This is a genomic window from Vibrio sp. CAU 1672 (assembly GCF_029223195.1).
GTDB lineage: Bacteria > Pseudomonadota > Gammaproteobacteria > Enterobacterales > Vibrionaceae > Vibrio.
In genome coordinates, this window is the sequence record NZ_JARHUF010000015.1 from 1 (window position 1) to 108,519 (window position 108,519).

The following is a 108,519-nucleotide window of genomic DNA, read 5'->3' on the forward strand; positions in this document are numbered from 1 at the left end:
CGCCAATAGAGACATTAGAGGATGGGAAATCAATCTGGTCTGAAAAGAATCTAGCCCAGATATAATCTGACAGCCACCGAGTCGAAAAGTGGGTAACTGTCAGATCAGGTCTGAATTAGTACAGATTAAGCAGTGTTGTCAGTGATACCCTATCCTTGGTGTTTTCTGGCTCATTAACCGCCGGACCTCGCTGTGATTAAACATAATCACCATTTACCATAAAATAGCTAATATCGATCTTCACAATCTTGCGATTGGTCGTTCAATATTAGCGTAACTTTTACCGTCGCTGAAGACGTTATGGGTAAAAAAAGAGCGTGTGAACGCTCTTTTCTATCGTGCAATTTGGTAAGGATAACTCATGGCTTAATCACCTTATAGTTAAAAGGTGTTCAGATTATCCTTATCAACCACCAGCTAACTTTACAGTCATGCCTTTTTTCTCTAGGTGAGTTTTAATTTTATCTCGCGCATCACCTTGAATTTCAATGTTGCCATCTTTTACAGAGCCGCCACAACCACAGACTTTTTTCAGCTCTGCCGCTAAGAGTTTCAATGGTGCATCATCAAGGTCTAATCCTGTAATGATGCAAACGCCTTTACCTTTTCGACCTTTGGTTTGGCGCTGAATACGAACAATGCCATCACCTTTGGGACGTTCGGCTTTTTCCGCCTCTGGTTTAATGCGGCCGGTTTCAGTTGAATATACGAGACTCATTTTGTTACTTCTTCATTTGTTGTGCTTGCATCGCTTTTTGTTTTGCCAGCAAGTACGCTTCAATATGACGCTGAATGGCGTTCTTTGCGCCTTTAATAAGTTTGCCGTTAAACATGCAATACCAAGCGTTAGGTTCACCGGTGTCGTTCTTTAATAAGAAGCCGTTAAATACTTCAGATTGCGGTGCGGATGTTGTCGTGGCTTTCTTGCCTAAAGAAGCAAATTCTCTAGGATCAATAATAGATGCCGTATCACACCACCAGTCTATGCTTTTTTTTACTGCAGTGAGATTACCGCTTAGAACATGGTGTTTAATTTTAACTTTCCAAACGTTGCCGTCTGGGCCACTAGATTGAAGGTTAAAACCTCTGTAAGTTGTTATAGCCATACCACCGAGTCATCTTTTTATTGCGTTGAATTAAATAATAATTACCACAGACCAAAGATCAAATTATCGCCTGTACTTACTAGTTTTAACACAAACCCACAGCCAGTAACGTTAGTTAGCTTGCACTATAAATACAATCAGCTAAAAATTCATGGAATTTGTGGCCGTTGTGTTGCAGCATTTTTGGAAACATCGAGATTGGCGTCATGCCTGGGAACGTATTTACTTCATTCAAATAGACTTTTCCATCTTCCGTCAGGAAAAAATCAATGCGAGATAAATGTCTTAGATTCATTTGCTTGAATACGGTTTCGGCTGCATCGCGAATAGCTTCACGCTGCTCTTCGGTCAGATCCTTCGCTTCAATCTCGGTAAGTGAATGGCTTGATGTGCTGTATTTTTCATCATAAGAATAAAATGCGCCATCTGGAGCAATGACCTCACCGGGTTTGGTAATGTGTAACTTCCCTTCCATTTCATAAGCTGCAACCTCAAGCTCTCGAGGTTTCACAGCTTGTTCAATCAATACCTGTTCAGAAAAGCCAAAGGCTGAGTCAATTGCCTCACTGAGGTGAGATTTTTGAGTGACGTTGTAACACCCCACAGAAGATCCCTGCCTTGCTGCTTTAACAAATACTTTGCCCCACTGTTCAAAGGCTTGAGAAGCCTTTTGATGTGATTCCTGCGTGTTACGAGTTAAAAACAAATAAGGAGTGTTAGGAATACCCAGTGCGTCATACCACAGCTTGGATGTAATTTTGTTGAAACTGTTGCTGCTAGCCTCTGGTCCACAACCCAGATACGGGATGCCGGCAATTTCAAACATGGATTGAATGTCACCGGTTTCACCTGGAAAACCGTGAATACATGGCACAATAAAGTCGATCGGATGGTTGTTTTCATCTGAACATAACTGTTTATTGTGTAAGTCGAGGTATACCAACTGCCCTTTTGTCGTGAACCAACCGTCAGTTCTTATTTCGACGCGGATGACCTTAATGGCATCAATAAGGTTGAGTTGTTGTTCAACATAGTCGGCCGACATGAGTGAAATCTCATGCTCTGATGAGCCACCACCGCACAGTAAAAGGATATTTTTTGTCATTAATTAATCTTTCCGTGATCTAAAAAGATAGTTGTAAACAATGATAAACCTTTAAGTAGCAAGGTACAGTAATTTTCCTGTGAGGAATGCTATTTGACTAGGAAATAGTCAAAAAGAAGGGAGCTTCTAGCTCCCTTTGTCGGTGTTAGTTGAGTTTGTTAAGTGTTGGATAATTAGACTTTTTGATCGAATCAATACTCTTAACAAAAGGCTTCAATTTTTTAAACTGTGCTGGTAACGAGTCAATGGCCAACTTCGCTTCTTCAGTTGTGGCGTAGTCACCGTAGAGAACGGTATACCATTTTGTGCCATTTACAACTTTGTAGTTTTCCCAAATCGGTTGACCATTCACTGGTAACTGTCTGGCAAACTGATCGACTTTGGCTTGACTGCCAACTGCAACGACCTGAATGGTATAACCAAAGCGCTGAATTGATTGCTGTTTCTTGCTTGGAGGGGCGATTTTTACCGTGTTTGTTTGAGTTTTAGGTGTGAGTTTAATCACCTTTTTCTCTTGCTGTACCGCCACTGCCGGAGCTGGTTTTGGCGCTACAGTTTTTTCAACAACCGCACTTTCAGAGGCCATCAGTGGTTTAGGAATTGACTGGGTTTGGAAGTCTTCCCGGTAGCTCTCGCTCTTTACCTCGGTGATGTAAGTTTCAGAGGCACAAGCTGACAATAAAACGGATAAGCCAATGATTGCGATTTTTTTCATGGAGTAATAAACGCCCTAAACAAATATTAAAACAAATCATGCCGATAGCAGGCCGTTTTATCAAGCACCAAAGCTAATATTCTTCAAAATAGGTGTGATGAATAACACAAACTCTGTATACGCGATAGAGATTTGGGTCGTTGCGATATCGAATCGTCTGTTCAGCACTTTTTATTCGTTTATGATTGTATGAAACGTGTCCGGTTATGCTGGTAGCAAAAGGAGCATCAATGAACAAATTACAAACACTTTTTAAACCCAACTCAGTGGCGGTAATAGGTGCTTCTCAAAAGGAACTTAGTGCCGGGCATATCGTCATGCGCAATTTGCTGCAAAGCGGTTTTGGTGGTGCCATTATGCCCGTGACGCCTCGCTACCAATCCGTTTTGGGCGTTATTGCTTACCCTAACGTTGCTACCCTGCCCTTTACACCAGACATTGCCATCTTATGTACCCACTCTTCTCGCAATTTGGCGTTGCTTAAAGAGCTGGATGAGCGTGGAACGGAATTTGCGATTATTATTTCGGATGATATGAACGCCCTGGATCTTACCGGATCAAAGATTCGCGTTGTTGGGCCGAACAGTCTCGGACTTATTCTCCCTTGGCAAAAGTTTAATTGCTCTTTTTCCCCTGTTGCTGCCAAACCGGGGAAAATTGCCTTTATTTCCCAGTCGGCGGCAATTTGTACGACGGTACTCGATTGGGCCAATGACAAAAACATTGGGTTTTCAGCGTTTGTTTCTGTCGGCCATGGTCAGGATATCGGTTTTGCGGAACTGCTCGACTATTTAAGCGTTGATGGCAAAACAGAAGCTATCTTGTTGTACGTAGATTCAATTAGCGATGCGCGCCGTTTTATGTCTGCCGCCCGGGCAGCTTCCCGCAACCGCAGGATCCTGGTGTTGAAAGCAGGAAGGAACAGCCAGCAATTTGGTGACTCGCTCGATATCATTTATGACTCGGCTATTCGTCGTACCGGTATGTTGCGTGTAACCAATACCCATGAACTCTTTGCGGCTGTGGAAACCCTGACCCACTCTGTCCCACTGCGTGGTGAACGCCTGGCCATTATCAGCAATGGTGGTGGTCCTGCGACTATGGCGGTAGACGTTCTGCTTGATCACGGAGGTAAGCTGGCTGATTTAAGTCAGGATGTTGTGCAGACATTGGCCAAACACCTCGCGCCGAACTGGTCGGGTAAAAATCCGATTGATATCGCTGGTGATGCAAGCAAGCAACGTTACATCAATATCATCAACGGGATACTGGATACTGACTGTGCGGATGCCATTCTGATCATGCACAGTCCCTCTGCTGTATCTGATTCATTTGATACTGCACGCGCCGTCATAGAAGCTATCCAGGCACATCCACGGCACAAATATTTTAATATCCTGACTAATTGGTCAGGAGAGCAAACGTCACGTGCTGCCCGGCTTGAGTTTACGCAAGCCGGTATTCCTACTTACCGCACCCCGGAAAGTGCCGTGGTTGCTTACATGCACTTGGTTGAGTACAGGCGCAACCAGAAACAGCTGATGGAAACACCTACTACGGCAGAGCCACTTCATTCTGGTGAAGTTAACTCGGCACGAGATTGGGTCAAACAACAGTTACTGGATATAGATACAGTGTCGTTAGATACCCACCAAACCAGTTGGTTGTTTAAACAGTTTGAGTTTGATGTTCTTCCTACCTGGGTCGCCTCTGAAGTAAGTGAAGCCGTACATATGGCTGAAAACATTGGCTATCCGGTAGCAGTAAAATTGCGTTCACCGGATATTCGTCATAAATCGGATGTACACGGTGTGATGCTAAATTTGCGCAATAGCCAGGAGGTATCCAGTGCTGCGCAGTCTATTTTGGATCGCGTGCAGCTGAGTTATCCGGCGGCGAATATTCAAGGGTTGGTTGTACAAGGTATGGCAAAGCTAGGCAGTGCCGAAGAACTGCGCGTGAGTATCAAGCTGGATAATGTATTTGGCCCGGTAATATTACTCGGCCAAGGCGGATCGGAATGGAACGTAGCCCAGGATGCGGTAGCTGCGTTACCGCCATTAAACATGACACTGGCAAGATATCTGATTGTTACTGCCCTTAAGTCCGGCAAAATTCGCTTACAGAAGCACAAAAATGCGATAGATATTAATCAGCTAGCCAAGTTTTTAGTCAGGATATCGCAAATGGCGGTGGACATACCGGAGATTCAGAGTCTGGATATCCATCCAGTATTGGTGTCAGGTAGTGAGTTGACCATCATTGATGCCGATCTTGTTTTGGCTAAGTATGAAGGTGATGCCCAGGAACGACTTGCCATTCGCCCTTTCCCGGCCGAGTTTGTCGAAACCGTTACCCTGCGCGATGGTCAGCCTATTTTGCTGCGACCGATCCTACCGGAAGATGAGCCTTTGCACGCACAGTTCATCAGTCAAGTTTCAAAGGATGACTTGTATAACCGTTTCTTTTCTGAAGTGGGTGAATTTAACCATGAAGCATTGGCAAATCTGACCCAGATCGATTACGACCGTGAAATGGCGTTTGTCGCGGTGGCGTTTGATGATAACGGGCCATCGATCATTGGTGTCTCTCGTGCCCTGATCACTCCGGATAATAGTGATGCTGAGTTTGCGATTTTGGTCCGTTCTGACCTGAAAGGGAAAGGATTGGGTAAAACGCTTATGCAAAAAATTATCAGTTATTGTAGAGCTAAAGGCACAAAGCAGATGTCAGGAGTCACGATGCCAACAAACCGTGGCATGTTGTCTCTTGCCCAGCGTCTGGGGTTTGAGTTAGATGTTCAGTTCGCTGATGGCACTGCGGATATGGTGCTTCCTCTCAATTAATTCTGTGTGAGTAAAACAGGCATGCCGATGCCTGTTTTACTGGCTTCGGAGATCGTTTGTCACTTGAGTGGGAAATGCTTTTTCAGGTATTGGATACACCAGGATTTTGCTTCCCCCATGGTGTTACGTCGCCAGGCCATTATTATTTCAATCGGTTGCTCATCGGTACCTTCAATCTGGGTCAGAATACCGGCATCGATAAGTGGTAGCGCGACTTGTGCGGGCAACGTGCCAATGCCAAGGCCAGATTTTAGTGCTTCAACTTTTGCTGTGAAGTTAGTTACTGTCAAGCGGGGTTGTTTGTGTAAAATATTGACGCTTAAAGCCGGTTGTTCTCTTGCGGTGTCTGCGATTGCAATGACCCGGTACTTTTCTCTGGCGGCATCATCAAACTTGCCCTTGCGCTTGTGCACATAGTGATCGGCTGCTGCGACCCAAATCATGTGCATTTTTCCGATGCTTTCTGCTTTTACGTCCTGCGGTAAGGTCTCTGGGGCTGGACAGATTAGTAAGTCTGCCCTGCCGTCCTGCAGTGCTTCCCAGCAGCCGGCCAATATCTCTTCCTGTAGCTTAACTCTTGTACTACTGACATTGGATAATTCGTCAACCATGGGAAAAAAGTTAGATACTGGAATGATTCCGTCAAAAGCAAGTGAGATATCCAGCTCCCAGCCATTGGCGAGTATTGTTGCATCATTGACCAGTTTCTCTGTTGCATGAAGTATTGAACGGCCTCGTTCAAGGATGAGTTTGCCCGCCTCAGTAAAACTGGCTTTGTGGCCGGAGCGATCAAAGATCATCAAGTCCAGTTCCTGTTCCAGTTTCTGAATTTGATAACTCAGTGAGGATGGTGCGCGATCCAACTCGTTGGCTGCCGCAGCAAAACTTCCTCGCCTGTCTATCGCATCCAATATGTGAAGCGCCTCTAATGTAATTGGACTTTGCACTTAACGGATTCCTTTGTGATTTTTGTCACATATCGTGATTTTGTAAATGTAGATGGTAAGGCACACAAATATCAGTATAACATGCTGAAATATAAGTGTTAAAACCATTGGCACCAAATCTTGTAAGTCTTACGGATTAAAATATCCAAATAAAAATGATAGCAATTCTCATTATCAACAAATAAGATTCCGCACACTTGCATTACCGACTATGGACTTAAGGTATTAGAAGCCAATGTATAAGAAATCAATATTATCTGCATCAATTTTACTGGCACTTGCTCAAGGAGCATATGCACAAAATACGACTAATTTTGACGAGGTCGTGGTATCCGCTACCCGAACGGAGCAAAATGCGAGTGACGTTTCCGCTTCTGTAGCGTCCGTCACTGGGGAAGAGATCGATCGTACGCTGGCTAAAAACCTTTATGATGCTCTTCAGTATACAGCGGGTGTAGAGGCAACCACATCCGGTCGATTTGGTATTTCTGGCTTTAACATCCGCGGGATGGAAGGTGATCGCGTCAAGATCCTTATTGACGGAGTACAACAAGTAACGCCGTTTAATCCGGGCGGCGGTGGGGTACAAGCGATTTATCCAAGTGCTGTAGAGTTGGATACGTTAACCAGTATCGAGATCAATAAAGGCCCCTCCTCTACTCTGTTTGGTTCTAATGCGATGGGGGGTGCGGTGAACTTAAGAACCAAAGACCCTGAAGACGTGCTTATATCTTCAGGTGATGAAGTTCGTTTTGGTATTAAGTCGAGCTACTATTCTGTTGATGAGCAGTTTAAAAATACCTTAACGTGGGCAGCACGGCGTGGAAATTTTGAGTCAATATTGATCGGCACATATGCGCAGGGAAAAGAGCTGAAAACCTTTGGTGATGGCGCCGATGTCGATGGCCGGGATCGCGGTCTGGAAAACCCAGCGGATAAAGATCTGAACAATGTTCTGGCAAAAGCATATTACCGTTTTGACGAGAATAATAAACTCGGGGTTGTTTTTGAACGCTATGACTATACCTACGAAGAGCAAACGCGCAGCGGTAATTATACGCTCAATTTCGGCCCCGTTCCGGGTGTTACTTATGCCAATACTAACAGCCATGACGAGACGACACGAACACGTTTTGGCCTGAATTATTTGTATACAAACGCGACTGCTGCTTTTGATAAAATGGATCTTGCACTTAGCCTGCAAACGACGGAAACGTCTAATGCAAACTTTGCCACAATTACTGATCACATGGGATACATTGGCTACAATGGTGATCGCACCCGTTTGCGTCAGGCCGAAGATAAGTCAGTCCAGTTTGACGGGCAGTTTGATAAGCTAATCAGTACTAGTCATGCTGTTCACGAACTGACTTATGGCTTTAACTATGTCGATACTGATTTTACGTTAGATAACGTTGATATTTATCACAACACCAGTGTGTCGAAGCCTGGCGCAACCACCATTCCCGACGCCAAGATGAATCAATGGGGCATTTTTGCTCAAAACAACGCATTTCTGTTAGCGGATCGGCTGATTGTGAATGTCGGAGTACGTTACGATTCATTTGAAGCCACGCCTTCATCTGATGATGGTTTTTCTACTCAGTACGATAAAAACAGCAACGACGCAATTACCGGTAAATTGGGAGCGGTATATCACCTTAATGATAAGTTGAGTACTTTTGCTCAGATCAGCCAAGGCTTCAAAGCACCGAAGGTTGAACAGCTTTATTACGAATATAATACCGGAGCTGAATTTATACCCAACCCGGACTTAGAGGCAGAAAAAAGCACTTCTTATGAAATTGGTATGCGAGGTAACAACCATTATGCTCGGTTTGAGTTGACAGGTTTTATCAACAAGTATAAAGATTTCATTGATTATGAAGACTTACCCAGCAGTGATCCAAACAAAGAACGATTTACCATTGTGAACCGCGATAGCGTGGACATCTCAGGCATAGAGTTTAGTACTACTCTTTTGTTGGATGAGAGTTTCTCTGCGCCGAAAGGTTTGTACGGTAAACTGTCGGTAACCTATTTGGACGGCAAAGATAATTCAACCGGCAGGGATTTGGATTCAGTCGCCCCCCTCTCTTCTGTGATTGGTTTTGGGTACGATAGCCCGCAGGGGGATTTTGGAGCATTAACATCTCTGAGACTTGCAGCGAAAAAAGACAAATGGTCAGACGAGGCACAAATTGATTCTGCCGGATATGGCGTGGTGGATCTTACGGCGTACTATATGCCTATGAAACACTTAACGCTGACGGCTGGCCTGTTCAATGCCTTAGATAAAAAATACTGGACCTATCAAGATGTTCGTGGCCTGGAAGGTACTGATAACAAGGATTTCTATAGTCAACCGGGAAGAAACTGGGGTGTATCTTTAGATTATCAGTTCTGATAACCAGACAATAGACAGCAAAAAGCCAGCAAACGCTGGCTTTTTATTTTTAAGCTTTCATTTCAAAAATGTTAAGAAAAGAATGGAAAATGAAAGTTTATTGTTTTGCCATCTCTTTCTTCACCATTAGCGCAGATGCTACGATGAAAGCGATGATTAGACCAAGCTCCATGAACGACCCCAAAGGTTAAAAGTAAATTTACGGCTTAAATTAAGAAGCTCGTTTAGTTTAACACGTCTATGTATTGTTGCTACTTTTTAACTATTAATTTACGATTTTTCCGATTTAGATCAAAAAAGGTGCAAAGCTGCACCTTTTTATTGTTTTTATGTCAGCCTGAAAAATTAGGCCTCAGGATATCCTTGAGGGTTTTGTGACTGCCAACGCCAAGTGTCATTTGTCATCTCTTCCAGCGTACGCTCAGCCTTCCAGCCCAGTTCATTCATTGCTTTTGTTGGATCTGCCCAGCATTCTGCAATATCGCCGGGACGACGTTCAACAATGCTATACGGTACTGGTTTTTTGCTTGCGTCTTCGAAAGCCTTTACCATTTCCAATACGCTGTAACCGTTGCCAGTGCCCAGGTTATAAATATGTAAGCCAGCCTTGTGACCAACATTTTTTAGCGCGGCGATATGACCGTCGGATAAATCCATAACATGAATATAATCACGAACACCGGTTCCGTCTTTGGTCGGGTAATCGTTACCAAAGACAGATAAAAACTCTCTGCGGCCAACAGCAACCTGAGCGATAAATGGCATAAGGTTGTTCGGAATGCCCTGTGGGTCTTCGCCTAACTCACCGCTCGGATGAGAGCCGACCGGGTTAAAATAGCGCAGCAGTGTAATACTCCAGTCCGGGTTGGCTTTCTGGAAATCTGTCAGGCACTCTTCAACCATTAGTTTGCTGCGTCCGTAAGGGTTGGTCGCGCTGGTCGGGAAGTCTTCCGTAATTGGCACACTGGCGGGATCTCCATACACAGTGGCAGAAGAACTGAAAACTAACGATTTCACACCGGCTTCTCGCATGGCATCAACCAATACCAAGGTACCGTTGACGTTGTTGTCATAGTACTCCAGAGGTTTGGCCACCGACTCACCTACCGCCTTTAATCCTGCAAAGTGAATAACGGCTTCAATATCATGGCTTGTTAGTACATCGACTAAGCTGGCTTTATCACGGATGTCTCCCTGAATAAAAACGGGTTTCACCCCCGATACTTTTTCAATGCGCTCTAATACGGTTGATTTGCTGTTGTAAAGGTTATCGAAAATGACCGGGGTCATACCAGCTTCGATCATTTGAATACACGTGTGGCTTCCAATGTAACCCATGCCACCGGTAACAAGTACTTTCATCATTATTATCCTTCTGACCTTAATCGCGCTAGTGTATCGAATCTCAGACAAGAGTTAAACGCCCTCATAGCTCTTGCTCTCAACAAAAACAGCCTGGCCTTTACCCGCCTGCTTTGCTTGATACATCGCGGTATCGGCATGCGCTAATATATGCTTAGGATCGTTCTCTTCCGGCCCTACCAGTTTTACACCAATACTGATACCGACTGTTAGTGGTATGCCTTTGTGGAAAATCGGTTTGGATACCGATGCAATCACCTCCTTTGCTATCTGCCTGACGATATCTGCTGTCGCCGGGTTGACTAACATGACAAACTCATCACCGGAAAAACGTGCAACCATATCATTGTGCCCACTCAGTAAAGCTAGTCTCTCGGCGATAACTTGCAACACCGTATCTCCGGCATCATGCCCGTAACTATCATTTACCTGCTTAAAGCCATCTAAATCGAGGAACAGAACCGCGAACTCATTGCGTAGATAACGTGAGCTGCTGAGCAACTGCTGTAACTGAGAAGTGAACTTAGTACGGTTTGCCAAACCGGTTAATGCATCATGGTGGACCTGGTATTTGAGATATTCCATTTCTTTAACGCCAGAGAGATCAGTCAACATGATCACTATCTCATAGAAATCGTTGTGGCTGTGTTTGTCAATTCGATTAACTTTGGCAAATAAAGGGATTAGCTGACCACAACATTTTTTTTCCATAATTTCACCTTGCCAATGACCGTAGTTTTTGATCGACTCAATGATGGTGGGCATCAAGGCCTGGAGTTTTCGCCAACGGATGGAATGAAACAGCGACTCCCCTACCGCCTGTTCGGCGCTGACTCCCAGCAGTTTGGTTACCGCCGGATTAATCATGGTAATGATGCCTTCTTGGTTCAGAACAATCAGTCCATCCTGACTCGTCTCGAAGACCCGTACTGCCGCTCTTTGTTTACTGAGTACCTGTTCTTCTTCGGTAATGTCCTTAACCGACAAGAAGGTATTTTCCTGATGCCTGAACTTTCTGCATAAGATATGCAAACTATGCTCATGGAGCGAAAGAGTAAGTTCAGTGCTGGTGGTATTCGTGTCGATGAGCGCTTTTAGCTCTTCTTGCTGGTTGGTTGGAAATAGCTCGTATATCGAGGTATTTCCTCGTACTGGCTGGTAGCGTTTAAATGTTCTTTTGGCCGCTTCGTTAACATACAAAACTCCCCCTTCAGCATTAATCACAATCAGTGAGTCCGACATCAGATTACACATCTGCTGAATAAGGGTTTTCTCTTTGTCGCATTGTTCAAAATTGTACTCCAGCTGTTTCTTACGCTGTTGCAGCCGGTGTATTAGCACGTTAAATGAGGTGATTGTGGTTCCGACTTCGTCTGTGGATTGGTGGGCAATTTGATGAACCAGCCTTGGCTCTATGCTGAGCTTGTGAATCGAATTGTTCAGTTTATCTAATGGCGTAATAATCAGGTTTTTAAAGCGGTACCACATAAAGATTACAATAATTACAGCTGAGCCTATGCTGATGCTCAGGAAAACAATCTCAACACCGCCCAGATTCGGCCAAAAAAGCGCTGTAACTGTAAACCGGATGGAGCCTTGCTGCTCGCCCTGATGCATCAATGGCAGTTTAATTAAGATGGGGGTAGCTGAGCTGCTCTGATTGGCGGTATTTGCAACCGCAATGGCATGTAATGAACCTGTTCGATCGTAGAGAGCAACAGTATTAATAGCGCTATTTGTCCCAAGCATGGATTCAAGCAAACTATCCGCTGCGTGGTTTTCATCCTGCTGCAGTACTTCTAACATTAAAGGTGAAGTGGCTTTCAGGGTCGCTTTTACTTGCTTAATCAGTTGCTTTCGTTCAACTTGATACGCCGAATAACTAATAACCAACTGAATTAATAGATTAATTATTATCAAAATGAAGACAGGCCACAGTAATTTGGTGCGTAGTGACATAGGCTATCCTCTAAAAAGCAAATCAGACACCGGAATGTTATAAGCAAGCATGCTCATAACAAAATTAACCCAAGAGCATAGCATGGCAAGCAGACCAATAAATGTGATGATGACTAATTTTGTGAAAACAAAAAAGTGATTTTGCCAACGTTTCAAGTATCTTAAGTTAGTCAGTGATGCTACTGCGCTTATCGGCTAAGAGACATTTTAGGAACAATGAGCTTGGTCACTGACTCGAAATGGCTTTTACTGCAAGTTAGGTGCATCAGGGACAGAAGGCACGATGACATTGAATAAACAGCAATTAACACTCAACTGTGACATGGGAGAAAGCTTTGGCGCCTGGACGATGGGCACGGACGAACTGGTCATGCCCCATGTCGATATGGCGAACATCGCTTGTGGCTTTCATGCATCAGATCCAAACGTTATGCACGATACCATTGCGCTTGCAAATCAGTATGACGTCGAAATCGGCGCTCATCCCGGCTATCCCGACTTGTTAGGGTTCGGCCGGCGCAGCCTGAGTATGACCGGCGATGATATTACCAACATGCTGATTTATCAGGTCGGTGCTTTGCAAGCCATGTGTAAGGCTCAGCATACTGATCTTAGCTATGTTAAACCACATGGGGCGCTGTACAACGATATGCTCAGGGATGACATGATCTTCCGTGCGATAGTCAAAGGCGTGGCAATGTTCAAAGTGCCCTTGATGATATTAGCGTCACAGGAAAATGATAAATACCTGGATATGGCGGATGATGATGATGTTCCACTGCTGTTTGAAGCGTTTGCGGATCGTCTGTATCAAGACAATGGCATGCTCACTCCACGCTCACAGGGTAACGCGGTATTAACCAGCGAGCATGCCATTTTGGAACAAGTCCGCATGCTTTCAGATTCCGGACGGGTCAAAACGGCGTCAGGCGGCTATATTTTACTGGAAGCGGATACTATATGCGTCCACGGAGATAATGCGGAAGCCATATCGCTGATCCAGAAAATCCGCCACAGTATCTATACCGGAGGTCGTTGATGAAACAGGGACTATTTAAGGTTAGCCCCATCTCAGAATGCACGCTTTTAGTCAGTTTTGAGCCTGAAGTTTCGGTGGAAGATATTGGCCAACTGGCGCAACTCATTGGTAAACAGTTTAACCATGTGGTGTTAAATGTTATTCCTTCTTATCAAACTATTCTTGTCGATTACCTCCCCTATAGGCTCAATGAGCTGACAATGATAACCGATTTGAACGATATGCTCGGTCGGTTTGAAGTTTGTTCAGCGTGCTACAAGGTGCCCGTCAATCACCTCACTATCCCGGTTTTTTATTCTGAAGAAACTGCGCTTGATTTGGGGCGCTTTGCAGCAAAAGGTTTATCGCTGGAGGACTTGATTGTGCTACATACCCAGCCTGTTTATACCGTTTCGGCGATTGGCTTTGCTCCCGGCTTCGCTTTTTTGTCTGATGTCGAGCCTTCTCTTCACATGCCCAGGCTAGACACCCCAAGAACGCAGGTGCCTGCTGGCAGTGTGGCGATCGCAGACAGTAAAACGGCTGTATATCCCTGTGATTCGCCAGGTGGCTGGAACATTATTGGCCGAAGCCCAGTATCCTTTTTCAGTGATCAACCGCCCTACACTTCCTTTCAGGTCGGTGACAAGGTCACGTTTGCCGCCATTGATAAACAAGAGTTTCTCTCTTTAGGAGGCGTGATATGAGCCACTGCAGTTTATTGGTGAAAAAATCCGGGCCACTGTCTTTGGTACAAGACTTCGGACGTTTTGGGCTAGGTCAAGTTGGTGTAACAACGGGTGGTGCACTGGATGATTATGCATACAGTTGGGCCAACCATCTGCTGGACAATCCAGTCAACAGCCCGGTCATTGAAATAACCCTTGGCCCCGCGAGCTTTGTCGCGCTGGAAGATTGTCACCTGGCATTATGCGGCGGAGACTTGAACGCCACAATTGCTAACCTACCGGTGACGAACTGGTCAGATTTTATATTGCGAAAAGGTCAAATGCTCCAGTTGAACGTTGCGAGAAATGGGCTGCGGGCTTATCTGGCCGTTAAAGGAGGATTTGATGTCGAGCCGCACCTTGGCAGCTGTTCTACGGTTACTAGAGAGGGGCTGGGTGGGTTGCAGAAAAATGGCCAAAAGCTGGAATCGGGAGATATAGTCTCTTTTCATCCGCACTCCATGCCACAATCAAAACCGAGGTCTATGACCTTTCGGTTTAAGCCGGATTATAACTTACCACTGCAACTCAGAGTAATTGAGAGTTACCAGGCTCAAGATTTTTCCCTTGAGGCAAAAAGACAGTTTTATTCCAGCACATTTACGATTTCTGTCGACTCCGATCGTATGGGCTACCGGTTGCAAGGCCAGCCTATCTCCCCACCCTATGATGGTATTTTGTCTGAAGGTATTGCGTTGGGGGCAGTTCAGATCCCCCAGGATGGTAACCCAATCATCATGTTGAATGATCGCCAAACCATCGGCGGGTACCCTAAACTTGGATGCGTTGCACGCATCGACCTACCACGGCTGGCACAGGCTAAACCCGGCCAGCAGGTGCAGTTTGTCCCAGGCGACAGAGAGGGGCTGCAGGATGTCTGGTGCCAATGGGCCCGATTTTTTGGCTATTGAACCCACCAGTGATTGCATCCGTCAGTTACTGCCATAACGGGCGGCCAAAGCGCTTGGATAACCTCGCTCCTGCGTTAATTGCTTAGCGTATGCTTCGATTTGCTCTCGGGTCCATTTAAGTGCTGTGGGGTGCTGGTGTTCAACCTTATGGCTGGGTTGAATATCAAACCAATGCTGGAGTATTTTTTGTGCACCAAGCAAAGTTGACGACGCTTTGACAATTTCGATTCTGGCGTAATTATTAGTTTCAAAGGTAACATCTGCGGCACGTAATACCGGATCATTACCCGGAATTTGTTGTGCGCCGAACAAGGCCTTGCCCCCTTGTTCTGCACTTTGGTAATCAGGAATAAATTGCGCCATGTGCCGGATAGCGTTAGATGTTCGGGTTGCCAGCACTTCCTGGCTCCATCCTTGCTGAATTTTGTGCAGTAGTGTGCTCGGCAGACCGGGCTGTGATGATACGGCACTGCTTTGTACCAGCCCATCGTCAAACAGGGTAATCCCTTTGGTCATGCCGTGCAGCTGGAAAAAGCCATCGGCATAAGGGGTCAGCTGAGCCATTCCTTTCGGTGTGCCGCGCGGGCCATGGAATATGACCTCTGGCCATTGCTGTTGGCACTCAGGCCAACGAGTCACGTAAGCCGCTTTGAACTCGACCAAACGTTCACGTTGCGCTCCGACGATATCGTCCAGTTTGCCCGTTTCAAAGCCGCATGCATTAACCAGATAGTCACAGTGCAGATCGTGCTCCTGTCCTTGATTGGTGTAGCGTAGATGCCACTGTTGATCGTGCCATTCGGCACTCTTAAGTATCGATTCTGTTAAAACCGATGCATTATCCAGCGAATTTAATGTCAGATTAGCGATCGCAGCTAAGCGGAATACACTCCAGCCATACTCCTGCACCACAACGACCGGATATTTTAACGACTCCAAATCGGCATGTTGTGCAAAGGGAATACACCACTCATCAAGGTTTGCGGGATTTGCTGGCTGAACTTGCTGGGCAAGCGCGAGTAACTCCGCTTTGCTATATAGTTTGTAGTAGTGTTCAGGATCGCCGAGCACACAGTTAGCCGGATCTTGGGCTACCAGTTGCAAGTATGCCTGCTGGATAACACTGAGGCGAGGCAACAAATCTTCAGGCTTGCCTTCATCGCTGTGTGGGATTGCAATCACGGTAGGACGAACGTTTAGAGAGTGTGGATACAGACGGACCGTATCAATAGATTGCGTCAACAAATCCAGGCATTGTTGGAGAGACAGTTCCCGGTAAAGATTTCCACCAGCATGCAGGTGGCAAATAGGTGGGCCATTAACCAGACTGGGACCTTTTTCGAGCACCGATACTTTAAAGCCCAGTTCCGCAAAGTGAATGGCAGCGGTAGCGCCGGCAACTCCGCCTCCTACAATGGCAATATGCCGCGTGTGAGTGGTTAAATCAGTATCAGTAGAATGCATCGCTTCCGTTACAACTTTTATAAGGAGATCTTTTTGCTATTCCTTGATTCTACTCGGGTTTGATGATGATTAAAATCACAAAAACTTCATGGGTTTAGCGCCATCAATATCCATGATGAAATCGAGTGATTGTTAGCAGAAAATTTCATAAAAAAATGCTTGACTGAGTTAAAGTGAATTGACGAATTTTGCCCTGTGTGAATAACAATTTTCCTCTATCACCCAAGATATAAAGCCTGAGCAATGCCCCCTCAATTTTGCATTTTTACTTATCCCAAAAGTTATCCACTGATTTTGTGGATAAGTAAAATAAAACGGTCACCGAGGCATTGCTGTGGCTATCAAGTCAGGATTATCACGAGTTTACAGGGGTTAACAATTGTTTCAGCAAGCTCATAACCACCAGCGCCAAAGTGATGAAAGTGGCAATCGGTAAAGCTATCCACAATTCGGGGTGAAATTGCACGTTCAGCTCAAAACCATATTTCATCACAGCGGCAACACAGCTTTCAGCGGCCAGGATGGCTACCGTACTGGCGATAAGTGCCATTACGCCGTATTCTGCCCACAAGGTAAGGTTGATGCGTTTTCGGCTGGAGCCAAGGGTTCGGTATAAGCGAATTTCATGTTGTCGCTGGGCAAGGCTCAGCCTTAATAAGGTGAAGATCAGTAATAAGCCCGCAACAACCCCGAGTACTGCCAATATTGTAATAGCGGTAATAATTTGCTGGATTAGAGCCTGTATTTTTTCACCCATAGTACGAATATCCAGAACCGAAACCGTCGGGTGGTTACGTGACATTGCCTGAAGTAACGATTTGTTGCCCTCTTCAATGCGGTAACTGAGCAGGTATGAACCAGGCAGGCTCGCCATTACATCAGGCGAAAAAATGAAATAGAAGTTTGGTTTCATGTCGCGCCATTCAACAGCACGAATCGAGTCAACGGTTGCATCAAAAACCTGGCTGTTAATCACAAATCGCAACGAATCACCGATATCAAGCGCCAGCGCTTTTGCAACTTCTTCTTCGACGGAGACACTGTTGCTGTTGGTCCAGCCTCCGGCAATGACATCGTTGTAATCGGGTAGCGTTTCGCCCCATGTCAGGTTTAACTCACGCTGTGTAGCATCCGTTCCCTCACCTTCAAACTCAATAGTGTTTACGTCTTGCCCGTTGATTTGGCTTAACCGCCCGCGAATGATAGGGAAAGCCTGTGACCGCGTAACTCCATTTGCATCTAACGTGCTAAGGTAGTCTTTTAACTCGTATTCAGCAATATTTAACGCAAAAACGTTGGGGGCATTAGCCGGTAATGTTTTTTCCCAGTCGGTTAGAATATCACCGCGTACCAACCAGATCACCGAAAGCAACATAAGCGACAGCGCTAATGCACCAAACTGCAGCCCACTTGTTAAAGGGGTCCGGTTTATCCGGCTTAGCGCGAGCTTCATGGCCGGGTTGACCGCAAGTTTGGCCAGTATCCGCGTCAGGCCAATGCTGATAAACGCGAGGCTAACAAACAAGATGCCAATCCCACCAAGTACAATCCAGACCAAACGATTATTGGCATACAAGACTAACAGAGGAAGTACCGGAACCAGCACTAACCATAAGCGGTGCCATGAACGTCTGCCGGTGCCTTGCTGCAGAACTTCAACCGCTGGCGTGTCGATCAACCCCAGCATTGGTATGCCCAGCGCCGGCACTGTGATCAAAACCGCCGATGATATTGCGATAACAGCGGGCATGACGCCGTAACGTGGCAAGGGATCTGGCAACAGGTCTTTAAGCGGGATCCGTAACAGGAACTCTAAGCCCCCACCCAGCAATAGCCCGACCACTGCGGCACTGATAATCAGGATACCAACCTGAATCAAAAGCCATTTCTCAATCCAGCGCCGACTTGCCCCGAGACTTTTTAGCATAGCTATTGTTTGGGTGCGGCTGTTCACGTAGCTTTGGCAAGTCAGTACCAGTGTAGTTGCAGCCATAATGATAACAATCGCTACTGTCAGTGAAAGATACTGGGTGGTGCGTTCAAAAATTTCGTTGCTGCGGCTTGCTGTATCCTGGGTGCGCCATCGGTCGCTAGGTGTTAGTGCCGTCGCCTCTTGTAATTGTCTGAGCTTTTGCTCACCAGCGAGCAGGTAGAGGCGATATTGAACCCGGCTTCCAACCTGGATAGCGCCGGTTCTGGCAACATCGCTAAGGTGAATATACGCCGAAGGCATTTGCTGAAACGGGTTAAAACTTAAGCCAGGTTCCATCAGAACAGCGCCGGAAACAACAAAATCCGCATCACCAATAGTGACACTGTCACCGGACTTTACCGATAGCTGGGTCATGATCCGCTCATCAAGCCAAAGCTGGTTTGGTGCAACCTGATTGTTTCCGTCAGAGTCTAACTCCAGGTCGCCCATCAACGGATAGCTCTCATCTACAGCTCGAACCGATATCAGCTGCATACCATGATCGCTGAATGCCATTGTGGCGAAACGTACCATCTGTGAGCGTGGCAAGTCAGACGTTAACTCAAGCAAAGCGTCATTAAGTGGGTTGGCGGAAATAAACACCGCATCTGCGGTCAACGCCTCCTTTCCCTGCTTGACAATGACCTGTTCCATACGCTCAGCCAATGCTGACAAAGCAAAAATACTGGCGATGACTAGTACCAGCGCCACACTTATCGGCCATAGATTGCCCTGACGAATTTCATTGAAGCTCCAGCGAAACAAGCTTTTACTCGGTGCAACTAATGGTTTTGCTTTGGTCGCACGGCCTGATCCGGAAGAAACGATATCTGATGACATTATTCGTCCTCCATTAGCTCACCCGCCTCCATGCGGTAGATACGATCACACCGTTCCGCCAGCTCTCTGTCGTGGGTTACCAGCACCAGTGTTGTGCCGTGTTGTTCATTAAGTTCAAATAACAGCTCAATCACCATATGTGCAGTGTGGTGGTCAAGGTTACCGGTCGGTTCATCAGCGAACAGCAGTTCTGGTTGCGTCATAAAGGCTCTGGCTAATGCGACCCGTTGTTGTTCCCCTCCCGAAAGCTGACTTGGCAGGTGATGGATACGTTTTTGCAGGCCAACACTGTCTAACAGCGCTTTGGCACGTTCAAAGTCTTCAGCTTCACCCCTTAATAAGCACGGTAAGGTAACATTGTGCAACGCAGTCAAACTGGGGATAAGTAGGAAACTTTGAAACACAAAGCCCAGAGATTGGGCGCGTATCTGAGCGCGAGCTTCATCATCCAACCGGGCCAGTTCATGGCCCAGTAACCTGATGCTACCTGATGTTGGTGTGTCTAACCCCGATAGTAAGGTCATCAATGTTGACTTTCCCGCACCGGATGTGCCAACTATCGCAATCTTCTCGCCTTTTTTGATCTCAACATTTATATTTTTTAGTATTGTGAGATGCTCTTGGTCGGTCGCGACTTTCTTTGAAACTAAACTGGCTTGAATTATCGGTGGTTGAGATACAGGTATTTGCATGATTCGTCTACTTTCCATAGTGTTGTGTTTTGTTATTTCCACTGCCGTGTCAGCCAGTGGAAAATTGCTTGTGCTGGGCGACAGTCTCAGCGCAGGTTATCAAATGCCGATTGAACAAAGTTGGCCCAGCTTACTCCCTGATGAACTCTCAGCACACGGCCAAATTGTAACCGTCATTAACGGTAGTATCTCTGGCGACACCACCGGCAACGGCCTTGCCAGATTGCCGGCGCTGCTCAATCAGCACACGCCTGATTTTGTGTTAATAGAACTGGGTGCCAACGATGGCCTGAGAGGTTTCCCTCCACAAGTTATTACGTCCAACCTGTCCAAAATGATTACCATGATTAAAGATTCTGGTGCCGATGTGATCATGATGCAGATCCGCGTACCTCCTAATTATGGCAAACGCTACAGTGATGCGTTCTTTAACATTTATTCAAAACTCGCTGACCATCAGCAGGTTGCGCTAATCCCCTTCTTCTTAGACCACGTTATCACAAAACCTGAGTGGATGATGGCGGATGGCCTGCATCCCAAACAGGAAGCTCAGCCCTGGATAGCGGAATTTGTGGCGCAAGAACTGATTAAACATCTGTAATTTTACTGGTCTAGCTCAATATGTTTAACCGGACTTTACGTTACCCTAGACAAGAAATTATCCATCCACCGAGGTTAGACATTAACAATGCTTATCGAACCGATCATTAACGGTGTAATTGCCCGTTCCGCCCATCCGTACGGGTGTCAAGCTGCCATCAAAGAACAAATTGATTACGTTAGAAATGCACCTCAAATCCAACATGGTCCAAAGCGAGTGCTGGTCATCGGTGCATCGTCCGGGTTTGGTCTGGCTGCGCGAATTGCTCTTACTTTTGGTGGTGCTGACGCGGATACTATAGGGGTCTCTTTTGAACGGGGACCGTCTGACAAGGGAGTCGGTAGCGCTGGCTGGTATAACAATGTCTTTTTTAAGCAGGAAGCAGAGAAACAAGGCCGTACCGCAATCAATATTGTTGGTGATGCATTTTCTGAGTCTGTCCGCAGTCAGGTTATTGAAGCCATCGAAACCTACTTTGAAGGTGAAGTTGATTTGGTTATTTATAGCCTTGCAGCCGGGGTACGACCAAAGCAAGGCAAAGATGATTTTTGGCGCAGTGTCATTAAACCGATTGGTGAGTCTGTATCAGGTGCTTCGATCATATTAGAGAATGATCAATGGGTGGAAACCACATTGGAGCCAGCCAGTGAAGAAGAAGCACAAGCCACACTCAAAGTTATGGGCGGCGAAGATTGGGAAAGCTGGATAGATGCATTAATAAATGCTGATTCTATTGCACAAGGCTGTCAGACTATCGCATTTTCCTATGTTGGACCTGAAATTACCCACCCTATTTACTTAGATGGCACACTGGGCCGGGCTAAAGTTGACCTGCATCAGGCCAGCCATTCATTAAACCTGAAGCTGGCCAACTATGATGGCGGTGCTTATGCGACAGTATGTAAAGCATTAGTCACCAAAGCGAGTGTCTTTATTCCAGCTTTCACTCCCTATCTGCTCGCCCTATATAAAGTTATGAAAGAGTCCGGCACGCACGAAGGTTGTATTGAGCAAATGCAGCGCCTGTTTACCACCAAGCTTTATGGTCAACCACTGGTACCAGTTGACGGCGAGCGGCTGATTCGAATCGATGATTTGGAGCTGGAGCCAGATACACAAGCCAAAGTCCGTGAGTTGCTCGCCACGATGAACCAGGACAACTTTACCGAAATTGGCGATTATGCCGGCTACAAAGAAGAATTCATGAAACTTAATGGGTTTGGATTTTCATCGGTAGACTACAGCAGGGATGTTTCTATGGAAGACTTGCGCAATTTACAACCCTGAGCGGGTTGTAATGTCTCAATTATGAGAAGCCACTGCTGCAGTTGAAGTCCTGAGTACTTTTCAGGGCTTTTTTCTGCCTCACGCCAGAGGCTATCTATACTTATTCTTATCGGCTTCAGCATCTAAGCCTGCCGGTTCATCAGTACCATCAATCCGACCCGCCGCAGGACGTGGAGGGTTACAGCAAGGACGGCTAATATGGGGACATTACGTACTCTTGATTACACCATCCCCGATTCGATGCAGAAAAGTTGGCAGAGTATCGTCAACCTTCTGGCTCAAATTGCAGGGGTACCTACCACGTTAATCATGCGGGTCCACGCTGATCATATCGAGGTCAACAACAGCAGTAACACACCAGGTAATCCCTATCATGCCGGCGACACGGAACCGTTAGGCAGCGGTCTTTATTGCGAGTATGTCATCAATCAGAACTCAACATTATTAGTTAAAGATGCCCTTAGTGACCCAGCCTGGCAACGGAATCCTGATATTAAACTGGGGATGATTGCCTATTGCGGTATGCCACTTAACTGGCCCAATGGTAAGTCATTTGGCACATTGTGCATGCTGGATAATAAAGAGAACGAGTTTTCAGACACCTATCAGCAATTGATGACCAACTTTAAAGATTCGATAGAAGCGCAGCTGGCAGTGGTATTTCAGCAGCAAAAACTGCTCAGGCTGAATAATGAGTTAAAACATCGTGTCGAAACCCGCACCAGCGATCTCGCCCAACTCAGTTACTCCCTTACCCAGGAGATAGATCGCCGTAAGAAAGCAGAACACCAAGTGTGTTATCAGCGAACACACGATCAAGGCACTGGTTTTTTTAACCGCGCCGGATTAGAGACGCTCCTCGCCGACACCCTTACAGGTTGTGATCATGACAACGAAACTGTCACGATCATTAATATCGGTTTTAGCAATGCACGCAGCATTCAAATTAAATACGGTTTTGAAGCTTTTGATAATGTGCTTATTGAATTTCGCCAACGTTTGGCTGAGGAAGAATCTGACACATTCATAACCGGGCGGCCGAGCTCCAATGATTTGGTCATCATCGCCAAAAACTCAGGGACAGAGCGTCAGTTGCAGCACATTATTGACGACCTTGTGCAGATCACGCTCGGCAGTTTCGATATCGACGACAGCGAAGTGCACCTTCACGCATTTCTCGGTGTCGTTCAGGCTAATCACAGCAGTAATGCCAAACAGTTGCTGCAACACGCCAGTTATGCCATGTTGCTGGGTAAAGAATCCGGCGATCCTTACAGCTTCTTCTGTGAAACTCACAGCCATGAATTAACTTATCACAATCAGCTTGAAAGCTCTTTGCTTGAAGCCGTCAGAAATGATGATTTAATGCTCTATTTCCAGCCTAAGGTGTCCCCCGGAACGCATAGGTGGATTGGCGCAGAGGCCTTGCTGCGCTGGCGGCATCCGGTACTGGGCGATGTGTCTAACGAGGCACTTATCCATATGGCAGAGCAGAACGGGCTGATTTTTGAAGTGGGATCATTTGTACTGCGTGCCGCGATCAGCAAAGCTAAGCAATGGTCGGAGCGAGTCAATGATTTTCGCATGGCTGTGAACATCTCTCCGGTTCAATTGCAAAACCTTAATTTTGCCGATCAGGTCCAGCATCTGTTAGAAACGTATCACCTCCCTCCTCAGTTCCTTGAACTGGAAGTCACTGAAAGTGCAATCATTGCTGATGAAGTCATTGCTTGTAATACATTGAATAAGCTCCATAATCTTGGCGTGACATTGTCACTCGATGATTTTGGCACCGGCTATGCGTCGTTCAGTTATCTGAAGAAGTTTCCTTTCGATTCGATCAAAATCGACAAGAGTTTTGTTCAGCAAATGGAAAAGTCGGTTGATGACCGCGCCATTGTTCGCTCAATTATCCACGTGGCGAAGAAACTCGATTTATTGGTTGTGATCGAAGGCATCGAATCCGTCCAACAAGAGCAGTTCTTGATCCGGGAAGGGTGCGATATTGGTCAAGGCTTTTTATATGGAAAGCCCATGCCCGGCATAGAATTTGAGCAAAGTTTATTGAATCAACACCTTTTGTCCGGAGAAAACCGCCATTCTTCTTGACCTTCTCCTTTACTCTCTTTGCCGGGATTTTTATAATCGCGGCCCGCTTCTCATCAAAAGGCACATATCTTTATGGATCAGTTGACTGCTACGTTAAAGAAAATCGAAAAGCAGAACTATCGCGCATACCAACAAATCAAGGGCCAGTACGATTTTACAGACTTCTCCTTGTCGATTGATTATGTTCAGGGGGACCCTTATGCTTCCCCTTCTCGCCTGCGTGCCACTCGTGCCTGGTCTCTGACCGGATTGGAATGGTTAAAAGACGCATCACCAGCTTATCAACGCGCCGCACGAGACTTTATCGCCCGTAGCTTCGATCAGTTTGCCAAACAAGAAGCGAGTGTGTCTATCTCGCTCAGCGGACAAACCGTGTTAGACAACACCGCCGTGCTGTTTACCGATGAGGGAATTGAGCTTCGTTTTCGGGTTAATCTGCCGGCAGATGGCCGTTCAGTTTTAGGTAAGAAAGCGAGCAATATTCTTACCTTCCACTTACCTAAGTTTATTCGTCGGGCAACACTGGAACGTGAGCTTGATAAAGAAGCACTGATCAGACACTGCCAGGTAGTTGAAGATCAGGATGTCCTGAGAGCTCAGCTGGAAGCGAACGATCTGGTAGCGTTTGTTGCTAACGACAGTATTCTGCCGCGTATTGCTGGTAACTGTGATTTACCGATGAGAGATGCCGAGCTATTTCAGGCTCCAGACTCGCTACAAGTAACACTGCATGCGCCGAATAAAGGCTACATAACCGGTTTGGGGATCCCGAAGGGTATTACTTTGATTGTCGGTGGTGGCTTTCATGGTAAATCAACCTTGCTTAATGCTGTGGAGCGCTCGATTTACGACCACATTCCCGGGGACGGCCGTGAATACATTGTCACCGACCGCAATGCGATGAAGATTCGCGCCGAAGACGGACGATGTGTGCACCACCTGAACTTGTCCAACTACATCAACCATCTCCCGATGGGTAAAGATACGGCGGATTTCTCGACACAGGATGCGTCGGGCTCAACATCCCAGGCTGCCTGGTTACAGGAATCGATCGAAGCTGGCGCGAGCTCACTGCTTATTGATGAAGATACATCCGCGACTAACTTCATGATTCGGGACGAACGCATGCAGGCTTTAGTCGCCAAAGGAGACGAGCCGATCACGCCGTTGGTCGATCGTATTGGCCAGTTACGTGATGAGATGGGCATTTCCACCATCATTGTAATGGGTGGCTCAGGCGATTATCTTGATGTTGCCGACACCGTTATCCAGATGCATGATTATCAGGCGGTGGACGTAACGGAAAAGGCGAAATTGGTGATTCAGCAGCACCCGACTCAGCGCCATAATGAATCTGAAGAGGCGCTGAAAACCTTCCGTCCACGCGCATTAAACAGAGTGGCGTTGATGAGTATTCTGACTGACGGTAAATTCCGCGTGTCCGCGAAAGGATGTGACTCGCTGCGATTCGGTAAAGAGTTCACGGATCTTAGTGCCCTTGAGCAACTTGAGTCGTCTGATGAAGTGAACGCGATTGGCTGGCTATGGTTTCAACTGGCCCAGCAGCCAGGCTGGTGTGATCATCCAGCTAAAGAGATCGAAGATATGCTGTCCGGCGACTGGCATGATGTAATGCCACAACAAGGTGACTTGGCTAAGCCGCGAACTCTGGATGTGATGGCCGCGTTGAACCGGATGCGTAAATCTCAGTTTAAGCCCTCTCGATAAGTTTTTATCCCTCAAAGGCGATGCATTATGCATTGCCTTTTTTATCTAGCTGCACAGCTATCTTTTTAGGCTATGCCCTCAACAGATTCCATGCCTCGCACAAAATACGAAAACGCTCCGGATCTCCGTTATCACGGTCAGGGTGCCACCGCAGGGCCAGTCTGCGCCACTGCTTGCGAATTTCTGTTGCCGTCGCGGTACTCTCAAGACCAAATAATTCCAGCGCCTGAAGCCGGTTTAGATCGGTCATGGTTTTTCCGCCTACGTGTTGTTGGTAACGGGTCCAGAAGGCATCGAGTAAACGGCGAACTTCCCCTTCGTCTGCTTCATAATTTGCCCACATCAGGTAATAGTCTCTGAGAGGGTCTTGCGGGTTAATCCGATGCCGGCAGGCTTCTCTGGCAGACATCAACAAGATGTCCATTGCCTCTACCTGTAACCAATGGTCTGGGTACAGCGTTTCCTGTAGTTGGAATAACCCGTTCATTATCAAAAAGTTACGTTTAAACAGGTCTTTATCCGGAGAAGCGTCTAACTGGGTAATATAGCCCTGATCAATCAATGCCTGAGCTAATGTATGTACTTTCCATCCGCTTGGTTGCCGCTTGATAATGTCGAGCATGGGCCACAACAGCGGGTTTTCCATGTCATGTTGGATGCCTTGACTGACCTTGGTTTGTTCTTGCATGAACACTCTTGGTTCTTATCGTTGGTATTGTTGAGCTTAGTATACCCCAACAAAAAAGCCGATGGCGGATGGCGATCGGCTTTTGCGGATTAGTGTCGAAATATCGCTAGAGCACGCCTAACTCTTTGAGACGTTCCATTAAATAACTCTGTGCAGTATAACGGTCAGACAACACCACTTCAGGCTTGGGATGTAAGAACAGTGGCAGAGAGATACGTGAGTTTTCCTGACGCTCTCCGGTCGGGTTGATTACCCGGTGGGTGGTAGAGGGGAAATACCCTTCCGACGCTTCCTGCAACATATCGCCAATATTGATGATTAAGTTACCAAAATCACATGGTACATCCAGCCATTCACCACCTTTGCTTTTGACCTGCAACCCGGGCTCATTTGCCGCAGGCAAAACGGTCAGTAAGTTGATGTCCTCATGGGCTGCTGCGCGTATTGCTCCGGGCTGCTCATCCCCGTGCATTGGCGGATAATGCAGAACGCGTAGTAACGTTTTGTCACTGTTGTGGATCATTTCTGACAACGCGACGGAAAACTTTTCCTTAACCTCTTTGGGCGCGTATTGTTCTATCCACCCGAGTAGTTCCTGAGCAAAGGCATTGGCACGTTGGTAGTACTCAAGAATTTCATCTTTAAGTTGCGCTGGAATTTGCCCCCAGGGATAGACATGGAAGTACTCTTTAATATCTTTGACGGTATGCCCTTTGGCGATTTCCGAGACTGACGCCGGGAAAAAGCCATCTTGCGTATCCACATTAAAATGGAAGTTATTTTTTTCAGTCGAATTAAAAAACAGGTACCAGTTTTTATAAATTGATTCGACAAGTTGTTGTGGAATCGGGTGGTTTTTTAACACACCAAATCCGGTTTCTCTCAAAGAGGTGACGAATTGTTGAGCAGCGTCTTCCGCGAGATAATCAACGGTTTTCAGTTTCATAGCTTTGATTCTTTTATTTATTTAAGAGCGAGCTGAATTCTAATAACTGAAAGCGGTGTAAATCAAACTTTAATGAAATGTTAAGTGGTAAATATTTCATTATTGAGCGTTAAGACAGGCTATCAACAAGCTTAGTAATCATCGCATCGTTCAAAACACAATTGAACACTGTACAATTGTATGTAAAGATGGGCGGCATAATATTCAAGGAAGCAATTATCTCAACATGAAAAGTACTTCTACCTTATTGCTGCTGACGATTTTTTATGCAGTTATCTTTCTGTTTTCGTCGATAGACCCCAGCTCTCGTGCGGTGTGGTTTGCCGAGATCATTCCGGCGGTTACCATTTTGGTGATCATTTGGGGAGTATCAACCCGCCATCAGTTCAGTCATACTGCGTACATACTGATGTTTGTCTGGCTTTGCCTGCATACTATCGGAGCCAAATACACCTTTGCTGAAGTGCCTTTTGATGGCTTTAATCAGTTTATAGGTTCTGAGCGTAACAATTTTGACCGCGTCGCTCATTTCTCTATTGGCTTATACGCTTATCCTGTTGCTGAATACCTGATTACTAAAAAACGTATCAGTGCCCCACTCGCCTGTTGGTTCGGGTTGTTTGCGATTATGTCACTGGCTGCCGGCTACGAAATCATTGAATGGTGGTATGCGGCGTTGGCTGGCGGTGATGACGGCATCGCATTTTTAGGCTCCCAGGGCGATATATGGGATGCACAAAAAGATATGTTGTGTGACACCCTTGGAGCCATCTGTTCTTTATTACTGTTTAACGTCCAGCGTCGACTGGCTTAACCAGGTTAAATACGGATTAAACCCGTCGGCTATCGGCACTTGCACGACTTGGGGCACTTCATAGTCGTGCAGTTCGATGATTTTGGATTCTACATCCGGGTATAAGTCACAGCGGGTTTTGATCACTAACAACCACTCCTCCTCGTGGCACACATTGCCCTGCCACACATAGTGGCTTTGAATTGGCATTGTCTGAATGCAGGCCGCCAGCTCAGCAGCCAATAGTCCGTTAATGATCTGCTGGCGATTGTTTTCGCTACCAGCAGTACTTAAGACGATACAGTATTCGTGTTGTTGCGTCATTTCCTCAGCTTCCTATTTCATCGTGACTTTGCCGCCGATCATCTTGTATGCCGGCGTACCGCGGATCAGCGTTTCTCGGGCGAACTCTTGTCCACAATTCGGGCAAATACATGCCGTTTGGGTAAAGTCTTCCGCTATTCGCTCTTTAAAGCATTTGACTAACGCGCCTTTGCCACCTTTGCGATACTTAAATAACTGCGTTTTACATTTTGTACAGCTCACTACCACAGTTTTGGCTGGTTGCTTTTTATTTGGTTTCGCCATTATTTGGTTATATTTCCGGTTTTACCCAAACCTGGCTGAAGTCAAACCAGCCCAGGGCATTGCACTTCGCGTTCTGTAACGCACCGCTATGATCTTTATTCACCCCCAGCCAACAGTGAAACATTGGGATTACCTGACAGCTTTTGACTAACTGACGGCCAAGTTCGCGAGCAGGAAAGTCCGTCAACTGCCCGCCTCGCCAGCGCTCGACCAGCGAATACCAGTTGGCAAAATCGCAACCTGAGCTGAACTTCTCAATATCACTATAATCGAGCAGCCAACCTGCCAGCGCATCGTTTCGGTTAGTGGCGATCCCCATCGCCTTCACCCAAATATCAATCTGTTTAGGCTCAGGCGCTTCGTTGTCATAGCGGACGAACTCGACGCTGATACCGTGGGGTTTCAGCAGCGCCCGGATCCCATTGGCGATAACCGGAAACATCGGGTGTTTCTTCTGATAAGCGACAGACAGAGTTACATCAGTTTTTGGTACCGGCTTGATGCTACCCGGCAGCAGATCAATCCAGCCTGGTTTTAGTCCATAAGCTTGTAAAAGCCCCAGCTCAATGACTTTGTCCTGAGGAACCAAGGCGTAAAGTTGATAGCTGTTCAAAGCCTGCGATAAAAACTCTGCCCAACGTGGGTCTTTGGCAATACCGTCTTGTTTGTTGAGCAGTAAGAAAGTGCATCCGGGATCAAGCTCCACTTCATCCGATGACGATTGACGTTCAATTTGCGGCTTAGACAGGCTTGGGTAAACCATAGAAGAGTACGCTTCATCAATCACCCAGACTTCGACCTGATCGAGCAGTGGCCGGTAGCCAAAATAACCATCGAAGGCTGTAAGGATCAGGCGCTTTTCATCGTTAACTTTTACCTGGAATGGTCCGGTGCCGATGGGTTTTTTGTCGTATTCATCGCTGCGTAAAGTCTTTGATAACAGAATCTTAGCTTGTGATTCACTCAGTGCCAGAGGCAAGTAACGATCCGGTTTGAGCAGATGGATATCAATCACCCAGGCTTCAGGCGAGCTGACGCTTTCAATATGGGCGAACAGATTTAAACGGCGCAATGCGAGCAAACTTTCAATCACGCATTCTGTCGTGAGTAAATCGCCACTGTGAAAGCGAACCCCCCGGCGAAGGTAAAAACGCCAGTGGGTATCAGACAACGACTCCCACGTATGGGCCAGATCGGGTTGCAGTTGTTCGTTGTCATCCAGTTTGGTCAGGCCACTAAAAACCTGCCGGGCGATGTGCTGTTCCGAGCGACGCATTGGCTTATGCGGGTTGAGCATGGCCAGAGGGCGGTAATAAGGCAAACGAACGACTTGCTCACCCTGGCTGTGTTGCAGCCCCAAATAGCCCTGAATAACCTGAGTCAGTTTAGCAGCATCATTATCAAGCGCGTCGAGTGCCTGACCGATTTTCCCTTCATCCAGATAACGCCGGGCCAGGTTTTCACTGACATCACTGCGATTGCGTTTAAACCTCAGGGTAGACAACTTACCCCGTCCTGCTGCGGGGTGCCATTCTATCCATCCCTCCTCTTCTAGCTTGTTGAGTACGATCCGTGCGTTACGGCGTGTACAAAAAAGCGCCTCAGTGATGTCTTCCAGTTGGACTGCGGAATCTTTCCCGGCGAATTTCTCAAATAATGTTTCAAATTGAACACGTAATCGTGGGCTACTCATAAAGGGGGAAATTAGATGGTTATTATTGGTGCTTTTAGTTTCCTCATTTTTAGGCGAAAGTGCAAATTAAGTAGAGTAAATTATTGAATATCAATTCCTATTTGCTCGGCCAGCTGGCGCAGCTGAACGTCATCATCTAACTTAATGGACCATTTACACTCGGCGCCGTGCGCCAATACCACGTTTGCCCCCCTTCCCAGCAGTTGAATCGCATCGCTGTGGGCTTGCAGTGTCATCATGGCAGGCCCGGCTATCTTGATGACGATTTCATGCTGTGTCGCAATGATCTTACCTAACGAAAACTCAATAACCATAACCCAATTCCTATGCTGAACGGTTTTGTTTTACTGCAATGGTGAGGCGACTTGTGCATACCAGGCGCTTTCGCTCATCGGTAATATCAATTTGCCATACCTGGGTCGATACCCCCAAAAACACAGGTGTTGCGGTACCAATCACATGGCCACTTCTCATCGCGCGGACATGATTGGCGTTGATGTCCAGCCCAACACAATAACTGCCCTCAGGAACACAAAAATTCGCCGCCAGTGAGCCCAGCGTTTCAGCCAGTACAACCGACGCGCCGCCGTGCAACATTCCAAGGGGCTGATGGGTAATACTGGACACCGGCATGGTTGCACTAAGCGAGTTGTCACTAAAGTCGGTATACTCAATCTGCAAGTGTTCGATAAGAGTGTTCTTTGATGTGGCGTTTAGTATGTCTAAACTGATTGGTCTTTTCCAAATACTCATATTGATTCCGGTATTATCAATGGGTTGCGGCTAACTGCGTTCAGCCGCACATTTTTCGCAACCATATTGGTTTTGCACGAAGTAATCGTCAAGCGCTTACTATTGAATAGGTTAACTTATTTTTCGTTGGCGTTATACTTAGACAACATCACTAAAGCCCACCATAGTATGGAGTTTATTATGAGGTCCTGGATTAACGCCTCCGCTCTGATCGCGCTCGCTGGATTAACCGCATGCAGCGCGTCACCAACCGGCCGAAATCAGTTCTTAATGTTTTCTGATCAGCAGATGTCGTCACTCGGCGCGCAGTCTTTTGAACAGATGAAGAAAGATACCCCGATCAGCAGTAACAAAAAAACTAACGCCTATGTACAGTGCGTTGCCAGGCACATCACGGACACCATACCGCCCCAGACAGGCTTCAAAGAGTGGGAAGTGGTGGTTTTCGATAGTGAGCAGATAAATGCTTTCGCCCTGCCGGGCGGGAAAATCGGTGTTTATACCGGGCTGCTTAACGTTGCAAAAAACCAAGATCAGCTAGCCACGGTGATTGGCCATGAAGTTGCGCATGTGCTGGCCGATCACAGCAACGAGCGTCTGTCTCAGAGCCAGTTGGCAAATACTGGCCTGTCTATCGCCAACCTGGCGATTGGCGCTTCTGAATATAAAGAATATCAGCAAGTTACCATGGCAGCGTTAGGGGTTGGGGTTCAGTATGGGGTGTTGCTCCCTTATGGACGAACTCAAGAATCTGAAGCGGATGTGGTTGGGTTAGAGTACATGGCAAAAGCCGGTTTTGATCCACAACAGAGTATCGCGTTGTGGAAAAACATGAGTAAGGCATCCGGGGGATCGCAGCCTCCAGAGTTTTTCTCAACCCACCCTTCGCACAGTAGCCGGATTAAAGACCTTCAGGCCACGATCAACAAGTTACCCCAATACACTGCCAATAAACCTGACTGCAGATAATAAAGAGCTCCGAGTTCGGAGCTTTTTTATACGCTGACGTAGACACCACTCATAATCTCTTTCAACCATACACTCAAAACGCCTCCTGTCATTATCCAATAAAGCTCGTTTACTGCCCGTATTGCCGAGCCTTTAAGCATAAGTTTGACGAAAGCATTCTGGTCGTACCATTTTTTTAAAAAATATCACGATAATACATGGCCTTATAAGACTGCATTTGACCTATGCAGCAAATTTATACAGCAATATGCGCTCAATCTTTGACAAGTTGAACAACATAGAATTAACATGTCATTTACAAAGTGATTGTAAATCACTGCAATTACAACACGTGCATTCGTACCATAACAATTACAAAGACTTCGGTCCGCAATAAAACATGACACCCTAGGAGGGTCAAGAATGAATAAGAAGCACTGCTCTCTGCTGACAATTTCAATATTGTTTGCGTGTAATGCCCACTCCGCAGGATTCCAGGTTGCAGAACATTCGGCATCTGGCCTGGGCAGAGCATTTTCCGGTGAAGGTGCAGTGGCAGACAATGCGAGTGTCCTTGCTCGTAACCCTGCCGCTATGACTTTGTTTAAAGAGGCACAGTTCTCTGGTGCTCTTTCCATTGTCGACCCTGAGGTCAATGTCTACGATACTAAATATCAAGAACAATCGGATGATGTCGCCCCGCTCCAGGTTGTTCCGGCGGGTTATTACATCAGCCCGCTCAATGATAACTGGGCCTGGGGCTTGGGTATGTTCACCACTTATGGTGTTGCGACTGACTATCCGAATGACATTGCAGCCGGTGATATGGCTGGCGACACTTCCCTTGTTTCAGTCAACATCAACCCAAACCTTGCCTACCGCATCAACGATGGCATCAGTGTCGGAGCTGGTGTAAACCTGGTTTATGCCGAAGCAGAATTGACCCGTCACAAAGGCACTCTGGCTCCTCTCTTTGGTGATCACAGTAAAAAATCTGACAACTTGATTGGCATGACTGGCGAGACCTTCGGCTGGGGATGGAATGTCGGTGCCCTGTATGAAATCAATGAAAACCACCGTTTTGGCTTTGGCTACCGTTCAGAAGTGGAACTGGACTTTGATGAAGGTGAGTTTAGCAGCTACGACTCTGGTATCGCTTCAGCCACTAAAGTAGATGGTCGCCTGAAAATCACCCTACCGGCAATTATTGAATTATCGGGTTTTCATCAGTTGAACGATAACTGGTCGCTACATTACAGCTGGCAACAGACTGAATGGAGTACATTTAAAGAGCTCAAAGCCACTAGTCCGGATTGTACTGATGGTGTTTGTTTCTACAAGCCTGAGCATTATGAAGATAATAACCGTTATTCTGTTGGTGGTACCTACCAACTGAACGAATCGTGGACCCTGCGTGCCGGTTTTGCGTACGACGAACAAGCCGGAGAAGCGACGCTGAGCATTCCAGATAGTGACCGTTACTGGTACAGCGCCGGCCTGACCTACCTGATCAAAGAGAACCTTAGTTTAGACGCCGGTTTTGCTCTGGTACAAAGTGAATCAGGCTCGTTTACCGAAACGAACGCGGCAGGCCAAGAGATCAAGTTTGAGTCTGAGGGTAAAGCTTACATCAGCGCGATTCAGATGAACTACACCTTCAAATAATAGGGTTAACGGAGTAAAACAATGAAACATACTTTTAATCTATCACTGCTTTGTTCTGCGATCCTACTGGCTGGTTGTGGTGACAACACCGAAAGTTCAGGCACATCGGACATTGCTCAATATGAACCTTCGGTACAGGTGTTGCTGGATCGCGACACCTCAATCAAGTTCACCCTCCAGGGCGTAAATGCGGACGTTCCCGTTCCTTCCTACCTGCTAATGGATACCTGCGATGGTTCGCTCGGTTTACCAACCGGCGGAGACGATGCCCTGACTAATCCTCGCGCAGCCATGAATACGATGGACGGGTGGTCTACTTCAATGCCGATCGTGCTTAACTTTAACGGCGCTGGGTTTAACCCGGGCATACTGACGTCAGGTGTAAACGTCATCAAAATCAACCAGCGCCTCACCGAATGGGACGGTCAAAGCAACCCTATTGATACGGTACTTAAACAGGGCGTCGATTACATTGTCAAAACCGACGGCAATGCCATGTATATCCAGTTCGCTGATGCACTGGACGAATCGAGTGAGTACATTTTGTCTGTTACCCAGGAAGTAACAGACAAAAATGGCAACCCAATCGGCACCTCGTCAAGCTATGCTACCGCTAAATCCAAACAGGTGGTATTTAAAGCCGGCGACCTTGCATCTGTTCAGGCCGTTACCGGCGCTGTCGAAGGCATTTTTGGTTTAGCTACACAGCTGGGCCAGGCGAACATCAACCCAGCTGATATCGTTTATTCGTCGTGGTTCAGTACTCAGTCTGTCGGTGATACTCTTGCAGCGGTGAAAGGTGTCACTGCGACTGGTTTTGCTACCGGGAAAAACACCCTAAACGAGCTGTACAAATTGGACCCGGAACAAGGTTCACTCGACCTGTCGACTGCTTACACCATGGCGTTGGGCGTAACTCAAGACTTCGAAACGGCGTTAGATGCTGACGAACACTTCAGCAAGTACATCAGCGCTGATGAGACGGCTAAAGCCGGGATCAAGAGCCTGTACTTAAACTCCGGCGCGAGGGTTAATGTTACCCAAGGCGTGGTTCGCCTACCTCATTACCTCGATAAAGGTGATGGCTGGAATATGCTGCCGATGAAAGCAGCAATGCCAAGCCTGGCTAAGTTAAGTGCCGCGCTGAAAGATAAAAATGAAGCCGCAAACATGGTTCAACAGTTATCTACCGGAGTGTTTGCCAAGGATCCTGTCGACGTGACTAAACTAGCCACCGATCCGACAGAGCAGCTAAAACTGGTAGGAACCAGCCTGTACCTGTCGAATGGCAGCCAGTTAGATTCAGAACGTAATATTTCTCGTTACTCTCCACTCCCAGAGGTACGCTCACTTGAGAATGTCGAGTTCTTGCTGTTTACCCCTGCCGAAGGCTTGGCCGAGGACGTTGTGATCTATCAGCATGGCATTACCTCCGCCAAAGAAAACGCCTATTCGTTCGTCTACAACCTGGTAAATGCCGGTGTGGCGGTTATTGCGATTGACCTGCCGATCCACGGCACGCGCAGCCTGGATGAGCAGCGTTCAGCCAACATCAATACTTTAGCCTACTTAAACCTATCCAATCTGGCCGTTGCGCGCGATAACTTACGCCAGAGTATTCTGGATGTGCTGGGACTGCGTGCCAGCCTGGTCGTATCAGCCAAAGCCGGGTTATTAATGGAAAGTCCTCTGCAAGGCTACAACCCGATGACGGGCTCAAAGGTTAAAATGCTTGGTCACTCGTTGGGTGGCATTGTGGCGACATCTGCGGTTGCTGCGGCCAACAACTCCCTTGGCAGCCTGAGCGCTGACGCACTCTACTCGTTTAGTGCCGCTTCGATCCAAAATGCAGGCGGACAGATCAGTAACTTACTATTCGGAGCAGAAGAGTTTGGCCCACAGATCAAACATAATCTGGCGTATGCGGCTTCAGCCGACTATAAAAAGTACGCAGTGAAGCAGTGTGCGGAGCTGAGCGACAAAGATTGTTACGATCTGTTTACCGAGCTGTCACCGGCTAATCAAGTTAACAGCCTGGAAGCTCAGTTCGCATCCTTTAAATATGCAGCGCAGACGGCATTAGATACCGTCGATCCATTTACCAACGCGTCTGATCTGTTCAGCAATGGTACGCTTTCCACACCATTTTTGATGACTCAAGTCGAGGGTGATACTTACGTACCGAATACCGTTGCCAACGCCCCATTTGCTGGCACGCAAGCGTTAGCGGCTAAGCTTCGTTTAACTCAAGTAAACCAGGCCAAACCTGTGGTTATGCCAAAAGCGAGCTTTATTCAGTTCAATGATGTCGCCACGCACAGTACGTTTGCCGCGCCTGCCGGAACGTTTGTGGATTTTCAGCATCACGTTGAGATGCAGACACAAAATAGCCACTTTTTAGCAAATGATGAGCTGGCGGGTGTGGTGAACACTTCTGTATTGAAATAAGTTCACCTCAATAAGTCAGTCAGTGAAAGCCCGGCCCTGAGCTGGGCTTTCTATTTTGAGCCGATAGTCGCTAAACTTAAAAATCCAATGATTCGCATAAAAAACAAGTCATTTTCCATCAAATTACGTGATTATCTGGTGTATTGGTTATGTTTTCCCAGTTTTACTGGAAAATATTCGGTTTAATTTCCTCATACCCCTTCTATTTCTCAGGATAAAGTGGATAATACCCGCCACGATTAAAATTACTAAGGTGAGTCCTTATGTCTATTGAAGCTACTATGCTTGCTCGCTGCGAGTCAAAATGTGAATTGTGTTCTTCTGAATCTGCGCTTTCGGCCTATCCTGTGCCACCGCACAGCCATGTCACGGTAGATACCGCGATCATGGTATGTGACAAGTGCCAGGGTGAGATCGAAGACCCACAAGACATTAACCACTGGCGCTGTCTAAACGAAAGCATGTGGAGCCAGGTTCCTGCGGTACAAGTAACAGCATGGCGCCAACTGACTCGCCTGAACAGTGAAAGCTGGGCTCAAGATGCTCTTGACATGATGTACATGGAAGAAGAGCAAATGAACTGGGCAATGCAGGGTATGTCAGCTGATGACAAACCATTTGATTGTAACGGTGTTGAGCTGAAAAAAGGCGATGACGTAACGGTAATCAAAGACCTTCCGGTTAAAGGCACGAATCAGGTAATCAAGCAAGGTACTGTGATTCGCGGCATCAGCATTGGCAGCGATCCTAAGCTGGTCTCTGGTAAAGCAAACGGCGGCCAATCTATGTATGTAATCGCAGAGTACTGCCGTAAAAAATAACCCTTCCGGTTAAACAAAAAGCGCCTGTTGGCGCTTTTTGTTTAACTGCTACATTGTTTTCACTTATTTGCTTATTTGCTTATCGGCACATACCAATGTCTTTTTGCATGTGCGCAGACAGGTCTTCTGCGTTGTAACTGCGAGTTGCTGTATTATCCACAAAAAGAATATCTAGTAAGTGAGCAATCAATCCTTTGAAGTTAACCGCATAGGTTTTCTTATCCATAGAGGTTGGTAAAGCGATATTTGTCATCTGAATAGCTTGTGCCATAAGAGCCTCTCTATAAATCGGTAACTTGTGTCGTTGGCTGTATATTAGTTGCTAATCGACTGAGTCAAAAATGACAAAATTTCCAAATTCGGATTATTATTTCTAATAAAACAACCCATTAACAACCCCTGGGAATGGTTCGGCAGCTAACATGCATAGATACTCACCAAAGCCGCCTACGCGATGCATAACAAGACATACTCAGTCTATTTGCAATGACAAATGACACATACGATTAACATTTGATGTTTTCAATTTCGTGACATTTGTCCATCGCCGACTTATTTTTGATTAGTAATTTTTACACTTAGTTTATTGATTTGTCTGCTATGATTGATGGACAAAATGATCGCACTTGACATTACTAGCACCAGGAAACACAACGACCACAGGGTCGGTATTTCATACACAGTGTCAACTAACAACATCTTGATCCCAATAAACAGCATGATCACCGATAAGGCTGGTTTCAAGTATACAAACTTATCTAACATTGCTTGCAGTACAAAATACAATGAACGCAAACCAAGCAAGGCAAAGACATTGGCAGCTAAGACCAGGAATGGTTCCTGCGTAACTGCAAATATCGCAGGGATAGAGTCTAAGGCAAACATTACATCCATCACCGCAATCACCCCTATCACGATAAGCATTGGGGTGACACACCACTTCCCTGCGCGATGAATCAGGACTTGCTGACCATGATACTGTTCACTAACAGGTAAAAAACGCCGGATGAATTGTTCTGGATAAGGGTTAACTGATTCATGCTCGTCTTTCTCGATGGCCAGCTGAATCCCAGTCCAAATGAGAAATGCGGCAAACAGGTACAGTACCCAATGGTATTGGGCCAGCAACTGTGCGCCAATCGCTATCATCAATGCACGAAGCAATAAAGCACCGATAACCCCCCACAGCAGAGCTCGGGGACGTAACTCTTCCGGTACTTTGTACTGAGAAAAGATAATCGCAAACACAAACAAATTATCGACACTGAGCGACTTTTCCAGTAAATAGCCCGTTATAAAAGCAATCGTCGCTTTTTCATGAGAATAGTCGCTGTTGGGTGCGTAGAAATCCCATCCAAAATAGATTGTCGTGGCAAAGGCAAATGCCAGCAGGAACCAAAACAGACTCCAACTCACCGCTTTTTTCATACTGATAGCGCCGCCACGTGTTTGATGAATATCAATGCCAATCAGAGCAAGCGTCAACATGCCGAAGGTTACATACATGAAAGCTGGGCTTTGAGTAAAAACGGGATCACTAAACTGAATGATATTTTCGAAAAAAGACATATATCCTCCCTGGCGGAAGGAAATGCATAGGAAGACCTTCCGCATACAATACAAACTAGCAGGCATAGGACTTGTGTCTGCTGATGATGAATGCGTTGGTCTCGTTACGGTGAAAGCTCAGATAATGCCAGGCTGTTCACCTTTACTTACCGGATAAGCGTGCGCTTAACGAGATGACGATAAGTAAAATTGTGTGACTACTCCCCAAACGATGCAGATCATACGCTGTAAATGCGAAATCGCCAACAAATAATCCTTATCCTTAAGGTTATAACCAATTGTTATTTTTCCCAAAAAAAGCAAAAGGGAGCAATAAGCTCCCTATTTACTACAGATTGATAACGGCATTAAATCCCACTGGCCGGCACAAAATACACCAAGGTTGACCAAACGGCCACCCATGCCACTACCACGGCCAAATCAGCCCAGTCTTTGTTCCACATACTTCTTTCCTCTCAAACGCATGTAGCGCCTGAGAGAAAAGCAAATTAGATACCAAAAATTATCATTAAAGCCGTTGTGAGTGAGAGTTGTGATGTTGATTCAAATAACTTGGCACATCAGACAACAGCTCAATAAAACAGTCTGCCATTGACATTAGGCTAATGTAGCCCTCGCCTTTCATTTCAAGTAGCGCGTCATAACCCTCTTTGCCTTTCATGGTATATGCTGACGAAGCGCCTTTATACCAGCTATTTTGCTCAACGGGCGTCCATTGCTGACCATCAAAAATATCAAGCCGCTTAATACGATTGCCTAATGGTGCCAGCTTGTCGTATTCAAAACTCAAATTGTGAGTGTAAGGGTAACTTCCTGAGCCGGTTCCTATGACACCGTTATTCAAAGCGTTGTTAATCGCACCTTCCAGTGTACGTCGAATCGCATCGCCCTGTATCTCATAACAACCGATTGGCACGGCAAAGGGCAATAACTTTCCGGCAATGTCAGCTACGGTAATCGTCCCTGGGTTGAATGATGACCGAACTCCACCGGCATTATGAATCGCAAACTGAACCTCATGCCCTCGCTTGTTTAAGCTGTACAAAAATGACTCTGCGACCGCCGGGGCCAACTCACTTCCGCCAAACTCATCCGGCACTCTTAAATGACGCAGTTTCACCGGAGTATGGGCAATGACTTCTGACTGTAACCGTCTGACCTGCGGAATGTATTTGTTGTTTAAAATCGACTGCGTTTCCGGGTGCTTTTTGCACACAACGACATTAGGCTGTCCGTGGATGAAATCACACGCCACCTGAAACATACCTTGGTCCAACTGCTCGTTTAGTTTTGAATCCCAGAAAATTCGGCGCCCCAACAGCAGTTCGTTTTGACCAGTGTGCATTGTTGTTTTGCCGTTTTCATCAAATGTTAAGACGCAATGCCCCATCGTCAACGCATGGTAACCGGCTTGTACCACATAGGTACCATTGACTCTGACACCGTATGGTTCGTCTTTACCCAAGCCAATTAGCGAAAAGTCACCTTGTAACTTATGACTGTGGCCGCCAACAATAATACCAATTCCATCAACTTGTCTGGCGAGTTCCAGATCGCCTTCATAACCTAAATGACTTAATACAATTACCTTATTGATGCCAGCCTGATGAATTTGCTCAACAGTTCGCTGCGCTGTGGCAATCGCAGGCATAAACGGAGTGTCGGCATCTGGGTTCGCAATATCGGACATCTTATCAATCGATACACCAAAGATGGCCACTGGCTCACCATCAAATTTTTTGATGATGTAACTTGCGCTTTGTGTGCCGGGTTGATAGCTGGCGATGTTATCAAGTTCACTTAACCGGTGCACTTTGTCATGTGACTCATCTGACAGGTTCCAGTTACCGGCAAGCAAAGGAAACTGGATCCGCTGGCAAAACTGAGCCACCGGTTCATTCCCCATATCCAGTTCATGGTTACCCAGTGCCATCGCGTCAATACCAATGGCATTGAGCAGATCGGCATTTGCTTTTCCTTTAAATAAAGAAAAATACAACGTGCCCTGGAAACAGTCGCCGGCATGAAGAAAAAGTGTTCCACGGCCCTGGCGGTCGGCATCTTCTCTTAATTGCTCGATACGGGTAGCGATACGTGAAAAGCCACCAGCACTAACATAAGGTTCTAGCGAGAGTTCGTCGTTAATACGGAGTTTTAGCTGTAATGACGTTGGCTCAAAATAGGAATGAGTGTCATTGATGTGTGCCAGTGTAAGTGTGACTGGCTTATGATTATTGTTCACTGTCATCTTCTCTCTCATCATTCCTGCTAATAGTAATAGGTAAATGATGACAGAAACATGACTATTATGAAACAGAGATTTTCTATTACATATTTACGTGATCGCGGCTGAATAACTCCACCAGTGAAAGCCCGCCAGAAAAATACCGGTCTTTATCTAGTGACAGTTTTGTGAACTCAAGTTAGCTCATACAGAGGTTTTTAATATATGCTTAGGAAAGGCGATTAATTCTAATAAATCAAATAATTGCAAGGAGGAGTGCGATGAGATTAGATCGTGTTGAAATCTCAGGCTTTAGAGGCATCAAGCGCCTGGCACTCTCTTTTGATGAGCTGACAACTCTCATTGGTGAAAATACCTGGGGTAAATCTTCATTACTTGACGCGTTATCGATTGTTTTATCTGCCAGTGGTGAGCTTTATCAGTTTGAGATACGAGATTTTCACGTTGACTATTCGATTTCTCACCCGCAAACACAACATTTACAAGTCATTCTTTGTTTCAAAGCGAGGGACAAACAAGAAACCACAGCCGGACGGTATCGTAGACTCAAACCCGCATGGTGTGAAACTGAAGATGGAGAACACAAAATTTTCTATCGTATCAGTGCATCACGTGACGGGCATAACGTGACGACGTCACGGGCATTCCTAGACAAGGACGGTAGCCAAAAGCAAATACATCACGCAGATAAAATCGCAATGGAACTCATGACCTTACACCCCGTTATTCGTTTGCGTGACTCAAGGCGCTTTCCCCACCCGATTGCCGAAAACGGGAACGGCAAAAATGCACGCATTGAGAAACGGATCAGCAATACCTGCCGTCGTCTGGGGGCGATGCCAGGTCATGTGAACAAAGGAGAAATTCGCAGTAGCCTGAACTCGATGCAAACTTTGGTTGAGCACTACTTCTCATTCCGCAACGATTCCAGAAAGAGCGACCCACGTAAACCAAGGGACGGGCTGTTTTATGCCAGCCCTTCCTCAGAACAAGGCCTGAGCCAGTTTTTAAAAGCTAATAAAAACAAGCAAACCCGTCTATTGTTACTTGGGGTGTTAAACGCCTTTCTCCAGGCGAAGGGCCCCAACGAGCTACGCCGTTGCGCTCGTCCTATCTTGATCGTTGAAGATCCGGAAGGGCGATTACACCCCACTCATTTAGCGCGCGCCTGGGGTTTGCTGCAGTTGCTGCCAATGCAAAAAATCTTAACCACTAACAGTGGAGATATGCTGGGTTCAGTACCTATCTCCACTATCCGGCGATTAGTCCGTTTATCGGACCGAACTGTCACCAAGAACCTCAAAGCCGGACGGTTCAGCACCGATGAACTAAGACGAATCGGTTTTCATATTCGATTTCACCGCTCCGGTGCCTTATTCGCCCGATGTTGGTTACTGGTCGAAGGTGAAACTGAAGTATGGCTGTTTAATGAGTTGGCTCGACAATGCGGTTATGATCTCGCAGCGGAGGGGGTTCAGATCGTTGAGTTTGCCCAATCAGGCTTACGCTCATTGATTAAAGTGGCCAAAGAGTTTGGCATAGACTGGCATGTTGTTACTGATGGTGATGCGGCAGGTAAAAAGTACGCCCAAACCGTAAAAACCCAGTTGGGAATCGATCAAGAACGCCACCGATTGACCGAACTGCCTGATAAAGACATCGAGCATTTCTTGTACAACAATGGTTTTGAAATTTTCTTTAAGGATATTATCAAAGTTCCTCATGACCACCCGATACCCGCCAAAAAAGTAGTCCACCGCGTTTTGAAGAAACACGCTAAGCCTGATCTGGCATTAGCCATTGTTTCTCATTGTGAAGCGAAAGGAATGGATTTTATCCCGGTACTGTTACGTTGGACCTTAAAACGGGTTGTCACCATGGCCAATGGCAACACATAAAAAAAAAGCACATCGATTTGATGTGCTTGTATCAAGAATCATAAATTTTGATTAATCGTATCAAGTGGGATAAGACTCAATACTCAGTGGATACAAATTAGATCGGGGGTACTACTGAACCTGCTCGGTGAGAGAAGAAGTAGTGTTTTGTGATTTCGCATGCAACCAAAGCCCGGTTGATTTCATCAGGTAACCAAATACGCCACCCAACAGCAAAGACGGTACAACTAACTGCCAGTTACCATCGGCTGCAAAGGTTGCACAAGAACCAATGAAAGTACCAGGAATGTAAGCTAACCAAGACTGTTTAGCCTGAATACACATAAAGAACGCAACTACTGCAGTTATGACATAGCCAAGAATTTCCAGCCCGGCGAAAGTTGAACCATAAATGATCACCATTGCCCAGAATACACCGGTCATATTGGTCATCAAACTCTCAAACAAACCTCTTAATCCACTCTTCGGAGCAGCGAAATAGCTTGTACAGCCCAAAAAACCTGCCCAGGACAAAAGACCTAATGAGATGGCAATCCAACCCCAAACGCCAGATAAAATCCCGGTTGTAATCGAAATTGCTAATAGTGTCGTCATAGTATTCGTAACCTTTTCGGCCAGCATCACACCTTGATGGTTCGATAACTGCCTTCATGCGTTGAAATCACAGGGCTAATAGTAGGGGCCAGACGCGCTTATATCGGTGATAGTGATCACATAGTGCGCCAATCAACATACATGTATTTCATCATTAATTTGACGCAACCGATAAATCAACAGATTTCGAAAATAACAAAATGGGCAATAGAAAGCTCTTCCTGGGTTGAAAGAGCTTTTCAGAAGGTAAATAAAGGAAGAAGTAAATCTAGAATACTGACGGTTTACCTTTCATCATTCTCAAACCTTCACGCTTTATGCAGTCAACCAAAGGGTTTTCTGCCATATCGGCACGCCAAATGAAGGAAAGTGTACGCTCCATCTTCAACTCTGGCACATTTAGTGCGATCAGTTGACCTGATTCGATATAGCGCTCAACATCTAAGTACGGCAAACAAGTCAGATACTGTCCATTAGCAACCAAGCTGCGTAATACCGGCACGTGTTCATACTCTCGCCACACATCCAGGTCTTCGATTAAATGATGAATAGAACTATCAAATATTTTTCTGGTTCCTGAGCCGTGTTCTCTCAGTACCCATTTTGCCTGCTCCAGCTGCGCTAAACTCACGGACTGGTTACGGGAGAAAGGATGATGTGATGCGGCCACGACCGTAAGGTGGTCCCGGCACCACACTTCTTGATTCAGACGGTTGTCATCACACCGTCCTTCGATGATACCCAGATCATATTTGTAATCCAGTACCCCACCAATAACGCCCTGTGTACTCTGAACACCAAGAGAAATGCGCATCTCCGGAAAGTCATTATCAATAATGCTGATAAGATCTGGAACCAAATGCTCTGCGGGTGTCTGACTGGCCCCCATGCGTATCTCACCACTTAATAAATGCTGTTCATAGAACCCCATTTCTATTTGCAGTGCATCTTGTAAAAGTCGTTTCGCTTTAGGCCTCAGCCACATACCCCAGTGAGTTAAGGCCATTTGCTTGCCTTGCCGCTCAAATAAAGGGCGGCCTAACATTTTCTCAAGCTGTGCCAATGACATGCTGGTCGCTGATTGAGTCAACGCCAGCTTGTCCGCGGCTTGACTTACACTGCCACTGTCGGCAACGGCATCAAATACCGCCAATTGTTTTAATGAATAACGCAATATCTTCTCCAAATCTAATGAACATTATTCATGTCCTCCCTAAAAACGCTCTGCATCAATAAGCAATAGGGTTCATTTTACCTACCCAAAAAATCTTATCAATTAATTTGATGAGGATTCTAAAGATTATCAATTTTACCTTAACCCCCTCCCCCCTTTAGAGTGGCTATGCGGTTTGGGAACACCGCAAATTAAAATCAACACTAAAGCTTTATAGAGCTTAATAATCAAGGAGTTCTAATCATGGAACCACTAGCTAAGGAGTCAACATGGCGGTGACCGATTCTCAAAATCACCAGTATTTTTCTCCGAAAGAAATGATGGCGGAAGCTGAGAAGTTTGCGTTAAGTAAAGCGAAAAAAACCAGCGGCATGACAATTGGCCTTGCAATGATGGCAGGTGCCTTCATTGGCCTGGCATTTCTGTTTTACATTACCGTAACCACTGGAAGTGCAGGCGCTGGCTGGGGGCTAAGCCGTCTTGCCGGAGGGCTGGCATTCAGCATGGGGCTGATCCTGATCGTCATCTGCGGTGGTGAGTTGTTTACCAGTTCAGTACTTTCCAGTATTTCATGGGCGAACCGGCAGATCACGTTCACCAAGATGCTCTCGATCTGGGGCAAAGTTTATCTCGGCAACTTTATCGGTGCGATGCTTTTATTGTTACTCGTCACAGCTGCCGGTCTTTATCAAATGGATGCTGGTCAATGGGGATTAAATGCGCTGAATATCGCGCAACACAAACTGCACCATACCCTTATTCAGGCTTTTGCTTTGGGTATTCTATGTAACCTATTGGTTTGTCTGGCGATTTGGTTAACGTTTAGTTCCGCTAACGCAATGACTAAAGCCGCGATGACCATCTTGCCGGTTGCCATGTTCGTCAGTAGTGGTTTTGAACACTGTGTGGCAAACATGTTTATGGTTCCACTGGGGATCGTCATCGCCAACTTTGCACCAGACACATTCTGGACGACCATCGGTGTCCCTGCATCTCAATACGCAGACTTGAATGTCAGCCACTTTATCAGCGCAAACTTAATTCCGGTAACTCTGGGTAACATCGTGGGTGGCGCTGTGTTGGTTGGCTTATCCAACTGGTGCCTCTACCGCCGGCCAGAGCTTAAGGCCGCGCAGATTGCTTCAATTACAAATACCACAAAAATAACGTCAGTTAAGGAAACTACTATGAAAAACGCCGCAGTTATTAAAGAAATAATGAACCCTAACCCACTCACTTTAAGTGCAGAAATGCCGGTAGCTACAGCCCTGGATACACTGCTGGATAACAATCTTGTTAGCGCGCCAGTTGTAGATATCGAAAACCGTTTGGTTGGCTTCTTCTCTGCACATGATGTTATGGTGGACTTATGGTGTCAGGATTACATTCCGGCTACCGATCAGAAAGTCGTTGATCTAATGAGCCGCGACGTAGTCGCCATCGCTGCAAGTGACCGTCTGGTAGATGTGGTTGAGTTTCTGTGTATTGACAAAGAACAGCTATACCCTACATCAAGCATGGGCATTGCGACCCGGATGACTTCATTGTCTCTTGAAGAACGCGCAAAAAGCATGAAGGTCAGCAAACCACAGGTTCTGCCAATCTTAGAAAATGGCGTAATGGTAGGGATCGTAACCCGCACTCAAGTACTCAACGCCCTTCGCCCAGTTTACGGTGAGCGACTAAACTTAGTTGAAGAAAAACAACTTGAAACTGCATAACAATAACAACACTAACAATTAGCGTTGGCACTAAAAAAGCGCTCTTAGTTTCTAAGAGCGCTTTCTTCATTGGGGGTAACAGGTTACTTCTTCACACCTTCCACATGCAGCTCCATGTCGACATAGCTGGATGTCCCCATTACAGGGATATCAAAGTCAGCGAGCTCCAGGCGGGTCTGACCTAAGAATCCGGCGCGCTCCCCACCCCATGGGTCTTTACCGGCACCAACAAACTCGGCTTCAATCGTGATTGGCTTGGTCACCCCGTGCAAGGTTAGATTACCGATCACATCCAGTTTACCATCGCCTTTATTGACCACTTTGGTGCTGTTAAAGGTCGCCTGACTGTATTTACCGGCGTCAATGAAATCTCCGCTACGGATATGTTTGTCACGTTCGGCATGATTGGAGTCCAGGCTGGTAGTATCAACGACAACATTCACTTTCGATGCTTCAACGTTACCTTCATCAAAGGTAAAATCACCAGAGAAAGAGTTAAAACGACCCTTGATAAAGCTGTAACCTAAATGGCTGACTTTAAAGTTAATTGATGCGTGTGCGCCCTTGGTATCAATAACGTAATCGGCAGCTTGTGCACTCATCGGCAAAGCTAGCGCGGCCGCGAGTCCGGTAACGAGTAGTGACTTTTTCATTTTGAAACTCCTAACATTTTTCTTAATGTGTTGTCTTTGTCGATAAAGTGATGTTTTAACGCTGCCAGAGCATGAACCCCAGCGAGCAGGATCAATGTCCACGCTGCATAAAAGTGGATGTCACCAGAAACATCAGATTGGTTTGGGAATACCTCGCCCGCACCTGGAACAGTAAACCAGTTGAAAACATCGATACCCCGACCATCTGAGGTAGAAATCAGATAGCCAGAAGCAAAAATCGTCAGCAATAACAGATACATCAGGCTGTGCGCAGCCTTTGCGGCAACCACCTCAAACTTCGAGCCCTCCACAGAGGGAGAAGCTGTCATATGTTTCCAGATAATCCGAACGATGGTGATTAACGCCAACAGAATACCGATAGAACGATGGTAGTCGGGTGCGGTTTTATACCATTTACTGTAATAGCCGAGATCGACCATCCACAGACCGACCGCAAATAACCCAACAATACACACCGCCGACAGCCAATGTATGCCACGTGAAACCAGATTGTAGTTTTTTACCGAAGTTCCCATTTTGTGCTTCCCAGATACAAACCGTAGTTATTGTTAATACAAAAACAATACAATAACCAATTTACTCCATATGAAACACATTATTTACCAGCCTTTACATCAAGCCAATAGCGGTATCTCTATCAACATGTTCAAAATTTTTGATGAACCCTTCTCTCCCGACTCAAACGGAGACTTCTTGCTCTATCTCATAAAGCGCATCGCTCATTTCGTACACTCGTCGCTCGATAACCTTTTTGGCCTCAGCGATCCCCAGGTTGAAATAAATCGGCCCTAACTTTTCAGTGATAAAATCGATTAAGAATTCGCTATCAAACTGGCCGATTTCAACATTCAATTCATCTTGCATATAATCTTTAATCGCGGTTGCGATTTGTTCTTTTTGCGTTCGTTCTAGCTTGATCATTATGTTGCTCCTATACGTTGCTATCGGCGATTTATGGCGGTTAGATCAAGAAGTTGCCGTTCTTCGTTAGTCTCTTTTAAAAAGACTATGCTAACCTCTCACCGATATATTTGGTAAATGTTAAGGGATAATCTTTGCTGTTAGATTTGGTAATACAAAGTGTCAATGACTTTCAGAATGATTGTCTGAAACTATGTGAGAATCATTATCCCGCCGTTCACAACCAGGGGATGAGCGAGCATCATTTAGGGCTGGCCTTTTCAAGGCGCATGGAACATACGTTTAGCCACTTTGGCTATAGCAGTGTCGTAAAGCCGCTGGAGGTGTTAAACGCCCCGGATCTGCCCCATCACTACCGGATATCCTCAGAGATGGGAACCGTTTGGGTTCTTACCCACCATATGGTTAGTGCCGGCAGCGTATGTCGTAAGCATCTGCTCTCTTCTATTACCGAGTGGCAAAGTGAATATGGCTATGCACTACAGCCAAACGACCTGCTCCTTCTTATCAGCGATCACTGGATAAGCCGCAGTAAAACCAGCCGGGAACTACTTCATTGGTGGATGGGGGAATTACCAGATCAAATCAATGAATACCATGAACAGGGTATCACCTTGTATACCAGTGATTCACAGCTAAGCCATTCTCTGGAAACTCAATTTGGTATCACCCCCTGTTACATTAAATTTGGTCATCCTCTGCGACGCTCCAACAAGCAGCAACTGGTTCGGAAATATTTACAGTTGTATGCTGTATTACAATGGTGAGATTTCGTTACTGTGACAAAAATGTTACCGCCAATGAGAATTGTTTGATGCGGCTCGCTAATTCTAATCACTGCTGCCAAACCTACTTGCTTATAGTACTGAGTAAAGATTAGATAGTGGCATTGAATGTCATTATCAGCTGGATATGTTTCACGATATATGCACCTGGCTTAGGTAAAATCACATATGATGGGCAGTACTCAGCTGTTAAGCTGTATTTCTACACAAGAGGACGGACAATTTATCGCTTCCTACCGCGGGCTGACGTTGCGGAGTGTATTCCAACCCATTTATCAACGGGAACTGCAAATTATCGGCTTGGAAGCATTAGTAAGAATAGTTGATCGCAACAACCTGATGCTGCGTCCAGACTTGTTCTTTCACTCAGATGCTGTCCCTACTGCAGATAAACTCAACGTGGAACGTTTGAGCCGTCTGATACACATTGCCAACTTCGCCCAATCCAAGTTCTCTGACCGTAAACTATTTCTCAACGTGTTACCGCAAGCGGCAGAGATGCTGGCTAAAGATCGCAACTATTGCCAGTTGCTCCAACATTCGATTTCTCAAGCTAATCTTAAACAAGAACAAATAGTCATGGAACTAGTGGAACTGTCTGCCAGTGATGAAAGCGCTCTGCATCAAGCGACACAAAAGCTGAGCAGTAGTGGTTATTTGTTGGCAATTGATGACTATGGTGTCAATGCATCCACGATAGAACGGGTTAAACGAGTACGCCCCCACATCATTAAAATCGATCGTTCACTGTTGCTTAAATATGAAGAAGGCGATGTCGGGCACATGATGCAAGCGCTGAAACTCGCTACTGACGTATGTTGCAAAACCGTGATTGAAGGAATTGAAACCGAACATCAACTCAGCTTAATGAAAAAACTTGGTTTCGACATGTATCAAGGCTATTTATTGGCTATGCCAGAGCCGTTAAAAGCCTTTAGCACTGCGAAGAGTGCCTAAAGCAGTAAATAGTCAACCAGTGCCTATCTTATCCTGAACCAAAGCCTTAGTTTAGAAAGCTTCCGGTTCAGAATAGTGAAAGAAACCATCGGTTCTGACCATTTAGAGACTGCGGCAGATGAATTTAATATTCACCAGATAAAAAACAAAATTGCCAATATCTGACGACCAGACAGACTAATCAACAGCCGATCTGGTGCCCCAGCAAAAAGAAATATCTTCGTATGTGGCTTATCACGCCTTGTGCTTGCCACGATTCTTGTGAATCTTCATCTTGGCTTTCAATTTACGTTTCTCTGCGGAACGGCTTTTACGTCTGCCCCCGCCTCTGTCCGGCTCAATATCTTCAATAAGACTAGGTTCAAAGCCTTCCAGCCACTGCTGGGGTAAACGATCATCAAGCAGGTTTTCGATCGCGTGGAGCAAGTACTCTTCATCCCGGCTCATGAGCGAGACTGCCAAGCCTGATTTACCGGCCCGTCCAGTACGACCTATACGGTGGACGTAGTCTTCCGCCTTAAAAGGCATGTCAAAGTTAACGACTTGCTCAAGCTCCTGGATATCTAATCCGCGGGCCGCAACATCAGTAGCAATTAATGCCCGAACCTTACCCTGTTTAAACTCATCTAAGGCCCGTTGGCGTGCACCTTGTGATTTATCGCCATTAATTGATACCGCTTTGATCCCATCCAGTTTAAGCTCTTTGGCTAACTCGTCACTGCCTTGCTTGGTTTTAGTGAAGACCAGCACCTGTTGCCAGTTTTTGGAGCCAATTAAGTACGCCAGCAACTCGCGTTTGCGCTTTTTGTCAACAGGATACACCATTTGTTGCACCGTTTCGGCCGTGGTATTTGCTGGCGATACTTCTACTTCAGCCGGGCTATCCATCAACCAGTAGGCAAGGTTTTTGATCCGCTGTTCAAACGTGGCAGAGAATAACATGATCTGTTTTTCTGACGGTAAGCGACGCAAAATGCGTTGTAAATCAGGCATAAAGCCCATATCTAACATGCGATCTGCTTCATCGAGGACCAACATACCAGTTTTTGAAATGTTCACGTTGCCATTGAACAAGTGATCCAACAACCGCCCGGGAGTTGCAATAAGAATATCGGCACCTTTTTCCAGGTTCTGCTGTTGAACGCGAATGGAAGTTCCACCGTAAACACAAACAATACGCAGCTCACTGCCGGACGCATAAGCGTTAAGATTATCGAATACTTGCTGGGCTAGTTCTCGGGTAGGAACCAGAATCAACGCTTTAGGGCTACCATTGCGTTGCTGCTGTTGGACTACCTGGATAATAGGTAATCCAAACGCGGCCGTCTTTCCTGTCCCTGTCTGAGCAGCTGCAAGCAGGTCTTTACCGGCCAATAGGTGAGGGATGGCCTTTTCCTGAACCGGTGTCGGAGAGACAATATTGAGTTGATGTAATGTATCGACCAACGTTTGTTCAATACCGAGTTCAGTAAAATTAGCAGACATGTGACACCTCATAAATTTGCGAGCGCAGAGTTTAGCAGAGGGTCAGGTGTCATACTACCTTTGTTCTGAAAGCGGGAGTTTTGTGAGCAAGCTGGATTGAAAATTCCCGGCTTGCAGCAATACATCCCTGTATAGTGGCGCAAAACGCTCTTCAAGCTGATTGTATTGCTTTTCCAACACTCCAAACGTGGTGGTGAGATTGGCCATTCTGTGACTTCTTTGCGACATGCGATGTAAAGCAAATTCGATATTTTCCAACTCGCGATACGACAGTAGCCAACCACCGGACCACATTTTTGCATGCAGGTTTAGAAACTTCTCAGGCAGCTCAGTACTAATCTCAGCCTCTACTCTGGCTTGTGCCGAGTCAACAAACTGTTCTAACGGTAAAGGATGATACTGTTGCCAATGCTTGGCCAGACAGTGATCCCAGAACATATCCAACGCAATAGGAGCAAATCGACGAGCTTTACCGGTAAAAAAGTGCTTACACTCTTCGACCAGCATATGCTGGTCGGTAGTACGGTCAACAAACCGATGCAGACGAATGCCGTGTTCAGTTGCGACTTGATACTGCTTGCTTGGATCTCCTTTAACAAAATCTCCAAGCAAGTTTCCCAATAACTGACTGTGGCAATGATCTGCGATGTGCAGGTGGGCGAGAAAGTTCATTAGACGAATCGGTTGGTCTTGATGAACCTAGTATAACGCCTCAACCGGCGTTATGAGAATATGGTGATAGGCGCTTATTCGGAGTCGTCGTCAGTACTCATGTACTCTGACAAATTAATTCCGATCTCCAATGCATCCAGCATTTCTAAGCTTTCATCATTGTGGTTTTGGTCGCTCATTGTGACCTCCTTTCTGTTTACATCTCCTGAAGCGTCAGCGCTTCCATTTACTGGTCTGTGTTTGTTCTGACTGTTGAACAGAAAACCAGTGCTTCTGTTTTATAGCGTTTATATGACACATTGATGACAGGAGGAAGCAAAGTTTTAAAAAGCTATGAGCAGTATCATAAGTAACCGTTTGCCTTTTGCTCAGTGAATATTGCTGTTAATCAACCAAGTTTATACCTGGCAATAGGGGTATGCACTAAGGTGATGTTAAAAAAGCAATACTTATAGGCAGTCATTCCGTTACAGGTCGATTCACTTCACATTTATTGAATTTATATAACTAATGGTTACATAAATAGATGCGCTTTATCACGTATTTTGTTTCGATATACGCCTACCTTTGTTCAATATGTTCACCTATCCCCCATACGGAGCATCAAATGAGAGAAGTTGAGTTTAGAACCATAGACCGACTCTTTATAAAAATGTCGATTAACGACAAAATCTGGGTCATTTTTATCTTATTCTTGGTTACTTTGGCCTCATTGGCAGGAAGCCGGTATCTGAGTGACATCCATCAGTTTGAACAATCTTCCATAACTTCCGCGCAAGCTAAGCTCTCCGGAGTTGTCTTATCAGGTGCCGCTGATATCTCCGGCACCTCAAGCCTGGCAAAAGTTGCGGCTACCACCCCTGCGACATTTGAAAACGGCGTGGTCACAGTGAGTGCTAAGCTTAATAACGGACAAGCAGTCCAGCTTACTGAAAACTTACGCACACAATATCAAGAAACCAAATCACAAGCCCTGAACACCTTTTTACTGAGCTTTCTTTGGGCAGCGCCGTTTGCTGTATTCTGCTACTGGGTAGCAACTTTCTTGGGTGGAGCGCTATGGGTGCTGTACACCACTACGGAAAAAATCGGGAATGGTGATCTGACGTCGCGACTCGGTTTTCACCCTGGGCGAGATGAATTTGGTACTATCGGCTGTGCCCTCGATAAGTCGATGGATACGTTAACTGAGCTAGTGAATAGCGTAAAAGATAATGCAAACACACTCAGTGAAACTTCTGCGGCCTTCGAGCAAGATATGCAGTTGAGCGAAACACAAATTTCCCATCAGTATCAAACGCTGGACTCAGTTGCTACGGCAATGGAACAGATGACCGCTTCAGCCAAAGAAGTGTCCGCCGTTTCTCAACAAGCTACGATGCAATCCGAGCAGGATACCCAGCAGATCGAAAAGAGCCGCCGCTTGGTAGAAAGCGCCATCTCTGAGATTGATACCCTGTCAGGCTATATTGAGCAAACCTCTAGTTCAGTGACCTCTCTGAATGAAAACACTACCCAAATCAATGATGTGATCACAACCATTAATGCGATTTCTGAACAGACCAACTTATTGGCGTTAAACGCGGCGATTGAGGCTGCCCGTGCCGGTGAACAGGGACGCGGCTTCGCGGTAGTTGCCGATGAAGTACGTACACTGGCAAGCCGCACCCAACAAGCAACCGTCGAAATTCAGGCGATGATTGAAAAACTACAGACAGAGAGCCACACAATCGCTTCAATTACTGATCAAACCGTCAAACAAGCTCAAACCAGCAGTCAGTTGATTGGTGAAATCGGCAGAGACGTCGGGACTATCGTCGACTCTTCACGCTCGTTAATGGACATGAGCATCCAAATTTCTACATCAGCAGAAGAACAAAGTGCTGTGGCTAATGACATAGCCTCCGAGTTAGCCGACATACGCAGCCAGTCAAATACCATCAAACAAGTTGCTGAGCAGTCTACTACCGGTGTTGCAAACTTAACCAATGCGTCGACATCTTTAGGTGAGATCCTCAAACGCTACCGGACCGTTTAAGCTCTCTTCCAAGGCCCCTGTCGGGGCCTTTTTTTTGCTTCTGCTTTGATTCATCACAGCAATTAATCCAGTCATCTTCTGACCAATTCTTACCCATCCAACTGCCAGGTATTGGCTAACGAGATAACTTCCTGGTAAATCAGGGATCATTCCGTGGACTTCCAAATATACAATCTGGCCGCATAATCAGTCAGCGAATGCCACCCAAGGGCTTTTTTATCACGAGCGTAGTGAATAAACAGGTAAAAATACGCGTGAGGTCAATGAGATGGATACTTTGAAGTGAATCTCAAGAACTTAAGACAGCTGATGAAACAATATTCAACGAACACTTATTGGGCTAATATTAATTTTGCCAATTAATATTGCTGCTGGTGACAAATATGAATAAGAATAAATATATGCAAGAAAGTGAAATATTGTCCTGCCCATTGTGTCAATATGATGAATATATGATTTCAGCGGACGGAGAGAAATTTACCTGCGCGTCATGCGGGTTTCATACTAGAAATTTGTCCGCCATTCAGTGTCTTCACCAAACGCCTTTGTTACAGTCAAAATTTGAACTCATTCATGGGTTAAGTGAAAGCTGCCATTAAACCGAACAGCTCAGCACTTGCTCCTTTAATTCATCTAACTGGTGTATACGGATAACCCTACTGTCTTCGACACGGTTAACCGGCGCACCATTATAGAGCTGAACAGTTTTGACTCCGGCGTTTAGTCCGGCCTCAACACCTTTGGGGGTATCGTCAATGTAGATACATTCACTCGGCAAAAAGCCCATGTTCATGGCACTGTACATGATCAAGTCAGGTTCAGGCTTCCAGCTGTTGGCATCAAAGGCAGAAAACACTTTGCCCTTAAACTCTGTTAACAACCCCGTAAGCTTGAGCGAGTATTCAATTTTGTCCTTAGGAGCATTAGAGGCGACACAATATTCGATATTGTGTGATTCAAGAAAACGAATCAGCGCTTTGGCTCCTTGCATGGGCTGAAGATGGCGCTCAAACAAGAACTGGACCTCTTGGCGGTATTGAGGCTCAAGCACATCCAAAGAAGCTGTGACATTCAGCAACTGCTTAGCGTCACTCAGGATATCCGCCAGCTTTCCCCCTCGAAACTGGGCAATGCACTCTTCAAAGTTAATCTCGGCACCATATCGACTAAATACATTAATTAATGCCTGGCAACATAAACCTTCACTGTCGACAAGCGTTCCATCACAGTCAAATATAACGCACTTATATTTATTCAGCTCCACATTACCCCTCCCGGCCATACCAAAACACTCAGTCTGGAAAACTTATTTGCTTCTATTAAATATGTAGTTCAATCATATTTAAGTTTTCCTATCATTAAACGATGAAGTTGGCATTTCGTTGACAAGGTAGGAATCAATTAAAAGATTTATAACCCAGATCACCGAATGAAAAGTCGAAAGAAGAGTTTACGCGAGACCGATCAGAGGATAACGCCGACCTGGTTGACATAGGTAGGTATAGATTTTGTGAGGAGCATTACTTACCAGTGCTAGCGCCTCTATCGCACACAGCTTTGCTGTCAGTGGCAGATTCAGGCCATGAGTGCACATCATCAATGTACACTCTTGGCTTCGTCAGGCCTGGCTTTCGAGCAAAATCGCATCGCTGAGCTTTTGGTGTTGATTGAGTTTCAACGCCAGATCGGCGACAAACTGAACCTGGTCAACTCCGACCGCCAGCGCGACATCAGAAATCAGCGTTTGTCCTTCATACTGACTTACAATGGCCGCAGCCGCGGCTTCACCATTTTCAAACGCGACATACAGTTCAAAGTCCGGATCCAGAATGATTTGCGTCAGGTACTCCACAATCAGATCCTGCTCTTCTTGTGCTGACCAACGTTGAGACTGCAGAATGGCAAACATGATAGTTAAGCGATGAAAATCAACCTGATAGATCGATTCTGGTGCATCTGGCCGAGCAGCATTGAGCAAAGACTCATAGCCTAACTCACTAAGTACGCTATTCTCCAGCGCCTCAAAATACAGCGCTCTCCCCTTCAGACTTTCTGCGGTGGGAAATTCAACCTCGACGAGGTCATGAAGCCATTGATTCTTTCTTTTTATGGCGGCTAGCTGTTGGTCATTCATTGGTATGATCCCAATTCTCGCGGTAATTAAATAGTAGCTATCGAAAAGCTCACAGGAACAATCGTAACTGCTGAGTTGGCGTACATTAGCATGAAGCACTGATCAAACCTAGTTAAACGCCTGAACATCATCCATATTTTGTCTTAATCGTAATCATCTGTTAGCTTTATGAGTAATTGACGACCTTTACAAGGACCAACTGATGAAAAAACGATTGCTCACTCTAAGTCTAGTCGCACTCCTTGCCGGATGTGGCAGCGATGAAGTCGGGGATGTGTCATTGGGCTTTTTCACGCTGAAAGACATCAAACTAAACACCCTGGTTGACCCGGAGGTTCCCGGCGTCACATGCCATGTTGCCAGTATTGAAGCCGATTTTAGCCTGGCAGATCCAAGTGACAGCTCCATATCTTGCCGCCAGACTGGTGATATTACCCCGGAGATGATCGCTCGCATCGACAAAAGCAAGTCCGGTGAAGTCGTATTCAAAAAGTCTAAAAGTGTCTTTTTCAAATCGATGAAAATTCGTCGTATTTATGATCCGGAAAATCAGACTCTGATGTATCTCTCCTACTCGACCAAAGAAACATCCGGAAGCTTCAAACACAGCCTGTCGACAGTGCCACTCTGGGGTACAAAAGCTTACGTTACACCAGCGGAAACCAATACCCAATAACCACAATCCGTACAGAAAATACCCGGTCCGTTGATTTCTTCAACGGACCTTGTTCTTTGTAAGAAAATACAACGATTTTCATTTTTTTTGTGATACAATCCCGCCTCTTTTTTCTCACTCAGTAACTAGCATGAAGTTTCCTGGACAGCGTAAATCTAAACACTACTTCCCAACTCACGCTCGAGATCCACTAGTCAACCAAATCAGACAGGCACCCAAGCTATACCGTCCGACAATCGTTGGTGTTGGCCAAACCATTGTGGATATCGAAGCGCGCGTAGATGATGCGTTTTTAGACAAATATAACCTGAGCAAAGGACACTCTCTGGTTCTTGAAGAAAGTCAAGCCGATGCACTTTACGATGAGTTAGTTGAGAAGGGATTGATCACTCACCAGTATCCTGGTGATACCATCGGTAATACGCTGCACAATTATTCTGTGCTGGCCGATAGCAAGTCAGTGTTGCTGGGTGTGATGTCAAAGAACATTCAGGTTGGCTCATTTGCTTACCGCTACCTATGCCGGACTTCAGCGCGGATGAACCTCAACCATTTACAAACGGTAGATGGTCCGATTGGTCGCTGTTACACACTGATTTCACAAGATGGCGAACGTACATTCGCTATCAATGAAGGACATATGAATCAGTTGCTACCAGAAAGCATTCCTGAAGATGTGTTCGCAAAAGCGTCTGCGTTGGTTGTCTCTTCCTATTTGATGCGTGGCAAGCAGGGCGATCCAATGCCTCAGGCGGTACAACGCGCGATTGAATTTGCTAAGAAGCATGACGTACCGGTGGTACTCACGTTAGGCACCAAGTATGTGATCGAAGGCAACGCCGAATGGTGGCAGGAGTATATCCGAGAGAATATCTCTATCGTTGCAATGAACGAAGAAGAAGGTGCGGCGCTAACCGGCCTTTCCGAGCCTCTTGCCGCAGCAGATAAGGCGCTTGAATGGGTTGATCTGGTACTGTGCACCGCCGGACCAAGCGGACTGTACATGGCTGGATATACCGATGAAAAGCTGAAACGTGAAACGACCCACGATCTTCTGTCAGGCTCAATTGCAGACTTCAATAAGTACGAGTTTAGCCGCTCAATGCGTAAGAAAGACTGTGACAATCCAATTAAGGTGTATTCACACATCGGTCCGTACCTGGGTGGCCCATTGGAAATCAAGAACACCAATGGCGCAGGTGATGCCGCGCTGTCTGCCTTGCTGCATGATATGGCCGCTAACTCTTTCCATATGAAAGAAGTGCCTAACTCAGATAAACACGAAGCACCCTGCCTGACCTATTCTTCCTTGTCGCAGATCTGTAAGTACGCGAACCGTGTGAGTTATGAAGTGTTGACCCAACACTCCCCTCGCCTGTCACAATCGCTTCCGGAGCGTGAAGACAGTTTGGAAGAAACATACTGGGACCGTTAATTATATCGGCCTCAAATGAATCACCTGAAGAGGCCACCGTTTGGTGGTCTTTTTGATTTGATCTGACGCAGTATTTAGGTAATTTTGTTTGAATGTAACACACTAAGGCGCACGAACTTCTTTACATGACACAAATTACCAGTATTATTCCGACGCAAACGTTTGCGTAACGCCTTCTACACAATCTTTGCGATTGTAGTGAAACATTGGTCGTTAAGTGTTAGCCACTATTTTGGAGCCTCAATGCAATCTGATATCGACATCTGCCGCAATACTCCCCTGTCTGCCATTCATACCATTGCGTCTCAAGCCGGTTTACTGCCTGACGAATTTGACACCCACGGCAAGTACAAAGCGAAAGTGAATCCGAAGTGTTTACAACGCCTGCAGCACAACAAAGATGGTAAACTGATTCTTGTCACGGCGATCACCCCTACACCATTGGGTGAAGGCAAGACAGTAACCACGATAGGTTTGGCGCAGGGGTTAGCCTCCCTTAATGAATCAGTGATGGCCTGTATCCGCCAGCCCTCCATGGGGCCTGTGTTTGGTGTCAAAGGCGGAGCGGCGGGTGGCGGCTATTCGCAAGTTGCTCCGATGGATGAACTCAACCTGCATCTTACCGGTGATATTCATGCGGTGACCGCCGCGCACAACCTTGCCTCCGCAGCTATTGACGCAAGGCTGTATCACGAACAGCGCGAAGGTTACGATGCCTTTGAACGGCGCACCGGCATGAAAGCGCTGCGTATCGATCCTGCACGAATCACGTGGAAGCGCGTTATGGATCACAACGATCGCGCCCTGCGAATGGTGACGATAGGCCTCAATGAGGAAAACAAACAGGTCAATGGTTATGAGCGTGCCGAAGGATTCGACATTTCCGCTGCATCCGAACTGATGGCAATCCTGGCACTTTCAACCGATCTCAAAGATTTGCGCCAGCGGATTGGACGTATCGTATTAGCTTACGATTTTGATGGCCAGCCGATCACCACCGAAGATTTGCAAGTTGCCGGTGCCATGGCCGTGACGCTGAAAGAGACCATCGCCCCGACGTTGATGCAAACCTTAGAGGGGGTTCCTACCCTTATTCATGCCGGTCCTTTTGCAAATATCGCGCATGGTAACTCATCGATCATTGCTGACGAAATTGCACTGAAACTTTCCAGTTACGTTGTCACCGAGGCTGGATTTGGTTCCGATATGGGCTTTGAGAAAGCGTGTAATATCAAGTCTCACGCATCCGGCAAAGCACCAGACTGTGTCGTGATCGTCGCCACCCTACGTGGCCTCAAAGCCAACTCCGGTTTATATGCTCTTAAACCAGGTATGCCAATTCCCGACTCTATTTTTAATTCAGATCCGAACGCACTGTCCGCGGGCTTTGAGAATCTTAAGTGGCACATCAACAACGTCAGTAAATACGGTATCCCGGTGGTGGTCGCCATCAATCAGTTCCCGCAAGACTGCCAGCAAGAACTGGATTCTTTAAAATCTATGATTCATGACCACTACCCCGCCGTGAAAGTCGCGATCAGCACCGCATTTAGCGAGGGAGGTGCCGGTGCCAACGATTTAGCGCGCAAAGTGATTGCACAATGCACAACACCGGTACAGTTTTGTCCACTTTACACTGCTGAACAGTCTCTGCTGGAAAAACTGATGGCCGTGACTGAAGGAGGCTATGGGGCTGCGAATCTTATATTAAGTGATAAAGCCAAACTCCAGTTAGAAACGTTTGAAAAGCTAGGCTTTGGCCATTTATCAGTATGTGTGGCTAAAACGCCACTATCAATCACCACCGACGCCACCATCAAAGGTGCACCAAACGGTTTTAGCGTAAACATTCGTGACATACGCTTATGCGCTGGCGCGGGCTTTATTTACGCCCTTTCCGGCAACGTCATGACCATGCCCGGATTACCCGATAAACCTGCCTTTATGAATCTTGATTTAGACGATGATGGCAATATTATCGGCTTGTCATAGTTAATCTGAATTAATATCGTTCAGCCAGCAACACTAAGCTACTGAAATCCAAACCTTTGTGGGGGAGTATCCTACTCCCTCATAATGATTCATGCCTTGTTTACACTGTAAATAGTACCTGTCAGATAACAGGCTACACCTTATTTGCTGTCGCACTATATTAGGGCATAACCAGTATTATCATTCCCTAATATGGTGCCAATTACCAGCATGCCCTATCCTATCTAACTGATTTATATGAACTTAATCTGTGGCTTAATTCTTGTACTACAGTTGGATAACCAATTAATCAATACGTCACTTCACGCATACCTGATTTGTTACGCACAACGTTGGATCTCCCCTGACGGTAACCTCTCAGCGTATGCACCAAAAGGGAAAGGGATACACTATGCAAGACGCACTCGCTGTTATTTTAGCCGGAGGAATGGGCTCAAGATTAAGCCCGCTGACCGATGACCGAGCGAAACCTGCCGTTCCGTTCGGCGGTAAATACCGGATCATTGATTTTACTTTAAGTAATTGTTTACACGCAGGTTTAAGAAAAATCTTAGTACTCACCCAATATAAGTCACATTCGCTGCAGAAACACTTGCGCGACGGATGGTCGATCTTTAATCCCGAACTGGGTGAGTACATTACTGCCGTTCCGCCCCAAATGCGCAAAGGTGGTGCATGGTATGAGGGTACTGCCGACGCCATCTATCACAACATGTGGCTGCTGTCGCGCAATGATGCCAAATACGTAGTTGTGCTGTCAGGTGACCATATCTATCGCATGGACTACGCCGCGATGCTGGAAGAGCATAAAGCGAAGGGAGCCAAACTCACCGTTGCTTGTATGGATGTTACGGTTGAAGACGCGTCCGCCTTCGGTGTCATGAGCATCCGTGAAGACGGTATGGTTCAATCTTTTATTGAAAAGCCCGCAACGCCACCAACCCTTCCCGGAGATCCTAACCTCAGCCTGGTATCAATGGGAATTTATGTGTTTGATATGGATGTACTAAAAGAAGTTCTGGAACATGATGCCCAGAATGAAGATTCCAGCCACGATTTCGGTAAAGATATTATTCCCAAGCTGATCGATACCGAATCCGTGTATGCTTATAAATTTTGTGGCAGTAAAGGCCGGGTGGATAAAGACTGTTACTGGCGCGATGTCGGGACGATCGATTCTTACTATGAAGCCAATATGGATTTACTCGAACCGGTTCCGCCAATGAACCTCTATCAGCCTAACTGGCCGATCCGAACCTATGAAATGCAATATCCGCCAGCCCGGACGGTCTCGTCCGCAACGGGAAACGAAGGCATTTTTATCAACTCGATGATCGCTAATGGAGTCATTAACTCTGGAGGATCGGTACATCATTCGATTATCTCGTCTAATGTACGGATTAACGATAGTGCGACGGTTTCCGAAAGTATTATCTTCGGTGACGTGGAGATCGGTGAAGGCTGCCAACTGGTGAACTGCATCGTTGATAAACACGTGCGTATTCCGCCTCATACGGAAATCGGTGTGAACAAAACCGACGACGCCAAGCGATTTCACATTTCAGAAAAAGGCGTCGTTGTGGTGCCAGAGGGTTACCAGTTCTGAGCATTTATGGCCCAAAAAAGCGCACGGCAAATGCCATGCGCTTTATTCTTAGCTAACACTCATCCTCAGAGGTTACACACTAGCATCCAACTGCCATCACTGCCGGGCTCTGACGCCGTCCACCAGTTAGCCTGGTATACCACGTCATTATGAATCACTTTATCACCTTGATTCGCATGGCTGGGGTTACCTGCCCAATCTGTTTGGGGAAAGTCAGGGTAAGTTACCAGGCCCGTCGTATCACACGTACCTGGCTCACCACCACCAGAGCCTGAGTTTAAATCACCAATCGGCAGATCTGGCTGTTCAAACTTGAACGCAAACTCCTTACCACCAGCAATTACGGTGTAATTTGCGGGACCAGAGGTAGGCAGGAAATACACCATATCCAGCTCGTAGGTACCTCCAGCCGGCAGGTCTTTCCAGGATGGAAGCGTAAATGATACGCGGTGCATCACACCATCCAAACCACCGATGTTATTGGCACGCGTATGACCAGATGCTATGACCTTCAAACCACCGCCAGACTGATCTTTTGCGTTGTCCGGTGCCGATACCGGAATATCAAACTGGAACTCAGTACCACCAGGGATAGCCTGACCGGTATTGTTAGTGAAGATGATTTTAGGGTTAATTGGATAATTTTGATCACCGACTTTAAACCCGCCCACACTAACGGCAATATCCACCGCTTCAGTCGGAATCGGCCCTGTCGCAATCTTGTTGCCGTAAGGCGTGGCAGACTTAAACTTGTCGTAAATCGCTTTAGTCATCGTGTTACCCATGTGGTACTCACCATTGCCTGCGGCACAAGCTTGTTCGGTTGCATCAACACTGGTACGGTTACCGTTTGCATCAAGTACATAACAGTTATAGTCGCCCGCCAGCTCCCAGAACATGATACCGCCGATTTCTTTATCAATAATGTAATCAGCTTTTACCTCAACTGACGCTTTATCCTCAGTTGACAGGAACACGCTCTTCTCTGCATTCCACAACCAGGGAGCGACTGCCACAGAATCGTAGTTACGAGTATAAGTACCGACCAACTGGTCGGAAGGATCGTTGACTGGATCGAGGCCGTAAGCTTTAGCATATGAACCCCAGATGCCTTTCTCCAGGTTCTTGGCGTGCCACATTGGATTAGAACCCGCCCCCATTTCATTACCCGCCGGGTCGAGATCATGCCACATGTTGTCGATACCCATTGCGCCGTGGCCACAGTTGTTCTTCTCCCCTTCACCGGTGCCCGGTGCACACTCAGACTGATTCGGTAGTGCGGCCCGGCCCCACAAACCGTTTTCGCCACCAGTCACCCCTTGCCAGCCCCGGGTGTAGTAAGGAACGCCAATATTAACACGACCTGCCGGCATCGAACCCCGGAAGTAGTGGTAAGCCCAGTCCGTGTTCAGATAACCAATTCCACCATAAGCCGCAGTACCATATACATTCCACTGAGCCAGTTCAGAATCTTTACCGGTATCGAACAGCGCCGCATTGTGGCCCACGTGATCATTCCAGGCACCGTGTAAGTCGTAAGACATGATGTTGACATAATCCAGGTACTTAGTTACATCAAATGTTTCCATACCGCGTAACAGGTAGCCTGAAGATGGCGCGGCAATAGTCAGCATATAATGCACGCCGTCCTGAGCCGATGCAGCATCCAACTTCTCACGTAATACCTTCATTAACTCTTGGTAAGATGCCCACAGGTAAGCTCGGCGAGGCTCCATGAACTCTTTATCGTAAGGATTACCTGCTCCAGCCATTGAGGTTGGGTACTCGTAGTCAATATCCAAACCGTCAAACTTATAAGTGCGCATCATTTCCACCGCCGATGCAGCAAATTTTTCGATACCGGCATGGTTGATCGAACCATCGGCATTGGTGGTCATGGTGTAAAAGCCCCCGTCAGCAACACGATTGCCATCGGGACCAAAATGTCCACCGGTTTCAGCCCAGCCGCCAATGGAAATCAGTGTCTTAACATCATGTTTTTGTTTATAGGTAGCAAGAGCACCAAAGTGCCCCTTAAAGCCAAGTGTTGGATCGACGTCGACACCAGGCCATGTTTTGCCGGTTGCGGCATTATTTGGATCGTTCACGTCACCCACATTGACTTTACCGTCCGGACCGATACTGACAAACGCATAGTTTATGTGGGTTAACTGTTCCCACGGAATGTCTTTAACCAGATAAGCGGCCTGTGGGTCATCACCGCTACGCCAGCTGGTAAAGTAACCAATAACCCGACGTGGGTGATCCGCTCCCATCTTCTCTCGCCCTTCCTCGTCATAGATAGAGCAATAAGGCACATCCACTCCGGATGTCTGGTACAAGCCGTCAGGACGGCAATTAGCGGTGACACTTCCACTATTTACAGAGAGGGTGACCAAAGAGGAGTCGGTGGTTGCGCCAGCATCATCGGTTGCTTTTGCGTAAATCGCTACTGAGCCGGGCTGTGCCGGAGCCACGTCAACGGTAAATGGTGCAGTGGTAGCTGTACCGACAAGCGCACCGGCAGCGTAAAACTCGACTTTGACCACCGAACCATCAACGTCCGCCGCATTCGCCGTCACGGTAACAGAGCTCCCCAACTCGATTGACGCAGCAGAAAGCGCCACATCAACCGTCGGTGCGGTGTTTCCTGACTGAACAGGCTCGACAGTTAACGTTACAGCGCTGATCGAGCTTACCGCACCGGCATCATCGTACGCTTTGGCAGAAAATTCATGAATACCTTCTGTTGCCGCCCACGCAGCACTGAAGGGAGCGGAAATCGCCTGACCTACCAAGCTGCCATCAACAAAGAACTCCACTTTGCTGATACTGCCATCGGAATCGGCGGCATTGGCTGACAAATTAACCACTTCGCCGGCTGTAATTAAACCCGACGCAGAAGGTGATGTTAAGGTAACCGTCGGTACTTGGTTTGCAGGTGGATCAACAGGCCCGCTATCTTGGCAGGCACCCAGAGCTTGCCATTGCGACCAGTCTCCGGAGAATTCAGCCGGATTGTTGTTTTGTGTCCAGTAACGCGCTTTATACGCGTTATTCTGGTACTTAACCTGATCACCACCGGTATAGACGTTGGACGAATCCCACACTTCAAGCGAAGCACAATCAACAGCCGCGTAGCTATTAAACGCCATCAGGCAAGATGCGGTCAAAAAGCTCAGTGTAAGTACACTCTTTGACTCGCGTCCACTTGTTAGGTACATAGTTGCTCTTCCTTAAGTTATTAGTGAATAAAACTAACCACGACACACGAAACAAAATTACTTTTACTTCGATGTGAAATAACTTAGGTGCAACTTTGCAAAATCACACTGTTTATTTATGGAATATTAACAGAATATCGCAATAACATTTTAAATACGTGCAACAAGAAAGCACTTATTTCGCGACAACAATCAAATTAACAAAGCAAACAGTTAAATGCGTCGCATTAGTTGAAATTAGGGAGTTGATCATCACATGAGCTTAAACGCGTGCCGACTTAGGAGTTTCATTAAAGTGACGCTTGTACTCCCGGCTGAACTGAGAAGCGCTGGTGTAACCGACCAGTCTCGCGGCGTCACTGACCCGGCGACCTTCCAGCTTAATCAACTCCCTGGCTTTGTTTAGACGTACTTTCTTAATGTATTGTAGCGGGGACTCTAAAGTGACATTACGAAACGCCTGATGAAACGCAGAAACACTCATATTGGCTTCTTCAGCCAGATCCTGCACCGATAATGGCTCGTGGTATGCCTGATGGACCCGGCTAAGCGCTTTAGCAACACGGGCGTAGAAACCCTCTTGATGGGCTAACTCAAACAGTACATACCCCTCTTTACTTAACAAAGTGCGATAGACAATTTCTTCAAGCAGGTTGTCACCCAGCATTGCGACATCAAGATCATTACACAGCGCTCGCATCAAACGCTGGATGACATCCAGCATATCTGCGCTCATGCTGACTGATTTCAGGCCACATTTTTCCGCTTGTTTGCAGATATTGCTGAAACCCCTGGATTCTAATTTCCGGACCATCTTTTGCAGCAGCGGCATCGGAATATCAATGGATATCCCCAATAAAGGCTCATCATTAGTAGCCATCGCTTCGCACTCAAGCGGCATCGGTACACCGACGACCAGATAGTCATCCGGGCCATAACTGACCGGCGTTTCTCCAATATGGATTTTCTTGTGCCCTTGCCCCAGGACGATAATGCCAGATTGGTAGACAAACGGCTGGCGCGGATTACCCTTGCTACTGCGATAGAACCACACTCCAGGAATGGCCGTTTGCGTGATCCCTTCCAGATCCTGAAGGGAGGCACAATTGACATAGTCCGTCATTAAACTTGCAAGATTACTCATACCTTATTTCCTCTGCTTTCGTCCTTAACTATACCTGTCCAAAGGTGCAACCTTCCACACTTCACCGTAAAAGAATGTAGAAATAGGCAATTTAGTTACAGAAATTGGCCTATTTAACGGCCATGCATCGTACTAATATGCACATATCGTTCATTCCTAACCAGCAAGCAAGAGAAGAGACAATGAAATTTTCTTACGTGAATCCAACGCAAATCTTCTTTGGTCAAAACCAAATTGAATCCATCGCACAGGCGATCCCTGCCGGGCACAAAGTGCTGGTCATTTATGGCGGCGGTTCAATCAAAACCAATGGCGTTTATGACCAGGTCGCCCAAGCACTTAAGGGGCATGAGTGGCTGGAATTTTCGGGCGTAGAACCAAACCCAACCAAAGAAACGCTCGACAAGGCGGTGGAAACCGTAAAACACCAGAATGTGGACTTTATTCTTGCGGTCGGTGGCGGCTCAGTGATCGACGGTTCAAAATACGTCGCAGCGGCGTCCAAATATGCCGGTGACGGCTGGGATATCATGGTTGGTAAACATCAGGTAAGCGAAGCTACACCACTTGGCGCGATCTTAACCCTGCCAGCCACCGGTTCAGAGTCAAACATGGGGGCAGTGATCACCAAAGCGGCGACCCAAGACAAACTGCCCTTTATGTCACCGGCTGTTCAGCCAAAATTTGCGGTACTTGACCCGGATGTGATGAAAACCTTACCTGAGCGTCAGTTAATTAACGGTATCGTCGACGCCTGGGTGCATGTTTGTGAACAGTACCTTACCGTTCCGACCGGCGCAATGGTTCAGGACGGCTACGCAGAGGCACTGCTAAAAAGCCTGAAGGTCCTTGGTGAACAGTTTGCAGAGCGCGATAATGATCAATGGCGTGCCAACCTGATGTGGACCGCGAATCAGGCGCTGAATGGCCTGATTGGCAGCGGAGTCCCGCAAGACTGGGCCACCCATATGATCGGCCATGAACTGACGGCCTTATGGGGAGTGGATCACGCCCGCTCTCTGGCCATCATTCAGCCATCGCTATTGCGTAACCAATTAAGTTACAAACGACAAAAACTGGAACAAATGGGCCGCAATGTATTTGGCTTCAAGAGCAGTGATGATCTGGCCGAGCGTACTATTGAGGCCATTGAAGGCTTCTACCAGCAACTTGGCGTGACAACACAACTTACAGAGTACGGCGACAGCCGTGAACAGGCGATTGATGCCGTAATTGAGCAACTGACTAAACACGGCATGACGATACTGGGTGAAAACCAAAGTATAGATTTAGCGACCAGCCGCAAAATTCTTGAGCTGGCTGTCGCTTAATCACTAATTCAATTAAATTTACTGGCCTGATTGCGGTATTGTGTCACTTAGATGCAATACCGTTTTTTTCATGCTATTTTGCAACACCACTATCACAGACCGGTAATAGACTATGCTTTACCTTTGAATGCACCTCTCCACGATTAGAGTACAAAGCCATTTTACCCGGTTGAGATTTTCCGTGTGTTACAACTCGCTGTTACGAATCAGAACCAAACAAAGAGACGTCTATGTGGTTAGCCATTCCGTTATTTGCCGTTCTTCACGTAGTCTGCATACGTACCGGCCCCTTTTGGCTGCGTAATACCACCAAAGTAATCCCAATAGTGTTGATGATCGTAACGTTAACGCTGTCTGACTCGTTCCAGCTCCTTTATGCGAAAGGGATCGTGCTCGGGTTAGTTTTCTCGCTAATCGGTGACTTATTTTTTATCCATTCCGGAGAAAAGCTAACCGCTGGCATTATCGCCTTCACCATCGCACAGATTTGTTACGGCTACTCCTTTGGCTTGATATCGGCATGGCATTTCACCTTCTGGATTCCACTACTCTTATTTGGGTTAGGGCTTTGTGCCTACTTTTTCTTTAAACCAGATTTAAAACACTACCGACTGCTGATCGCCACCTATATCATCATCCTGATGTCTACATTCTGGATGGCACTGGAATACTATACCAGCGGCAAAACGCAGTCATCGGCACTGGCTGTCATTGGCTGCTTTAAATTTGTTACGTCCGGAATCATTTTTGCCTTTCAACATTTTAGTTCCAGCTCTGTGTTTACCAATCAGGTAGTGATGGTGACGTACTATTCGGCACAAATACTGATTACCCTGTCAGTATTGGCTATTGTAACCCGTTACGTATAACAAAAACGCCAACATTTACATTAGCTTATCCTGATTAGCTAATGCAATGCCGTTAATAACTTGTTATTGTAGAAAGAAATCTAGAAATAACAGTTGGCAGCTTTGAACAAAACAAACCCGGTGGTTGAATTCAGCAATGTAAATAAATGGTATGGCGATTACCATGCCCTCAAGGACATCAACTTTTCCGTTCAGTCCGGTGAGATAGTGGTGGTGTGCGGTCCTTCCGGCTCTGGCAAATCCACCTTGATCCGCTGTATCAACCACCTAGAATCGATTCAGGAAGGGGAACTGACGGTATTTACCCATCCGGTAAACAGTAAGGCGATTACACCGGGCAAAGTAGGCATGGTGTTCCAGCATTTTCACCTTTTCCCCCACCTCACGGTACTTGAGAACCTTACGCTGGCTCCCGTTCGCACACTGAAACTCTCCAGGCCGGCAGCAAAAGAGCGTGCCCTAAAATACTTAAAACGCGTCGATATCGAAGAGCAGGCCAACAAATACCCGATTCAGCTTTCCGGTGGCCAGCAACAGCGCGTCGCGATTGCCCGTTCCCTCTGCATGGAGCCAGACTTACTCCTGTTTGACGAACCAACATCGGCACTGGATCCTGAAATGATCAACGAGGTACTGGATGTGATGGTCGAACTGGCACAGAGTGGCATGACGATGATCTGTGTAACCCATGAAATGGGGTTTGCGAAAAAGGTCGCCAACCGCGTGGTATTTATGGACGAAGGCCAAATTCTGGAAATGAACTCGCCCGCCGCACTGTTTGAAAACCCGCAGCACCCTCGCACCCAGGCTTTTCTCAACCAGATCCTGAGTTACTGATGAGCTTTCGAATAGTCAAACCCGTCCTGCAGGCCATGCTGCAAATAGCCATCTTACTTGGGGTCACGGTTTTCGTGTTGGACTCTGGCGCCCAGGCGATGGGCTATCAGTGGCAGTGGCACCGGGTACCCGATTACATCGCCTTCTATGAAGACGGGCAGTGGTGGCCGGCCGAACTGATCGACGGACTCATTGTCACGATTAAAATCTCGGCGATTAGCCTGCTTTTTACCTTGATGATCGGGCTGATCACGGCCCTGATGCGCCTCAGTCACTCTATTGTGGCGAATGCGTTAGCAAAGGGCTATGTCGAGATTATCCGAAACACCCCCCTGCTGGTTCAAATCTATTTACTTTATTTCGTCTTCGGCCCCGTGATCGGACTCGAGCGCTTTAGCACAGCAATACTGGCACTTTCGCTGTTTCAGGGAGCATACACCGCTGAAATCTTCCGCGCAGGCCTGAACAGCATTCCCAAAGGCCAGTTTGAGGCAAGCAAAACGCTCGGTCTTACCCCGTTTTACGCATACAGGGACGTGATCCTGCCTCAGGTCGTGCAGCGCACCTTACCTCCTCTCACAAATGAGGTGGTATCCCTGATCAAGAACTCCTCCATCGTCAGTGTTATGGCCATTTTTGACCTGACGACAGAAGCAAGAAATATCGTTTCTGAAACGGCGATGCCATTTGAAATCTGGTTTACTGTAGCCGCCATCTATCTGCTCCTGACACTTTCGCTGTCGGCTTTATCCGCGTGGTTAGAGCACAAACTAGGAGCCAGTTGGCGCAAATTATAAGGAGATAATATGAGGTTATTTAAAGCAACCATCACTGCATTATTGGGATTGGCGATCGCGCTGCCTGCGGCTGCAAAACAGGATCCGCAAGCGACACCAAACCTGGATCAAATCAATCAGCGCGGCACGCTGCGTGTCGGCATGTCAACGTTTGTTCCTTGGGCGATGCGCAACAAACAAGGTGAGCTGATCGGATTTGAAATCGATGTAGCAAAACGTCTGGCGGCCGATTCGGGCTGGCAAGTGGAGTTTGTACCGACCGCCTGGGACGGCATTATCCCCGCCCTGCTGGCCAAAAAATTTGATGTGATCATCGGCGGCATGTCGATAACGCCGGAGCGGGCCAAAAGTGTCCTGTTTACTGCACCCTATTCGCACTCCGGTGTCCAGGTTGCAGCTAACAAAGATCTGGCGGCCGGATTCAACGAGTTTTCAGATTTCAACTCTCGGCGAGTGAAAATTGCCGCTCGTCGCGGTGCCTTTACGGTTCAGGTTGCAAGAGAAACTTTCCCCAAAGCCAAAATCCTGCAATTCGATGACGATGCCCAGGCCTTTCAGGAAGTACTCAACGGCAATGCCCACGCCGTGATCGCCTCCAGCCCCAAGCCAGAACACGAAGCAATAAAACATAGCGATAAACTGTTTTTGCCCTTCGCTGAACGTTTATCCAAAGGTAATGAAGCGTTTGCAGTACGGCGCAACGAAGAAGACAAACAAGCATTTTTCAATCAGTGGATTGACGCCCGGACTCAGGACGGCTGGCTGCAACAGCGCTATGAGTACTGGTTCTCTACCCTCGACTGGCAAGACCAGATTGCTCAAGGCCAATAATCTCACTCCCGGCAAAAGCCACAGCGTTTGCCGGGAAGCAATACACCGGAGTTATTTGTGAACGGACAACAAACCGCGCGTATCGCGCCATCCCGCCCAGCACCCTTGCTCCTCAGCCGCCTCAATCGACTTGACTGGCTGGTGCTGTTATTGACCGCATTGGCGGTAGCGTGGCTCTATCTCCGCTCTGGCGTTGGCGTCAATTACCACTGGCAATGGGCAAAAACCTTTGATCTCCTGTTTACCCCCCGCGCGAATGGCACCCTTCCCTATTACTTTCAGGGCATCATTGCCACATTACGGCTGAGCCTTTTTGGGCTGATTTTTGCGCTAATAGTAGGCACCTTGCTTGGTCTGGCGCGGTTTTCTCGTTCAATCTGGTTACGCTCACCCGCCATTGGCTTTATCCAGTTGGTTCGCAACATGCCGCCACTGGTATTTGTGTTCATTTTCTATTTTTTTATCTCCAACCAGTTAATTCCCTTACTCGGTCTGGAAGACCTGTTGCGCGATTACCGGGGTGAGCTGCATCCGTTTCAGGCCTTGATCTTCGGCCCGGCGAATCTATGGGAAAATCTCGCCTCGGGGGTGCTTTGTGTCGGGCTACTGTCTTCGGCGTATATAGCGGAAGTTGTCCGTGCCGGATTACAGAATATTGAAGATGGCCAGTGGGAAGCCGCGGATTCACTGGGGTTATCGGCCTGGAGCAAATATCGCTATGTCATTGCACCGCAAGTACTAAAAGCCATCACACCAGCACTGGCCGGGCAAACCATTTCTCTGGTCAAAGACACTTCGATTGTTTCACTGATTTCGATTCAGGAGCTGACCTTTGTCGGCACCGAAATGGCCAACTCTTCAGGCTACATTTTTGAGATTTGGTTAATCGTCGGCCTGTCCTATTTCGCGATTTGCTTTAGCCTTTCGCTGTTTTTTTCCTACATTGAGAAACAATCGGCATCAAGCTAGTCCGATGGGTTGGCTATTCCGACAGGCCCTACGTGACGGGGGCTTAACGCCAGCGTGGTCGAAAGTGCCAGAAAATATGAAAGTACGAAGTGATGGTGCTTTAAACAAAAAGCGCTGGCTTGCCCAGCGCTTTCATAAATTGACTGATCAGAAGAAATCTATCGAGTTGCGACCGCTTTTCGGGTCACGGGTTGGTTTAGGTTTATTCTCTGCAGCCGGTTTGCGTTTTCCGCTTTGCTTCGCGCCCTTATCCTGCTTGGCTTTGTTTTTCTTCGCCTTATTAGCAGGTTGAGCGGCTGAAGGGCACTGGGCCTGTGGAGATTTAGTTTTTTTCTCACCCGTCGCCTTAGCTTCAGGCTCGGTCACCGGCGCATCACATACCACGACGTAAAATTCCTGGTTGAACTCAAAAAAATCACCGTCATACATTTTTCTGCGCTTACGGGTTTCGAGCTCACCGTTAACCGCGACATAACCTTCGTCGATAACGTGCTTCGCTTCTCCGCCACCGCTAACCAAATTGGCGATCTTGAACAGCTTGTACAGCTCGATCGGCTGGGAATCGACTTCGATGCCGATCGCTTCGATCTCAATCTCTTCACCCTCGAGATACTCTTCATTTTCGTAATCTTGATTCATACTTATCACTCATTTCCGCTTATGTGATGGAGTTTAAACCCAATGCTTATAAATAGAAACGTGATCTTGGCTAGAGCGATTCATTTGCGTGTATACTCATCAGATAACGCCTTGAATGAGCCAATGTTTTGCCTAAATCATCCCTGTTGACCTTCGCCAGTGCAAACCTGTTTAATTTTGTCGCGCCACCTAATGCTTTTTACGATTTCGCAAACATCTATTCCTCTGAAGACTGGCAAGATAAACTGCTGTGGACACGTCGGCAGATCGCCACCCTGGATCCTGACATCATTGGCTTACAGGAAGTCTTCAGTATTGACGAGACGCGGCAGTTCATGAAAAGCCTGGGTTATCCCTATTTCGCCACCGTCGACGCTCCCCATATTGAGCAGGAATACATCTATTCTCACCCCGTTGTCGCCCTGGCCTCTCGTTACCCTATCATTCGCAGCATGCCAGTCAGTGTTAGCCCAAAGGCGCTTGAGCCGTTTTCTGATATCAGCGCGCCGCCATTCAGCCGTAAGCCGCTGTATGCCAAAATTGCACATCCACATCTCGGCACGATTGCCTTTTACGTGACGCACTTAAAATCGCAGCGACCCACCGAGCCCGAAAACACGGACCAGGCCTACTCAAAAACCATCGCCCAATGGCTGTCTACGCAACAACGTGGCTGGGAGGCAACCATGCTCAGGCAGGCGATCGACGAGCAATACCGCCTGACGCCGATGCCAACAGTACTGGTCGGGGACTTTAATCAACCGCTCTGCGGTAGTGTCAATGAGATGTTGGTGACCAAGCATAGTGCCAGCGTCACTGATGTGGGGCTTCAGGATGGCTGGGAATTACAGGTGATGCCCGATCTCGACCCAAGACCGGCCACCCATTACCACTTTTCCAAAGGGAATGTGCTCGACTACATCCTGCTGTCTCAGGAGTTCGACTCTCAATCCGCCCGCTCGGTTGCCGAGGTGGTGGAATACACTGTGCTCGATATTCATTTACGCAATCCGAGTTTCAGCCGCGACAAAAACGCCAGCGATCACGCCTTTGTCGCGCTGACGGTAAAACTACTCATCTAGCGACCGATCATCTACCCGCCAATCAGGTGACTAGCGACGTTTGACGATTTTTCGCGGGATGAGCTCAATCCCAGGCTTGTAGCGTTTTGCCGAAGCATTCAGTGCTAACTCCATTGCGCTATCGGCAATCAGCTCAAACTGTTGCGGCAAGGAGTTAATTTTCACCGGCAGGAAATCTAACAAACGGTTATCACCAAACGTTGCCAGTTTTAAGCTGCTCATCAGTTCCGGCTTTTCAGAGAGCACATCCAGCACCCCTTCCAGCAGCACGTAAGAGGTTGTAACGATCGCATCCGGTAACTGGTCAGAGTCAATCCAGCCCTCAAGCACCGCTTTGGCTTCTTCGCGCGCGAAGTGTTGCCCATACCCGAGAAAAACCTGTTTGTTTCCTTTCTGGCAGGCCGATTTAACCCCCAGCTCCCTTTCTTTGGAAATCTGCAGCTCGGGCAAAGCCCCAATCAGGCCGACCGTCCGGATATCATCCGACAACAAAGATTCTGTTAGTGCCAACGCCGCATCAAAGTCTTCACTGATCACACAGCTGAAATGCTCATCATCCATCGGCCGGTCGAGTGCAATCACCGGGGTACCGGCATTTTGTAATTTGAGGTAATAATCATTGGCCGTTGGCATACTGCTGGCAACAAACAGGGCATCAATCCGGCGGCTGATCAACGCCTGTGCGACGTTCGCTTCGGTTTCCGGATCATCATCTGAGCAACCAATCAGGATTTGATAGCCCGCTTTTCTCGAATTCTGCTCCAGGAGCTTGGCCAATCTGGCATAACTGGTGTTCTCCAAATCCGGAATGATCAAGCCGAAAGAACGCGAGTTACCTGCCCGCAAAGAGGATGCGGCGTGATCGGGTTGATAGTTATATTGCTCCACCACCGCCATCACTTTCTGCTGAGTTTTTTCGCTGATGCGATATTTCTTCGCTTTGCCGTTAATTACATAACTGGCTGTGGTTTTGGAAACCCCGGCCAGTTTTGCCACTTCATCCAGTGTCATATTATCTGCCTTGTTCTGTGCGCAGGATCATAATAATTCATCAAGGATCCGGCGATAAGTTGAATTATATGCTGAACCGTTTCAGTATAAAAGCTGAAAGGATTCAGCAAAACATAAAAATTGAGCTACATCACTAATTGAACCAGTTTGTCCTAAGCTTTACTTCATTTAGCTCAGGGTAAAAAATAACCAGCCGTGGTCGGTCAATTAACTGGTTTTGCTGAATGCTTTTAAAAATTTGACTTCTTGCTGAATCGATTCAGTTACATTCAGCAGTAGCAGACAAGCCTCTGCCGACGAAGTCTCCATAACGACATAAACGAGAATTGAACACTTAATGCTGGAGAAGCACCATGCTTAAGCTAAACAGAAGTGACATCACCCTGTCTCAAACCGCTTCGGATAAATTTGAAGCGATCAACAACCTTGCACAGAGCCTGAATGACAAAGGCCTGGTAGAACAAGGTTATGTGGAAGGCATGCTCAACCGCGAGAAGCAGAACTCCACTTTCCTCGGCAACGGTATTGCCATTCCGCATGGTACTACCGACACCCGCTCCATGGTAAAAACTACCGGCGTTGTAGTACACCACTTCCCGCAAGGGGTAGACTGGGGTGACGGCAACACGGTATTTGTCGCGATTGGTATTGCAGCAAAATCTGATGAGCACCTTGGCATCTTAAAACAGCTAACCAAAGTGCTCGGGGCTGACGGTATAGAGGCGCATCTGCGCAATGCCAAAACCGCAGACGACATCATTGCCCTGCTTCACGGTGACGTTCAGCTGGAAGCTGATTTTGATGCCTCGCTGATCCAGTTACAGTTCCCGGCAAGTGACATGATCCAGATGAGCGCGGTCGCGGGCGGCCTGTTAAAAAATACCGGCTGTGCCAGCCCGGAGTTCGTTGCAGATCTGGTAACGAAGGCACCAACCCATTTGGGTAACGGCCTGTGGATGGTCGGCAGCGACAAGCACGTAACACGTACCGGTGTTTCGTTTGTCTCCACCGCGAATGACTGCCAGTTCGAAGGCCAAACCGTCCGTGCATTAATCGCGTTCGCCGCGTGCAACAATGCCCATCAACCTATCCTGCACCACCTTTCCGGCATCGTATTTAACAACCAGCACGACACACTGCTAGATGGCTCTGCAGAGCAAATTCTTGCCCTGCTCAGCGGCGAAGAAGTCACCGCACAAAGTGATGCGAAAGACAACACCGCCGTGTTTAAAATCAAGAACGCGCACGGCTTACACGCTCGTCCCGGCGCCATGCTGGTTGCTGAAGCCAAAAAGTTTGAATCAACCATCCGGGTTGCCAACCTGGACGGTGACGGTAAAGCCGTCAACGCCAAAAGCCTGATGAAAGTGATAGCGCTTGGTGTTAAGCATGGCCATCAATTGCAGTTTTCTGCTGAAGGTCCCGATGCTGCGCAGGCACTTGAATCCATCGGCGGTGCCATCGCATCAGGTTTAGGTGAAGGTTAAGGAAACACTATGACTCAGACAAAAACCACTAAGGTTGTCACCGTAACCCTGAATCCTGCCTTGGATCTTACCGGTAGCCTGGCACAGCTCAATGTCGGTTCCGTCAGCTTAGTGAACCAGAGCAGCCTGCATGCTGCAGGTAAAGGCGTCAATGTCGCAAAGGTCCTGACCGATCTTGGCGCCGACGTGACGGTTACCGGTTTTTTAGGTAAAGATAACCCGGAACTTTTCCACCAGTTGTTTGATGAAATTGGCGCCCACAATGCGTTTGTTGAAGTAGATGGTGCGACACGAATCAACGTCAAACTGGTTGAAGCGAATGGTAAAGTCAGCGACATCAACTTCCCCGGCATTCAGGTCAGTGACGCCGACGTTGCCCGTTTCGAACACACCCTGTTCAGCCTGGCGCAAACCCATGACTACTTTGTGGTTGCCGGCAGCCTGCCCGGTGGTGTCAGCCCTGAACGATGCGCAGCATGGATTGAGCGGCTGCATCAACTGGGCAAGAAAGTCCTGTTTGATAGCAGTAGAACTGCCCTTAGCGCCGGCATCGACGCGCACCCGTGGTTGATTAAGCCTAATGATGAAGAACTCAGTGACTTCGTCGGTCAGACGCTTTCCACACCGCAAGAGTGCCAGCAAGCCGCATTATCACTCAGCGATAAAGGCATTGAAAATATCGTGGTTTCCATGGGCGCAGACGGCGTGATGTGGCTAAACCAGGGTGAATGGCTACGTGCACAGCCACCACGCATGAACGTCGTCAGTACGGTCGGTGCGGGTGACACGTTAGTCGCCGGCCTGTGCTGGGGCCACATGCAACAACTGCCAAAAACCGAATTACTCCGCTTTGCCACCGCCCTGTCTGCACTGGCAGTCAGCCAGGTTGGTGTCGGCTTAACCAGCCAACAAGAGCTGGAAAAAATCAGGCTCGAAACCCAGGTTTCTGAGCTTAATCCAAACCTACACGTTAACGCGAACTAAGGAACTGAAGGTAAATCATATGAATATCGCCATAATTACAGCCTGCCCTAGTGGTGTTGCTAACAGCATTTTAGCCGCAGGCCTGCTTGAACAGGCCGTGACTCAACTGGGCTGGAATGCAAAAATTGAATGTCAGTCCAGCGTTATCGAGCCGACACTGCTGACTGATACCGACATTGAGCAAGCCGAAACCATCGTCATCGCAGCGAACACTCCCGTTGATACTTCTCGTTTCGTCGGTAAAAAAGTTTACCAGGCAGAGATCGATGCTGTCGCCAAAGATGCAACCGCATTTCTCCGCACCGCAGTAGAAAGCGCAACGGTGCTAGAGCAAGCCACTACTGTTGCGGCGTCTCAACCGGCAGAAAGCGCAACTGCAAGCAAAAAGATTGTTGCTATTACTGCCTGCCCGACGGGTGTAGCTCACACCTTTATGGCCGCTGAAGCGCTTGAAGAAGAAGGCAAACGTCGCGGTCACCAGATCAAAGTTGAAACCCGTGGCTCGGTTGGCGCCAAAAACCAACTGACGGAGCAAGAAATCGCTGAAGCGGATCTGGTGATCATCGCAGCTGACATCGAAGTGCCACTTGAGCGTTTCAACGGCAAAAAAATGTATCGCACCAAAACCGGCCCTGCGCTGAAAAAGACCTCTGAGGAGATGGATAACGCCTTTGCCCAGGCAAGCGAATATCATCATTCAGGCTCAGCGAACGCGTCATCAGCGACGGAAGAGAAAAAAGGCGTATACAAACACTTAATGACCGGTGTTTCACATATGCTGCCGGTCGTGGTCGCAGGTGGTTTGATTATTGCCCTGTCATTTGTATTTGGTATCGAAGCGTTTAAAGAAGAAGGTACGTTGGCCGCCGCGCTGATGAGCATCGGTGGCGGCTCTGCCTTTGCACTGATGATCCCGGTACTGGCCGGTTACATCGCTTTCTCGATCGCAGACCGTCCGGGGCTGGCGCCCGGCCTGGTGGGTGGTATGCTCGCCAGCTCAACCGGTGCTGGCTTCCTTGGCGGTATCGCTGCCGGCTTCATCGCAGGCTACGCAGCTAAGTTCATCGCCGAAAAAGTCTCCCTGCCGCAATCAATGGAAGCACTGAAACCAATTCTGATCATTCCGTTTGTGGCAACCCTGTTCACAGGCCTGGTGATGATTTATATCGTCGGTGGCCCGGTATCCGGCATCATGAACGCTCTGACCGACTTCCTTAACAATATGGGTTCTGACAGTGCAGTTATGCTGGGTATCCTGCTGGGCGCGATGATGTGTTTCGACCTTGGTGGTCCGGTTAACAAAGCGGCATACGCCTTTGGTGTCGGCCTGCTGGCTTCACAAACATACGCACCGATGGCAGCGATTATGGCGGCGGGTATGGTTCCTGCTCTGGGGATGGGCCTGGCCACATTCATCGCAAAAAACAAGTTTGAGCAAAGCGAACGTGAAGCAGGTAAAGCTTCATTCGTTCTCGGCCTGTGCTTCATTTCCGAAGGAGCTATCCCGTTTGCAGCGAAAGATCCAATGCGTGTTATCCCGGCTTGTATGGCAGGTGGCGCACTGACTGGTGCACTTTCAATGCTATTTGGTGCAACACTGATGGCACCTCACGGAGGCCTGTTTGTATTGCTTATCCCGAACGCTATCTCACCAGTACTGATGTATCTGGTGGCTATCGCAGCTGGTACAGCAGTAACTGGTTTCGGTTACGCATTCCTGAAGAGCAAAGCAGAAGTCAAAGACACCGCGACAGCGTAATGGTTATACAGTAATACTCACCTTAAACAACGCCACCCTCGATTTGGCATGTTACACCTCCCTTTCCCCGTGAAGGGAGGTTTTTTTTTGCTTCAGCATGTCATAAGTTTAAGTGGCATTACCGTGGCTGGCTCCAGACATAAAAAAGGCCCTGAGGAAATCCCCCAGGGCCAGGCAGGAAGTCTAGTGACTAGCTAGACGAGTCCCTTGCAGTGGTCGGTTTAACCTTAAACAGTCTTAACCTTAAACAGTATTGCAAACATCACCGGCACTACAATCAGTGTCAATACAGTCGCAAAACCAAGACCTGCCATAATCGTTATCGCCATGGAACCGAAGAATGCATCAAACATCAGCGGAATCATGCCTAAAATGGTAGTTAACGCTGCCATGCTCACCGGCCTTACCCGGCTGATAGCGCTGTCAACAATAGCCGCATACGGCTCCTTACCCGATTCAAGCTCAATGTTAATTTGGTCGAGCAGAACGATACCATTTTTCAAAATCATGCCACTCAGGCTCAGTAACCCAAGGAAGGCGGTGAAACTAAACGGCATATTGGTACCCAACAAACCGAAAGCCACACCAACGATAGCCAGTGGTACCGTAAACCAAATCACCAATGGCTTCTTCAGCGAGTTAAACAGCAGCATAGTGATGATAAACATCAACAAATAACCCATTGGCAGCGAGCCAAATAAGCTGTCCTGTGCATCTTTTGATGACTCATATTCCCCGCCCCAGGTAATTTCATAGCCTTCAGGAAGGTGCAATGCCATCACTTTAGGTTGGATACGGGCATACAAGCTCGCCGCAGTGTCATCACTCAGAACATCATGGTCGGCCAGAACGGTTAACGTACGCTTGCGATCGCGGCGCAGGATAAGCGGATCACTCCAGGCCAGCTCGACCCCGTCGAGCACCTGTTCAGCCGGAATATACGACTGCAGTGACGGGCTCCATATTTTCACGTTCTGCAGCGATTCAAAATCAACCCGCTCGGACTCTGGCAAACGCGCAACGATTGGCAGAATGTGGGTACCATCGCGTAATACACCTAAGGTGTTACCACCAAACGCCATTTGCAACGTATTGGACAGATCTTGCTTCGAAATCCCTAAACGGCGAGCCTTTGACTCATTAAATACCGGTACCAGCTCCTTGCTGCGTTCACGCCAGTCGTGGCGAATATTACGTGCTCCCGGATCGGTATACAGAATGTCTTCCACCTGACCGGCAATAGTACGCAGCACATCAGGATCCGGACCGGTAATACGCGCTTCAATTTTTGATGCCGGTGAAGGGCCGAACTCAATCAGTTTTAACTGGAATGTCGGTTGGTTAAACTCTTTGGCTAAGCTGTCATCCAGCTTGTGGAGCAGTTCAAACATCTTCTCCCGATCGGTTGTGCGCACCTGAAACTGAGCATAAGCTTCGTAGCTTTTTTCAGGTTGGTAGGTCAGAGCAAAACGCTGCATACCCTGGCCAATCGAGGTAGAGACAAAGTCAATATCATCGTGCGAACGAATGAACTGATCCACTTCCTCTGCTTTTTTAATGGTCTGTCGAATGTCGGTCCCTTCCGGCATCCACATATCGACATAGAACATCGGCGTGTTGGACGGTGGGAAAAACTGCTGCTTTACATTACCAAATGAGACGACCGCTCCAGCCAGTAACGCCACCATTCCGATCACAGTCAGCCAGCGAAAACGCAGCGAAAATTTAAGTAACGAACCAAAAACAACGAACAGTATACCTTTGTATGGGTCAACCTCCTCCGAGCTCGCTTGCGGGTCTTCCTCTTTTAGCAACAAGTCGGCAAGTAACGGAGTGATGGTTAATGCGGTAACCCAGCTCAAAAACAGCGAGTAGCACAATACCCAGAACAGTGAGCCCATAAATTCGCCGGAGGCATCTTCAGACAAGCCGATAGGCGCGAAAGCAGTAATGGCGATGATCGTCGCGCCCAGCAACGGCCACTGAGTTTGCTTAACAATATCAACCGATGCCTGCAGCTTGGTGCGCCCTTTCTTCAGACCAACTAATATCCCTTCTACCACCACGATGGCGTTATCGACCAGCATACCCAGCGCGATGATCAACGCACCAAGAGAAATCCGGTGTAACTCAATGTTGTTGTACTTCATCAGGATGAAGGTACCGAACATCGTTAACAGAAGCACCAGACCAATGATCACGCCGCTTCGCAGGCCCATCGCAAATAGCAGCACCACAATAACAATGCCAACGGCCTGTGCAAGGCTGACAACAAAGTCCTGAACAGATTTGTCCACTTCTGCCGACTGGTTATAGAAGTAGTTCAGTTCGATACCCGCCGGTTTGATCGATTCCAGCGATGCCAGTTCTGCCTGCAAACGTTGGCCGACTTCAACCACGTTTACACCAGAAGCAAATGACACCCCGATATTAATTGATTTTTGCCCGTTAAAGGTGGTGACATTCTGCGGTTTTTCCTGAATTCCACGCGAGATGGTCGCCACATCTTTCAAGCGAATCAGGTTACCGGTATCACGGCCATGAATAATCAGATTTTCCAGTGACTCCACGCTGTTTAGCGTGCCACTAGGACGAATTGTCAAGTTCTCGCCATTGACCATCACTTCACCGGAAGAAACGACATTATTCTGCTGATTCAGTAATCCGGCCAGAGCGTTAATGTCCAGATTCAGCGCCGCAAGACGATCCAGTGAAATTTCCACAAACAACATTTCTGTCTGATCACCGGAAATATCGACTTTCCCGACCCCGTCGACCAGTTCAATTTCACGGCGAAGTTGATCGGCGTAGCGCTTCAGCTCAATGTAGTCATAATCATCCCCGGTCAGAACCAGCATGATGCCGTATACATCACCAAAATCATCAATAATGCTGAGCGACTGCACTCCCTGAGGCAAACGAGGCTGCAGATCATTAATCTTGCGTCGCATCTCATCCCAGATTTGCGGTAACTCGTCCGGGCCGTAATCCATCTTCATGCTCACGGTAATTTGCGACATTCCGTCAGAAGAGATCGAGGTAATGTTATCAATATACGGTAGTTTGCGGATCTCCTTTTCCAGCGGATAGGTCAGCTCTTCTTCCACCTCCTTAGCGGTCGCGCCCGGATAGGTTGAAAGAATCATCGCATCTTTAATGGTAAAGGCTGGATCCTCAAGCCGTCCCAGCTCTAGAAAAGACGTTACCCCACCCACGGCAAGAATAACGATGAACAGCCAGCTGATGACCTTGTTCTTAATCGAATATTCAGCAATGTTCATTATTGTTTGTGCTCCGCTACATCCACTTTTTTACCTTCACGTAATTTTCGCAGGTTTGAATTCACCAATACATCCCCCTCAGCAATGCCGGAATTAATAATTGCCCCGGTACCATTAACCTGGTCGATAGCCACCGCCACCTTAGAAACCCGCTCGTCATTCACCTTCCAGACAAAAAACTCACCGGCCAGATCCCCCGCCTGAAGCGCGGTCATCGGCACCTGGTAACCATCAATAGCAGCGATGCCAGCTTCGAGCATATCGACTGTCACGCTCACGCTGGTGCCGGGCAGGATTTTTTCTTCCGGCTGTGGCATGGTCAGATACATCTCATAGGTCTGACTCCGGGCGTCTGGTTCACTGGTATGCTCGAGGTAATTCAGTGCAAAAACACGCTCAACACCGGAAAATCTCGCCTTGGGTTGGTAGCTCATGCTTTGCGAATTCGGGTTGACCATGGCCAGTACGTTGTCGGATAACTGGATGCGCACATACACTTTGTCGTTCTCATACAAATTCAGAACCGGCTCGCCCACGGCGATGCGCTCAAACCGCTCTTTGAACACATCCGACACCGTCCCGGAGAAAGGCGCATATAAGCGGGTATAACTCACCTGGTTCTTCGCGTTATAGAAGTTAGCTTCCGCCAGTTGTCGGTTGGCCGTTAACTCATCCAGTTCCGCCTTTGAAATCATCTCGCGGGTATGTAACTCTTCTCCGCGCTTTAACTGGCGAATCGCCAGAGTGTATTGCGCTTCGGCATCATTCAGAGCCTGTTTTTCCTTGCTGTCGTCTAACTTAGCAATCATCTGGCCTTGTTTGATCTCATCCCCGGCCTTGACCAGGACGTGCTGGATTTCACCGGCACGGCGAAACGCGATCGGGGTTTGTTCGGCAGGCACAACCTGACCAATGAAAGTACGGTACTGGCTTTTTACCGGTACATCGACAGAGAATGTCGAAACATACAAATGCGGCTCGGTCTGGCTCTGTTGCTCCTGCTGACACCCGGTCAGCAATGACAATGTAATTGCCGAAACAGTAAACAGTGATCGTTTCATCAGATGCCTCCTTCACGGACCCAAGCTTTAACCACTTGGCCCTCAACCAGGCTTTCGACACCAGCGACCACGACATAATCATCGTTTTCCAGCCCTTCAACCACACCGCCACTGGCATTAAGTGACAATGTCACTCGATTTACCTGATTGGTATTATGGTCCATCACCCAAACTTGTCCCAGCTCGGTATTTCGCTCAACCCAAGCTGAATTAGGTAAGGTTGGATACTGCATAACATCATGCTTGGCGATATGAACCTGACCTGTCATGCCTGTCAGTAAGTTACGATTTTCCGGGCGGGTTATGGTCACGATAGCTTCATAGCTATTGGTATCAACATTAGGCTGAGTCGAGATCTCTTTAAACGTGCCGGGAATCTGGGTTGCAGGATCGCTGTCCATCGTTACCCACATCGGTGCTCCTTGCAGCGTTGTCAGCGACACTTTTTCTGCGTAAGGCACGGGGATGGTGAACGACACATCTAAACGTGTATTATCAATCAGATTGAGTATTTCCTGTTTGGCCGCCACCACCTGATGCGGGTTCACATAGGTATAAGACACCACCCCATCAAACGGGGCATGAATCTTGGTATAGCTTAAGTCGGTTTTAGCCTGCTCAAAATTGGCTCGCGCCGCTTTATATTGGGTTTCGCGCTGATCGTAGCTGTCGGTACTGATCAGTTTTTTCTCATACAGATTTTTCGCCCGCTGCCACTGAGTTTTTGCCAGGTTGTACCTGGCTTCGGCTGCATCCAGCGCCAATTGCAAATCTTTCGGATCAAGCGTCGCCAGGACATCACCCTGCTTCACTTCTTCACCCATTCTCACCATCAAGTTTTCTATTTCCCCTCCAACCTGAAACGAGAGCTGGGCTCGTTTCGTCGCATCAATACGTGCCAAAAAGGCATCGGAGTCTGCAACCGTGAGATCTTTTACCGCAAGTAACTTGACCGGTTTAATCAAAGGTTCAGATGGTTCTGATATGGCTTTATTACACCCGGTCAGCGTGCCTGAAAGGCTTAATGTGACTAACACGCCAACCAGGGTGCGCTTTAAGTATTGTTTTCGCACTGGCTTTCTCCATTAACTCATATTTACTACACACTCGTGCAGTATATGAATTATTTTAAGCAGATCAATATATTTTCCATATGGATAGTAAAATAATTAGTCAAAGCGGCGGGTTTCTGGTAAAAAGACGGGTGTTGTGCAGTGAATGAGAGAAATGTCAAGAGATGAGCGAGAGAAAGCAAGGGCGTCGTAGTGCAGAAGCTGCGGAGCAAACTAAATGCCTGATTTTAAAAGTCGCGGCTGAAATGTTTTGTGAACTTGGCTATGAACGAGTCTCTTTGCGTAACATCAGCGAAAAGGCCGGCGTTTCTCACAGCCTGATTCGCCATCATTTCGGCAGTAAAGAAAAAATCTGGCAAGCAGTAAGTGACGCCATGGATGAGTACCTGCAAAGCTACATGGCAGAACTTATCAATGAAATGCCACAAGACACGCCTTCCAACCAAAAAATTTACTTGTTTATGGTGCGTATGCTGGCATTTGTAATGATCCATCCCCAACCCTTACAGATGATTGCTGATGCAATTCGCCAGGCAGATAATGGCCTGCTGGAGTACTTCCTGAGGTCAAAAGACGAGTTCGCCGAGATTTTTACGGTTCTTTTTTCCAACTACAACATCGACTTCCCGGAGTCACCAATCAATCAATGGGAATCCAAATGGCAGATGCTGGTTTTCGCCCATGGCGCCATCAGCCTGACGCCGATGATGCAAGAGACCTGGCCAGATGCCGCCGATAACCGCGATAAGTTGCTGCTAAACCACTGGGAACTGTTCAACACCATCATGGCAAACCAGTTTGGCATTAGCAAAGAAGCAATGATCCACCCTGCCAAGCTGAACGACATTGTCATAGAGATGTGTTGTCCGATTGAAGAAATAAGCGAAGGACAAGCTTAATTATATCTAATTAAAAATGCCGGGCATAACGCCCGGCATTGTTATATTTGACTCCACCCCTGATTAGCCACGGTAGTAGCGCTGCGGGACAAATGGCATTTTCTCTACCGTCATAGGCAGCATTTTACCGCGTACTTCAGCGAACAGCTCAGTTCCGATCGCGGCCAGATCCGCACGGACATAACCCATCGATACTGGCTTACCGGCGTTCGGTCCTGCGGTACCACTGGTTACCACGCCAATTTTATTACCGTCTGCATCAAACAGTTCCGCCCCTTCACGAACCGGTGCTTTCGTTTGACCAACCAGACCAACACGCTTACGCGCCACGTCTTTGGTTTCGATTTGCTTAAGAATGATGTCTGCGCCCGGGAAACCGCCAGCACGCTCACCATCTGCGCGGCGTACTTTTTGGATACCCCATAGCAGGCTCGCTTCTACCGGCGTTGTTGTTGTATCCAGATCATGACCGTATAAACACAGGCCACACTCCAGTCGCAGTGAGTCTCGCGCACCAAGACCGATCCACTCGACTTCCTCTTCCCCCGTCAGCTTACGCGCCAGATCCGCGGCTTTGTCTGCAGGAACCGAAATCTCGTAGCCATCTTCACCGGTGTAGCCACTACGGGAAACAATACACTCAACGCCGAGCAATTCTACTTTGCGTACATCCATGAACAGCATTTCTGCGACTTCCGGAGCAAAGCGCGCTAACACTTCTGCCGCTTTTGGCCCCTGAATCGCCAGCAGTGCGCGGTTATCAATGATTTCCAGCTCAACACCCGAAGGAAGGTGCGCTTGCAGGTGGCCGATATCTTGCTCTTTGCATGCCGCGTTAACCACCACAAACAGATGATCACCCAGGTTAGCCACCATCAGGTCATCCATGATCCCGCCCTGTTCATTAGTAAAGAACGCGTAACGCTGCTTGCCTTCACCCAAATCAACGATATCAACAGGAACCAGTGTTTCCAGGAATGCCGCGGCACCTTCACCGATCAAACGAAGTTGCCCCATATGGGAAACATCAAACAGGCCAGCCGCCTCACGGGTATGTAAGTGTTCTTTTTTTACGCCGAGTGGATATTGTACTGGCATGTCGTAACCCGCAAACGGCACCATTTTTGCGCCAACTTCGATGTGAAGAGCATGCAGTGGGGTTTTCAGAAGTTCTTGAGTCATTGTCGTCTCCATTTAGATAGACCCGAGAATGCTGTCGGCATTCGGATGTGTTTCCAATAATAAACATGGCTGAACTGAATTTGCACGAACTAGCCCATTGCCAGCATTCAAAAATGTGACTTTTAACATTTCAATCACATTAAAAGCCAAAAAAATAGCGCTCTGTTGCTTCAATTATCATCAACAGCGCGCCATTTCAGCATATTTATCATTCAGAGCAATCGATTGCCTTCACTATAGGAAATTTACATTTCCTTAGCACTATTTTGCCGTCACCCACAAAATGCGGGCGTCTTGTTCACTGACACTGACCAGCATATGTCCCATATTGGCATCGTAATAAACACTGTCCCCCTGCTCCAGAACGACAGGCTCATAAAACTCCGAGTAAAACATCACCGAGCCAGACAGAATCAACAGAAACTCTTCCCCGTCGTGACGTACCCAGTCTTTGTATTCGTCAAAGCTACGCGCACGAATCTGGCTTTTAAACGGCATCATTTTCTTATTGGAAAGTTGGGTCGCCAGTAACTCGTGCTCATAAGTCTGGGTAGGGTGCGGTTTACCCTCGCCATTTTTGGTAATATCCCTGCGCCCGGTAGCTACCTTTTTTCTTGGTGGTTCAAATAGTTGTGGCATTTCAATTTGCAAACCCACCGCCAGTTTCTGCATAGCCTGAAACGTCGGGGATATTTGTTCGTTCTCGATTTTACTCAGGGTCGAACGGGCAAGGCCGGTGCGCTGGCTTGCCTCTTCAAGGGTAATGCCTAATTTGGAGCGGATATCTTTGATTCGCTGACCCAGTTTTAACGGCTCGATATTCTGATCATGCTGCTCTTTTGCCAGCGTCATTGATGGATATTCATCATAGATATTTTCTGACATAAATCCCTCTTCCTGTATCCACTATTCCTTTCTCTTTGCATTGTGCATGAAGCGTATAATGGATAAAAGTCCACCAGGTAAATTAAAGCGTGTTCTTGTTAACAAAATCAGAAATCTTGTTTCCTATAGGAAATTTTTGGTTGATTGTTCCTTACGCAAGGGTTATGTTACCAACTTGTTAGATGTAGAGGTGCCCATTTCCGTGAGAGATTGGACAACAGAACGCACAATCCCACGGAGTTTTTGCCCACTATTTAGGGCTGAGAGTTCACTCTGTACTGCTATGCAGTTCAGCTGTTTTGAGGACAAATGAACCAACATCGCAATCAAATAATTATTTCTACTGCGGGTTCATTTTCAGATTTGGAAGGTCAGCTACCATGAACAAGAGTTACCCTAACCACAGCTTGGAAAACTTTTTCTCTACCAATCTCTCTGCGACAGATGACGCTGTCTTCGCCGGAATTCAGGCGGAATCCGCTCGACAAAACGAACAAATCGAACTTATCGCTTCTGAGAACATTGTCTCTAAAGCGGTAATGCAAGCTCAGGGCACATGCCTGACAAACAAGTACGCTGAAGGTTATCCAGGTCGCCGTTATTATGGTGGTTGTGAGCATGTCGATACCGTTGAAGCCATTGCTATCGAACGCGCGAAGAAACTTTTCAACTGTGAATACGCAAACGTTCAACCGCACTCAGGCGCACAAGCAAACGGTGCGGTGAAGCTGGCACTGCTTCAACCGGGCGACACCATTCTTGGTATGTCACTCGATGCGGGCGGCCACCTGACTCACGGCGCACGCCCGGCCCTGTCTGGAAAATGGTTTAATGCCGTGCAATACGGCGTCGACCGCGAAACACTGGAAATCAACTACGAAGACGTACGCCAACTGGCACTTGAGCACCAACCTAAAATGATCATCGCTGGCGGCAGTGCGATTCCACGTACCATCGACTTCGCCAAATTCCGAGAAATCGCCGACGAAGTCAACGCGATTCTGATGGTTGATATGGCACACATCGCCGGCCTTATCGCAACCGGTGCACACCCTAGCCCACTGCCACATGCACACGTTGTGACGACCACAACCCACAAAACATTGCGTGGCCCACGCGGCGGGATGATCCTCACCAACCACGAAGACATTATCAAGAAAATCAACTCTGCAGTATTCCCGGGCCTGCAAGGTGGCCCTCTGATGCATGTTATCGCAGCCAAAGCCGTCGCCTTTGGTGAAGCACTTGGACCTGAGTTCAGAACTTATATTGATTCGGTGATCAACAACGCAAAAGTGCTGGCGGAAGTATTGCAAACTCGAGGTTGCGACATCGTAACCGGAGGAACCGACACACACCTGATGCTGGTTGACCTTCGCCCTAAAGGCTTGAAAGGTAACAAAGCAGAAGAGGCATTAGAGCGTGCCGGGATCACATGTAACAAAAATGGCATCCCATTCGATACAGAGAAGCCTATGATTACATCGGGCATCCGTTTAGGAACGCCTGCGGGTACCAGCCGCGGCTTTGGCGCTGAAGAATTTACACTCATTGGTAATTGGATTGGTGACGTACTGGACGGTTTGGTCAACAACCCGGAAGGTGACGCAGCCGTTGAACAACGGGTACGCAAACAAGTCAAAGATCTTTGCAGTCGCTTCCCTCTTTACCAGTAAAAGATTTTTTAAATCAGAATAAATCCTGACAAGTTATTTGGAGATTAAGCAATGGACAAAACACTGAAGTTTACAGATAGCCACGAGTGGGTACGTGACAACGGTGACGGCACAGTAACTATCGGTATTTCAGAACACGCTCAAGAAATGTTGGGTGATGTTGTATTCGTTGACCTGCCTGAGGTCGAAAGTGAAGTCGAAGCTGGCGAGAACTTCTCCCTGGTTGAATCTGTAAAAGCGGCCTCAGACATCTACTCACCGGTCAGTGGTGAAATAGTAGAAATCAACGAAGACCTGGAAGAAAGCCCGGAGCTAATCAACGAAGAGCCATACGAAGGTGGTTGGATTGTGAAAGTGAAACTTTCAGACCCATCTGAGTTGGACGAACTAAAAGACGCAGATGAATACCTGAACTCTATCGAAGAAGAGTAATCAGGAGAATACGAAAGCTGTCCGCTATACAACATGCAGAGGACAGCTTTTTTTCCAGGTTCGGACGTATAATCAAGTGAGTCATTCACAACATACCCGAGCCAAGGAGTAGGTAAAGGACAATGACTGAATTACTTCAAAGCCTCAGCACACAAAACGAGTTCGTTGCACGCCACAACGGACCGAATAAATCAGACCAACAGAAGATGTTGGACGCAATCAATGCAGTAAGTCTTGACGCACTTATCGACGAAACCGTCCCCGCGCAAATTCGCCTGGAACAACCAATGACGTTGGCTGAAGCCAAAAGCGAAGCAGATATGCTGGTTGCGATGAAACAGTTCGCTGATCTGAACCAAATCAAGCGCACCTTCATTGGTCAGGGTTACTACAACACTTTCACGCCTAACGTAATTCTGCGCAACGTACTGGAAAACCCAGGCTGGTATACCGCTTACACCCCTTACCAGCCAGAGATCTCTCAAGGCCGCCTCGAAGCGCTATTGAACTTCCAGCAAATGGTCATGGACTTAACCGGCATGGAGATCGCTAACGCCTCCCTGCTTGACGAAGCCACCGCCGCAGCTGAAGCGATGACGTTGTGTAAGCGTGCGGGTAAGAACAAGAGTAAGGTATTCTTTGTTGCTGACGACGTTCACCCACAAACGATCGCAGTAGTGAAAACCCGTGCGAAATTCATCGGCTTTGATGTTCAGGTAGGTTCACTAGAATCCCTGCCGGAGCAAGACGTCTTCGGCGCACTGGTTCAATACCCGGGTACAACCGGCGAAGTTCGTGACTTAACGGACATCATCGCCAGAGCACAGGCAAACAAAACATTAGTTACAGTAGCCACTGACCTACTGGCTTCTGCCCTGCTGAAACCAGCCGGTGAAATGGGCGCAGACGTCGTAATCGGCTCTGCACAACGTTTCGGCGTACCTATGGGATACGGCGGTCCGCATGCCGCATTTATGGCCACACGCGACAAACACAAACGTACCATGCCAGGCCGCGTGATCGGTGTTTCTATCGATTCCAACGGTAACCAGGCGCTTCGCATGGCAATGCAAACACGTGAGCAGCATATCCGCCGTGAAAAAGCGACCTCAAACATCTGTACCGCGCAAGCACTGCTTGCCAACATGGCCTCGTTCTACGCGGTTTACCACGGTGCAGAAGGCCTGCGTACCATTGCCCGCCGCACCCACCATATGACCGCCATCCTTGCAGCCGGCCTGACCAAAGGCGGCTTCGAGCTGGCCCACAACAGCTTCTTCGATACCATCACCATCAATACCGGTGCACAAACTGAAGATCTGTACGCGAAAGCACAAGCAGCCGACATCAACCTGCGCTTACTTCAGGGTAACGATCCCAAAGATAACAAACTGGGTATCAGCTGCGACGAAACTACAACCGTGGCAGACGTAGAAGCCCTGTTCGCCGTATTTGGAGTTAAAGAAGAAGTCGCAGCACTATCCACTGAAATCGCTGCAAACGAGTTTGCTGCAATTCCAGAAGCGCTGCGCCGCATTTCTGAGTACCTGACTCACCCGGTGTTTAACACCCACCACAGTGAAACGCAGATGATGCGTTACCTGAAACAGCTGGAAAATAAAGACTTTTCGCTTACCCACGGCATGATCCCACTGGGCAGCTGTACCATGAAGCTGAACGCCGCGGCAGAGATGATCCCGGTTACCTGGCCTGAGTTTGGTTCAATCCACCCATTCGCACCGGCAGAGCAAGCCGCCGGTTACGCAGCACTGGCGAAAGACCTCAAAGAGAAGCTGTGTGAAATCACCGGTTACGACGCAGTCTCGCTACAGCCAAACTCTGGTGCATCGGGTGAGTACGCCGGTCTTATCGCGATCCAGCGCTACCATGAAAGCCGTGGCGAAGGCCAGCGCAACGTCTGTTTGATCCCAAGCTCGGCGCACGGTACCAACCCTGCAACCGCGTCGATGGTGTCAATGAAAGTTGTGGTTGTTAAGTGTGATGACGAAGGCAACATCGACATCAACGATCTGGCAGCGAAAATCGAGAAACACCAGGACAACCTTTCCAGCATCATGATCACCTACCCTTCTACGCACGGCGTATACGAAGAGCAAGTGAAAGAAGTGTGCGAAATGGTTCATGCCGCGGGCGGTCAGGTTTACCTCGACGGCGCAAACATGAACGCCCAGGTTGGCCTCACTTCACCGGGCTTCATCGGGTCAGACGTTTCTCACCTGAACCTGCACAAAACCTTCTGTATCCCACACGGTGGTGGTGGTCCGGGTATGGGGCCAATCGGTGTGAAATCACACCTGGCACCTTTCCTGCCTGGCCACATTGAAAACGGTGCCGAAGGCGAAGATTTTGCCGTATCTGCCGCAGATATGGGCAGTGCATCTATTCTGCCTATCTCCTGGGCTTACATTGCAATGATGGGTGAAGCCGGCCTGACAGAGGCAACCAAAGTCGCGATCCTCAACGCCAACTATGTGATGGAACACCTGCGCCCGCACTACCCGGTGCTTTACCGTGGTACTAACGGCCGCGTAGCGCACGAGTGTATTATCGATATTCGTCCGCTGAAAGAAGAAACCGGCATCAGCGAGGAAGACATCGCCAAGCGCCTGATGGACTACGGTTTCCACGCGCCAACCATGTCGTTCCCGGTTGCAGGCACACTGATGGTTGAACCAACAGAATCGGAAAACCTCGAAGAGCTGGATCGCTTCTGTGATGCGATGATCGCCATCCGTGAAGAGATGACCAAGGTTAAGAACGGTGAATGGCCGCTGGATAACAACCCGCTGGTTAACGCGCCACACACCCAAGTTGATTTGGCTTCTGACAGCTGGGATCGCCCTTACTCACGCGAGCTAGGCTGCTTCCCTTCACCAGCAACCAAATCCTGGAAGTACTGGCCAACAGTAAACCGCGTAGATAACGTATACGGTGACCGTAACCTCGTTTGCTCATGCCCTGGCACTGAGAACTACGAAGATTAGTTTTTGTAGATGAGGATGACTAATTAAGTTGGTTAACTTCTAGTTCAATCAAAAAGCGAACCTTACAAGGTTCGCTTTTTTGCTTTTAGCGTGAATTGAAAATGAAAGACATCGGTGAAACAAAGCAAACTCTCATGCGTCGTAATTAAAACTCATCTTTGGACAATTATGAGTTACGATCCATAGAATCATTCTGACTTTTCAAATTGCTTAAAGTACTGGTGTTCTGCATTTAGATACCCACAACCCGATCACTAAAGCCATCTGTTGTTTGATGTGAATTCTCAAGTGAACCAGTACAGATAACAGTTTGAACAGAGAAATCTAGCTGTGATTTTTTCGCTACCAGTGTACGTTGAAAGCTATCACTTATATCACATTCACCATCTGTAACCATCAATACATCAGCCTTGTTAAACTTCTCTTTGCTTTCAATAATGTTGATAGCTCGCTTAAGTGGGTGTTCGAAATCTGTGCCGCCAGAAAATTCTTTGCAAATGAATGGCAGAAGACCAGTGGAAGATGTTTCGCCTAGATGAAGCTCCTTAACCTGACCACTTGAACCAAACAACAACACGTACAACTCACGCTTCTCTTTGGTGATGATCGAGTGTATTGCCAATAAGAGTGCTCGTGCTTTTAAGATCGGCTCTCCCATCATGCTACCTGAGGTGTCTAAGCAAGCGACAATTGGTCCTTTCTCTTCCTCGGAATCACTCTCTTCTTCCAAATCAATGTGATGACCAAGCATCTTATAGGTTGAAAGATTAGATTCGAGTAATTTAGCGTAGAAGAGGTGTTCGAGATCTTCATTTTCCAGCAAGGCAAGTTCGGGAGGCAACACTCGGGAAATGTCAGCACTCTTGTGTGTACCATAAACTTCGTTAGTATTAGCTCGCTTCACTTGTTTTTGTTTAGTTGTTTCAGAAATATAAGCTCGCCCTATGGTTGCTAATATCTCTTTGATTGCTTGATTGGACTCTAGTTCTTGAGCTAAAGAAGAAAAATTAATATCTTTAGCAGCTTTCAATTCGTTGTAAGTAAAACTATAACCCAACCCCTTACTTAACTCAGACGCTTCTTCCCCTGCATTTTTCAACTTGCCAAGTTGCTTCTTATATTGGTTAAGGTTCTTCAATGCAGATGCTGGTAATTTCTCATCTTCAATCTCTTTTGAGTAGTGATCTAACTCAGCTTGAGAGTGTTTAAGTGCTTGTAGAGTTTGATGGTCTAAGGGAGTGTTATTAAGTTGCTCGTATATCTGATTTAAATCACTCTCTGAGACAGAGTTCCCTTGACTCTGATCCCATAAGCGCCACTTAGTTGCACTAATATGCTTTTTGGAAGAACGCTTTAAAGCTCCGATGGTAAGTTCCCAAGTTTCTTCCATTTCAAAAAGGCTTTTGAACTTGTCCAAAAGCCTTAGATTTGAATTTTCTGGGGCTTTCTCAACACAGTTGCGACTAAATTCATGACAGTTTTTAATGAGTAGGCCATAGAATGCCTTATCACCAACTTTTGATTCCGCTTCACCAGCAACAATGGGATGACCAACTGCGCCATTAGAGTCACAAGACACGTAGATTTTACTGTGTAGCTTACTACTATCGACAAAAGTTGAAGGTGAGTCTAGTTTTACCTCGGATTCAAAAGCACCAGTTACAACTACATTGGATATTTTATCGTCACCTATATAGATACCTGAGTGCTCAACACCAGCGTAAAGGTCACTATAGACAACACTCCCTTCTACTGGTGTTACTTTTGAGCGGAAGTTATCGTCAATAAAGTATTTAGTTGCCTTTGTAGCTAACTTGACAAAGCTAAACCCTGCAAGAGCAGAAGTGACCGCTCCAGACAACATTCCAACTATCGGTATCATAACCAAATATTCGCTTTTAGTTGCTGTTCTAGTTTTGACTCTTTCTCTTTATCTACCTCTTTCTCACTCGGAGTATTGCTTTGAGCTTTCATATAGAAGCTACGCTTAGGAAGTGAAAATAGCTCAATTCTTTCATCTTGCCACTTTGTACTAGCATTATACCGCTTAATTCCTTCATTTACTTGCTCAAAAAATCGACAGCCAGCTTTTGCTTTTCCTGCTGACTTAGTTACATCAAAATCGTTTGCGACTTCATTGAGATGACCTAAAAGCCCCCTAATTTTTAACTCCTCTTTAATCCAAGAGATATGTGTTTTTGTAAGCTTTTTACAACTCACTTTAACCATATACTCATGAGTATCTTGGCCTAATAATTCGTTAATCTGCTCTTGGATCTCTCTGTTTACCTGGTCTTGATGAATTTGATTTATCGCGGTAAAAACTCCGTTGCCACCTCCAAACATGCTTATACTCTCCCGCTAAGATTCTGATTTATAATGTCATTTACTTTATTGATATTATTACTATCTGACCATAGGATAAACCTCAACAAGCTAGTATCAGATAAATCTAAAACATCTCTTCCACATGTATAAGCTGACACTTTCATTATTTTAACCGCTTTAACTAGCTTACGGTCTGAAAGTACCTCATCAGAATTTTCAGAAAATTTAGAATCATATGCTTTCTTGATATCGATGATCACTTTTTCGATGTCTTTTGGTATTTCAACTTTCTTACTTTCTACACCAATCTCCTTGATTTCATCTCTAGTGAGCTTTAACTCATCAGGTAATGAAAATGGACTCGGGTTTAGTTGCAGTAATTTTGATACATTCTTATCACTCACATGCGAGACAAATTTCTTAATCAAAAAACGATCATAAAGCGCACCAAGTTCGTCGTGACCTATTGGCAATTCATTCGATGCAGCAACCATTGAAAGTAGCGGGGTTTGCTCTTTATTCACACCATTATGATAGGTGCGTTCATTCATAATAGTAAGGAGCGAGTTGAGGATCGCTGAATTGGCTTTAAAGACTTCATCTAGAAAAACAACATCAGATGTCGGCATGTAACCCTGTGTATTACGGCTATAAACATCAGACTTCAATTTCGAAATAGAAAGCGGACCAAACACCTCTTCTGGTGTGGTGAACTTGGTCAACAAGTATTCAAAATAGGAGGCATCTTTAACAACCTCTACAAGTCGTCTTGAAATTTCACTCTTCGCTGTCCCTGGAGGACCAACAAAAAGAACGTTCTCTTGAGCTAACAGGCCTAACACGGCTAGTTTCACTTCTGTATCTCGCTCAATCAAACCTTCCGATAATGCAGCTGTCAACTTAGACAACTTATCTCTTAATTCCATACCATCAACCTTGATATAAATCCGAATGCACATGATGAGCCATAAAAACTCAATATTCTTATATCTATTATTATCACAAGTGGGAATTAAGAGGCAAAAGTTATCAAAAATCTTATATAACAAACACTTAACAAACGCTACTACATCAGATCCAAAGAGCTTAGCGCAGAGCAAGCTGCGAGAGCCGTTAGAGAGCATTGGGGCATAGAGTCAATGCATTGGGTGCTGGATGTGAGTATGAATGAATATGCTCTTAGCAGAGCCAACAAAGTTGAGTATTGTCGGCAAGCAAAAACGATGCATGATGAACACAACCATGCTAGAGGCAGTGTTAAGTGCTGGTTTTAGTCAGACGGTTAAAAAACAGGCATTCATGCGATCATCTTGGGGGCAAAGACTTGTTAGCGAATGGCTTGCACATTTATCCATGTCTCTAAATAAGTTGTCTCAATTAACCAATTTAGAGCGATAGGTAAAAATCTATCGCCGTAAGGCAGTTAACTAGCTAGCTCATTTCGGGGCAAATGTGTGTTTGCCTTGATCAGCTCTGGCATGGTGAGCTGTATGTCGCATGTTATTCAAAAAATCCAACATAAAGAGAATCTGGCACAACAGACCGGAAGTGGAAGGTTTTGTCCAATTCCGTGCATCTCAGACACCGTAGTAAGAAGTGACAGATCAACACAACAAGCTAAAGAATTGTTGTAGCGTTATGCTTCACCAACAACCACTTAAAGAGGTGACATTAAAACGAACTGGGCCACGGTGGTGGTGACCATAGACGCCGAAATATTTCCATTTCCCGAGGTGTAGCCTCGTTTGCTTACCCTATGGGCAGAAAAACCCTATTTTGCGCCTGTGTCATCTTTTTGAGCTAAGATTAAGTGAGCAAACCAGATAAGCTTATGCAATACGTAATCAAAATAACACCATCGCGATAGTTCATGTTACAAACATAGAATAAGGACATAAATTATGACGCACATACTTCCACAAGATGCTGCTGTAGATGTACTAGAGTCTGTATTTGGCATAGGCACGATAGAACCCGTGAATAACCCTCTAACTATTAAATTTTCTCCTAAATCAACCACAACAACGGGATTGGATATACAAGGTCTCTCATTTACCATCGACCCTCATGGCCACTGCGTAAAAACCGATATCCTGGCCGATTACCAGCAAAGATCTGTCGAAAGAGAAATCGACAGCTCCAACTTTGAGTTAGATCTTAAAAACAAACGGCTTATGTTTTTTAACACCCCAATCACTAACCTTGCCGATTTCAAAGCGGTTTATATTGAGCAGCTAATAAATACCTGAACTCCACACCATCACATTGACGCACACCTGCGCGACGGTGGAGGTAGTGCTTTTCACTGATACGCCGTCGCCATGTGCTGGCCCAGCTTAATGGGATATCACAACGACTAGCAATCTGTAGTGCTGTCACCGCCTCCACTGCACGTTACTGCACGGATTAGACAAAGCGAGGCAATTTTCCAGCCTTGAAGTACGATGGGCAAATGCCCTAAATAGAAAGGGGGACGAATAAGTCAAACCGTTTGATCACCTTGATTAATAAAGTTGGTGGCTATTCCGGTTCTGGATAAACAGAACTTCCCTTACTCGAAACCCGAGCGCAACTGGTTTCACCAGACAAAGTCGCTTACTATGCCAAATACCAGAACAGCTTTGTGAGCCACTCATGAGCAGTAAAAATAACAAAAACCTCAGCATCCTTCTTAAACTCAACACCTTTGTTGCACCTTATAAGTGGCGTGTTACCGCCGCCTTGGTCGCACTGGTCGCGACCGCAAGCCTGACACTGTCGGTTGGCTACGGGGTACGCATTCTCATCGACCAGGGATTTGCTCAGCAGTCGTTGCAAGAGCTGACCAGTGCGATTCAGTTTATTGTTGGTATCACTCTGTGTATTGCTGTCGGTACTTTCTTTCGCTTCTATCTGGTTTCCTCAGTCGGTGAACGCGTCAGTGCCGATATTCGCCTTGCGGTGTTTAACCATGTGATAACACTGCATCCAAGTTATTTTGAAACCAACAGCAGCGGCGATATTATGTCGCGCCTTACCACTGACACCACCTTGCTCCAGAGCATCATTGGCTCATCATTTTCCATGGCAATGCGCAGCGCCTTAATGTGCATTGGTGCCATCATTATGCTGTTCGCCACCAACTTTAAGCTAACCCTGATTGTGCTTGCTTCTGTGCCATTGGTTTTGGTGCCTATTCTGGTTTATGGGCGACGAGTGCGTGCCCTCTCCCGCCAAAGCCAGGACTCAATGGCCGATGTCGGCAGCTATGCCGGTGAAGCAATAGAACATATTAAAACCGTACAAAGCTTTAGCTCAGAGCAGCATGAAAAAGCCGCCTTTGCCGTCGAGGTAGAGAAAGCCTATGAGGTCGGCAGGCAGCGGGTGAAGCAGCGCGCGATTCTGATCTCTGGTGTCATTGTGATTGTGTTTAGCGCTATTGCCGGCATGCTCTGGGTTGGCGGCAGTGACGTCATCCACGGCAAAATGTCTGCCGGTGATCTGGCGGCGTTTGTGTTTTATGCCATTATGGTCGCATCTTCCACGGCAACCATTTCAGAAGTGCTGGGTGAGCTGCAACGAGCCGCAGGCGCAACGGAAAGACTGATTGAGATCCTGCAAGTAGAAAGCGATATCAGTGCGCCAGACCATCACCTGCCGATCAGCGAAACCATGCCTGCAGAAGTTCAGTTTGATTCGGTGAACTTCAACTACCCTTCCCGCCCCGACCAGCCTGCTATCAAAGGGTTAAACCTGACCGCAGAGCAAGGCAAGGTATTGGCGCTGGTCGGCCCATCAGGGGCGGGGAAAACAACCCTGTTCGAACTGCTGCAACGCTTTTACGATCCACAACAAGGCCAGGTTTTATTTGCAGGTGAAGATATTCGCCGGTTCGACCCGAACGATCTTCGCCACCAGATGGCACTGGTACCGCAGCAGCCAGCGTTATTCAGTCACGACGTGTTCCACAACATTCGTTACGGCAACCCGGAAGCAACTGACGAGCAAGTGATTGAAGCGGCGAAAAAAGCCCATGCACATGAATTTATTGAAAAGCTTCCTGAAGGTTATCACAGCTTTTTGGGTGAGCGCGGCGTGAGGCTATCCGGCGGTCAAAAACAGCGCATTGCGATTGCTCGTGCTATTCTTAAAGATCCGAAAATCCTGTTGCTTGATGAAGCCACCAGCGCACTAGACAGCGAAAGTGAACACCATGTTCAGCAAGCGCTTGAGGCATTGATGAAGGGTCGCACCACGCTGATCATTGCTCATCGTCTATCGACCATCCAACATGCGGATAAGATCGCAGTATTAGACGGTGGTGAACTGATCGATGTTGGTAACCACCAATCATTGATGCAAAGCTGCGATCTGTATCAGCGGCTGGTGGCGTTGCAGTTTAAGCACTTGGAGTAACTACTGGCTTAAACTCATTACAAATAAACAAAGGCGAACACACTGGTTCGCCTTTGTTTGTAGCTAACTTTTCAAACCCAAAACAAACTCAGTCTGCTTTGAGTGATATGATCTCTGGTAATAACTTTAGACTTTAGGCCGCATGATATTTTTAACTTTACGGCTGTTCTCACCCCAAATGCGCTGTGCGAGTTCATTCATTTCTTCACTAGAAATTGAGTTCACCATTGCTTCTACATCGAACAAAGCTTCCACTCCGTAATCATGCATAAGATAGCGACACACAAACCACGCCTGGTCTACAGGACTCACATCTAAAGGAGTGAAATGCGCTTCCAATTGCTTGCCCACCGCCCTAATTTCATTTTCAGAAATGCCTTGTAAAAGCTCTGCAATCACTTGATCAATGGCCACTTCTATTTTTTCGACATTTTCCGGTGCAATCAGAGCACCAACAAACCAGTCATGACTCGGGTCACCATCTTGTGATACAGAATACGCGTAAGGTGAGTAATCTAAGCTCAACTCCTCACGAATGTAAGTGTTTAAACGAGTGGTCAGCACACGTTGCAACAGATCTTCCATAAAGACATCTTTGGCGGTTTGTCCTCTTACACTTCCTGTATGAGGTAGCGGTTCAGCAATAGCTTGCAGCATGTACTCTGTGCTGTTCACATTATTTATGGCCAAGTCAACGCGCTCTTTTGCCGGATGTTTGTAAGCCACACTAAAGTCAGGCTCAACACCTCTCTCCAATGGAATCGAAGCCAAATATTTACGCACAAGAGGCTTTAACTCGCTCGGATCAATATTACCGACAATAACCAACTGATTGTTGCGCAGTTGACCAAATAACTGTTGATGGATATTACGCACATCTTCGACAGACACGGCTTCAACACTGATACCATCAATCAGGATATGGCTACTCTCTGGCTGATACGTATTTTGGTTCATCGCTTTATCGAACCGGCCAACAGGGCTTTCCAGGTAGGACTGTCGATCTTGTATAAACTCTTGCTTAACAGCCTCAAGTTGTTCTGGTGACACCTTGACTGATGTAACCATCGCATTTAATGCTGAAAAAGTTTCCGCTAGTCCATCCTTTTTCAACTTAAACTCAATACCGTGACGAGTAAAATCTATGAACGGATAAACTTGGATGTTTTGAAGATCTAAGTACGCATCAAACTCAGTTCCAGTAAAATCACCAACCCCACTTCTGCCAATAGCAGGAAGTGCAACCTCAACTGCAGGATATAAACTCGGATCTAAAGCAGCCTTTCCGCCTAAGCTTGCGTAATAAATCCCAACGTCGTCATTCGCCAGATGATCACGCAAATACCACATATCAATGCCATTGCTTAATGACCACTTTTGAATGTTTGGATTTGCATACATCTGCTCAACCTTAACAATCTCACCTTGTGGGCTAGGAACAGCAAAAGCCCTGCTGGTCTTGGTGAACTGAGGTTGATTACCCGCTTTACGGTAGGCCGCTTTTAAACTATCAATAGAGTTATTGATCGCGACTCTATCTTCACTCTCATCCATTCCAATCACGATAAAGTAATCACTAGAAAGCATCGCTTTAATGTTGTCATTTATAACATCAAGATTTAGGTTTGCGAGAAATACTTCCATACTTGCCTGGTAATCTCGCAGCGATTGCGTTTTTTGCTCTGCCACTAAAGCCGTTGCTTTTGAATCAGCGTGTTGAACACTCCCCATATCACTCCAGTCTCGCTCCACGTTGTCGAGCAAATCCTGGTAGTAGTTCCTCTCGCTGATGACCTCATGTTCCGACACACCATAATCACGCAATGATGCCAGTGAAGAGAACAACTCGTGTTGAGTCACTTCACGAGCCCCTGCAGGAAACCCAACACTCGTTACAGAATAACGCTGAAACTCCATATAATAGTTTTCAGAGGTCACCCACTGGATCGGCAATGCCGCATCGTTAAAAACGGAAATGAGTCGCTGTTGTATTAATTTCTGTGAAACTTCATCTAACCACAATTGATGTTGTTGAGTGTGATTTTCAATGGTGCTTGGTGCGCGGTTCATCATTAAACTGATACTTGGCGCTTCAGTTCCGGAATACTCAACATAGTCACCTTCGTTAAGTATTGTGATTTTTTGTTTTTCCGGTTTTGGGGTTTGTCCACGCTCCCAGTCAGAAAATTGCTTTTCAATTAACGGAATAGCTGTTTTTCTGTCGATACCTCCTGAGACAATTATCTCTACAATCTGAGGCTGGTACCATGTTTTGTAAAAACACATTAACCCTTGAGATGTCGCTTTATTCACCGATACTTTGGTACCAAGTGCATCCTGAGATTCGTAAGGGGTACCCGCAATAAGGTGATCATAGAATTTATCTACAAACGACTTATCGTCCAGACGCGCATAACGAAACTCCCCAAGAATCACACCTTTTTCTTTCTCAACTTCAGAACTGGCGATATCAAGGCCATCACCGATGTCACGTAACCACGTTAATGCCAACTCTAATTGCGTGGAGTCTGGTAAATCTAACTGGTATACCGTTTCTTGGTAAGAGGTGTATGCATTAAGGTCCGCGCCAAAGCTAGATCCAGTATCTTCAAATAAGCTGATAACTTCATTTTGAGAAAAGTTCTTACTGCCATTGAATGCCATATGCTCGATAAAGTGAGCATAACCTTCTTGCTGCTCACTCTCTTGGAACGACCCCGCGTGAACCACCAAGCGTAGGGAGACAGGTTCTTCATAGTCAGGATAAACGTGATAGATAAGACCGTTTTCCAACTGCCCTGAAGTCCAGGCGGGATCCGGTTGAAGTAAGGTTTCTTTGGGGACGGAGCTACAACCAACCAACGAAAGGCAAAGCGCCATCACTAAATAATCTGTTTTCATAACAACCTCTTAATGTCATTCATCGACAATATACAGATTAATTTAATGATTATTATTTAATACCTAACCAGGCGCATACTTTTGTGATCTTGATCTTTCTTTTATCAGTCTCAAAGTGCTATACGATCTCAGCACTACATACCTTTAAAGCGGAGAGATCACCAGAGAAATAGATTTCTCGTCAAATTTCGGCACCGTCCTACTCTAACTCTCTCATCTAAAGCACGGCCAAGAGGGATAAGTCAGTGTGCCCTCGCTGCTGTACAAATGAACAGAACCCAGCTTAGTTAGCAAAACGCCAATGTTTTTTCAGTTCTCTGGCTATAGACGTATCCAACCATATTTGTATTTCGAGACCGTCCGTCTCCAACTTAATATGTCGTGATCAATAGAACCTAAATAAACAAAGGCGAACCAAATGGTTCGCCTTTGTTTGTTGCTAACTTTTAACACCCGAATCAAACTCAGTCTTGCGGATTCTCTTTCGCGTTTATCTCAGCGTAAGTGTGCAGAAGCTCTGTCAGAGTTTTAACCCAGGCAAAAACATCGGTAGGCGTGTTTTCCAGTAGCTTTTCAACGTGCTTACAATGCGTTTCAAGTGTGATAGCCTCTTCCAAATGGAATGAGATTGCGTAGAAATGCCAAAGCACTAATCGCGTCATTCTCTCGCTGTTTTGCTTAGCATTTTCTGAGTCATCAAACGCTTGTTGAATTTCACTCAGTGCGATTGCCGTCATACGTAACATTGCATCAAGGCGCGCCGACAACATGCGGTCTTCGCTGTCGACTTCTTCCTGGTCAAAAGTAAACAGCTCACTCATCACGTCTTCTGGCACCATTTTGCTGATCATGCGAGCACTGAACTCTTCCAGTTCATGGCGAGGCATGGTTACGAGACAATCGAAGGTGTAATCACGAAGCATAAAATCACTCTACATCAGTTATAACGTTAGTTTGCGCATTCTAAGCGCTGTAATTTCAATTGCCACTATTTATTGTCATCTTGGGTACGAAACATACCCAAACCATGTGAATAGCCAATGGCCCGCTGTCTTACAGTCCGCTGCAGGTTCGTTGGTTTAACTAACGTTTTAACTGCCAAATCGAAATGCCCTTTGGGGTGTTAATGCTAAAGCTCATTTACAGTTGTTATTGTTGATTGGCGATACACTCTCTAGCTCCCGCCGTTCCGTTAGCGAGAAAGCACAAAAGGTCTGCTATTGGCAGACCTTTTGTGCTGGTGCTTAGAGCGGTCAGGTCATAATGATGACACCTGATAACTATCGAGCAAAAGTAACCGGGACGAATAATCTACAATGATTAGTCCTTTTACTGGCTGCTTTCAGCTTTTATCCAATGCAATTGCAATGTCGATAGTGAGTGCTGTCGTTTCTTCTTCCGAATGACGTGACTGCTTAAGATGGCTGTAATCCCTTAGTATTTTTGCTGTATTGGCCTTTTGCCCCTGGCTGGGAAGGGCCCTACCGGTGTCTATATCTTCAAAATTAAGGCTCGCTAGTTTCTTCGCTTTCTTTTGGCCTTGCGGAATTACGACATCAGGCGTTACACCCCGACCATGGAGCAGAGTGCCATCAATATGATGCAGTGTGGCTATGGTATAACTGACATACCCAAGCTTTTCGTCAAATAAATCATAAATGTGGTCAAGTGACCGGTATTGCTGCACAGTGCCTTGTCCATATGTGTTTTCACCGACGATCAAGGCTCTTCCATAGTCTTGCAATGTGGCTGCAAGCAACTCTGCTCCCCCTCCGGTAGTTTGGTTTACAAGCACTATTATTTTTCCAGTAAACGGGGCGCTAATGGCCTCACTTTTTTGGAAAGAGACACGGTCAATGTAACGAAGCGCATAGGCCTCTCCATTAACGCCGAGCTGGCCAAGAATCTTGCTCAACTCAGCCAGCGGGCCACCACCGTTGCTGCGCAAATCGAGAATCATGGTATCCGTGCCTTGTTGTTGCAACTTATCAGTAATTGCAGCAAGCTTCGCGGAAACCCCAACCGTTATACTTGAAAGACGAATCAGTGCTATCTGATTATCGGCTTCCAGCGTATATGAAATACCGGATTTTCTGGCTGATTTACTACGGGTGGCCTGAACAACTCTGATCGCATCAGTTTCAGGTTGATATACCCAAAGTTTGAGCTGACTTCCGGGTTCACCACGAATTAATTCTATAACTTCATTTAATGTCGTTTGCAGAAGCGGCACCATTGCTTGCTTATTATCGGCATAGGCAACCAGAACATCCCCCACTGTAAGGTCTGTATTTACAGCTATGGCCGAACCACCGACCACTTCAGCGCCATAATGATGCGATTTCAGCATGACCCCAATACCCTCTTCACCGTCAATGAAATTAGGCCCTTGGTTGGCAGGTAGATAACCGTTTTCTTTTCCATATCCTTTTGCATAAGCAAAAGCCCAGCGCTCCGCATGCTGTTTTAGTGATTGAGATGCAAGCGCGTTGCGTTTTGACTCATAACTATCATTAAGAAAAGTATTGATAGCATCACTGGCATAACCCAGAGAGGTAAGCCACTGCTTATCCGTTTCAAGTTGATTTTGCCAGCACTCCGCAAGCTCAGGTGATACATTAATGGTGGTATTACTGTCGTGATTTAATGTGTTGAACTGGTACGTCAGCTTATCGATATGGCGTTGATCAATACGTGTGAAGAGTGCATGACCATGGGCAAATTCCCCTTTATTGGCCTCAGTGAGCATCGCCGATTGTGTTTGCTCTCGCAAGGATTGAACTTCAGTTGGAGTAAACAGGCATTGTCCGGTGATTTCTGTCTCTACTATGCTGTTAAATAAGTTCACCGCGCGTTCGGAATCAGTGAGGGATTGATTAAGGTGACTGCGATAAAAGCGCGCGTGTAACCGCTTGATCAGCGTCCTGACCATCTCCATCTCAAGGTTTGATTGAGCATCATCACTTGCAAGCGCCTTAGTATCTTGAGAGCTATTTGTTGCGAATGTAATTGCAGATGGCTCAGTTGTATTGGACTCTGCAGATGATGAAGCTGATGTATTTGTGGTCTGGCAACCGACGAGAGTGGTGCACAGAACAAGCACCCACCCTATATTGATCATACCGGTTTTCATATAGTCCCTTTCGTTCTAATACCATTGACTAAACATCAAGACAAAGGCGAAGTCATTCAAAAATCAGGCGACAAGTTAGCTGAACCTGCCCCCGCAAACTGAGGTGCCATTCGCAATAATTAAATAACCATATAAATTTGGTGTAATTATTGTGTCGCTTACAACTTGAGCTGAATAACATATGAATCAGATTAGTAGGGAGTATCAATATAACAAGCCCGTGGTCTCTGCTTTCAATTCCCCAGTTACAGGTAACATCCCTGTCAGGAAGTGACATTCGACTATAATCCTCACAGCCCCTCTTTTCTGGTAGTCATATACGGGCATAACATTTTGGCAAAGTCTTTGCGCTCAAGGAGATTAGCTAAGAAGGGATCACCGCCTTCATCATCGTGGTTAAGAATGCAGTGAATACCCAATCGAATGTGATTTAGAAAATTTGAATAACAAGATGTATGTCTCTATGCCACACAAAATACCGATATCACACGCTACTATGAGGGGATAGCTTATACTCGTCACTATGCAAAATTTACTTAATTTATGTTCTAATGCTGGGTTTAATAAACCAAAAAAAGGGACTTTCTAAAGTCCCTTCTCTCTGGCATTACAAATATTTAATTCAGAACTAATAATTACTAGACGTGCAAGTACTCCGCCGTTTTCTTCTCATTGTAAACATCCCTATCAAATTCTCCGATTTTGTCTGCAACAAGCATGGCAATCATAACATCAACGGTATTATTCAGTAATGTTCGGAACATTCCTGAGAACCAATCAATGCCTATTAGGATAGCGACACTTTCAAGAGGTAACCCCATCGATGTGGCAAGGAATGTATACACAATTATCATTCCACCAGGAACAACAATAGTCCCCATGCACATTAACACAGACAATAATATTGCCATGCCCATCTGGAAAGGTTCCAGTACAATTCCGGTAGCCTGACTCATAAAAAAGATGGCTAATACATAACACATGACCGCGCCATTAGCATTCATTGACATAGTTATTGGGCCGGTAAAATCAGAAACTTTACGGCTCACACCAAACTTAGTTACGCTGTCTTCCATTTTGGTGGGCAGGCAAATTGCAGATGATGTTGTAGTCATCGACATAATTGATAATTTTGCAAATTTCTTGGGCATTTTAAAAGGATTGACTTTTGTTAGCATAGCGGTCATCGGGCCATACATTAAAAGTAAAATAAGATCGCCAATTGCAAGCGCTGCTAAAAACTTGAGCATTGGAATGACTACTTTAAATCCAATCGCTCCAGACACATTTGCCAACAAACAAAATATACCAACTGGTGCAAACATCATTACCATTTTAATAATATTCATAATCACCGCGTTAAAACTGACTATGAAATCGGTAATAATGGTTTTACCACTGCTACGAGTATATGACCCCATCGCCAACCCAAAAATAACAGCAAATACAATACAAGGGATCATCGCACCTTCAGACATCGAGCTAACAATATTAGTAGAAAAGAAGCCCAATATAGTATCTTTAATGGAAGCATCCGGCGCGGCAACCGCAGTGGCTGCCCCTTCAATACTAATACCAACTCCGGGCTTGATCACCAAAGCGAGTATCAATCCAACAAATGCAGATACAATGGTAAGCGAAATAATCCATTTAAACGTATGCAGGCTCATTTTCCCTGCGCCTTTGCTGTCTACATTACCAATCGCCGCTGATACTGCTGTCATGACCAGCAAAACCACAGACATTTGAATTAGGCGTATAAAGATATCTCCGATAAACTTTATATTTTCTGCCCAGGGCCCAACTAATGCACCAAAGGCGATACCGCCAAAGGTTGCAATCAGTATTTGAGTGGTCAATGACATCTTTTCTTTAGGTTTGTTTGCAGCAACACTTATAGACATAATACAGTTCCCTTATTTATGTTAAATTTCTTGAACTACATTTTCAATTGACTCCGAAAAACATATTATTTGCTCTTCAAATAAATCTATAAATCATAATTAATCATGACCCCATGTTAATGAATCATTCAAATTGCATATTTTGTAAAAATCCTTCTCTCTTCATGCCGGCTTTTAATCCTTATCATTAAAAACCGTGATGAATATCATTTATCCTCAGTTCTAAAAGGTAAGCCTCTATCTTGGTATTAATCATAGGTATGATGGGTGTATATTACGTTGCTAACGTTCAACAAATAACCAATTTACAAAATGTTTGTGCAAATAGACATTTATTGTTAAAAATAATTTTATAAAATTCTAAGAACCCCACACCAAGATATATGACATTGATCGTATATATGTGTTCAGTCTTTTGATTGTTAAATAACAATTAATCGTTCACATCACATTCTCCCTATTAATTGTCATTACCATAATTTAAAATTAATGAGACTACCAATTGCCACTAAAAGCTATTTAAATAGTGTTTTATTTATAACACACACCTTAAAGCCAGACGCATACATCAGCGCCAACAATACGTCCGTACATCTGTACGTCCATTTGAAGTGGAACCCTGCATTGATAACGCCCCATGGCCAGTAGTAAATAAGACTATTCGTCTAAATTTGCAGTTAAGCAATCAATATTTCCAACTGATTCGTTCTTTTTTGACTACACTTTTTATATAACAACCAAACAGTTAGAGGTCACAATGAATAAGGAGATGCGAGTTGTTGTAACCGGAGGCCCGGGTGGAGGAAAAACCACTGCACTGGATCTGTTTCGAAGGGAGTTATGTCATGAAATTGCCATTGTCCCAGAAGCGGCAACGGTACTTTTCTCTAGTGGAATAACACGCTCTGACGATGAGCAAATTACAAGAATAGTTCAGAAAACAATTTTTCAACTGCAGAAAAATCTTGAAGATATGCACAAAATCCAATATCCGGACAGGTTACTGGTCTGCGATAGGGGCTCACTTGATGGCCTTGCTTACTGGCCGGGTAGTGAAAGTGACTATTTCCAAAATGTAGGCTCAACCTTTGAGGCTGAAATTGCACGCTATGATGCAGTGATTTTTTTTGAGTCCGCGGCCACCACTGGCCATGATATCACCAGCAATAACCCGGTCAGAAACGAGTCTTCTGAACAAGCCGCCCTATTAGACAGAAAATTGCATAAGATTTGGTCCAGGCATCCACAATTCTATTTCGTTGCCAGTTCCGAGTCATTTGTCAGGAAAATCATGTTTGGCATCATGACGTTAGAGGGAGTAATCAACCGGTATCAGGGACCATAGCCCTACTCTGGAAATAAGCGATCACTCGTCGGATAGAAACCCAACTGACATACAGGCGAATGTGACTGCGTAATTTCAGATACGGTATTTGACCGGTTAGACCAATACCAACAGATAGCTGTGTCATTAACCTTCTCCGGCCAAAACACAGCTAATCGTTCGCAGGTCAGCGCACCCAAGTAAGCACTCAATAAAGCGGAACTGGTCAACAACATACCAGGGCAAGATTACGAAGCCCCTTGCCCCGCAAGGACTTGAGAAAGGTACGCATTACTGCGATTCGCTTTCTTTTGCTTTCTCTTGATCCCTGCTTTAAAACTTTTCTCCGCCGTAAGCAAA

Annotated in this window: 86 protein-coding genes and 1 pseudogene; 42 read left to right on the top strand and 45 right to left on the bottom strand. The window is 46.7% G+C overall.

Going from position 1 to position 108,519, the window contains the following annotated elements; all coding sequences use genetic code 11:
- Positions 1 to 406 precede the first annotated feature (406 nt).
- The 4 genes from yciH to P2G85_RS13945 all read right to left on the bottom strand — a co-directional run bounded on the left by yciH (position 407) and on the right by P2G85_RS13945 (position 2,926).
- Entirely contained in the window at positions 407 to 718 is a 312-nt protein-coding gene (gene yciH, locus P2G85_RS13930; protein WP_275864682.1) for a stress response translation initiation inhibitor YciH, read from the bottom strand.
- Positions 719 to 722: 4 nt separating this feature from the next.
- Positions 723 to 1,106 (bottom strand): DUF3319 domain-containing protein, encoded by a 384-nt coding sequence (locus tag P2G85_RS13935; protein WP_275864683.1) that lies wholly within the window; start codon positions 1,104 to 1,106, stop codon positions 723 to 725.
- Between the two features lie 115 nt (positions 1,107 to 1,221).
- Positions 1,222 to 2,211 carry a D-alanine--D-alanine ligase gene (locus P2G85_RS13940; RefSeq protein WP_275864684.1) on the bottom strand — a complete coding sequence of 330 codons (990 nt, stop codon included), beginning with the start codon at positions 2,209 to 2,211 and terminating at the stop codon, positions 1,222 to 1,224.
- A 145-nt stretch (positions 2,212 to 2,356) separates the two neighbouring features.
- A complete protein-coding gene (locus P2G85_RS13945; RefSeq protein ID WP_275864685.1) occupies positions 2,357 to 2,926 on the bottom strand; it encodes an SPOR domain-containing protein in 570 nt (189 codons plus the stop codon).
- Positions 2,927 to 3,156: 230 nt separating this feature from the next.
- On the opposite strand from P2G85_RS13945, the gene P2G85_RS13950 reads away from it, so the two are divergent.
- Positions 3,157 to 5,772 carry a bifunctional acetate--CoA ligase family protein/GNAT family N-acetyltransferase gene (locus P2G85_RS13950; RefSeq protein ID WP_275864686.1) on the top strand — a complete coding sequence of 872 codons (2,616 nt, stop codon included), beginning with the start codon at positions 3,157 to 3,159 and terminating at the stop codon, positions 5,770 to 5,772.
- 59 nt (positions 5,773 to 5,831) lie between these two features.
- On the opposite strand, the gene P2G85_RS13955 is transcribed toward P2G85_RS13950, so the two are convergent.
- Positions 5,832 to 6,719, bottom strand: a complete 888-nt coding sequence (locus P2G85_RS13955) for a LysR family transcriptional regulator (RefSeq protein ID WP_275864687.1) — start codon at positions 6,717 to 6,719, stop codon at positions 5,832 to 5,834.
- Between the two features lie 235 nt (positions 6,720 to 6,954).
- On the opposite strand from P2G85_RS13955, the gene P2G85_RS13960 reads away from it, so the two are divergent.
- The gene (locus P2G85_RS13960) at positions 6,955 to 9,126 is read left to right on the top strand and encodes a TonB-dependent hemoglobin/transferrin/lactoferrin family receptor (protein WP_275864688.1); all 2,172 of its coding nucleotides are present in this window, start codon (positions 6,955 to 6,957) and stop codon (positions 9,124 to 9,126) included.
- Positions 9,127 to 9,471: 345 nt separating this feature from the next.
- On the opposite strand, the gene galE is transcribed toward P2G85_RS13960, so the two are convergent.
- The gene (galE, locus tag P2G85_RS13965; protein WP_275864766.1) at positions 9,472 to 10,488 is read right to left on the bottom strand and encodes a UDP-glucose 4-epimerase GalE; all 1,017 of its coding nucleotides are present in this window, start codon (positions 10,486 to 10,488) and stop codon (positions 9,472 to 9,474) included.
- A 54-nt stretch (positions 10,489 to 10,542) separates the two neighbouring features.
- Complete coding sequence (locus tag P2G85_RS13970) at positions 10,543 to 11,976, bottom strand: diguanylate cyclase (RefSeq protein WP_275864689.1); 1,434 nt, start codon at positions 11,974 to 11,976, stop codon at positions 10,543 to 10,545.
- 754 nt (positions 11,977 to 12,730) lie between these two features.
- Here P2G85_RS13970 and P2G85_RS13975 point away from each other — a divergent pair.
- The 3 genes from P2G85_RS13975 to P2G85_RS13985 are packed head-to-tail and all read left to right on the top strand — an operon-like array spanning position 12,731 to position 15,104.
- On the top strand, positions 12,731 to 13,486 hold the full coding sequence (locus tag P2G85_RS13975) for a 5-oxoprolinase subunit PxpA (RefSeq protein ID WP_275864690.1): 756 nt from the start codon (positions 12,731 to 12,733) through the stop codon (positions 13,484 to 13,486).
- Positions 13,486 to 14,172: an allophanate hydrolase subunit 1 gene (locus P2G85_RS13980; RefSeq protein WP_275864691.1), complete on the top strand. Its 687-nt coding sequence runs from the start codon at positions 13,486 to 13,488 to the stop codon at positions 14,170 to 14,172. Before P2G85_RS13975 ends, P2G85_RS13980 begins: the two co-directional genes overlap by 1 nt.
- Positions 14,169 to 15,104: a biotin-dependent carboxyltransferase family protein gene (locus P2G85_RS13985; RefSeq protein ID WP_275864692.1), complete on the top strand. Its 936-nt coding sequence runs from the start codon at positions 14,169 to 14,171 to the stop codon at positions 15,102 to 15,104. The genes P2G85_RS13980 and P2G85_RS13985 overlap by 4 nt, the downstream gene beginning before the upstream one ends.
- A 21-nt stretch (positions 15,105 to 15,125) precedes the next feature.
- Here P2G85_RS13985 and P2G85_RS13990 read toward each other — a convergent pair whose 3' ends face one another.
- The 3 genes from P2G85_RS13990 to P2G85_RS14000 all read right to left on the bottom strand — a co-directional run bounded on the left by P2G85_RS13990 (position 15,126) and on the right by P2G85_RS14000 (position 20,072).
- A complete protein-coding gene (locus P2G85_RS13990; protein ID WP_275864693.1) occupies positions 15,126 to 16,568 on the bottom strand; it encodes an FAD-dependent oxidoreductase in 1,443 nt (480 codons plus the stop codon).
- 355 nt (positions 16,569 to 16,923) lie between these two features.
- Complete coding sequence (locus P2G85_RS13995; RefSeq protein ID WP_275864694.1) at positions 16,924 to 19,380, bottom strand: FtsX-like permease family protein; 2,457 nt, start codon at positions 19,378 to 19,380, stop codon at positions 16,924 to 16,926.
- Positions 19,380 to 20,072, bottom strand: a complete 693-nt coding sequence (locus P2G85_RS14000; RefSeq protein ID WP_275864695.1) for an ABC transporter ATP-binding protein — start codon at positions 20,070 to 20,072, stop codon at positions 19,380 to 19,382. Before P2G85_RS14000 ends, P2G85_RS13995 begins: the two co-directional genes overlap by 1 nt.
- On the opposite strand from P2G85_RS14000, the gene P2G85_RS14005 reads away from it, so the two are divergent.
- The 4 genes from P2G85_RS14005 to P2G85_RS14020 all read left to right on the top strand — a co-directional run bounded on the left by P2G85_RS14005 (position 20,071) and on the right by P2G85_RS14020 (position 25,797).
- On the top strand, positions 20,071 to 20,673 hold the full coding sequence (locus tag P2G85_RS14005; protein ID WP_275864696.1) for an arylesterase: 603 nt from the start codon (positions 20,071 to 20,073) through the stop codon (positions 20,671 to 20,673). The genes P2G85_RS14000 and P2G85_RS14005 overlap by 2 nt on opposite strands.
- 87 nt (positions 20,674 to 20,760) lie before the next feature.
- Entirely contained in the window at positions 20,761 to 21,960 is a 1,200-nt protein-coding gene (gene fabV, locus P2G85_RS14010) for an enoyl-ACP reductase FabV (protein WP_275864697.1), read from the top strand.
- A gap of 198 nt (positions 21,961 to 22,158) precedes the next feature.
- Positions 22,159 to 24,069: an EAL domain-containing protein gene (locus P2G85_RS14015; protein ID WP_275864698.1), complete on the top strand. Its 1,911-nt coding sequence runs from the start codon at positions 22,159 to 22,161 to the stop codon at positions 24,067 to 24,069.
- Between the two features lie 72 nt (positions 24,070 to 24,141).
- Entirely contained in the window at positions 24,142 to 25,797 is a 1,656-nt protein-coding gene (locus P2G85_RS14020; protein WP_275864699.1) for an ABC-ATPase domain-containing protein, read from the top strand.
- 70 nt (positions 25,798 to 25,867) lie between these two features.
- Here the strand turns inward: P2G85_RS14020 and P2G85_RS14025 are convergent, their stop codons facing one another.
- Both P2G85_RS14025 and P2G85_RS14030 read right to left on the bottom strand, forming a co-directional pair.
- Positions 25,868 to 26,485: a DNA-J related domain-containing protein gene (locus tag P2G85_RS14025; RefSeq protein WP_275864700.1), complete on the bottom strand. Its 618-nt coding sequence runs from the start codon at positions 26,483 to 26,485 to the stop codon at positions 25,868 to 25,870.
- Positions 26,486 to 26,591: 106 nt separating this feature from the next.
- Entirely contained in the window at positions 26,592 to 27,431 is an 840-nt protein-coding gene (locus P2G85_RS14030; protein ID WP_275864701.1) for a 2OG-Fe(II) oxygenase family protein, read from the bottom strand.
- Between the two features lie 226 nt (positions 27,432 to 27,657).
- On the opposite strand from P2G85_RS14030, the gene P2G85_RS14035 reads away from it, so the two are divergent.
- On the top strand, positions 27,658 to 28,245 hold the full coding sequence (locus P2G85_RS14035; RefSeq protein ID WP_275864702.1) for a DUF2238 domain-containing protein: 588 nt from the start codon (positions 27,658 to 27,660) through the stop codon (positions 28,243 to 28,245).
- On the opposite strand, the gene cutA is transcribed toward P2G85_RS14035, so the two are convergent.
- From cutA to P2G85_RS14060, 5 genes are all read right to left on the bottom strand, one after another.
- The gene (gene cutA / locus P2G85_RS14040) at positions 28,213 to 28,548 is read right to left on the bottom strand and encodes a divalent-cation tolerance protein CutA (RefSeq protein WP_275864703.1); all 336 of its coding nucleotides are present in this window, start codon (positions 28,546 to 28,548) and stop codon (positions 28,213 to 28,215) included. The two genes, P2G85_RS14035 and cutA, sit on opposite strands and share 33 nt — an antisense overlap.
- A 12-nt stretch (positions 28,549 to 28,560) precedes the next feature.
- Complete coding sequence (locus tag P2G85_RS14045; protein ID WP_275864704.1) at positions 28,561 to 28,812, bottom strand: hypothetical protein; 252 nt, start codon at positions 28,810 to 28,812, stop codon at positions 28,561 to 28,563.
- Positions 28,813 to 28,819: 7 nt separating this feature from the next.
- Positions 28,820 to 30,505, bottom strand: coding sequence for an SgrR family transcriptional regulator (locus tag P2G85_RS14050; protein WP_275864705.1), 1,686 nt, complete (start codon positions 30,503 to 30,505; stop codon positions 28,820 to 28,822).
- Between the two features lie 80 nt (positions 30,506 to 30,585).
- On the bottom strand, positions 30,586 to 30,819 hold the full coding sequence (locus P2G85_RS14055; protein WP_275864706.1) for a DUF3389 domain-containing protein: 234 nt from the start codon (positions 30,817 to 30,819) through the stop codon (positions 30,586 to 30,588).
- Positions 30,820 to 30,829: 10 nt separating this feature from the next.
- On the bottom strand, positions 30,830 to 31,258 hold the full coding sequence (locus P2G85_RS14060) for a hotdog fold thioesterase (protein WP_275864707.1): 429 nt from the start codon (positions 31,256 to 31,258) through the stop codon (positions 30,830 to 30,832).
- Positions 31,259 to 31,438: 180 nt separating this feature from the next.
- On the opposite strand from P2G85_RS14060, the gene P2G85_RS14065 reads away from it, so the two are divergent.
- From P2G85_RS14065 to P2G85_RS14080, 4 genes are all read left to right on the top strand, one after another.
- Complete coding sequence (locus P2G85_RS14065; RefSeq protein ID WP_275864708.1) at positions 31,439 to 32,227, top strand: M48 family metallopeptidase; 789 nt, start codon at positions 31,439 to 31,441, stop codon at positions 32,225 to 32,227.
- Between the two features lie 402 nt (positions 32,228 to 32,629).
- A complete protein-coding gene (locus P2G85_RS14070; RefSeq protein ID WP_275864709.1) occupies positions 32,630 to 33,871 on the top strand; it encodes an outer membrane protein transport protein in 1,242 nt (413 codons plus the stop codon).
- A gap of 21 nt (positions 33,872 to 33,892) precedes the next feature.
- Positions 33,893 to 36,319: a VolA/Pla-1 family phospholipase gene (locus P2G85_RS14075; RefSeq protein WP_275864710.1), complete on the top strand. Its 2,427-nt coding sequence runs from the start codon at positions 33,893 to 33,895 to the stop codon at positions 36,317 to 36,319.
- Positions 36,320 to 36,582: 263 nt separating this feature from the next.
- Positions 36,583 to 37,140, top strand: coding sequence for an alkylphosphonate utilization protein (locus P2G85_RS14080; RefSeq protein WP_275864711.1), 558 nt, complete (start codon positions 36,583 to 36,585; stop codon positions 37,138 to 37,140).
- A 79-nt stretch (positions 37,141 to 37,219) separates the two neighbouring features.
- Here P2G85_RS14080 and P2G85_RS14085 read toward each other — a convergent pair whose 3' ends face one another.
- From P2G85_RS14085 to P2G85_RS14095, 3 genes are all read right to left on the bottom strand, one after another.
- The gene (locus P2G85_RS14085; protein WP_275864712.1) at positions 37,220 to 37,411 is read right to left on the bottom strand and encodes a hypothetical protein; all 192 of its coding nucleotides are present in this window, start codon (positions 37,409 to 37,411) and stop codon (positions 37,220 to 37,222) included.
- Between the two features lie 281 nt (positions 37,412 to 37,692).
- Positions 37,693 to 38,646, bottom strand: a complete 954-nt coding sequence (locus P2G85_RS14090; protein ID WP_275864767.1) for a TerC/Alx family metal homeostasis membrane protein — start codon at positions 38,644 to 38,646, stop codon at positions 37,693 to 37,695.
- A gap of 571 nt (positions 38,647 to 39,217) precedes the next feature.
- Complete coding sequence (locus P2G85_RS14095) at positions 39,218 to 40,957, bottom strand: bifunctional UDP-sugar hydrolase/5'-nucleotidase (RefSeq protein WP_275864713.1); 1,740 nt, start codon at positions 40,955 to 40,957, stop codon at positions 39,218 to 39,220.
- Positions 40,958 to 41,214: 257 nt separating this feature from the next.
- On the opposite strand from P2G85_RS14095, the gene P2G85_RS14100 reads away from it, so the two are divergent.
- Positions 41,215 to 42,852 (top strand): ATP-dependent endonuclease, encoded by a 1,638-nt coding sequence (locus tag P2G85_RS14100; RefSeq protein ID WP_275864714.1) that lies wholly within the window; start codon positions 41,215 to 41,217, stop codon positions 42,850 to 42,852.
- A 111-nt stretch (positions 42,853 to 42,963) separates the two neighbouring features.
- Here the strand turns inward: P2G85_RS14100 and P2G85_RS14105 are convergent, their stop codons facing one another.
- Positions 42,964 to 43,446 (bottom strand): DUF1097 domain-containing protein, encoded by a 483-nt coding sequence (locus P2G85_RS14105; protein ID WP_275864715.1) that lies wholly within the window; start codon positions 43,444 to 43,446, stop codon positions 42,964 to 42,966.
- 268 nt (positions 43,447 to 43,714) lie between these two features.
- Entirely contained in the window at positions 43,715 to 44,620 is a 906-nt protein-coding gene (locus P2G85_RS14110) for a LysR substrate-binding domain-containing protein (protein ID WP_275864716.1), read from the bottom strand.
- A 269-nt stretch (positions 44,621 to 44,889) separates the two neighbouring features.
- Here P2G85_RS14110 and focA point away from each other — a divergent pair, with 269 nt between their 5' ends.
- Entirely contained in the window at positions 44,890 to 46,341 is a 1,452-nt protein-coding gene (gene focA, locus P2G85_RS14115) for a formate transporter FocA (protein WP_275864717.1), read from the top strand.
- 83 nt (positions 46,342 to 46,424) lie between these two features.
- On the opposite strand, the gene P2G85_RS14120 is transcribed toward focA, so the two are convergent.
- From P2G85_RS14120 to P2G85_RS14130, 3 genes are all read right to left on the bottom strand, one after another.
- Positions 46,425 to 46,994 (bottom strand): YceI family protein, encoded by a 570-nt coding sequence (locus P2G85_RS14120; protein ID WP_275864718.1) that lies wholly within the window; start codon positions 46,992 to 46,994, stop codon positions 46,425 to 46,427.
- Positions 46,991 to 47,530 (bottom strand): cytochrome b, encoded by a 540-nt coding sequence (locus P2G85_RS14125; RefSeq protein WP_275864719.1) that lies wholly within the window; start codon positions 47,528 to 47,530, stop codon positions 46,991 to 46,993. Before P2G85_RS14125 ends, P2G85_RS14120 begins: the two co-directional genes overlap by 4 nt.
- A gap of 163 nt (positions 47,531 to 47,693) precedes the next feature.
- Entirely contained in the window at positions 47,694 to 47,936 is a 243-nt protein-coding gene (locus P2G85_RS14130) for a DUF2164 domain-containing protein (RefSeq protein WP_275864720.1), read from the bottom strand.
- 134 nt (positions 47,937 to 48,070) lie between these two features.
- Between P2G85_RS14130 and P2G85_RS14135 the strand changes: the two genes are divergently transcribed.
- Both P2G85_RS14135 and P2G85_RS14140 read left to right on the top strand, forming a co-directional pair.
- Entirely contained in the window at positions 48,071 to 48,703 is a 633-nt protein-coding gene (locus P2G85_RS14135; RefSeq protein ID WP_275864721.1) for a hypothetical protein, read from the top strand.
- A gap of 186 nt (positions 48,704 to 48,889) precedes the next feature.
- Positions 48,890 to 49,678, top strand: a complete 789-nt coding sequence (locus tag P2G85_RS14140) for an EAL domain-containing protein (protein ID WP_275864722.1) — start codon at positions 48,890 to 48,892, stop codon at positions 49,676 to 49,678.
- Positions 49,679 to 49,912: 234 nt separating this feature from the next.
- On the opposite strand, the gene P2G85_RS14145 is transcribed toward P2G85_RS14140, so the two are convergent.
- Entirely contained in the window at positions 49,913 to 51,163 is a 1,251-nt protein-coding gene (locus P2G85_RS14145; protein ID WP_275864723.1) for a DEAD/DEAH box helicase, read from the bottom strand.
- A gap of 54 nt (positions 51,164 to 51,217) precedes the next feature.
- Positions 51,218 to 51,835, bottom strand: a complete 618-nt coding sequence (locus tag P2G85_RS14150; RefSeq protein ID WP_275864724.1) for an ACP phosphodiesterase — start codon at positions 51,833 to 51,835, stop codon at positions 51,218 to 51,220.
- 607 nt (positions 51,836 to 52,442) lie between these two features.
- Here P2G85_RS14150 and P2G85_RS14155 point away from each other — a divergent pair.
- Positions 52,443 to 53,873, top strand: a complete 1,431-nt coding sequence (locus P2G85_RS14155) for a methyl-accepting chemotaxis protein (RefSeq protein ID WP_275864725.1) — start codon at positions 52,443 to 52,445, stop codon at positions 53,871 to 53,873.
- 383 nt (positions 53,874 to 54,256) lie between these two features.
- The gene (locus P2G85_RS14160) at positions 54,257 to 54,472 is read left to right on the top strand and encodes a hypothetical protein (protein WP_275864726.1); all 216 of its coding nucleotides are present in this window, start codon (positions 54,257 to 54,259) and stop codon (positions 54,470 to 54,472) included.
- On the opposite strand, the gene P2G85_RS14165 is transcribed toward P2G85_RS14160, so the two are convergent.
- Both P2G85_RS14165 and P2G85_RS14170 read right to left on the bottom strand, forming a co-directional pair.
- Positions 54,469 to 55,137: an HAD-IA family hydrolase gene (locus tag P2G85_RS14165; RefSeq protein WP_275864727.1), complete on the bottom strand. Its 669-nt coding sequence runs from the start codon at positions 55,135 to 55,137 to the stop codon at positions 54,469 to 54,471. The genes P2G85_RS14160 and P2G85_RS14165 overlap by 4 nt on opposite strands.
- Positions 55,138 to 55,491: 354 nt before the next feature.
- Positions 55,492 to 56,007, bottom strand: coding sequence for a flavodoxin (locus P2G85_RS14170; protein ID WP_275864728.1), 516 nt, complete (start codon positions 56,005 to 56,007; stop codon positions 55,492 to 55,494).
- A 202-nt stretch (positions 56,008 to 56,209) separates the two neighbouring features.
- Between P2G85_RS14170 and P2G85_RS14175 the strand changes: the two genes are divergently transcribed.
- The 4 genes from P2G85_RS14175 (at position 56,210) to glgC (ending at position 61,716) form a co-directional block, all read left to right on the top strand.
- Complete coding sequence (locus tag P2G85_RS14175) at positions 56,210 to 56,683, top strand: CreA family protein (RefSeq protein WP_275864729.1); 474 nt, start codon at positions 56,210 to 56,212, stop codon at positions 56,681 to 56,683.
- A 130-nt stretch (positions 56,684 to 56,813) separates the two neighbouring features.
- A complete protein-coding gene (locus P2G85_RS14180; protein WP_275864730.1) occupies positions 56,814 to 58,118 on the top strand; it encodes an inosine/guanosine kinase in 1,305 nt (434 codons plus the stop codon).
- A gap of 243 nt (positions 58,119 to 58,361) precedes the next feature.
- Positions 58,362 to 60,110, top strand: coding sequence for a formate--tetrahydrofolate ligase (locus P2G85_RS14185; protein WP_275864731.1), 1,749 nt, complete (start codon positions 58,362 to 58,364; stop codon positions 60,108 to 60,110).
- Between the two features lie 364 nt (positions 60,111 to 60,474).
- Positions 60,475 to 61,716, top strand: a complete 1,242-nt coding sequence (gene glgC / locus P2G85_RS14190) for a glucose-1-phosphate adenylyltransferase (protein ID WP_275864732.1) — start codon at positions 60,475 to 60,477, stop codon at positions 61,714 to 61,716.
- Positions 61,717 to 61,781: 65 nt separating this feature from the next.
- On the opposite strand, the gene P2G85_RS14195 is transcribed toward glgC, so the two are convergent.
- Together P2G85_RS14195 and P2G85_RS14200 are read right to left on the bottom strand one after the other, a co-directional pair.
- On the bottom strand, positions 61,782 to 64,940 hold the full coding sequence (locus P2G85_RS14195; protein ID WP_275864733.1) for a glycosyl hydrolase family 18 protein: 3,159 nt from the start codon (positions 64,938 to 64,940) through the stop codon (positions 61,782 to 61,784).
- A gap of 262 nt (positions 64,941 to 65,202) precedes the next feature.
- The gene (locus tag P2G85_RS14200) at positions 65,203 to 66,084 is read right to left on the bottom strand and encodes an AraC family transcriptional regulator (protein WP_275864734.1); all 882 of its coding nucleotides are present in this window, start codon (positions 66,082 to 66,084) and stop codon (positions 65,203 to 65,205) included.
- A 182-nt stretch (positions 66,085 to 66,266) separates the two neighbouring features.
- Here P2G85_RS14200 and P2G85_RS14205 point away from each other — a divergent pair, with 182 nt between their 5' ends.
- The 6 genes from P2G85_RS14205 (at position 66,267) to P2G85_RS14230 (ending at position 71,718) form a co-directional block, all read left to right on the top strand.
- Positions 66,267 to 67,415, top strand: a complete 1,149-nt coding sequence (locus P2G85_RS14205; protein WP_275864735.1) for an iron-containing alcohol dehydrogenase — start codon at positions 66,267 to 66,269, stop codon at positions 67,413 to 67,415.
- 230 nt (positions 67,416 to 67,645) lie between these two features.
- Complete coding sequence (locus P2G85_RS14210; RefSeq protein ID WP_275864736.1) at positions 67,646 to 68,284, top strand: lysoplasmalogenase; 639 nt, start codon at positions 67,646 to 67,648, stop codon at positions 68,282 to 68,284.
- Between the two features lie 102 nt (positions 68,285 to 68,386).
- Positions 68,387 to 69,121 (top strand): amino acid ABC transporter ATP-binding protein, encoded by a 735-nt coding sequence (locus tag P2G85_RS14215; protein WP_275864737.1) that lies wholly within the window; start codon positions 68,387 to 68,389, stop codon positions 69,119 to 69,121.
- On the top strand, positions 69,121 to 69,918 hold the full coding sequence (locus P2G85_RS14220) for an amino acid ABC transporter permease (protein WP_275864738.1): 798 nt from the start codon (positions 69,121 to 69,123) through the stop codon (positions 69,916 to 69,918). The genes P2G85_RS14215 and P2G85_RS14220 overlap by 1 nt, the downstream gene beginning before the upstream one ends.
- A gap of 9 nt (positions 69,919 to 69,927) precedes the next feature.
- Positions 69,928 to 70,749: a transporter substrate-binding domain-containing protein gene (locus P2G85_RS14225; RefSeq protein ID WP_275864739.1), complete on the top strand. Its 822-nt coding sequence runs from the start codon at positions 69,928 to 69,930 to the stop codon at positions 70,747 to 70,749.
- A gap of 57 nt (positions 70,750 to 70,806) precedes the next feature.
- Positions 70,807 to 71,718, top strand: coding sequence for an amino acid ABC transporter permease (locus P2G85_RS14230; protein WP_275864740.1), 912 nt, complete (start codon positions 70,807 to 70,809; stop codon positions 71,716 to 71,718).
- A 147-nt stretch (positions 71,719 to 71,865) separates the two neighbouring features.
- Here P2G85_RS14230 and P2G85_RS14235 read toward each other — a convergent pair whose 3' ends face one another.
- Complete coding sequence (locus P2G85_RS14235; RefSeq protein WP_275864741.1) at positions 71,866 to 72,357, bottom strand: RNA-binding S4 domain-containing protein; 492 nt, start codon at positions 72,355 to 72,357, stop codon at positions 71,866 to 71,868.
- Positions 72,358 to 72,485: 128 nt separating this feature from the next.
- On the opposite strand from P2G85_RS14235, the gene P2G85_RS14240 reads away from it, so the two are divergent.
- Positions 72,486 to 73,439, top strand: coding sequence for an endonuclease/exonuclease/phosphatase family protein (locus tag P2G85_RS14240; protein WP_275864742.1), 954 nt, complete (start codon positions 72,486 to 72,488; stop codon positions 73,437 to 73,439).
- Positions 73,440 to 73,469: 30 nt separating this feature from the next.
- Here the strand turns inward: P2G85_RS14240 and cra are convergent, their stop codons facing one another.
- Positions 73,470 to 74,450, bottom strand: a complete 981-nt coding sequence (gene cra, locus P2G85_RS14245) for a catabolite repressor/activator (protein WP_275864743.1) — start codon at positions 74,448 to 74,450, stop codon at positions 73,470 to 73,472.
- A gap of 353 nt (positions 74,451 to 74,803) precedes the next feature.
- Between cra and fruB the strand changes: the two genes are divergently transcribed.
- From fruB to fruA, 3 genes are read left to right on the top strand one after another with little or no spacing between them, the layout of a single operon-like run.
- Complete coding sequence (gene fruB / locus P2G85_RS14250; protein WP_275864744.1) at positions 74,804 to 75,937, top strand: fused PTS fructose transporter subunit IIA/HPr protein; 1,134 nt, start codon at positions 74,804 to 74,806, stop codon at positions 75,935 to 75,937.
- A gap of 9 nt (positions 75,938 to 75,946) precedes the next feature.
- Entirely contained in the window at positions 75,947 to 76,921 is a 975-nt protein-coding gene (gene pfkB / locus P2G85_RS14255; protein WP_275864745.1) for a 1-phosphofructokinase, read from the top strand.
- 19 nt (positions 76,922 to 76,940) lie between these two features.
- Positions 76,941 to 78,680, top strand: coding sequence for a PTS fructose transporter subunit IIBC (gene fruA, locus P2G85_RS14260; RefSeq protein WP_275864746.1), 1,740 nt, complete (start codon positions 76,941 to 76,943; stop codon positions 78,678 to 78,680).
- A 227-nt stretch (positions 78,681 to 78,907) separates the two neighbouring features.
- Here the strand turns inward: fruA and P2G85_RS14265 are convergent, their stop codons facing one another.
- The 3 genes from P2G85_RS14265 to P2G85_RS14275 are packed head-to-tail and all read right to left on the bottom strand — an operon-like array spanning position 78,908 to position 84,095.
- The gene (locus P2G85_RS14265) at positions 78,908 to 81,961 is read right to left on the bottom strand and encodes an efflux RND transporter permease subunit (protein WP_275864747.1); all 3,054 of its coding nucleotides are present in this window, start codon (positions 81,959 to 81,961) and stop codon (positions 78,908 to 78,910) included.
- Positions 81,961 to 83,022, bottom strand: a complete 1,062-nt coding sequence (locus P2G85_RS14270) for an efflux RND transporter periplasmic adaptor subunit (protein WP_275864748.1) — start codon at positions 83,020 to 83,022, stop codon at positions 81,961 to 81,963. Before P2G85_RS14270 ends, P2G85_RS14265 begins: the two co-directional genes overlap by 1 nt.
- Positions 83,022 to 84,095 (bottom strand): efflux RND transporter periplasmic adaptor subunit, encoded by a 1,074-nt coding sequence (locus P2G85_RS14275; RefSeq protein ID WP_275864749.1) that lies wholly within the window; start codon positions 84,093 to 84,095, stop codon positions 83,022 to 83,024. Before P2G85_RS14275 ends, P2G85_RS14270 begins: the two co-directional genes overlap by 1 nt.
- 164 nt (positions 84,096 to 84,259) lie before the next feature.
- Between P2G85_RS14275 and P2G85_RS14280 the strand changes: the two genes are divergently transcribed.
- Positions 84,260 to 84,994 (top strand): TetR/AcrR family transcriptional regulator, encoded by a 735-nt coding sequence (locus P2G85_RS14280; RefSeq protein ID WP_275864750.1) that lies wholly within the window; start codon positions 84,260 to 84,262, stop codon positions 84,992 to 84,994.
- A gap of 63 nt (positions 84,995 to 85,057) precedes the next feature.
- Here the strand turns inward: P2G85_RS14280 and gcvT are convergent, their stop codons facing one another.
- Positions 85,058 to 86,176: a glycine cleavage system aminomethyltransferase GcvT gene (gene gcvT / locus P2G85_RS14285; protein WP_275864751.1), complete on the bottom strand. Its 1,119-nt coding sequence runs from the start codon at positions 86,174 to 86,176 to the stop codon at positions 85,058 to 85,060.
- A 261-nt stretch (positions 86,177 to 86,437) separates the two neighbouring features.
- Complete coding sequence (locus tag P2G85_RS14290; protein WP_275864752.1) at positions 86,438 to 87,061, bottom strand: XRE family transcriptional regulator; 624 nt, start codon at positions 87,059 to 87,061, stop codon at positions 86,438 to 86,440.
- A gap of 380 nt (positions 87,062 to 87,441) precedes the next feature.
- Between P2G85_RS14290 and P2G85_RS14295 the strand changes: the two genes are divergently transcribed.
- The 3 genes from P2G85_RS14295 to gcvP all read left to right on the top strand — a co-directional run bounded on the left by P2G85_RS14295 (position 87,442) and on the right by gcvP (position 92,174).
- A complete protein-coding gene (locus P2G85_RS14295; RefSeq protein WP_275864753.1) occupies positions 87,442 to 88,737 on the top strand; it encodes a serine hydroxymethyltransferase in 1,296 nt (431 codons plus the stop codon).
- A gap of 51 nt (positions 88,738 to 88,788) precedes the next feature.
- The gene (gcvH, locus tag P2G85_RS14300; protein WP_275864754.1) at positions 88,789 to 89,169 is read left to right on the top strand and encodes a glycine cleavage system protein GcvH; all 381 of its coding nucleotides are present in this window, start codon (positions 88,789 to 88,791) and stop codon (positions 89,167 to 89,169) included.
- Positions 89,170 to 89,291: 122 nt separating this feature from the next.
- Positions 89,292 to 92,174 (top strand): aminomethyl-transferring glycine dehydrogenase, encoded by a 2,883-nt coding sequence (gene gcvP / locus P2G85_RS14305; RefSeq protein ID WP_275864755.1) that lies wholly within the window; start codon positions 89,292 to 89,294, stop codon positions 92,172 to 92,174.
- A 232-nt stretch (positions 92,175 to 92,406) separates the two neighbouring features.
- On the opposite strand, the gene P2G85_RS14310 is transcribed toward gcvP, so the two are convergent.
- Genes P2G85_RS14310 through P2G85_RS14320 form a run of 3 tightly spaced genes read right to left on the bottom strand, consistent with a single transcriptional unit; the run spans position 92,407 to position 95,428 of the window.
- Positions 92,407 to 94,056 carry a VWA domain-containing protein gene (locus tag P2G85_RS14310; RefSeq protein WP_275864756.1) on the bottom strand — a complete coding sequence of 550 codons (1,650 nt, stop codon included), beginning with the start codon at positions 94,054 to 94,056 and terminating at the stop codon, positions 92,407 to 92,409.
- Entirely contained in the window at positions 94,053 to 94,520 is a 468-nt protein-coding gene (locus P2G85_RS14315) for a hypothetical protein (RefSeq protein ID WP_275864757.1), read from the bottom strand. Before P2G85_RS14315 ends, P2G85_RS14310 begins: the two co-directional genes overlap by 4 nt.
- A 2-nt stretch (positions 94,521 to 94,522) precedes the next feature.
- A complete protein-coding gene (locus tag P2G85_RS14320; protein WP_275864758.1) occupies positions 94,523 to 95,428 on the bottom strand; it encodes an AAA family ATPase in 906 nt (301 codons plus the stop codon).
- 135 nt (positions 95,429 to 95,563) lie between these two features.
- Here P2G85_RS14320 and P2G85_RS14325 point away from each other — a divergent pair.
- The 3 genes and pseudogenes from P2G85_RS14325 to P2G85_RS14335 all read left to right on the top strand — a co-directional run.
- Positions 95,564 to 95,780 (top strand): annotated as a pseudogene (locus P2G85_RS14325) (ISAs1 family transposase); the annotation flags it as partial.
- A 623-nt stretch (positions 95,781 to 96,403) separates the two neighbouring features.
- Positions 96,404 to 96,751, top strand: a complete 348-nt coding sequence (locus tag P2G85_RS14330) for a hypothetical protein (RefSeq protein ID WP_275864759.1) — start codon at positions 96,404 to 96,406, stop codon at positions 96,749 to 96,751.
- A 385-nt stretch (positions 96,752 to 97,136) separates the two neighbouring features.
- Positions 97,137 to 98,897 carry an ABC transporter ATP-binding protein/permease gene (locus P2G85_RS14335; RefSeq protein WP_275864760.1) on the top strand — a complete coding sequence of 587 codons (1,761 nt, stop codon included), beginning with the start codon at positions 97,137 to 97,139 and terminating at the stop codon, positions 98,895 to 98,897.
- Positions 98,898 to 99,023: 126 nt separating this feature from the next.
- Here P2G85_RS14335 and P2G85_RS14340 read toward each other — a convergent pair whose 3' ends face one another.
- From P2G85_RS14340 to P2G85_RS14355, 4 genes are all read right to left on the bottom strand, one after another.
- Positions 99,024 to 101,798, bottom strand: a complete 2,775-nt coding sequence (locus P2G85_RS14340; RefSeq protein WP_275864761.1) for an insulinase family protein — start codon at positions 101,796 to 101,798, stop codon at positions 99,024 to 99,026.
- A gap of 464 nt (positions 101,799 to 102,262) precedes the next feature.
- Positions 102,263 to 102,721, bottom strand: coding sequence for an exoribonuclease R (locus P2G85_RS14345; protein ID WP_275864762.1), 459 nt, complete (start codon positions 102,719 to 102,721; stop codon positions 102,263 to 102,265).
- Between the two features lie 419 nt (positions 102,722 to 103,140).
- Positions 103,141 to 104,931 (bottom strand): S41 family peptidase, encoded by a 1,791-nt coding sequence (locus P2G85_RS14350; RefSeq protein WP_275864763.1) that lies wholly within the window; start codon positions 104,929 to 104,931, stop codon positions 103,141 to 103,143.
- A 638-nt stretch (positions 104,932 to 105,569) separates the two neighbouring features.
- Positions 105,570 to 106,835 (bottom strand): dicarboxylate/amino acid:cation symporter, encoded by a 1,266-nt coding sequence (locus P2G85_RS14355; protein ID WP_275864764.1) that lies wholly within the window; start codon positions 106,833 to 106,835, stop codon positions 105,570 to 105,572.
- A gap of 757 nt (positions 106,836 to 107,592) precedes the next feature.
- On the opposite strand from P2G85_RS14355, the gene P2G85_RS14360 reads away from it, so the two are divergent.
- Positions 107,593 to 108,180, top strand: a complete 588-nt coding sequence (locus P2G85_RS14360) for an AAA family ATPase (protein WP_275864765.1) — start codon at positions 107,593 to 107,595, stop codon at positions 108,178 to 108,180.
- Positions 108,181 to 108,519 lie beyond the last annotated feature (339 nt).

Bases quoted from the DNA above. Each gene is read 5' to 3' on its own strand.
- P2G85_RS14290 (WP_275864752.1), bottom strand. From the start codon at position 87,061: ATGTCAGAAAATATCTATGATGAATATCCATCAATGACGCTGGCAAAA.
- P2G85_RS13975 (WP_275864690.1), top strand. From the start codon at position 12,731: ATGACATTGAATAAACAGCAATTAACACTCAACTGTGACATGGGAGAA.
- P2G85_RS13985 (WP_275864692.1), top strand. From the start codon at position 14,169: ATGAGCCACTGCAGTTTATTGGTGAAAAAATCCGGGCCACTGTCTTTG.
- P2G85_RS14360 (WP_275864765.1), top strand. From the start codon at position 107,593: ATGAATAAGGAGATGCGAGTTGTTGTAACCGGAGGCCCGGGTGGAGGA.
- gcvP (WP_275864755.1), top strand. From the start codon at position 89,292: ATGACTGAATTACTTCAAAGCCTCAGCACACAAAACGAGTTCGTTGCA.
- P2G85_RS14350 (WP_275864763.1), bottom strand. From the start codon at position 104,931: ATGAAAACCGGTATGATCAATATAGGGTGGGTGCTTGTTCTGTGCACC.
- P2G85_RS14120 (WP_275864718.1), bottom strand. From the start codon at position 46,994: ATGAAAAAGTCACTACTCGTTACCGGACTCGCGGCCGCGCTAGCTTTG.
- P2G85_RS14170 (WP_275864728.1), bottom strand. From the start codon at position 56,007: ATGAATGACCAACAGCTAGCCGCCATAAAAAGAAAGAATCAATGGCTT.
- P2G85_RS13945 (WP_275864685.1), bottom strand. From the start codon at position 2,926: ATGAAAAAAATCGCAATCATTGGCTTATCCGTTTTATTGTCAGCTTGT.
- P2G85_RS14080 (WP_275864711.1), top strand. From the start codon at position 36,583: ATGTCTATTGAAGCTACTATGCTTGCTCGCTGCGAGTCAAAATGTGAA.
- P2G85_RS14195 (WP_275864733.1), bottom strand. From the start codon at position 64,940: ATGTACCTAACAAGTGGACGCGAGTCAAAGAGTGTACTTACACTGAGC.
- P2G85_RS14340 (WP_275864761.1), bottom strand. From the start codon at position 101,798: ATGAAAACAGATTATTTAGTGATGGCGCTTTGCCTTTCGTTGGTTGGT.
- P2G85_RS14025 (WP_275864700.1), bottom strand. From the start codon at position 26,485: ATGCAAGAACAAACCAAGGTCAGTCAAGGCATCCAACATGACATGGAA.
- P2G85_RS14220 (WP_275864738.1), top strand. From the start codon at position 69,121: ATGAGCTTTCGAATAGTCAAACCCGTCCTGCAGGCCATGCTGCAAATA.
- P2G85_RS14265 (WP_275864747.1), bottom strand. From the start codon at position 81,961: ATGAACATTGCTGAATATTCGATTAAGAACAAGGTCATCAGCTGGCTG.
- P2G85_RS14145 (WP_275864723.1), bottom strand. From the start codon at position 51,163: ATGTCTGCTAATTTTACTGAACTCGGTATTGAACAAACGTTGGTCGAT.
- P2G85_RS14070 (WP_275864709.1), top strand. From the start codon at position 32,630: ATGAATAAGAAGCACTGCTCTCTGCTGACAATTTCAATATTGTTTGCG.
- P2G85_RS14345 (WP_275864762.1), bottom strand. From the start codon at position 102,721: ATGCTTCGTGATTACACCTTCGATTGTCTCGTAACCATGCCTCGCCAT.
- P2G85_RS14155 (WP_275864725.1), top strand. From the start codon at position 52,443: ATGAGAGAAGTTGAGTTTAGAACCATAGACCGACTCTTTATAAAAATG.
- P2G85_RS14330 (WP_275864759.1), top strand. From the start codon at position 96,404: ATGACGCACATACTTCCACAAGATGCTGCTGTAGATGTACTAGAGTCT.
- P2G85_RS14225 (WP_275864739.1), top strand. From the start codon at position 69,928: ATGAGGTTATTTAAAGCAACCATCACTGCATTATTGGGATTGGCGATC.
- cra (WP_275864743.1), bottom strand. From the start codon at position 74,450: ATGACACTGGATGAAGTGGCAAAACTGGCCGGGGTTTCCAAAACCACA.
- P2G85_RS14160 (WP_275864726.1), top strand. From the start codon at position 54,257: ATGAATAAGAATAAATATATGCAAGAAAGTGAAATATTGTCCTGCCCA.
- glgC (WP_275864732.1), top strand. From the start codon at position 60,475: ATGCACCAAAAGGGAAAGGGATACACTATGCAAGACGCACTCGCTGTT.
- P2G85_RS13995 (WP_275864694.1), bottom strand. From the start codon at position 19,380: ATGTCATCAGATATCGTTTCTTCCGGATCAGGCCGTGCGACCAAAGCA.
- P2G85_RS14030 (WP_275864701.1), bottom strand. From the start codon at position 27,431: ATGAAACTGAAAACCGTTGATTATCTCGCGGAAGACGCTGCTCAACAA.
- P2G85_RS14060 (WP_275864707.1), bottom strand. From the start codon at position 31,258: ATGAGTATTTGGAAAAGACCAATCAGTTTAGACATACTAAACGCCACA.
- P2G85_RS14020 (WP_275864699.1), top strand. From the start codon at position 24,142: ATGGATCAGTTGACTGCTACGTTAAAGAAAATCGAAAAGCAGAACTAT.
- P2G85_RS14310 (WP_275864756.1), bottom strand. From the start codon at position 94,056: ATGATACCGATAGTTGGAATGTTGTCTGGAGCGGTCACTTCTGCTCTT.
- P2G85_RS14180 (WP_275864730.1), top strand. From the start codon at position 56,814: ATGAAGTTTCCTGGACAGCGTAAATCTAAACACTACTTCCCAACTCAC.
- P2G85_RS14175 (WP_275864729.1), top strand. From the start codon at position 56,210: ATGAAAAAACGATTGCTCACTCTAAGTCTAGTCGCACTCCTTGCCGGA.
- P2G85_RS14100 (WP_275864714.1), top strand. From the start codon at position 41,215: ATGAGATTAGATCGTGTTGAAATCTCAGGCTTTAGAGGCATCAAGCGC.
- P2G85_RS14050 (WP_275864705.1), bottom strand. From the start codon at position 30,505: ATGAGTAGCCCACGATTACGTGTTCAATTTGAAACATTATTTGAGAAA.
- fruA (WP_275864746.1), top strand. From the start codon at position 76,941: ATGAATATCGCCATAATTACAGCCTGCCCTAGTGGTGTTGCTAACAGC.
- fabV (WP_275864697.1), top strand. From the start codon at position 20,761: ATGCTTATCGAACCGATCATTAACGGTGTAATTGCCCGTTCCGCCCAT.
- P2G85_RS14200 (WP_275864734.1), bottom strand. From the start codon at position 66,084: ATGAGTAATCTTGCAAGTTTAATGACGGACTATGTCAATTGTGCCTCC.
- P2G85_RS14130 (WP_275864720.1), bottom strand. From the start codon at position 47,936: ATGATCAAGCTAGAACGAACGCAAAAAGAACAAATCGCAACCGCGATT.
- fruB (WP_275864744.1), top strand. From the start codon at position 74,804: ATGCTTAAGCTAAACAGAAGTGACATCACCCTGTCTCAAACCGCTTCG.
- P2G85_RS14005 (WP_275864696.1), top strand. From the start codon at position 20,071: ATGATTCGTCTACTTTCCATAGTGTTGTGTTTTGTTATTTCCACTGCC.
- P2G85_RS13960 (WP_275864688.1), top strand. From the start codon at position 6,955: ATGTATAAGAAATCAATATTATCTGCATCAATTTTACTGGCACTTGCT.
- P2G85_RS14280 (WP_275864750.1), top strand. From the start codon at position 84,260: ATGAGCGAGAGAAAGCAAGGGCGTCGTAGTGCAGAAGCTGCGGAGCAA.
- gcvH (WP_275864754.1), top strand. From the start codon at position 88,789: ATGGACAAAACACTGAAGTTTACAGATAGCCACGAGTGGGTACGTGAC.
- P2G85_RS14315 (WP_275864757.1), bottom strand. From the start codon at position 94,520: ATGTTTGGAGGTGGCAACGGAGTTTTTACCGCGATAAATCAAATTCAT.
- P2G85_RS13950 (WP_275864686.1), top strand. From the start codon at position 3,157: ATGAACAAATTACAAACACTTTTTAAACCCAACTCAGTGGCGGTAATA.
- P2G85_RS14035 (WP_275864702.1), top strand. From the start codon at position 27,658: ATGAAAAGTACTTCTACCTTATTGCTGCTGACGATTTTTTATGCAGTT.
- P2G85_RS14355 (WP_275864764.1), bottom strand. From the start codon at position 106,835: ATGTCTATAAGTGTTGCTGCAAACAAACCTAAAGAAAAGATGTCATTG.
- P2G85_RS14055 (WP_275864706.1), bottom strand. From the start codon at position 30,819: ATGGTTATTGAGTTTTCGTTAGGTAAGATCATTGCGACACAGCATGAA.
- P2G85_RS14015 (WP_275864698.1), top strand. From the start codon at position 22,159: ATGGGGACATTACGTACTCTTGATTACACCATCCCCGATTCGATGCAG.
- P2G85_RS14235 (WP_275864741.1), bottom strand. From the start codon at position 72,357: ATGAATCAAGATTACGAAAATGAAGAGTATCTCGAGGGTGAAGAGATT.
- P2G85_RS13970 (WP_275864689.1), bottom strand. From the start codon at position 11,976: ATGTGGTACCGCTTTAAAAACCTGATTATTACGCCATTAGATAAACTG.
- P2G85_RS14065 (WP_275864708.1), top strand. From the start codon at position 31,439: ATGAGGTCCTGGATTAACGCCTCCGCTCTGATCGCGCTCGCTGGATTA.
- P2G85_RS14090 (WP_275864767.1), bottom strand. From the start codon at position 38,646: ATGTATGTAACCTTCGGCATGTTGACGCTTGCTCTGATTGGCATTGAT.
- P2G85_RS13980 (WP_275864691.1), top strand. From the start codon at position 13,486: ATGAAACAGGGACTATTTAAGGTTAGCCCCATCTCAGAATGCACGCTT.
- gcvT (WP_275864751.1), bottom strand. From the start codon at position 86,176: ATGACTCAAGAACTTCTGAAAACCCCACTGCATGCTCTTCACATCGAA.
- P2G85_RS14205 (WP_275864735.1), top strand. From the start codon at position 66,267: ATGAAATTTTCTTACGTGAATCCAACGCAAATCTTCTTTGGTCAAAAC.
- galE (WP_275864766.1), bottom strand. From the start codon at position 10,488: ATGAAAGTACTTGTTACCGGTGGCATGGGTTACATTGGAAGCCACACG.
- pfkB (WP_275864745.1), top strand. From the start codon at position 75,947: ATGACTCAGACAAAAACCACTAAGGTTGTCACCGTAACCCTGAATCCT.
- P2G85_RS14125 (WP_275864719.1), bottom strand. From the start codon at position 47,530: ATGGGAACTTCGGTAAAAAACTACAATCTGGTTTCACGTGGCATACAT.
- P2G85_RS14095 (WP_275864713.1), bottom strand. From the start codon at position 40,957: ATGACAGTGAACAATAATCATAAGCCAGTCACACTTACACTGGCACAC.
- P2G85_RS14295 (WP_275864753.1), top strand. From the start codon at position 87,442: ATGAACAAGAGTTACCCTAACCACAGCTTGGAAAACTTTTTCTCTACC.
- P2G85_RS14140 (WP_275864722.1), top strand. From the start codon at position 48,890: ATGATGGGCAGTACTCAGCTGTTAAGCTGTATTTCTACACAAGAGGAC.
- P2G85_RS14085 (WP_275864712.1), bottom strand. From the start codon at position 37,411: ATGGCACAAGCTATTCAGATGACAAATATCGCTTTACCAACCTCTATG.
- focA (WP_275864717.1), top strand. From the start codon at position 44,890: ATGGCGGTGACCGATTCTCAAAATCACCAGTATTTTTCTCCGAAAGAA.
- P2G85_RS14000 (WP_275864695.1), bottom strand. From the start codon at position 20,072: ATGCAAATACCTGTATCTCAACCACCGATAATTCAAGCCAGTTTAGTT.
- P2G85_RS14270 (WP_275864748.1), bottom strand. From the start codon at position 83,022: ATGAAACGATCACTGTTTACTGTTTCGGCAATTACATTGTCATTGCTG.
- P2G85_RS14185 (WP_275864731.1), top strand. From the start codon at position 58,362: ATGCAATCTGATATCGACATCTGCCGCAATACTCCCCTGTCTGCCATT.
- P2G85_RS14105 (WP_275864715.1), bottom strand. From the start codon at position 43,446: ATGACGACACTATTAGCAATTTCGATTACAACCGGGATTTTATCTGGC.
- P2G85_RS13935 (WP_275864683.1), bottom strand. From the start codon at position 1,106: ATGGCTATAACAACTTACAGAGGTTTTAACCTTCAATCTAGTGGCCCA.
- P2G85_RS14335 (WP_275864760.1), top strand. From the start codon at position 97,137: ATGAGCAGTAAAAATAACAAAAACCTCAGCATCCTTCTTAAACTCAAC.
- P2G85_RS14210 (WP_275864736.1), top strand. From the start codon at position 67,646: ATGTGGTTAGCCATTCCGTTATTTGCCGTTCTTCACGTAGTCTGCATA.
- P2G85_RS14045 (WP_275864704.1), bottom strand. From the start codon at position 28,812: ATGGCGAAACCAAATAAAAAGCAACCAGCCAAAACTGTGGTAGTGAGC.
- P2G85_RS13990 (WP_275864693.1), bottom strand. From the start codon at position 16,568: ATGCATTCTACTGATACTGATTTAACCACTCACACGCGGCATATTGCC.
- P2G85_RS14150 (WP_275864724.1), bottom strand. From the start codon at position 51,835: ATGAACTTTCTCGCCCACCTGCACATCGCAGATCATTGCCACAGTCAG.
- P2G85_RS14075 (WP_275864710.1), top strand. From the start codon at position 33,893: ATGAAACATACTTTTAATCTATCACTGCTTTGTTCTGCGATCCTACTG.
- P2G85_RS13940 (WP_275864684.1), bottom strand. From the start codon at position 2,211: ATGACAAAAAATATCCTTTTACTGTGCGGTGGTGGCTCATCAGAGCAT.
- yciH (WP_275864682.1), bottom strand. From the start codon at position 718: ATGAGTCTCGTATATTCAACTGAAACCGGCCGCATTAAACCAGAGGCG.
- P2G85_RS14320 (WP_275864758.1), bottom strand. From the start codon at position 95,428: ATGGAATTAAGAGATAAGTTGTCTAAGTTGACAGCTGCATTATCGGAA.
- cutA (WP_275864703.1), bottom strand. From the start codon at position 28,548: ATGACGCAACAACACGAATACTGTATCGTCTTAAGTACTGCTGGTAGC.